At 35.2% G+C, this 115,343-nt stretch carries 122 protein-coding genes, 4 pseudogenes and 2 riboswitches; of the genes and pseudogenes, 35 read left to right on the forward strand and 91 right to left on the reverse strand.

Translation table 11 applies throughout. From position 1 onward, the window contains the following. The 3 genes from ACIQ7N_RS14830 to ACIQ7N_RS14840 all read right to left on the reverse strand — a co-directional run. Positions 1-981, reverse strand: a 981-nt coding sequence (locus tag ACIQ7N_RS14830) for a transposase (protein WP_402933356.1), incomplete at its 3' end; no start/stop codon positions are given. Positions 982-1,323: 342 nt separating this feature from the next. Next, on the reverse strand, positions 1,324-1,446 hold the full coding sequence (locus tag ACIQ7N_RS14835; RefSeq protein ID WP_402933359.1) for a hypothetical protein: 123 nt from the start codon (positions 1,444-1,446) through the stop codon (positions 1,324-1,326). Between the two features lie 117 nt (positions 1,447-1,563). Further along, positions 1,564-1,830 (reverse strand): hypothetical protein, encoded by a 267-nt coding sequence (locus ACIQ7N_RS14840; RefSeq protein WP_402933361.1) that lies wholly within the window; start codon positions 1,828-1,830, stop codon positions 1,564-1,566. An 826-nt stretch (positions 1,831-2,656) separates the two neighbouring features. Here ACIQ7N_RS14840 and ACIQ7N_RS14845 point away from each other — a divergent pair. Both ACIQ7N_RS14845 and ACIQ7N_RS14850 read left to right on the forward strand, forming a co-directional pair. Beyond that, positions 2,657-3,307 (forward strand): 5-bromo-4-chloroindolyl phosphate hydrolysis family protein, encoded by a 651-nt coding sequence (locus tag ACIQ7N_RS14845; RefSeq protein WP_132364822.1) that lies wholly within the window; start codon positions 2,657-2,659, stop codon positions 3,305-3,307. Further along, on the forward strand, positions 3,304-4,371 hold the full coding sequence (locus ACIQ7N_RS14850) for a toxic anion resistance protein (RefSeq protein WP_402933364.1): 1,068 nt from the start codon (positions 3,304-3,306) through the stop codon (positions 4,369-4,371). The genes ACIQ7N_RS14845 and ACIQ7N_RS14850 overlap by 4 nt, the downstream gene beginning before the upstream one ends. Positions 4,372-4,622: 251 nt before the next feature. Here the strand turns inward: ACIQ7N_RS14850 and ACIQ7N_RS14855 are convergent, their stop codons facing one another. The 9 genes from ACIQ7N_RS14855 to ACIQ7N_RS14895 all read right to left on the reverse strand — a co-directional run bounded on the left by ACIQ7N_RS14855 (position 4,623) and on the right by ACIQ7N_RS14895 (position 16,906). Next, on the reverse strand, positions 4,623-4,820 hold the full coding sequence (locus ACIQ7N_RS14855) for a DUF6501 family protein (protein ID WP_053485867.1): 198 nt from the start codon (positions 4,818-4,820) through the stop codon (positions 4,623-4,625). A 308-nt stretch (positions 4,821-5,128) separates the two neighbouring features. Beyond that, a complete protein-coding gene (locus ACIQ7N_RS14860; protein ID WP_402933367.1) occupies positions 5,129-5,860 on the reverse strand; it encodes an amino acid ABC transporter ATP-binding protein in 732 nt (243 codons plus the stop codon). 12 nt (positions 5,861-5,872) lie between these two features. Beyond that, positions 5,873-6,598, reverse strand: a complete 726-nt coding sequence (locus tag ACIQ7N_RS14865) for an amino acid ABC transporter permease (protein WP_402933370.1) — start codon at positions 6,596-6,598, stop codon at positions 5,873-5,875. Between the two features lie 179 nt (positions 6,599-6,777). After that, positions 6,778-7,644, reverse strand: a complete 867-nt coding sequence (locus tag ACIQ7N_RS14870) for a transporter substrate-binding domain-containing protein (protein ID WP_402933373.1) — start codon at positions 7,642-7,644, stop codon at positions 6,778-6,780. Between the two features lie 115 nt (positions 7,645-7,759). Next, a riboswitch (Lysine riboswitch) is annotated at positions 7,760-7,946 on the reverse strand. Positions 7,947-8,245: 299 nt separating this feature from the next. Further along, the gene (odhB, locus tag ACIQ7N_RS14875) at positions 8,246-9,481 is read right to left on the reverse strand and encodes a 2-oxoglutarate dehydrogenase complex dihydrolipoyllysine-residue succinyltransferase (protein ID WP_132357909.1); all 1,236 of its coding nucleotides are present in this window, start codon (positions 9,479-9,481) and stop codon (positions 8,246-8,248) included. Between the two features lie 93 nt (positions 9,482-9,574). Further along, a complete protein-coding gene (locus ACIQ7N_RS14880) occupies positions 9,575-12,400 on the reverse strand; it encodes a 2-oxoglutarate dehydrogenase E1 component (protein ID WP_402933376.1) in 2,826 nt (941 codons plus the stop codon). A 230-nt stretch (positions 12,401-12,630) separates the two neighbouring features. Then, positions 12,631-14,016, reverse strand: a complete 1,386-nt coding sequence (locus tag ACIQ7N_RS14885) for a HAMP domain-containing sensor histidine kinase (RefSeq protein WP_402933379.1) — start codon at positions 14,014-14,016, stop codon at positions 12,631-12,633. Further along, the gene (locus ACIQ7N_RS14890; protein WP_248719070.1) at positions 14,013-14,687 is read right to left on the reverse strand and encodes a response regulator transcription factor; all 675 of its coding nucleotides are present in this window, start codon (positions 14,685-14,687) and stop codon (positions 14,013-14,015) included. The genes ACIQ7N_RS14885 and ACIQ7N_RS14890 overlap by 4 nt, the downstream gene beginning before the upstream one ends. A gap of 191 nt (positions 14,688-14,878) precedes the next feature. Next, positions 14,879-16,906 carry a diguanylate cyclase domain-containing protein gene (locus ACIQ7N_RS14895; RefSeq protein ID WP_402933383.1) on the reverse strand — a complete coding sequence of 676 codons (2,028 nt, stop codon included), beginning with the start codon at positions 16,904-16,906 and terminating at the stop codon, positions 14,879-14,881. A gap of 555 nt (positions 16,907-17,461) precedes the next feature. On the opposite strand from ACIQ7N_RS14895, the gene ACIQ7N_RS14900 reads away from it, so the two are divergent. Beyond that, a complete protein-coding gene (locus ACIQ7N_RS14900; protein ID WP_132357919.1) occupies positions 17,462-18,010 on the forward strand; it encodes a GNAT family N-acetyltransferase in 549 nt (182 codons plus the stop codon). A gap of 132 nt (positions 18,011-18,142) precedes the next feature. Here ACIQ7N_RS14900 and ACIQ7N_RS14905 read toward each other — a convergent pair whose 3' ends face one another. After that, positions 18,143-19,219 carry an undecaprenyldiphospho-muramoylpentapeptide beta-N-acetylglucosaminyltransferase gene (locus ACIQ7N_RS14905; RefSeq protein WP_402933386.1) on the reverse strand — a complete coding sequence of 359 codons (1,077 nt, stop codon included), beginning with the start codon at positions 19,217-19,219 and terminating at the stop codon, positions 18,143-18,145. Positions 19,220-19,731: 512 nt separating this feature from the next. On the opposite strand from ACIQ7N_RS14905, the gene ACIQ7N_RS14910 reads away from it, so the two are divergent. After that, the gene (locus ACIQ7N_RS14910; RefSeq protein ID WP_402933389.1) at positions 19,732-20,367 is read left to right on the forward strand and encodes a cyclase family protein; all 636 of its coding nucleotides are present in this window, start codon (positions 19,732-19,734) and stop codon (positions 20,365-20,367) included. Between the two features lie 228 nt (positions 20,368-20,595). On the opposite strand, the gene ACIQ7N_RS14915 is transcribed toward ACIQ7N_RS14910, so the two are convergent. The 12 genes from ACIQ7N_RS14915 to ACIQ7N_RS14970 all read right to left on the reverse strand — a co-directional run bounded on the left by ACIQ7N_RS14915 (position 20,596) and on the right by ACIQ7N_RS14970 (position 30,869). Then, entirely contained in the window at positions 20,596-20,751 is a 156-nt protein-coding gene (locus tag ACIQ7N_RS14915) for an NPCBM/NEW2 domain-containing protein (protein ID WP_402933391.1), read from the reverse strand. Positions 20,752-20,818: 67 nt separating this feature from the next. Continuing rightward, positions 20,819-21,166, reverse strand: coding sequence for an NPCBM/NEW2 domain-containing protein (locus ACIQ7N_RS14920; RefSeq protein ID WP_402933394.1), 348 nt, complete (start codon positions 21,164-21,166; stop codon positions 20,819-20,821). A 541-nt stretch (positions 21,167-21,707) separates the two neighbouring features. Then, entirely contained in the window at positions 21,708-22,007 is a 300-nt protein-coding gene (locus ACIQ7N_RS14925) for a hypothetical protein (RefSeq protein WP_402933397.1), read from the reverse strand. 596 nt (positions 22,008-22,603) lie between these two features. Next, on the reverse strand, positions 22,604-23,326 hold the full coding sequence (locus ACIQ7N_RS14930; protein WP_402933400.1) for a CAP domain-containing protein: 723 nt from the start codon (positions 23,324-23,326) through the stop codon (positions 22,604-22,606). Positions 23,327-23,696: 370 nt separating this feature from the next. Next, positions 23,697-24,602 (reverse strand): CobW family GTP-binding protein, encoded by a 906-nt coding sequence (locus ACIQ7N_RS14935; protein ID WP_402933402.1) that lies wholly within the window; start codon positions 24,600-24,602, stop codon positions 23,697-23,699. A gap of 82 nt (positions 24,603-24,684) precedes the next feature. After that, entirely contained in the window at positions 24,685-26,190 is a 1,506-nt protein-coding gene (locus ACIQ7N_RS14940) for a lmo1851 family serine protease (protein ID WP_402933405.1), read from the reverse strand. Between the two features lie 354 nt (positions 26,191-26,544). Then, complete coding sequence (locus tag ACIQ7N_RS14945; RefSeq protein WP_402933407.1) at positions 26,545-27,279, reverse strand: peptidoglycan recognition protein family protein; 735 nt, start codon at positions 27,277-27,279, stop codon at positions 26,545-26,547. A 210-nt stretch (positions 27,280-27,489) separates the two neighbouring features. Further along, the gene (locus ACIQ7N_RS14950; RefSeq protein ID WP_402933410.1) at positions 27,490-28,254 is read right to left on the reverse strand and encodes a GNAT family N-acetyltransferase; all 765 of its coding nucleotides are present in this window, start codon (positions 28,252-28,254) and stop codon (positions 27,490-27,492) included. A 340-nt stretch (positions 28,255-28,594) separates the two neighbouring features. Beyond that, positions 28,595-29,338: a polysaccharide deacetylase family protein gene (locus tag ACIQ7N_RS14955; protein ID WP_402933413.1), complete on the reverse strand. Its 744-nt coding sequence runs from the start codon at positions 29,336-29,338 to the stop codon at positions 28,595-28,597. A 319-nt stretch (positions 29,339-29,657) separates the two neighbouring features. After that, positions 29,658-29,975: a hypothetical protein gene (locus ACIQ7N_RS14960; RefSeq protein WP_402933416.1), complete on the reverse strand. Its 318-nt coding sequence runs from the start codon at positions 29,973-29,975 to the stop codon at positions 29,658-29,660. A gap of 32 nt (positions 29,976-30,007) precedes the next feature. After that, on the reverse strand, positions 30,008-30,481 hold the full coding sequence (locus ACIQ7N_RS14965) for a hydroxymyristoyl-ACP dehydratase (protein WP_402933419.1): 474 nt from the start codon (positions 30,479-30,481) through the stop codon (positions 30,008-30,010). A gap of 190 nt (positions 30,482-30,671) precedes the next feature. Then, entirely contained in the window at positions 30,672-30,869 is a 198-nt protein-coding gene (locus tag ACIQ7N_RS14970; protein WP_402933422.1) for a hypothetical protein, read from the reverse strand. A 50-nt stretch (positions 30,870-30,919) separates the two neighbouring features. Between ACIQ7N_RS14970 and ACIQ7N_RS14975 the strand changes: the two are divergent. Beyond that, a pseudogene (locus tag ACIQ7N_RS14975) lies at positions 30,920-31,279 on the forward strand (IS1595 family transposase); the annotation flags it as partial. A gap of 184 nt (positions 31,280-31,463) precedes the next feature. Continuing rightward, positions 31,464-31,997 (forward strand): hypothetical protein, encoded by a 534-nt coding sequence (locus ACIQ7N_RS14980; protein ID WP_402933424.1) that lies wholly within the window; start codon positions 31,464-31,466, stop codon positions 31,995-31,997. A gap of 487 nt (positions 31,998-32,484) precedes the next feature. Here the strand turns inward: ACIQ7N_RS14980 and ACIQ7N_RS14985 are convergent, their stop codons facing one another. Then, entirely contained in the window at positions 32,485-33,240 is a 756-nt protein-coding gene (locus tag ACIQ7N_RS14985; RefSeq protein WP_402933427.1) for a glycosyltransferase, read from the reverse strand. A 533-nt stretch (positions 33,241-33,773) separates the two neighbouring features. After that, the gene (gene fabZ, locus ACIQ7N_RS14990) at positions 33,774-34,199 is read right to left on the reverse strand and encodes a 3-hydroxyacyl-ACP dehydratase FabZ (RefSeq protein ID WP_132357947.1); all 426 of its coding nucleotides are present in this window, start codon (positions 34,197-34,199) and stop codon (positions 33,774-33,776) included. A 377-nt stretch (positions 34,200-34,576) separates the two neighbouring features. On the opposite strand from fabZ, the gene ACIQ7N_RS14995 reads away from it, so the two are divergent. After that, the gene (locus tag ACIQ7N_RS14995) at positions 34,577-35,197 is read left to right on the forward strand and encodes a LysE family translocator (RefSeq protein WP_049665446.1); all 621 of its coding nucleotides are present in this window, start codon (positions 34,577-34,579) and stop codon (positions 35,195-35,197) included. Between the two features lie 44 nt (positions 35,198-35,241). Here the strand turns inward: ACIQ7N_RS14995 and ACIQ7N_RS15000 are convergent, their stop codons facing one another. The 4 genes from ACIQ7N_RS15000 to ACIQ7N_RS15015 form a co-directional block, all read right to left on the reverse strand. Continuing rightward, positions 35,242-35,784 (reverse strand): GNAT family N-acetyltransferase, encoded by a 543-nt coding sequence (locus tag ACIQ7N_RS15000; protein WP_402933430.1) that lies wholly within the window; start codon positions 35,782-35,784, stop codon positions 35,242-35,244. 414 nt (positions 35,785-36,198) lie between these two features. Continuing rightward, complete coding sequence (locus ACIQ7N_RS15005; protein ID WP_402933433.1) at positions 36,199-36,372, reverse strand: hypothetical protein; 174 nt, start codon at positions 36,370-36,372, stop codon at positions 36,199-36,201. Positions 36,373-36,951: 579 nt separating this feature from the next. Next, the gene (locus ACIQ7N_RS15010; RefSeq protein ID WP_402933436.1) at positions 36,952-37,299 is read right to left on the reverse strand and encodes a YkgJ family cysteine cluster protein; all 348 of its coding nucleotides are present in this window, start codon (positions 37,297-37,299) and stop codon (positions 36,952-36,954) included. Positions 37,300-37,672: 373 nt separating this feature from the next. After that, positions 37,673-38,074: a hypothetical protein gene (locus ACIQ7N_RS15015; RefSeq protein WP_402933439.1), complete on the reverse strand. Its 402-nt coding sequence runs from the start codon at positions 38,072-38,074 to the stop codon at positions 37,673-37,675. A 552-nt stretch (positions 38,075-38,626) separates the two neighbouring features. Between ACIQ7N_RS15015 and ACIQ7N_RS15020 the strand changes: the two genes are divergently transcribed. Continuing rightward, complete coding sequence (locus ACIQ7N_RS15020; protein WP_132357957.1) at positions 38,627-38,806, forward strand: hypothetical protein; 180 nt, start codon at positions 38,627-38,629, stop codon at positions 38,804-38,806. 344 nt (positions 38,807-39,150) lie between these two features. Here the strand turns inward: ACIQ7N_RS15020 and ACIQ7N_RS15025 are convergent, their stop codons facing one another. The 4 genes from ACIQ7N_RS15025 to ACIQ7N_RS15040 form a co-directional block, all read right to left on the reverse strand. Further along, the gene (locus ACIQ7N_RS15025; RefSeq protein ID WP_402933442.1) at positions 39,151-40,020 is read right to left on the reverse strand and encodes a hypothetical protein; all 870 of its coding nucleotides are present in this window, start codon (positions 40,018-40,020) and stop codon (positions 39,151-39,153) included. Between the two features lie 342 nt (positions 40,021-40,362). Next, positions 40,363-41,535: an ATP-binding response regulator gene (locus tag ACIQ7N_RS15030; protein WP_402933445.1), complete on the reverse strand. Its 1,173-nt coding sequence runs from the start codon at positions 41,533-41,535 to the stop codon at positions 40,363-40,365. Continuing rightward, on the reverse strand, positions 41,472-42,890 hold the full coding sequence (locus ACIQ7N_RS15035) for a hypothetical protein (RefSeq protein WP_402933448.1): 1,419 nt from the start codon (positions 42,888-42,890) through the stop codon (positions 41,472-41,474). The genes ACIQ7N_RS15030 and ACIQ7N_RS15035 overlap by 64 nt, the downstream gene beginning before the upstream one ends. A gap of 315 nt (positions 42,891-43,205) precedes the next feature. Further along, entirely contained in the window at positions 43,206-43,616 is a 411-nt protein-coding gene (locus ACIQ7N_RS15040) for an NUDIX domain-containing protein (protein WP_402933451.1), read from the reverse strand. A gap of 167 nt (positions 43,617-43,783) precedes the next feature. On the opposite strand from ACIQ7N_RS15040, the gene ACIQ7N_RS15045 reads away from it, so the two are divergent. Then, positions 43,784-43,888, forward strand: a complete 105-nt coding sequence (locus ACIQ7N_RS15045) for a YjcZ family sporulation protein (RefSeq protein ID WP_132357963.1) — start codon at positions 43,784-43,786, stop codon at positions 43,886-43,888. 365 nt (positions 43,889-44,253) lie between these two features. Here the strand turns inward: ACIQ7N_RS15045 and ACIQ7N_RS15050 are convergent, their stop codons facing one another. After that, positions 44,254-44,808: a GNAT family N-acetyltransferase gene (locus ACIQ7N_RS15050; protein ID WP_402933587.1), complete on the reverse strand. Its 555-nt coding sequence runs from the start codon at positions 44,806-44,808 to the stop codon at positions 44,254-44,256. Positions 44,809-45,560: 752 nt separating this feature from the next. Between ACIQ7N_RS15050 and ACIQ7N_RS15055 the strand changes: the two genes are divergently transcribed. Continuing rightward, a complete protein-coding gene (locus ACIQ7N_RS15055; RefSeq protein WP_256469521.1) occupies positions 45,561-45,695 on the forward strand; it encodes a hypothetical protein in 135 nt (44 codons plus the stop codon). Between the two features lie 149 nt (positions 45,696-45,844). Here ACIQ7N_RS15055 and ACIQ7N_RS15060 read toward each other — a convergent pair whose 3' ends face one another. The 6 genes and pseudogenes from ACIQ7N_RS15060 to ACIQ7N_RS15085 all read right to left on the reverse strand — a co-directional run bounded on the left by ACIQ7N_RS15060 (position 45,845) and on the right by ACIQ7N_RS15085 (position 50,288). After that, positions 45,845-46,420 (reverse strand): hypothetical protein, encoded by a 576-nt coding sequence (locus ACIQ7N_RS15060; RefSeq protein ID WP_402933454.1) that lies wholly within the window; start codon positions 46,418-46,420, stop codon positions 45,845-45,847. Between the two features lie 34 nt (positions 46,421-46,454). Continuing rightward, positions 46,455-46,931 carry a GNAT family N-acetyltransferase gene (locus ACIQ7N_RS15065; protein WP_402933457.1) on the reverse strand — a complete coding sequence of 159 codons (477 nt, stop codon included), beginning with the start codon at positions 46,929-46,931 and terminating at the stop codon, positions 46,455-46,457. A gap of 649 nt (positions 46,932-47,580) precedes the next feature. Further along, complete coding sequence (locus ACIQ7N_RS15070) at positions 47,581-48,192, reverse strand: class I SAM-dependent methyltransferase (protein WP_402933460.1); 612 nt, start codon at positions 48,190-48,192, stop codon at positions 47,581-47,583. A 203-nt stretch (positions 48,193-48,395) separates the two neighbouring features. Then, positions 48,396-48,542: pseudogene (locus ACIQ7N_RS15075) on the reverse strand (3-oxoacyl-[acyl-carrier-protein] synthase III C-terminal domain-containing protein); the annotation flags it as partial. Between the two features lie 87 nt (positions 48,543-48,629). Beyond that, entirely contained in the window at positions 48,630-49,415 is a 786-nt protein-coding gene (gdh, locus tag ACIQ7N_RS15080; RefSeq protein ID WP_132357967.1) for a glucose 1-dehydrogenase, read from the reverse strand. A gap of 15 nt (positions 49,416-49,430) precedes the next feature. Next, positions 49,431-50,288, reverse strand: coding sequence for a RhaT/GlcU family sugar-proton symporter (locus tag ACIQ7N_RS15085; protein WP_248719045.1), 858 nt, complete (start codon positions 50,286-50,288; stop codon positions 49,431-49,433). Positions 50,289-50,771: 483 nt separating this feature from the next. Here ACIQ7N_RS15085 and ACIQ7N_RS15090 point away from each other — a divergent pair, with 483 nt between their 5' ends. Further along, positions 50,772-50,918, forward strand: a complete 147-nt coding sequence (locus tag ACIQ7N_RS15090) for a YjcZ family sporulation protein (RefSeq protein WP_142508002.1) — start codon at positions 50,772-50,774, stop codon at positions 50,916-50,918. Positions 50,919-51,313: 395 nt separating this feature from the next. Here ACIQ7N_RS15090 and ACIQ7N_RS15095 read toward each other — a convergent pair whose 3' ends face one another. Then, entirely contained in the window at positions 51,314-51,535 is a 222-nt protein-coding gene (locus ACIQ7N_RS15095; protein ID WP_402933465.1) for a hypothetical protein, read from the reverse strand. Positions 51,536-51,999: 464 nt separating this feature from the next. Here ACIQ7N_RS15095 and ACIQ7N_RS15100 point away from each other — a divergent pair, with 464 nt between their 5' ends. From ACIQ7N_RS15100 to ACIQ7N_RS15110, 3 genes and pseudogenes are all read left to right on the forward strand, one after another. Next, positions 52,000-52,191 (forward strand): hypothetical protein, encoded by a 192-nt coding sequence (locus ACIQ7N_RS15100; protein WP_132357975.1) that lies wholly within the window; start codon positions 52,000-52,002, stop codon positions 52,189-52,191. A gap of 43 nt (positions 52,192-52,234) precedes the next feature. Beyond that, positions 52,235-52,349: pseudogene (locus tag ACIQ7N_RS15105) on the forward strand (IS1595 family transposase); the annotation flags it as partial. A 157-nt stretch (positions 52,350-52,506) separates the two neighbouring features. After that, positions 52,507-53,238 (forward strand): alpha/beta hydrolase, encoded by a 732-nt coding sequence (locus tag ACIQ7N_RS15110; RefSeq protein WP_402933468.1) that lies wholly within the window; start codon positions 52,507-52,509, stop codon positions 53,236-53,238. Between the two features lie 441 nt (positions 53,239-53,679). Here the strand turns inward: ACIQ7N_RS15110 and ACIQ7N_RS15115 are convergent, their stop codons facing one another. From ACIQ7N_RS15115 to ACIQ7N_RS15125, 3 genes and pseudogenes are all read right to left on the reverse strand, one after another. After that, positions 53,680-53,970 (reverse strand): hypothetical protein, encoded by a 291-nt coding sequence (locus ACIQ7N_RS15115; RefSeq protein WP_402933471.1) that lies wholly within the window; start codon positions 53,968-53,970, stop codon positions 53,680-53,682. Positions 53,971-54,168: 198 nt separating this feature from the next. Beyond that, positions 54,169-55,056 carry a DMT family transporter gene (locus tag ACIQ7N_RS15120; protein ID WP_402933474.1) on the reverse strand — a complete coding sequence of 296 codons (888 nt, stop codon included), beginning with the start codon at positions 55,054-55,056 and terminating at the stop codon, positions 54,169-54,171. Between the two features lie 345 nt (positions 55,057-55,401). Then, a pseudogene (locus ACIQ7N_RS15125) lies at positions 55,402-55,773 on the reverse strand (tetracycline efflux MFS transporter Tet(L)); the annotation flags it as partial. Between the two features lie 260 nt (positions 55,774-56,033). On the opposite strand from ACIQ7N_RS15125, the gene ACIQ7N_RS15130 reads away from it, so the two are divergent. Then, a complete protein-coding gene (locus ACIQ7N_RS15130) occupies positions 56,034-56,483 on the forward strand; it encodes an NUDIX hydrolase (protein ID WP_402933477.1) in 450 nt (149 codons plus the stop codon). 333 nt (positions 56,484-56,816) lie between these two features. Here ACIQ7N_RS15130 and ACIQ7N_RS15135 read toward each other — a convergent pair whose 3' ends face one another. From ACIQ7N_RS15135 to ACIQ7N_RS15155, 5 genes are all read right to left on the reverse strand, one after another. After that, positions 56,817-57,197: a VOC family protein gene (locus ACIQ7N_RS15135; protein WP_132357989.1), complete on the reverse strand. Its 381-nt coding sequence runs from the start codon at positions 57,195-57,197 to the stop codon at positions 56,817-56,819. A gap of 30 nt (positions 57,198-57,227) precedes the next feature. Then, on the reverse strand, positions 57,228-57,584 hold the full coding sequence (locus ACIQ7N_RS15140) for an SRPBCC domain-containing protein (protein ID WP_402933481.1): 357 nt from the start codon (positions 57,582-57,584) through the stop codon (positions 57,228-57,230). A 535-nt stretch (positions 57,585-58,119) separates the two neighbouring features. Next, positions 58,120-58,254 carry a hypothetical protein gene (locus ACIQ7N_RS15145; protein ID WP_402933591.1) on the reverse strand — a complete coding sequence of 45 codons (135 nt, stop codon included), beginning with the start codon at positions 58,252-58,254 and terminating at the stop codon, positions 58,120-58,122. A 392-nt stretch (positions 58,255-58,646) separates the two neighbouring features. Further along, a complete protein-coding gene (gene deoD, locus ACIQ7N_RS15150; protein ID WP_132357991.1) occupies positions 58,647-59,354 on the reverse strand; it encodes a purine-nucleoside phosphorylase in 708 nt (235 codons plus the stop codon). Positions 59,355-59,467: 113 nt separating this feature from the next. Then, the gene (locus ACIQ7N_RS15155) at positions 59,468-59,686 is read right to left on the reverse strand and encodes a YozE family protein (RefSeq protein WP_248719034.1); all 219 of its coding nucleotides are present in this window, start codon (positions 59,684-59,686) and stop codon (positions 59,468-59,470) included. Positions 59,687-59,946: 260 nt separating this feature from the next. On the opposite strand from ACIQ7N_RS15155, the gene ACIQ7N_RS15160 reads away from it, so the two are divergent. Together ACIQ7N_RS15160 and ACIQ7N_RS15165 are read left to right on the forward strand one after the other, a co-directional pair. Continuing rightward, positions 59,947-61,785, forward strand: coding sequence for a methyl-accepting chemotaxis protein (locus tag ACIQ7N_RS15160; RefSeq protein ID WP_402933485.1), 1,839 nt, complete (start codon positions 59,947-59,949; stop codon positions 61,783-61,785). Positions 61,786-61,908: 123 nt separating this feature from the next. Next, on the forward strand, positions 61,909-62,655 hold the full coding sequence (locus ACIQ7N_RS15165) for a formylglycine-generating enzyme family protein (RefSeq protein WP_402933486.1): 747 nt from the start codon (positions 61,909-61,911) through the stop codon (positions 62,653-62,655). A 382-nt stretch (positions 62,656-63,037) separates the two neighbouring features. Here the strand turns inward: ACIQ7N_RS15165 and msrB are convergent, their stop codons facing one another. From msrB to ACIQ7N_RS15190, 5 genes are all read right to left on the reverse strand, one after another. Next, on the reverse strand, positions 63,038-63,466 hold the full coding sequence (gene msrB / locus ACIQ7N_RS15170; RefSeq protein WP_402933488.1) for a peptide-methionine (R)-S-oxide reductase MsrB: 429 nt from the start codon (positions 63,464-63,466) through the stop codon (positions 63,038-63,040). Beyond that, positions 63,459-63,992 carry a peptide-methionine (S)-S-oxide reductase MsrA gene (msrA, locus tag ACIQ7N_RS15175; protein ID WP_132358003.1) on the reverse strand — a complete coding sequence of 178 codons (534 nt, stop codon included), beginning with the start codon at positions 63,990-63,992 and terminating at the stop codon, positions 63,459-63,461. Before msrA ends, msrB begins: the two co-directional genes overlap by 8 nt. Before the next feature lie 12 nt (positions 63,993-64,004). Next, positions 64,005-64,580 carry a YpmS family protein gene (locus ACIQ7N_RS15180; protein ID WP_248719028.1) on the reverse strand — a complete coding sequence of 192 codons (576 nt, stop codon included), beginning with the start codon at positions 64,578-64,580 and terminating at the stop codon, positions 64,005-64,007. Between the two features lie 4 nt (positions 64,581-64,584). After that, on the reverse strand, positions 64,585-65,517 hold the full coding sequence (locus ACIQ7N_RS15185; protein WP_402933490.1) for a GDSL-type esterase/lipase family protein: 933 nt from the start codon (positions 65,515-65,517) through the stop codon (positions 64,585-64,587). Between the two features lie 180 nt (positions 65,518-65,697). Continuing rightward, a complete protein-coding gene (locus ACIQ7N_RS15190; protein WP_132358007.1) occupies positions 65,698-66,540 on the reverse strand; it encodes a DegV family protein in 843 nt (280 codons plus the stop codon). Between the two features lie 274 nt (positions 66,541-66,814). On the opposite strand from ACIQ7N_RS15190, the gene trhA reads away from it, so the two are divergent. Next, the gene (gene trhA, locus ACIQ7N_RS15195; RefSeq protein ID WP_132358009.1) at positions 66,815-67,450 is read left to right on the forward strand and encodes a PAQR family membrane homeostasis protein TrhA; all 636 of its coding nucleotides are present in this window, start codon (positions 66,815-66,817) and stop codon (positions 67,448-67,450) included. Between the two features lie 47 nt (positions 67,451-67,497). On the opposite strand, the gene ACIQ7N_RS15200 is transcribed toward trhA, so the two are convergent. From ACIQ7N_RS15200 to ACIQ7N_RS15210, 3 genes are all read right to left on the reverse strand, one after another. Further along, positions 67,498-67,986 (reverse strand): HIT family protein, encoded by a 489-nt coding sequence (locus tag ACIQ7N_RS15200; protein WP_402933493.1) that lies wholly within the window; start codon positions 67,984-67,986, stop codon positions 67,498-67,500. 49 nt (positions 67,987-68,035) lie between these two features. Further along, positions 68,036-68,869, reverse strand: a complete 834-nt coding sequence (locus ACIQ7N_RS15205; RefSeq protein WP_132358013.1) for an alpha/beta fold hydrolase — start codon at positions 68,867-68,869, stop codon at positions 68,036-68,038. 333 nt (positions 68,870-69,202) lie between these two features. Then, positions 69,203-69,682 (reverse strand): dihydrofolate reductase, encoded by a 480-nt coding sequence (locus ACIQ7N_RS15210; protein ID WP_402933495.1) that lies wholly within the window; start codon positions 69,680-69,682, stop codon positions 69,203-69,205. A 173-nt stretch (positions 69,683-69,855) separates the two neighbouring features. Here ACIQ7N_RS15210 and ACIQ7N_RS15215 point away from each other — a divergent pair, with 173 nt between their 5' ends. The 3 genes from ACIQ7N_RS15215 (at position 69,856) to ACIQ7N_RS15225 (ending at position 72,831) form a co-directional block, all read left to right on the forward strand. Beyond that, the gene (locus tag ACIQ7N_RS15215; protein ID WP_402933497.1) at positions 69,856-70,773 is read left to right on the forward strand and encodes an alpha/beta hydrolase; all 918 of its coding nucleotides are present in this window, start codon (positions 69,856-69,858) and stop codon (positions 70,771-70,773) included. A gap of 63 nt (positions 70,774-70,836) precedes the next feature. Beyond that, positions 70,837-72,033, forward strand: coding sequence for a class I SAM-dependent rRNA methyltransferase (locus tag ACIQ7N_RS15220; RefSeq protein ID WP_402933499.1), 1,197 nt, complete (start codon positions 70,837-70,839; stop codon positions 72,031-72,033). Between the two features lie 255 nt (positions 72,034-72,288). Then, complete coding sequence (locus ACIQ7N_RS15225; protein WP_402933501.1) at positions 72,289-72,831, forward strand: GNAT family N-acetyltransferase; 543 nt, start codon at positions 72,289-72,291, stop codon at positions 72,829-72,831. 248 nt (positions 72,832-73,079) lie between these two features. On the opposite strand, the gene ACIQ7N_RS15230 is transcribed toward ACIQ7N_RS15225, so the two are convergent. The 3 genes from ACIQ7N_RS15230 to ACIQ7N_RS15240 form a co-directional block, all read right to left on the reverse strand. Then, positions 73,080-73,925 carry an alpha/beta fold hydrolase gene (locus ACIQ7N_RS15230; RefSeq protein ID WP_402933503.1) on the reverse strand — a complete coding sequence of 282 codons (846 nt, stop codon included), beginning with the start codon at positions 73,923-73,925 and terminating at the stop codon, positions 73,080-73,082. Positions 73,926-74,033: 108 nt separating this feature from the next. Then, positions 74,034-74,228 carry a DUF6980 family protein gene (locus ACIQ7N_RS15235; protein WP_402933505.1) on the reverse strand — a complete coding sequence of 65 codons (195 nt, stop codon included), beginning with the start codon at positions 74,226-74,228 and terminating at the stop codon, positions 74,034-74,036. A gap of 525 nt (positions 74,229-74,753) precedes the next feature. Further along, positions 74,754-76,742, reverse strand: coding sequence for a S9 family peptidase (locus ACIQ7N_RS15240; RefSeq protein WP_402933507.1), 1,989 nt, complete (start codon positions 76,740-76,742; stop codon positions 74,754-74,756). A 234-nt stretch (positions 76,743-76,976) separates the two neighbouring features. Between ACIQ7N_RS15240 and ACIQ7N_RS15245 the strand changes: the two genes are divergently transcribed. Next, a complete protein-coding gene (locus ACIQ7N_RS15245) occupies positions 76,977-77,399 on the forward strand; it encodes a hypothetical protein (protein WP_402933509.1) in 423 nt (140 codons plus the stop codon). A gap of 384 nt (positions 77,400-77,783) precedes the next feature. Next, complete coding sequence (locus tag ACIQ7N_RS15250; protein ID WP_402933513.1) at positions 77,784-79,724, forward strand: GTP-binding protein; 1,941 nt, start codon at positions 77,784-77,786, stop codon at positions 79,722-79,724. A 223-nt stretch (positions 79,725-79,947) separates the two neighbouring features. Here the strand turns inward: ACIQ7N_RS15250 and ACIQ7N_RS15255 are convergent, their stop codons facing one another. The 3 genes from ACIQ7N_RS15255 to ACIQ7N_RS15265 form a co-directional block, all read right to left on the reverse strand. Then, positions 79,948-80,712, reverse strand: coding sequence for a hypothetical protein (locus ACIQ7N_RS15255; protein ID WP_402933515.1), 765 nt, complete (start codon positions 80,710-80,712; stop codon positions 79,948-79,950). Between the two features lie 87 nt (positions 80,713-80,799). Next, positions 80,800-80,928, reverse strand: coding sequence for a hypothetical protein (locus tag ACIQ7N_RS15260; RefSeq protein WP_402933518.1), 129 nt, complete (start codon positions 80,926-80,928; stop codon positions 80,800-80,802). A 30-nt stretch (positions 80,929-80,958) separates the two neighbouring features. Continuing rightward, positions 80,959-81,142, reverse strand: a riboswitch (cobalamin riboswitch). An 86-nt stretch (positions 81,143-81,228) separates the two neighbouring features. Then, complete coding sequence (locus ACIQ7N_RS15265; protein WP_402933520.1) at positions 81,229-82,698, reverse strand: amidase family protein; 1,470 nt, start codon at positions 82,696-82,698, stop codon at positions 81,229-81,231. A 197-nt stretch (positions 82,699-82,895) separates the two neighbouring features. On the opposite strand from ACIQ7N_RS15265, the gene ACIQ7N_RS15270 reads away from it, so the two are divergent. Further along, positions 82,896-83,573, forward strand: a complete 678-nt coding sequence (locus ACIQ7N_RS15270) for a hypothetical protein (protein WP_402933522.1) — start codon at positions 82,896-82,898, stop codon at positions 83,571-83,573. Between the two features lie 45 nt (positions 83,574-83,618). Further along, positions 83,619-84,041 carry a DUF4181 domain-containing protein gene (locus ACIQ7N_RS15275; protein ID WP_402933524.1) on the forward strand — a complete coding sequence of 141 codons (423 nt, stop codon included), beginning with the start codon at positions 83,619-83,621 and terminating at the stop codon, positions 84,039-84,041. A 106-nt stretch (positions 84,042-84,147) separates the two neighbouring features. Here the strand turns inward: ACIQ7N_RS15275 and ACIQ7N_RS15280 are convergent, their stop codons facing one another. The 9 genes from ACIQ7N_RS15280 to ACIQ7N_RS15320 form a co-directional block, all read right to left on the reverse strand. Then, the gene (locus tag ACIQ7N_RS15280) at positions 84,148-85,398 is read right to left on the reverse strand and encodes a methyl-accepting chemotaxis protein (protein ID WP_402933527.1); all 1,251 of its coding nucleotides are present in this window, start codon (positions 85,396-85,398) and stop codon (positions 84,148-84,150) included. 232 nt (positions 85,399-85,630) lie between these two features. After that, positions 85,631-87,049 carry an aspartate ammonia-lyase gene (gene aspA / locus ACIQ7N_RS15285; protein WP_402933529.1) on the reverse strand — a complete coding sequence of 473 codons (1,419 nt, stop codon included), beginning with the start codon at positions 87,047-87,049 and terminating at the stop codon, positions 85,631-85,633. 264 nt (positions 87,050-87,313) lie between these two features. Further along, positions 87,314-87,943, reverse strand: a complete 630-nt coding sequence (locus ACIQ7N_RS15290) for an NAD(P)-dependent oxidoreductase (protein ID WP_402933532.1) — start codon at positions 87,941-87,943, stop codon at positions 87,314-87,316. A 76-nt stretch (positions 87,944-88,019) separates the two neighbouring features. Continuing rightward, a complete protein-coding gene (locus tag ACIQ7N_RS15295; protein WP_248719009.1) occupies positions 88,020-88,430 on the reverse strand; it encodes an Rrf2 family transcriptional regulator in 411 nt (136 codons plus the stop codon). Between the two features lie 112 nt (positions 88,431-88,542). Beyond that, a complete protein-coding gene (locus ACIQ7N_RS15300; protein WP_142507970.1) occupies positions 88,543-88,749 on the reverse strand; it encodes a thymidylate synthase in 207 nt (68 codons plus the stop codon). A gap of 373 nt (positions 88,750-89,122) precedes the next feature. Beyond that, positions 89,123-89,260, reverse strand: coding sequence for a hypothetical protein (locus tag ACIQ7N_RS15305; protein ID WP_402933534.1), 138 nt, complete (start codon positions 89,258-89,260; stop codon positions 89,123-89,125). 354 nt (positions 89,261-89,614) lie between these two features. Continuing rightward, positions 89,615-89,830 (reverse strand): hypothetical protein, encoded by a 216-nt coding sequence (locus tag ACIQ7N_RS15310; RefSeq protein ID WP_402933535.1) that lies wholly within the window; start codon positions 89,828-89,830, stop codon positions 89,615-89,617. A 634-nt stretch (positions 89,831-90,464) separates the two neighbouring features. Further along, positions 90,465-91,442, reverse strand: coding sequence for a thymidylate synthase (locus ACIQ7N_RS15315; protein WP_402933537.1), 978 nt, complete (start codon positions 91,440-91,442; stop codon positions 90,465-90,467). Positions 91,443-91,515: 73 nt separating this feature from the next. Beyond that, complete coding sequence (locus tag ACIQ7N_RS15320) at positions 91,516-92,436, reverse strand: hypothetical protein (protein WP_402933540.1); 921 nt, start codon at positions 92,434-92,436, stop codon at positions 91,516-91,518. A 207-nt stretch (positions 92,437-92,643) separates the two neighbouring features. Between ACIQ7N_RS15320 and ACIQ7N_RS15325 the strand changes: the two genes are divergently transcribed. The 3 genes from ACIQ7N_RS15325 to ACIQ7N_RS15335 all read left to right on the forward strand — a co-directional run bounded on the left by ACIQ7N_RS15325 (position 92,644) and on the right by ACIQ7N_RS15335 (position 95,874). Further along, on the forward strand, positions 92,644-94,836 hold the full coding sequence (locus ACIQ7N_RS15325) for a sensor histidine kinase (RefSeq protein WP_402933541.1): 2,193 nt from the start codon (positions 92,644-92,646) through the stop codon (positions 94,834-94,836). After that, positions 94,829-95,455, forward strand: coding sequence for a response regulator transcription factor (locus ACIQ7N_RS15330; protein ID WP_132358131.1), 627 nt, complete (start codon positions 94,829-94,831; stop codon positions 95,453-95,455). The genes ACIQ7N_RS15325 and ACIQ7N_RS15330 overlap by 8 nt, the downstream gene beginning before the upstream one ends. A 218-nt stretch (positions 95,456-95,673) precedes the next feature. Continuing rightward, positions 95,674-95,874: a cold-shock protein gene (locus ACIQ7N_RS15335; protein ID WP_053592785.1), complete on the forward strand. Its 201-nt coding sequence runs from the start codon at positions 95,674-95,676 to the stop codon at positions 95,872-95,874. A gap of 358 nt (positions 95,875-96,232) precedes the next feature. Here ACIQ7N_RS15335 and ccsB read toward each other — a convergent pair whose 3' ends face one another. Further along, positions 96,233-97,402: a c-type cytochrome biogenesis protein CcsB gene (gene ccsB / locus ACIQ7N_RS15340; protein WP_402933544.1), complete on the reverse strand. Its 1,170-nt coding sequence runs from the start codon at positions 97,400-97,402 to the stop codon at positions 96,233-96,235. A gap of 331 nt (positions 97,403-97,733) precedes the next feature. Between ccsB and ACIQ7N_RS15345 the strand changes: the two genes are divergently transcribed. Then, entirely contained in the window at positions 97,734-98,471 is a 738-nt protein-coding gene (locus ACIQ7N_RS15345; protein ID WP_402933546.1) for a class I SAM-dependent methyltransferase, read from the forward strand. A 54-nt stretch (positions 98,472-98,525) separates the two neighbouring features. On the opposite strand, the gene ACIQ7N_RS15350 is transcribed toward ACIQ7N_RS15345, so the two are convergent. Together ACIQ7N_RS15350 and ACIQ7N_RS15355 are read right to left on the reverse strand one after the other, a co-directional pair. Next, entirely contained in the window at positions 98,526-99,029 is a 504-nt protein-coding gene (locus ACIQ7N_RS15350) for a GNAT family N-acetyltransferase (RefSeq protein ID WP_402933548.1), read from the reverse strand. After that, entirely contained in the window at positions 99,022-99,516 is a 495-nt protein-coding gene (locus ACIQ7N_RS15355; RefSeq protein ID WP_248719002.1) for a GNAT family N-acetyltransferase, read from the reverse strand. The genes ACIQ7N_RS15350 and ACIQ7N_RS15355 overlap by 8 nt, the downstream gene beginning before the upstream one ends. 865 nt (positions 99,517-100,381) lie before the next feature. Between ACIQ7N_RS15355 and ACIQ7N_RS15360 the strand changes: the two genes are divergently transcribed. Continuing rightward, positions 100,382-100,936 (forward strand): GNAT family N-acetyltransferase, encoded by a 555-nt coding sequence (locus ACIQ7N_RS15360; protein WP_402933551.1) that lies wholly within the window; start codon positions 100,382-100,384, stop codon positions 100,934-100,936. A 162-nt stretch (positions 100,937-101,098) separates the two neighbouring features. On the opposite strand, the gene ACIQ7N_RS15365 is transcribed toward ACIQ7N_RS15360, so the two are convergent. Continuing rightward, positions 101,099-101,353, reverse strand: coding sequence for a hypothetical protein (locus ACIQ7N_RS15365; RefSeq protein ID WP_402933553.1), 255 nt, complete (start codon positions 101,351-101,353; stop codon positions 101,099-101,101). 224 nt (positions 101,354-101,577) lie between these two features. Next, positions 101,578-102,204 carry a hypothetical protein gene (locus ACIQ7N_RS15370; protein ID WP_402933556.1) on the reverse strand — a complete coding sequence of 209 codons (627 nt, stop codon included), beginning with the start codon at positions 102,202-102,204 and terminating at the stop codon, positions 101,578-101,580. A gap of 557 nt (positions 102,205-102,761) precedes the next feature. Between ACIQ7N_RS15370 and ACIQ7N_RS15375 the strand changes: the two genes are divergently transcribed. Both ACIQ7N_RS15375 and ACIQ7N_RS15380 read left to right on the forward strand, forming a co-directional pair. Continuing rightward, positions 102,762-102,902, forward strand: a complete 141-nt coding sequence (locus tag ACIQ7N_RS15375) for an aspartyl-phosphate phosphatase Spo0E family protein (RefSeq protein ID WP_198516187.1) — start codon at positions 102,762-102,764, stop codon at positions 102,900-102,902. A gap of 128 nt (positions 102,903-103,030) precedes the next feature. Next, positions 103,031-103,495, forward strand: coding sequence for a hypothetical protein (locus ACIQ7N_RS15380; RefSeq protein WP_402933558.1), 465 nt, complete (start codon positions 103,031-103,033; stop codon positions 103,493-103,495). Between the two features lie 283 nt (positions 103,496-103,778). Here the strand turns inward: ACIQ7N_RS15380 and ACIQ7N_RS15385 are convergent, their stop codons facing one another. From ACIQ7N_RS15385 to ACIQ7N_RS15405, 5 genes are all read right to left on the reverse strand, one after another. After that, positions 103,779-103,931 (reverse strand): His/Gly/Thr/Pro-type tRNA ligase C-terminal domain-containing protein, encoded by a 153-nt coding sequence (locus ACIQ7N_RS15385; RefSeq protein ID WP_402933561.1) that lies wholly within the window; start codon positions 103,929-103,931, stop codon positions 103,779-103,781. A gap of 162 nt (positions 103,932-104,093) precedes the next feature. Next, positions 104,094-104,453: a hypothetical protein gene (locus ACIQ7N_RS15390; RefSeq protein WP_248718997.1), complete on the reverse strand. Its 360-nt coding sequence runs from the start codon at positions 104,451-104,453 to the stop codon at positions 104,094-104,096. Between the two features lie 118 nt (positions 104,454-104,571). After that, positions 104,572-105,357: a lipid II flippase Amj family protein gene (locus ACIQ7N_RS15395; RefSeq protein ID WP_402933589.1), complete on the reverse strand. Its 786-nt coding sequence runs from the start codon at positions 105,355-105,357 to the stop codon at positions 104,572-104,574. 79 nt (positions 105,358-105,436) lie between these two features. Further along, positions 105,437-105,559: a hypothetical protein gene (locus ACIQ7N_RS15400; protein ID WP_402933563.1), complete on the reverse strand. Its 123-nt coding sequence runs from the start codon at positions 105,557-105,559 to the stop codon at positions 105,437-105,439. A 279-nt stretch (positions 105,560-105,838) separates the two neighbouring features. Next, positions 105,839-106,348: a hypothetical protein gene (locus ACIQ7N_RS15405; protein WP_402933565.1), complete on the reverse strand. Its 510-nt coding sequence runs from the start codon at positions 106,346-106,348 to the stop codon at positions 105,839-105,841. 316 nt (positions 106,349-106,664) lie between these two features. On the opposite strand from ACIQ7N_RS15405, the gene ACIQ7N_RS15410 reads away from it, so the two are divergent. The 3 genes from ACIQ7N_RS15410 to ACIQ7N_RS15420 all read left to right on the forward strand — a co-directional run bounded on the left by ACIQ7N_RS15410 (position 106,665) and on the right by ACIQ7N_RS15420 (position 108,979). Next, complete coding sequence (locus tag ACIQ7N_RS15410) at positions 106,665-107,012, forward strand: hypothetical protein (protein ID WP_248718993.1); 348 nt, start codon at positions 106,665-106,667, stop codon at positions 107,010-107,012. A gap of 289 nt (positions 107,013-107,301) precedes the next feature. Next, positions 107,302-107,790: a MarR family transcriptional regulator gene (locus ACIQ7N_RS15415; protein ID WP_402933568.1), complete on the forward strand. Its 489-nt coding sequence runs from the start codon at positions 107,302-107,304 to the stop codon at positions 107,788-107,790. Further along, positions 107,780-108,979 carry an MFS transporter gene (locus tag ACIQ7N_RS15420; RefSeq protein WP_402933570.1) on the forward strand — a complete coding sequence of 400 codons (1,200 nt, stop codon included), beginning with the start codon at positions 107,780-107,782 and terminating at the stop codon, positions 108,977-108,979. Before ACIQ7N_RS15415 ends, ACIQ7N_RS15420 begins: the two co-directional genes overlap by 11 nt. A gap of 242 nt (positions 108,980-109,221) precedes the next feature. Here ACIQ7N_RS15420 and ACIQ7N_RS15425 read toward each other — a convergent pair whose 3' ends face one another. The 7 genes from ACIQ7N_RS15425 to ACIQ7N_RS15455 form a co-directional block, all read right to left on the reverse strand. Next, positions 109,222-109,686, reverse strand: coding sequence for a hypothetical protein (locus ACIQ7N_RS15425; protein WP_402933573.1), 465 nt, complete (start codon positions 109,684-109,686; stop codon positions 109,222-109,224). A 127-nt stretch (positions 109,687-109,813) separates the two neighbouring features. Further along, positions 109,814-110,299 carry a GNAT family N-acetyltransferase gene (locus tag ACIQ7N_RS15430; protein WP_402933575.1) on the reverse strand — a complete coding sequence of 162 codons (486 nt, stop codon included), beginning with the start codon at positions 110,297-110,299 and terminating at the stop codon, positions 109,814-109,816. 11 nt (positions 110,300-110,310) lie between these two features. After that, positions 110,311-110,658, reverse strand: a complete 348-nt coding sequence (locus ACIQ7N_RS15435) for a DUF3147 family protein (protein ID WP_132358164.1) — start codon at positions 110,656-110,658, stop codon at positions 110,311-110,313. Then, positions 110,658-111,056 (reverse strand): MarR family winged helix-turn-helix transcriptional regulator, encoded by a 399-nt coding sequence (locus ACIQ7N_RS15440; RefSeq protein WP_132358166.1) that lies wholly within the window; start codon positions 111,054-111,056, stop codon positions 110,658-110,660. The genes ACIQ7N_RS15435 and ACIQ7N_RS15440 overlap by 1 nt, the downstream gene beginning before the upstream one ends. Positions 111,057-111,466: 410 nt before the next feature. Further along, entirely contained in the window at positions 111,467-112,438 is a 972-nt protein-coding gene (locus tag ACIQ7N_RS15445) for an HD domain-containing protein (RefSeq protein WP_402933579.1), read from the reverse strand. A gap of 12 nt (positions 112,439-112,450) precedes the next feature. Beyond that, the gene (locus tag ACIQ7N_RS15450) at positions 112,451-113,086 is read right to left on the reverse strand and encodes a class I SAM-dependent methyltransferase (RefSeq protein ID WP_402933580.1); all 636 of its coding nucleotides are present in this window, start codon (positions 113,084-113,086) and stop codon (positions 112,451-112,453) included. A gap of 49 nt (positions 113,087-113,135) precedes the next feature. Next, complete coding sequence (locus tag ACIQ7N_RS15455; protein ID WP_402933582.1) at positions 113,136-114,944, reverse strand: S9 family peptidase; 1,809 nt, start codon at positions 114,942-114,944, stop codon at positions 113,136-113,138. Positions 114,945-115,343 lie beyond the last annotated feature (399 nt).

The following is a 115,343-nucleotide window of genomic DNA, read 5'->3' on the forward strand; positions in this document are numbered from 1 at the left end:
CACAAGCGCGATTTTCTCTTCTTTTGTATATTCGATATTTGCCTTTTCAGAGTAAGCTGCGTCTCCAATAACCGTATTAATTTTCATACCTGCTTGTGTGCTTTTTTCAATTAACTCTTGAAGATATTTTCCATCGCTTTTTTCACCTGTTGTAATGACAGCTGCTGTAATAATACGTTCATCACTCAACGCGATATGTGTCTTATACCCGAAGAAAGAAGATTCCGACGTCTTATGCCCTTTTCGCGCATCCGCATCAGAAGAGTAATTTAGATGTTCTTGGAAATCCTCTACGACTTCTTTTAAAACATTCAGCTTTTCTTTGACAGATGGCATTTGTGCAATTTGTGGTTCCTTTTCAATGACTGAAATAACTTCCTTACAGTAAGTTATTTCATCCTTTACTTCGTTAGAAGTGGTCTTTGCGGGGAATTTGTCTTTCATCGATTCGTCAATTTTGTAGACAGCTTTTCGAGCGTTTTTTGATTTCTCTTGTAAAAATTCTCTAGGCGTTTTTTGGTTGTAACGTGCTTTTGTATGTGTGGCATCCACGATAATCGCTTGACTGTTGATGATTTTTTTCTCCAATGCGATCTCAACTGTTTTCCCAATGAGCATGTCTAATAAGCTTACGTCTTGAAGACGAAGCCGACGAAATTTTGTAAGCGAACTTGAATCAATGACTGGATCTTCTGGCGCCATACCTAAGAAATATTTGAATGACATATCGTACTTTGAACGCTCTACAAGGTCGACGTCTGATACATCATAAATCGCTTTTAATAATAAGTACTTAAACATACGAATTGGAGGAATGGCATTTCGTCCATTGTCTAAACAATATTTTGTTTTTAACTCTTCTAAAATGAATGAAAAATCAACAAGTTCATTGATTTGGCGAAGTATATTATCTTTTGGCACAACAATATCGTAGATCGCCATATATGGACTTAAATGAAGGGTTTCTTGATTTGAAATCATCGGGGGCACCACCTGCACATTAGTTCTTTTATTATAAAGGAAAGCGTGACTAAAATAATAGTGTGATACATTGCGTTGTTTGGAGAAGCATCGCTCGACTCCTGCGGGAAAGCGAGACAGACGAGACCCCGCACGAAGCGAAGCGTAGGAGGAGGCTCGGCGCTCGCCCGCGGAAAGCGAGCGGAATGCTTCGGAAAACAACAGTAGAGTCACAGTGCCAAATGAAAAAAGCGAGGTATTCAACGATTAAATCGTTGAATACCTCGCAATGTGAGAAGATATAGACTTTTTCAGTGCCCTCCTCATCATGAGTATGACTTTAAAGTCCTAATTATAATTCTTCTAAATAGATTGTAACGATACTTCTTGGATTGTAATCACTGCCCCGTAATTATCATCCTTATTAACTACATCACCAACATTCGGAATCAGAGCTGATAGAGAGTTGTTGATGTCAAACGTCATAATTATATCTCCATTTTGTTCACACAGGCTGACACACTATAAACCTAATGTCATCATAAGAAATATAATGCACAATAAAAAGCCACAATAAATTAGATGTGACTTGATATCAATATTTTATTTTGTCGTTAATGTCTCAATGGTTTTACTGTTATTACAGATCAAACATTTAGCTTTAAATTTTATACTCGATGAAAGTAATTGCAACTTACTTAAGTCGTTACTCAACTTTTCTATTTCAACTAAACCTTCACTTTGCAAAAGCCTAATTTCCAACTCAAATTTTTTTAATGATTTTTGAATTAATTCTATATCTTCCTTGTATTTCTCTAACATAATTTTAGGATCAATGAGTTCAATATTATTGTTTGTGTTTTTTTGCATATGGTAGACTCTCCCTTTTAACCTATGAAGTCATCTTTATGGCGCAATCTTTGGTACATAATAAATTGAAAAACACCCTAGTACATGAAAAAATTTTAACAATTGGATTTTATTAACACTATTATAAAGTTGTTTAACATATTTAACAATGTTATTTTTCATTCAAATGAAAATCAATTATGCCTCGGCAATATTGTTTGCTGTCGCTTCGCTTTCGCTACAGAAAAAAATGCGTCTGAGATCGCCTTTAATGTTTGTATAAGAAGCTCCTTTCAGAATTCTGTGAAAGGTAAAGGTGAGATGGGACAAGTCTATCGAATTAAAGCAGTCTAATGCATGACTTATAATCGGCGTGTATCACTACTCGATAGTAAGCGTATTTTGAGAATAAAATCTCGAATACGCTTTTTTATTTTATAAAATAATTTTAACGCCATGACGAGGAATCAACAACAGACGAAAAAACAATACTAATGTTTAACCTATTATGAGAGAATAAATTGACTAACAACATGTGAAGCAATTCGCGAATTACTATAATTTTGAATACAATATATAGAATGAAATCGATTAATCCAAATAGGCCTTTTATTACCTACCTGAGTAATAGATGACACAACAATGTCGGACATTTTGTTTGACTTCTTTTTCGTCTATCCCCTTTTCTTCCTAATAAAGCAAAGGATTTTCTTGTTCTTAAGTAATATCATTGAGAAACTTTACAAATAGCAGTAAAATTTATGTAAGGATTATTATTTCATTGAAACTTTATGTCGATTATTTCGTATAAGAATATAGACATATTTAAATGCTAGGAGGAAGAAACATGCTCAGTGTCGGACAGTTTTTCTCAAGACATACCGCTAGCTTCTTAATTTCTCTCACAACTGTTTCTATCACAGCAATTGCGGCAAGTCCAGGATACTTCCTTGGTGGTATATTGTTTGCTGGAACATATGCGTCGAGTACGGCGTTATTGAAATATAGACAGAAAAAGAAATTCATGCAAATAGCAGGTATAACAAAAGAAGAATACAAACATATTGAATCACAACTTACAGCAGCCAATAAAAATATTCAAACATTAAGTCAAAACTACTTACGTGTACGTTCAGTTTCTGCATTTAAGCAATTACTTGAAATGACGCGTATTTCAAAAAATATCGTGAAAATAGTTAAAACAGACCCACGAAAATTTTATAATGTTGAACAATTTTTTTATGCACATCTCCCTTCCGCTGTCGAATTAACGGATAAATATACGATGTTATCGAGACAGCCTGTGAAGGATAAGGAAATCCAACTTACATTATCGAAAACAAGAGAGACTCTTACAGATTTAAATGATACGATTCAAACTGATTTAAAGGATGCGCTTTCCAACGATATTGACCATCTTCAAATGGAAATAGAATTTGCGAATCGTTCAAATATAAGACGAAAAGAACAATTGGAGTGGCGAGGCGATGATAAATGACAGCAAATGATCACGCATTTCAACTAAATACAATACAAGGTCTTTCCCCACTTGTGCAATCTTATTTAGAAACAACTCCAAATAATGAGGCGATGGCGACGTATGATACGCTATCGCCTCTTGCACAAAGTCGTGCACTTCTATACGCTAGTCAGCTTGACCTGACAAACTTCGAGTCAGTCCTGTCTTTAGGGCAAGATTCACAACGATCACTTTCCCAATTTGCTGATCGAATGCTTGCACAAGTCAAACAAAAAGATGTCACAAAAATTGGCCAAATGTTAGACTCATTAATGCAAACGTTAGACCGTGTGGACCCTAACGCATTAGAACCAAAAAAGCAGTCCTTTTTTAAAAAGATGTTTGGTAAAATTGAGCCTACTGTTAAGCAAACATTAACGGAGTTTGAACGTATAAGTATCCAGGTAGAACGAATTGGTGTTCAGCTTGAACGTGCACAGCTTCAAATGCTAAGAGATGTGGAAATGCTAGAAGGACTTTATGCACATAATAGAGGATTCTTTGAGGAGTTAGCGACCGCTATTGCAGCAGGACAAATGAAGAAGCAGCAAGCTATTGAAGTGGAGCTTCCTGAAAAAGTGACTAGTGTACAAGCAACGAAACAGCCACTAGCTGTCCAACAACTTAATGACTTTGCCGCTCAAATTGAACGTCTAGATCAACGTATTTATGACTTACAAGTATCGCAGCAAGTTGCTTTACAAACTGCACCACAAATACGGATGATTCAGCAGTCTAATCAAACATTAGCGGAAAAAATTGAATTTTCCATCGTTACGCTCATTCCATTGTGGAAAAATCAGTTGGCCATGATGTTATCTATGCATATGGATCATCACTACGCACAGCTAGAGGAAAGATTATCTCGTACAAATGATCGTTTTACGAGCCCTTCCTTTGAACAGCAAGTATCGAAATTCAAAGAAACACAACATGAGCTGAAGACAGCTATTAAAGACGTCTTTGCCCTTCATACAGCTACAGAACAGGAAAAACAGCAATTACAGGATGTAGCTGAATTAAAAACCTTTAAGAAGGAATGATTCCCTTTTTCCAACAAAGAAGGGTGGCTCAGAAAAATCTGAACCACCCTTTTATTTTCATTCAGCAGAAGACAACCACCTCTGAAGGTGGTGATGAATGCATATGTAGCTCCCCCTTTTCAGGGATTTCCAAACACCTACTGAATGAAAATAAAGCCTCCGGCGGATGTCACGGATTTTTTAAAGGAATGAATTGTGCAGGCACAATTCAAAATCCGGACGCAATTACGCCAAGGCGAAATTGATTATACTTATTCGAAATAATCTTTATAGTAGCCACCGATATTACCAGTGTTATCGATAATAAAAATGAACTCTTCTGTTTCATTTTTCACATCATATTGTTTCCCTACTGTTAATACGTTTGAAACTAAATATTTTGATGCATTAGTATGCTTACAAGTAACTGTGCGTACTGTTGGAGCATCTTTCCATTTTAAATGTAACATAATCTCTCTACCTCTCTTTACTAGCACGAAGCTAATGTCTACTGCTTATTTTATAATATTTTTGAACTTTTGTGGAGAAAAAAACCATAGAAGATCATATTTTCTCCATAACTATCGTTATTTAACCATATTCATCATAAAAATTTTTACTTCGAGGTGTTCCTATGAGCTTTGGTGGTGTACCGCAATGGTTTTTTATTCTAGCCGTTGCCTTTGCAATTTGCTTTATTTTATACGCAGAATGGAATTCTAGAAAATAAGTGAGCCCAATACATTGGACTCACTTTTTTTGTTATTGGAAACGATCGTTATTTTAATGTTCGTTTTAAAAACTCTTTTGTCCGTTCATGTTGAGGATTTATTAATACCTGTGATGGGGGTCCTTCCTCAACAATTACACCTTTATCCATAAATACGACGCGATCCGCTACTTCTTTGGCAAATTCCATTTCATGTGTAACAATTAACATCGTATTCCCAGCATCCGCTAGTTGACGCATTACCTTCAACACTTCACCGACCATCTCCGGATCCAGTGCTGATGTCGGTTCATCAAACAACATTACATCCGGGCTCATTGACAATGCTCGTGCAATCGCTACACGCTGTTTTTGACCACCAGATAGTTGTCTTGGCTTCGCATTTACGTATTGATCCATACCAACAATTTGCAAATATTTTAAAGCAATTTCCTCTGCTTCTACCTTTGAACGCTTTAATACTTTCATTTGACCAACTGTACAATTTTGAAGCACATTATGGTTGTTAAATAAGTTAAATTGCTGGAATACCATACCTAAATGTGTACGGTATTCTTGGATATTATGCTTTTCGTCTAAAATATTTTCACCTTTGTAAATAATTTGACCGCCACTTGGTGTTTCCAGTAAATTAATGCAGCGTAGTAGTGTTGATTTACCAGAACCGGAAGAACCGATTAAGCAGACAACCTCACCCTTTTCTACTTGGAAATTAACATCCTTTAACACTTGGTTACGTCCAAATGATTTACTTAAATGCTCTATTTTAATAACTGTCATCTGTTCGTCCCCCTATATTGCTTCTTTCTGTTCTTTTCTGTATGCATCTGGTCCATCTAGACGTTTTTCAATATACAGTAATATTCTTGATGCTGTGAATGTCATAATGAAATAAAGGACGCAAGCTACAAAGAAAGATTCAAAATAGCGGAAGTTATTACCCGCAATCGATTTTGTTTGGAAGTATAATTCCGTAACCCCGATAACGTTTAATACGGCTGTATCTTTAATATTCATAATTAATTGGTTACCTGTTGCAGGCAATATATTTCGTGCAACTTGCGGTAATACAACATGTAGCATAATTTGAAAATGGTTCATACCAATGGCCGATGCGGCCTCGTACTGCCCTTTATCAATGGATACAATACCACCACGGACAATTTCAGCCATATAAGCACCTGTGTTTAATGAAACAACTAAAATACCTGCCGTAATAAAGTGCATATCAATGCCGAATGCTATATCTAACCCGAAAAATACTACCATCGCTTGTACAATCATTGGTGTACCACGGAAAAATTCGACATAGCATGTTAGTATAAAATTAAAGAGCTTTAAGCTATAGAACTTTACACCTTTTTTACGAACCTTTATGGTATGCATAATTCCGATGAAAAATCCGATAAGTGCACCAATAATTGTACTACTAATAGAAATAAGTAATGTATAATACGTACCTCGTAAAAACATTTGCCAGTTGTTCTCAACAATAGAAATAATCCATTCTAAACTCATGATGTTCCTCCTAACAACGTCGTGTTGCTTGTTCGTTACAGTATCGTGTCTTATCTGGAGCCTTTGTTTCTTTTATTTTATGAAACATTTAGCTAAGACATTATTATTATTTTGAGAGATTCTTATTGTATCAATTGTAATGATATGGCACGGACTAGTAGATAGCCCGTGCCATCATGTTATTGGGCTGCTGGTTGTTGGTGAATGGCTTCTTCCATAATTTTTTGGCGATCAGCTTCAGAAATACCTTTTAAGATTTCATTTATTTTTTCAAGATGCGCATCGCCTTTACGTAAACCAACTGCAATGGATGTATTTGAAATATCTGTATCGAAGCCCTTTTCGAACTTCACATACGTGAACTTATCATTTGCAGCAGCAGCAGAAATACCTTCTGGACGTTCTGCTACATAGCCGTCAATTTTTCCAGCTTCTAATGCAACACGCATCGCCGGGAAATTATCCATTGCAGTTTGTTTTTTTACATCTTTGATTTGATCGATGACATTGTAGTTAGATGTATTTAATTGTGATGTAATTTTAGCACCAGAAAAATCTTGGATAGAAGTTGCTTTTTCATATTTACTGCCTTTTTTTATGACCATAACAAAATCAGATGTATAGTAGTTTTCAGTGAAATCAACTGTTTGCTTACGCTCTTTAGTAGGTGACATACCTGCAATGATTACATCAATTTTATTGGATTGTAACGCCGGTACTAAGCCATCCCATTCCAATTTAACGATAACTAATTCTTTTCCTAAGCCCTCAGCGATTTTTTTCGCCATTTGCACATCATAACCACCCGCATATTCTGCATTATCCGCAATTTTTACTGCACCATTTGCATCATCCTGCTGTGTCCAGTTGAACGGAGCATAACCTGCTTCCATTCCAACACGGAATTGGCCGCCGCCTTCTTCCGTACTCGTCTTGTTACCGTCATTACTAGATGACATTGTAGCCTTTTTGTCACCAGCACCACAAGCTGCTAGCAAAATTGCAGTCATGACGGTCAACATTAATACTAACCATTGTCTTTTCATATAACATTCCCCTTTTCTGTAAAAAATAAGACAACTGTACCAAAAAAGACCTAAGTACTGAACTTAGGTCTTACTTTTTTTAACAGTTGCCCAAATCCTCACTATAATTCCATTATTCCGAGATAGCACAACCTAGTAAACCTGGAAAATAATTTACTAGGACAGTCCTGCACTTATTCACTGCAGACCCAGCATAAAAGTACGAGCTCCTTTTATACTTCGGCGATAGTTCCTTCTCCATTGCGTCTTCGCTTGCTTGTACTCAACAATGAACTAATAAATACCGCGCCTCTACCTCACAATAAGAAAAAGTGAGGTTTGTATATTTAATTGATATTAAGATACTACTATAAAGTTAATAAGTTCGTCAAGATAATTTTGTTACTTTTCTGACTAATTACAATATTATGGTTTTTTATTCCTTTAAATGCCTTTTAGTCCTTTATAAAAGGTGAAAATTATTAAGACTGCCGCTTTGCCGAAAGAGTCCTCGTCTCTTTTTACCGTCGCCCTAGCTCTTCTATTCGTCGACTCCTTAAAACTGTTCCAAAAAAGAAAAAACCCTGCAAACATTGTTCGCAGGGCTTTATAAACTCAGGAATTAAGAATTTAATAATAAATCTTCTGGGTTTTCAAGTAGTTCTTTAACAGTTTTAAGGAAGCCTACAGAATCTTTACCATCGATAATACGGTGGTCATAAGAAAGGGCTAAGTACATCATTGGGCGAATTTCTACTTCACCATTCACTTCAACTGGACGTTTTTTGATAGTATGCATACCAAGGATACCAGCTTGTGTACCATTCATGATAGGTGTAGACATTAATGAACCGAATACGCCACCATTTGTAATTGTGAATGAGCCACCTTGAAGATCTGCTAAACCTAATTTTTTATCGCGTGCTTTTTTCGCTAGGTCTGCAATTGAATCTTCAATTTCAGCAAAGTTTTTGCGGTCAGCGTCACGTACAACTGGTACTACTAAACCTTCTTCTGTTGATACAGCTACACCGATATCAAAGAAGTTGTTTAAGTGAATTTCATCACCAACGATTTGTGCGTTAACATATGGGTATTTTTTAAGAGCTGCAACTACAGCTTTTGTGAAGAATGACATGAAACCAAGTTTAGAGCCAGTTGACTCGAAGAATTGGTCTTTTTTACGAGAGCGTAAAGCCATAACGTTTGTCATATCTACTTCGTTGAATGTAGTTAACATTGCTGTAGATTGTTTTACTTCAAGTAAGCGTTTTGCAATTGTTTGGCGACGACGGCTCATTTTTTCAATTGTTACACGTGATTCATCTACAGCTGCAACTGCTTTAGGTGCTGCTGGAGCTGCTTGTGGTGCTGCTACTGGAGCTGTACCATGAGCTGCTACGTCTTGTACACGTACACGGCCTTGTGGATCTACTGGAGATACAGCAGCAAGGTCAATACCTTTTTCGCGCGCTAGTTTACGAGCTGCAGGAGATGCGATTACACGCTCACCAGTAGTTTCTTCTACAACTGGTGCTGCTGCAACAGGAGCAGGTGCCGCTTGTGGCGCTGCTGGAGCTGGAGCTGCTGCAACTGGTGCCGCTGGAGCAGGTGCTGCACCTTCGCCAGCTTCTACTACTGCGATAACTTGACCAACAAGTACAGTATCGCCTTCTTCAGCTAAAATTTGAGTTAAAACTCCCGCTTCTTCAGAAATGATTTCAGCGTTTACTTTGTCTGTTTCAAGTTCAACGATGAATTCACCTTTTTCAACGCGATCGCCCACTTTTTTTACCCATTGTGCGATACTACCTTCTGTAATCGATTCTGCTAATTCAGGGACTTTAATTTCAGCCACTTTCATTTCCTCCTTTAATTAACGTGCATTGTGCACATAAAAGGGCTACTGCCTTAGCAAGTAGCCCGGCTCTCAAAAATTAATATGTGATTATTATTTAACCTTTACAGGCTCAGCAACTGCTTCTTCTACAACTGCGGCTTGAGCTGCTTTATGAGAATCTGCATCACCTTCAGAAGTAGAGCTCATTGCAGGACGTCCTACATAACGAAGCTTTTTACCTTCTGAAAGTTCATGTAATGTTTCTAATGCATAATTCCATGAACCTTGGTTTTTAGGTTCTTCTTGTACCCAAACAACTTCTTTTACATTTGGATACTTAGCAATAATACCAGCAACTTGCTCTTTTGGGAATGGGTAAAGTTGTTCTACACGAACAATGTGTAAATGATCGAAGCCTTCACCATCTTTAATACGGTCTGCAATATCGATCATTACTTTACCTGAACCTAATACAATGCGTTCAACAGCTTCAGTTTTTGAACCTAGGCCTGGTTGTTCAATTACTTCTTGGAATGAGCCATTTGCTAATTGCTCAGCATTTGCTGCAGCTAATGGGTGACGAAGTAAGTACTTAGGTGAAACAACTACAAGTGGACGAACACCTTCAGTTCCTAATAATGCTGCTTGACGACGTAATAAGTGGTAATAGTTACCTGCGTTTGAACAGTTCGCTACGAACCAGTTATTTTCGGCTGACATTTGTAAATAACGTTCCATACGGCTTGAAGAGTGTTCTGGACCTTGACCTTCATAACCATGCGGTAAAAGAATAACTAGACCAGATTTTTGACCCCATTTAGCACGTGCACCTGAAATAAAGTTATCGAACATAACTTGCGCCATATTTGCAAAGTCACCAAATTGAGCTTCCCAAACTGATAGTACATTGCCATTTTCTAAATTGTACCCATATTCAAAGCCCACTACCCCTGCTTCTGTTAGTGGAGAGTTGTGTACTGTAAATGATGCATTTGCACCTGAAATATGGTGAAGTGGCGTGAATAACTTACCATTGTTTTTGTCATGTAATACTAAGTGGCGTTGAGAGAACGTACCACGTTGTGCATCTTGACCTGTAAAACGTACTGGTGTGCCATCTTGAATAATTGTTGCATATGCTAGCGTTTCTGCATGACCCCAGTCAATTTTTGCAGAAGCAAATGCATCACGGCGTTTTTCTAAAATTTTGCCAAGTTTTTTCTGTGGTTCAAAGTTATCTTCAAACACTAAAAGCTCTTCGTTAATTTTTTCTAGACGTTCCACACCAACTGCTGTATCAATTTGTGGGAATTCTACTTTTAATTCTTCTGGCATTTCTAAATGCTTGTGTTCATCTTTATCAGCCATTTCTTTTACATGATCATAAGCTGCTTGCATTTCTGCATAAATAGCTTTATCTAATGCTGCAACCTCATCAGCAGAAACTACACCCTCAGCTACTAATTGAGCACCGTATAAAGCACGAACTGGCTCATGTTTAGAAACTAATAAATATGTTTCAGGGTTTGTTACAGTTGGATCATCAGTTTCATTGTGACCATGACGACGGTAACCGATAAGGTCAACGATAATATCTTTACCGAATTTTTGACGGTAGCTAGCAGCGAAACGACCTACTAGAGCTACAGACTCAGGGCTATCTGCATTCACATGCACTACTGGTACTTCGTAACCTTTTGCTGGGTCAGAAGAGTAAAGAGATGAGCGAGAATCTTGTAGTTCAGTTGTAAATCCAATCATGTTATTAGCGATGATGTGGATTGTACCACCAGTAGTGAACCCTTCAGTTTTTGCGAAGTTTAATACTTCTGTTACGATACCTTGACCTGGGAACGCAGCGTCACCGTGCACAAGAATACCTAGTCCTTTTGTGCGGTTATGAACAGCTTGCCCTGGCTTAGATGTGTCATCTTGTGCTGCACGAGCTGTACCTAAAACAACCGGATTTCCTACTTCTAAGTGAGATGGGTTGTATGCAAGCTTAACATTCATACCAGATTCACGCATATATGAAGCACCCATGTGGTACTTAACATCGCCAGTCCAACCTTTCGTAATTTCAAGGCGACCATCTTCTGGCATAAATAACTCATTAGATACGTGTGCAAAGTCAGAGAACATCATATCGTAAGGTTTATTTAAAATGTGTGTTAATACATTTAAACGACCACGGTGAGCCATACCAATACGTACTTTTTCTACGTTATTTGCTTCAGCTGTTTTTAAAATTTCATCAAATAGAATGATTTGAGTATCTAAACCTTCACCAGAGAAACGCTTTTGACCTACAAACGTTTTATGAATAAACTTCTCGAAGTTTTCAACACGAGTTAAACGATTTAATAAAGCTTTTTTCTCATTAGAAGTTAATGCTTGTTTAAATGAACCTGTTTCAATTTGTGCTTGAATCCAATCACGTTCTTCTGTTGCTACTACGTGATTATATTCAAATGCTACTTTATCTGTATAAACAGATTTTAAGTAATCAATTGCATCTTTACCATTTTTCACGTTTGCTGGCACATCTTTGAAGAAGATAGCTGCAGGAATTTCAGCTAAATCTGCAGCGCTAAGGTTGAACGCGCTTTCTTCAATTTGAGCTGTTTGTAGTTCACGGTTTTTCAAAGGGTAAATATCTGCCGCTAAATGACCGTTTGTACGGATTGCATCTGCTAATTTCACAGCTGCTAACACTTTCTTGTAATCGCCAGCAGGAGCTGCTGCTGCATTACTAGCTACAGCTACTTCACCTTCTACTACTACTGGTGCACCAAATTGTTGGAATAATAATACTAACTCCGGTTCTACTTCTTCAGGAGACTGTAAGAATAAGTCGTATTGCTCCATCACATATCCTAGGTTAGGACCAGAGAAAGCTGACCATGGAGAACTTACAGTTGTAACGTTGTTCGACATGAAAAATGACCTCCAAATTTTGCCTTTCGGCAGTTCCATTAATTAAATTACAATTAATTATATAATATTTTTCCGTTCTTTTAAAGGATATTTGACATCATAACCATTATTTAAAGAACGTTTTTTCCATCTCAATCTTACTACTCTTCACAAAAAATACAACTCTTTTTAGCAAATTAAGCAATTTTTTTCCCAAAGGATGAAATAATTAAATAAAGCATGGATTTTTCTCAATATTTCAGCGGGAATTTCAGCAAGAAAACGGTTCCAACATTTTTAACACTCTTGACTTCCACAGAACTATTGTATTTTTCAAGTAACATTTTTGTAATACTAAGCCCTAAGCCTGTACCGCCTATTTGACGATTTCTTGCCTCATCAACTCTATAAAAGCGATCGAAAATGTATGGAATGTTTTCCTCTGCTATACCAATTCCATTATCTTCTATTTTTACCGATACTTCCTTTTCTAAAACAGATAGTGAAATTTGAATCTCAGGAATTTTTTCACAATAACGAATTGCATTCTCTATTATATTACGAACAATTTGGCTAAGTGCATTTTCTGTTATAAATAATCGCCCTATTTCTTCATCTTTCGACAGCAATATTCGAGCATCTGGATGAAGGAGTCTTGTTTCCTCTATAACTGCTTCTATAACAGCTACTGCATCAGCCTCACTTGTGATGTCCTTTTCTTCACGACGTGCAAGTTCTAGTAATTCTTCGATCATTTTACGCATCCGTGCAATTTCAGTTAATGAAGTTTCAATAGATTCCTCTAAAATTTCTGGATCATCCTTCCCCCATCTTTTCAATAGGGACAGATGTCCTTCAATTGCTTGGATAGGCGTCCGTAACTCATGAGAAGCATCCGCAACAAATTGTTGCTGCTTTGTAAATGATATTTGCAATTCATTCATCATCGCATTGTACATTTTCAATAAATCACCAATCTCATCATGAGACGTGTAAGATAATTGAATTGGCTCATTAAATCCTTTATCCATAACGGTTTTCATGGATGCACGTAATGCATGCAACGGCTTCGTCAAATAGTTGGCTAGATAATAGCCAATTGAGGCTGATAACAATAATGCTCCTATGCCTGCAATTAGCATTGTCGTCAATAAATAATGCATCAAAGACTCAAATTTTGATAATGGATGAATCACCTGGATATAGCCTTGAATGAAACCGAGCTGAATACGTTGATTTATGACAAAGACATTCTTTTTATCAATCGTCATTTCCATAATTTCACCTAAAGAGGTAATTGGTGCAACCTGTGAATTTTCATTAATACTTAAAATCTTTTCACCATCTACATTAAATAATTTAACTGTTTGATCGCGATCTTTAATAGAATCTAAAAGACCTTTATTTTGATGTATCTCCTGAATCGTAAGGCCAGGTCCTTGTGACTCAAAAAAATACACCAAATCATCGCTTGCCCGTTTTATTTGACTTGCCTCGTCATTAAGTAGCCATGTATGCAATGAAATATATACAACAATACAAATAATCGTATAGCTAAAAAATATAACAGCACTAGATGTGAGCATCCATTTTTTTTGTAGTGACTGATTGACTAAATAATCTCTTAATTTTTTCATTCGCGCATCACATACCCCACACCACGAACGGTTTCGATATAGGTATTCATATCACCCGGTAGTTTATTTCGCAAATGCCGAATATATACATCTACGACATTTGTCTCTATATCCGTATCATACCCCCAAACAGAGGTTAAAATTAGCTCTCGTGTACAAACTTTATTTTTATGCTCTATCAATAATTTTAATAAATCATATTCTGTTTTCGTTAAATCAAGTTTGTTCCCTTGAACAAATACTTCATAGGCCGCTACATCTATTTCGATATCACGAAAATGTAATGAACCCCCAATTTTTTCATCGGGTGTCACCCGACGTAGTATTGTACGAATTCTAGCTAATAGTTCTTCAATAGCGAATGGTTTTACTATGTAGTCATCTGCGCCAGCATCTAAGCCAGCTACACGGTCCATTACAGCATCTCGGGCCGTTAACAATATAATGGGAACCTTTGACTGTGTACGTATTCGACGACAAATTTCAATTCCATTTATCCCCGGAAGCATGACATCTAATAACAGTACATCAAAATTATCAGATGAAGCTAGCTCAAGTCCTTCACGTCCATCAAATGCGACGAATACATCGTAACCTTCATGCTTTAATTCTAGCTCCACAAAACGAGCGATATGCTTTTCATCTTCCACTAAAAGTATCTTTTTAGGCATTTCTTCACCTTCTATTCTAAAGTAACTATGAGGGGTTTCCTCTATAATACCGTTATAGCATAACATCAAACAAAAAGTCTGTACCACAAGTAACTACTTGTTTGTACAGACTTTTTCAACTTCTTTCAGCAGCAAATGTTTTATGTCGCGAAAGCAAAGCGACAGCTACAATTGTGCCGAGACATAATTGATTAGGCGTCAGTAATATAGAGATTATTTTTCCCAATTTCCTTCGCTTTATATAAAGCTTGATCTGCTAATTCTAGCAATTCATTTAGTGTGTGACCGTGATCCGGATAATAAGCGATACCAATGGAAGCAGTTGGAGCAAAGTAATGACTTTCGATTGTCCAACCCTTTTTTAGTTCATTACGAATGCGATTAATAATATCCATTATTTGCGTATGTCTCGTCTCATTATTTCGAGTTAAACCTGTTAGGACGACAACAAATTCATCGCCACCCATTCGTATAACTAAATCATGGTTACGTACAGCCGTAATTAAAACTTGGCCAAACATTCGGATAAAGTCGTCCCCTGTGTCATGGCCGTACTGATCATTAACTCGCTTAAAATCATCCCCATCGATATAAAGCATAGCTAAACACTCATTCCGTTCTTGCGCTTCTACCAATAGTTTCGGAGACTCCTTTTGTAAAAAACGACGATTTGGTAGTTGTGTTAACGTATCGTGATAAGCTAAATATAATAAATCATTCTCTCGTTCCTTACGATGCGTTATTTCACGGGATACCATCATAATTTGTGAAACTTTTTCGCGTTCAGGATCATGAACAACTGTTACGTTTCCTTCAGTCCAAACGGGCGTACCGTCCTTCGCCCTCAACAGTAGCTCAAACTGCGTTTCCGTTTGGCCTGAATAATTATTTAAAAATGTTTGCCAAGACTTCTTACTTTGTTCATCGACAATGTTACTATAAAACTGGCCTTGTAATTCTACATTTTCGTAACCTAAGAAAATCTCATAGGAAGGCGAGGCATAAATAATGATACCATCTTCGTTTGTAATGACGATCAAATCATTTGTATTTTCTGTAATAAGACGGAATGTGCGTTCAATATTTTTCAATTCCGTTAACATTCTTTTCTTGTCCGTAATATCATAGTTAATGGATAAATATTGTTCTGTCTCCCCGAATTCATTCTTTAATGGCACTATAGATGCTTCTACCCAAAAATCAGCATGGAATTTTGTACGGTAGCATAGCTCCCCTCGCCAAATATCCCCCGCTTTAAGCGTTTTTTTAATTATTTGTAATAAGTCCCCTGCATTGTAACGAGGCTCTATTAAATTATAAGGCTGACCTATTAGCTCTTCTGCCGTGAAGCCAGTCGCATTTAAAAACAAATCATTAATTTCTAAAATTTTAGCATCCCTATCTAAAACAGCAATGGAAGCTGCTGAATTTAGAGCAGCTTTAAAAACTTCTAAACCATGAGATTTTGAGCGTAACTCTGCTTTTTGTTCAGTGAATTTTGTGCAATCCTGCATGAGAAGAAAAATAGCAAATGAATGATCCCATTGCATAACCGGAGATAGTGAAACTAAATACATGCGCTCTTTTTTATCCAGTGTATGAAGCTTGATGAATTTTTCGCCAATATTTTCGCCCATAGCTGCTCTTTGTATATAGCTCTGGATTTTCCCTACTTCATCTTTAGGAACAATTGGTAGATCGACAAATAATTGCTGTTTAATCGTTTCTGTATCTAATTCAAAGTCTTCCGTGAAGCTGGAGTTCACCTCATAGATAGACCCTTCAGCTGATAAGATGACTGTAGAAAAAGAAGCATGGTCAAACATTGAGCGAAGAAATAAAAACTTATCTTCGATACTACGATCATAGTGAATTTCTTTTGTTATGGCTAAAACATAGTCTTCATTATTATGTTTAATCGGTCGAACAGATGTCTCATATTTACGAACTTCTGATTTATAATAGGCATAATCGACATAATCAACTTGACTATGCTTTGCAATCGCTTGATTGCAGTTTTCTTGAATTATAGAAAAAATTTTCCGACTTGAGGTAAGGGTGGAAAGCATTTTCCCAATCGCCTCATGTGATAACAAAGCTCGAGCTGCTTTATTTAAGCGAATATATTGATAATCGTCTCCCACTTTTTTCATTAAAAAGACAAAATCTTTGCCAAAAAACAATTCATTAAATAAATCTTCGCTTAAAATATATTCCATGCTGTCACCTCCCCATAAGTCGCTAATAATAATATAGAATTTTTAAATAGCTTTTGTATATACAAAAAAATCAATAATACTATTATAACATAATTTAAAAGAATCACCCTTCTTGAATCAGAAAAAATTTATCCTTTTAAGGCTATTTTTTGATATTTTACCTTTTTCGATAAAATAACATAATTCTAAAGAAACACTTTTCAAGTATTTCCACTCTTAAAAATGATATTTTAGACTTAATGACCCTCGAAAATTATAAAAAACAATTTTTAACTATTTATGCAATTATTTATTTTTCAGAATTTACCGACTAATAAACTTATTTTTTGTTTTAGCGAGGAAATTGATTGCATAAAGCAGTATGAATGTTATATTATATTAAAAAAACTAGCCTTTTTTCGGTATGGTCGAAAAATCAGTAAGACAGCGGGAGATTATGGATATCATAGTTTTAACGTCTAGTTCTTTGGGTTTTAATTCCAGTACGAATTTTAGTTTTCTTCTTTATGTTTTAAAGGAATTGTTTTAACTACCCTAGTAAAGGAGGCGTTTCGTATGCTTAAACATCGAGACCTACATGAATGCACAGAGCTCTATGAGCTATTATCACACCCTTCTGTTTTCCCTTTTGTCCGTCAAAAAGCCACATCAGCTGATGAATATTGGTTTATGACAAAACAACTGATTGAAGAAGAAGCGAAGGGACTCGCTATTTCAAGGACAATTACTGATGATTGGGGTCAACCAATCGGCACCATTAGCATTCATGATGTCGAGGATGGTGCAGGCTTTTTAGGAACGTGGATTGGACTCCCTTATCAAGGGCAAGGTTATAACCAAAAGGCGAAAATGCTTTTTTTGAATGAACTTTTTTTTGACTATAACTTCCATACGGTATTTCTCCGTATTCGTGTTGAAAATATAAAATCACAGCGTGCAGCTTTAAAGCTACCCTATATTATGAGTGCGAATGAAAGTCACCCAACATTATTAACACAGGTTAATAGCGGTGAGGCGCAATTTAATTTATATAAAATTCCAAAAGACTTGTTTTACCTTACAACAGCCAATCAAATGGCAGAAGGCGAAGAACAAGCGATGTAATCTACTTTGGATTTTCATAAAAAAAGCTATGTGTTCTGTCTTGAGACATGCACATAGCTTTTTCTGTTTGCTAATATTAATTGCTGTATTGTGCTTAAGTACAAACTTTGCACTAGGCACTGACTACCAAATCTACTTTTTATATTGTAAAATCAATTTTGCCATTTCTTCTGGCGTCTTCGGTCTTTGTGTTTTCTCCATTATTGCAACCATTTCTGCTTTACGCTCTGTTAACACATGAACCGATTTTTTAAAGGATTCCTTTGTTAACTCTTCTTCTTGCAATACTTCCGCGTAACCCTGTCTTTTAAATAAGTTGGCATTTAATATTTGGTCACCACGACTTTTCTGTGCAGATAATGGTACTAATAACATCGGTTTATGAAGTGCTAAAAATTCAAAAATCGAATTGGAGCCAGCACGTGAGACGATAAAGTTTGCCGCATGTAATAAATCCGGTAATTCTGTTGTCACATATTCAAACTGCTTGTAACCAGGTGTAGACTCTAATGATTTGTCGTAATTTCCTTTACCACATAAATGAATGATCTGAAACTGTTTTACAAGCTCCGGTATATTTTGACGGAGCGCGTCGTTCAAGACAACTGATCCTAGGCTCCCACCCATCACAAGAAGAACAGGTTTTAATGTTGTAAAGCCACATAATGATAACCCTTTTGCTCGATCTCCCATAAATAACTCTTGGCGAATAATGGAGCCTGTGCATGTTGCCTTTTCTTTCGGTAAGTGCTGTAAGGTTTCTTCAAAAATCGTGAAAATGTGTGATGCAAATGGTATCGCAAGTTTATTGGCCAAGCCAGGTGTAACATCTGATTCATGAATGACTACAGGAACACCAGCAAGTTTTGCAGCCATGACAACGGGTACAGAAACAAAGCCACCCTTTGAAAAAATTACTTGGGGTTTCACTTTTTTGATAATACGAAAAGCCTGCATAATTCCAGCAAGCACTTTAAAAGGATCTGTAAAATTTTTCATCGAGAAATAACGACGCAATTTCCCACTTGAAATACCGTAAAACGGAACATTTGGAAACGCCTCGCCTATTAATTCTTTTTCAATGCCCTCGTCTGAGCCAATATAATGGACATCATAACCTAGCTCTTGTAAAGACGGGAGTATCGCTTGATTGAGCGATACATGACCAGCTGTCCCTCCACCGGTTAAAATGATTGTTTGTTGTTTCACATTAATTCTCCTATTCCATCAATTAGGCATTAGCATAATTGCGTCCAGAATCGACTTTGTACTTAGGTCTGCAGATGTTGTTTGCGCGAAAGCGTAGTGCTAACGCAGCGACAGCAACTGTTTTGTCTGTGCGAAAGCGCAGCGACAGCAACAACAGTTAGCCGTTATCGCATGGATGCGATGTTTTTTAGGCTAACATCCTTTTTTAAATACTTTCCGATTCCGTGACATCCGCTTGTAGCCATACTACTTTTTGTATACAGTCTTTTATTTTACTATATGCGGACGAAAAGATATAGATGAAGCTTTTAATTTCTTTAAGTAAACGTCTTTAGTGCCGAAAACGCAGCGACAGATATATTTCTTCTTGTATCTCTTTAGTGTAGGTATATAAAAACCGCTAAGCTGGAAATAACGAATCTATGTTATCCGCTTAACGGTTATTTAAACCTAACAAAGTGGCTTTTTTTAATGGTACAATTAATAAATCTTAATTACAGCGAGGTATAATAATGAAGATTATTGATTTAACTCACACATTAACTGAAAAAATAACAGTCTACCCAGGCACTGATCAGCCATCATTAAAAATAATATGTAATCATGAATCTGACGGATTTAAAGAAACAGCTTTAACTTTGACTTCACATACTGGCACGCATATGGATGCGCCAAATCATATTTTTAAAGACGGTATTACATTAGATGTAATCTCAGTGGAGCAATTTGTAGGTAAAGGTTTGGTCATCGATTGTAGTGATCTTACAGAAGGTCAAAAAATAACTTTAGACAGAATAAATAAAGTGAAGAAAAGAGCTGATCAAGCTGATTTTCTTTTATTTTATACAGGATGGGATCAATACTGGGGCACAGATAAGTATTTTGGTGACTACCCACACATGACAGAAGAGGTTGCTGAATACCTAATTAAAAGTAATAAAAAAGGTGTAGGGCTCGATGTCATAAGCATCGACTCTATGACAAGTTTAACAAATCATAAGAAAGTGCTATTTGATTCAAATTTTGTCATCGTTGAAAATTTAACTAATCTCGGTGAAATAGGCAATGAACTGTTCACGTTTTATGCTCTACCAATGAAATACGAAAATGCTGATGGTGCTCCTGTCAGAGCTATTGCAATATTATAAGAACATGCAATAACCAGGTACTCAATCGAGCGCCTGGTTATTAGTTTATTGCTTCAGGACTTTTTCGAAATTAAATCCGTTAAAAGAGATAATTCGTAATGATCCTGTACTTGCTTTTTCGAGATACTACACTTTTAGTGCAATGTTGGCTCCACCCGTATAATACCACAGTTTACATGGGTAACAACCTGGAAACCAAACTCTACATTCGCAAGTGACTTGTATTTTTTATTTAAACAATTTCGCATCTGCCCAGTCGGCATGATCATTGTCAATATTATCATTCGCATTATACGCAACTAACTCAAGTGTATTTTTTCCTGCGATATCTACTTCTACGTGTTCAGCTGGTTCGTTTGATTTTTTTACCGGACTTATATACAAATTTTACCATCAGCAATTATCACAAAATTCACAGAACCATGACCTGGCGCTACTTGATCATCTATTCCTAATCAACTGTAAATTTAGTATACTGTCCATTCAAATTATACTTAATTGAACTATTTGCATGCGAGCCAATCCCTTTATCATATTTCACACCATTAATAGATAACTGTGTTTTATAAAACGATTGTTCCTTATTATAAGAAGAATTATTAGGTGTCATTTGCTCTATATCTCCTATAACTGAAGTAGGAGTTAACTCATCACTTAAATACACAGAGACAGGAGCAGCTAAAGTAGTTGTATTTCCACTTACAAAAAATGTACCAATAGTAAGCATTAAAACCACAGCTAATCTTAATACATTAAATCGAAAACCTTTTGGATTAAAAACGTGCTTTGTGTTTTTCAAATCATATCCCCTTTCGATTTTGAAGTACAATCATATCTTTATATAAATAACCAAAATTTTCAAGAACTTTTATAATTAGGATCAACACCAAAACGTGTGGTTGATTTCCGTTCCGACCGGGCGCTTTCCTGGGGGCGTCCGATGAGCCGCTTCGCTGCGCTGCAGGGTCTCATCTGTGACGCTAATCCCCGAGGAGTCGCCCAGTCTCCACTCCAATCAACTATTTACATAGTAGACGTTTTAACAAAAATCATCCACATTTTTTGTGATGAACCTATAATTGTAAATATTGTTAAAAATCAAAATTAGAATATAAAATAAAAACGTAATCACTTTATTACATTGACCTACTGTCTATGAACATTTTTCTCGCTCCTCGCTAGAACGTTTGATTTTAATTTTAATTACCTCAGAATAAACGCTCGCATTTTAGCAAAGAGAAAATAATATAAAATTAAAAAAACTCAGGTACTCACATTTAGTGAGCCCTGACTTTTGATTACAAAGATAGTTATTTTTAAAAAAGAAGAGTTCGTTGAAACTAATGATGTAATACTGTATTCCCTTCTTGAGGAACACCTGTATTATTTATCCCCCATGTATTAAAGATAATTGGGTCACCTGGAGTGAAAAATGGTGTAATTGGATCAGGTGGCGCGACGGGATCAGGTGGGAGCATTACAAGCACCTCATAAACAAGGTCAACTGATTGCCATGCATTTTGCGGAGTTGCATGAACGGTGAAAAGTTTTTTAGCTGGAATAGTAAATGTAAGAGGCTTAGGTGTTCCATTAAAAAGTGAAGGTTGGGATTCTCCACATAAAAAAGCGTCCTTTGGCATTTCAGCTTGATCACAAACTTTGCCAATCTATTACTGAAACTGTCACTGTTTGAGATGTATTTGTTCTATTCAGAAGCGTAACCACAATCGTCTCTGTTGCTGGATTTCTCCATATTGCTCCTGTCGTAAAATTATTAGGAACTTGAGGTAGAGCAGAACTACCGAAACAAACTGGACATGAAGAAACTTTATTTAATCGAAATACATTATTGTTGCAATCACAATTGCATGAGGATTTTTCCATTTCACTACTCCCTTAAATTCAATTGATATTAATAGAATATGACTATTTATCAATATGGTTTAGGAATACTAGGTATTAATTGTATAGTTTAATTGATTCGGCATTCGATAAAAAGCTTCATTTCGAGAATAGCGTTATTAGCAACCGCCTATTTCGTGTATGTTCCTGCAATTAGCCGCCACTTTATTGATTATGCACATAAATAACACCAAGGAAAGTTTTTACAACACAAAAATGAAAAAATCTCACTACCTACAAAGCCTAAATTCCTGATTATGTAATGTTATATAAAAAAAGATGTCCACTAAGCCTTTTACGTCTTAGTGGACCCTATTATGCAATAAAGCTATTATTATTTTTGGATAAACTGTTGTGTCCAGTAGTTACCTGACTTCACATAACCAACACCAATATGCGTAAATTTCTCATTTAAAATATTCGCACGGTGACCTGGTGAATTCATCCAACCTTGTACTACTTCTTGAGGCGTACGTTGACCTTGTGCAATATTTTCACCTGCACTCTTATACGTAATACCTAAAGCTTTCATACGATCAAATGGAGAACCGAATGTTGGGCTTGTATGTGAAAAATAGTTTTTAGATTGCATATCTTGTGATTTTTCACGAGCAGCTGCCATCAGTTGATCATCCGTTTTAAATGGTGCTAAACCAGCTTTTGTACGTTCAGCATTCGTTAATTTTACTACTTCTTGTTCAAATGCATTCACATCTGAAGTAGTTGTTGATGGTGTAGACTGAGCTGGTGCAGTAGCTGTATTATCTTTTTGAGCTGTTTGTGTATTGTTAGTTGTTGTTTGTGTATTGTTAGTTGGTGTTTGATTTTTTTCTGGTGCTTGTGTTTCTTGTGATGGTGCTTGTGTTTGTGGTACATTTACATACCACTTATGATTTGACCATTGGTTTGACCATTGATTATTTGACCATTTATGATAAGAAACTTTATTACAGTCTGATGTTGTGTTCCCCTCTGTAGTATTTGCTGCAGCGGAAGCCATTTGAATTGGAGCTGCTAATAAAAATGTTGCACAAATTGCAGTTAGTGTTTTTTTCATTTTTGCAATTCCTCCTTCTCTGCAAACAATCGTAAAGTACGAATTTAATAAATTTCTTGCCAGCATCTGCTAACAACACCATCAGAGACATAAATTCGCATCAAACAGAGGGTTTTTGGCAATAATTTTTAGCAAGTTCCACCAGCCTATGAAATACTTACGTTTCAAATAGGGTTGACACCTCTAAAAAACTATTAATTATTTTCAATATTCAAATAGAGAGGCGAGCAAAATAAAGTCTTAAAATAGTGATTCACACTTCCTTCATTTTACTAATCCACAAAAAAATCTGCCATGATTACTACTTACATAAGACAAAATGAACGGAACTTTCATGTCTTATTAGTAGTAATTAGCAGATTTTATATGTCTATATATTAATACCTATAACGTTTAAACTACTTACATCTTCACCAATAATAACGAGTTTTGCGGGCATTTTTACGTATTCTGGAAGCCATTGGACCATGCCATACGCATATTGAAACAGCATAGGATTTTTTATACCTTCAATTGGCACATAGCCTTTCATTCGATACACGTTTTCAGGCAATGTGCGCACCCAATCCTCAAATTGCTCCTGTGTAAAGTCAACATCCTTAAATTCAACTAATCGTGAACCAAGATGCATTGATGCTATTGGGGCTTTCACAACATCTTGCTTATCCACCTGAGCTGTTGCCTTTAAATCTTCTAATAAACGTAACGGTACTCGACCATTTGTAGTTTGCAAAATAAAGGCATGAGGATTGAAGCCTTGTAGCTCATAAACAACCTGTGCCTGCTCTGCCTCTGTTAATAAATCTGTTTTGTTGGCCAGCAATAAATGTGCGTGACGGATTTGTTCCATAAATAAGGAGCGTACTTGTGGAGTTAATGTTTCCCGATTAAGCCACAGCTTCGAGTCAGCGACCGTGACAATTCCTTTGACATTTAACTGTTCCGCAAATAACGGTGAATAAACAGCGTCTAATGCTTCAACAGGATGTGCAGCACCTGTTGTTTCTATAATTAAGACATCAAAGTCACTATCTAATAGAAGAGATTGAATTTGAGCCTCTGTTTTCTCAGCGCCAGAGCAGCAAATACAGCCCTCTAGCATTTCCTTAAGCGGAATATCCTTTTCCACAGCCTGTGAGTCAAATGGGAGTTTTCCTAGCTCATTCATAATAACAGCAGGCTTTAAATTTTTTTCCTTTAGTTGTCGAATAACATCTGTTAGCATGGATGTTTTTCCACTTCCTAAAAAGCCACTAAATAAGTATACGTCCTTCACAATTATTACCTCCGATAAAAAAAGCTGTCGCAAAAGGCCACTTGAGACGCCTGCTGCGACAGCTACTTTGTTAGTTTGTAGTTTACTCAGTTTTTGCTGGTGTACCAGTAAGCAGTTCTTTTGCTTTTAACAATTGAGGGTCATCTGCTTTTATTTTAGCACGTAATGCATCCATTAAAGCATACGTTGTATCGCCAGTTAAAACGCCAGTTTCTTCAAGACCACTTGCAGCTTGCAGTTTTTTCACTGCACGTTCTGTGGATTGATCAAAAATACCGTTTGCTTTACCAGGCTCATATCCTAAAACTTCTAGCATTTCTTGTGCCGCTTTTACAGAGTTAGACTGCATATCCTTTTTCATTTCCATAGATGGATCTAAATATGGTAATGATGCATAAGATGGGTATGACACTTTAACATCTGGTGCAATTCCTTTTTCGTGAATCCAGTTACCGTTTGGTGTTAGCCATTTACCTGTTGTGAATTTTAGGTTAGAGCCATCTTTTAATGGTGTGACATTTTGCACTGTACCTTTACCAAACGATGTTTCTCCAACAATTTTAGCACCGACAGACTCTTTTAATGCTCCAGCTAATATTTCAGAAGCAGAAGCACTGCCGCTATCAACAAGGACTGTTACTGGAATATTATATTTTTTACCAGCAATAGCATTGGTAATTTTCGGCTCTTCATCTTTTTGTTGTACTTGGACAATCGGTTTACCTTCTGGAACAAATAAATTCGAAATTTCTATTGCAGCATCTAGGTAACCACCTGGATTTTGGCGTACATCTAAAACGATACCTTTCAAGCCCTTACCTTCGTAATCTGCAAGAATCTTCTCAAATTCTTTTGCTGTATCTTCGCTAAATGACGTGATTTGAATATGGGCAATATCCCCTTCAAGCATTTCACCATAAACCGTTTCAACCGGAATTTCATCACGGACAATTGTCATATTAAGAGGCTCAGCGTTTCCTTCCCTTTTCACGGTTAATTTTACTGGTGTTCCTTTTTCACCACGAATACGAGCTACCGCTTCAGATGCACTTAACCCATGAATGCTTTTTCCATCTACAGTTAAGATAATATCTTTCGGTAATAGTCCCGCTTTTTCAGCAGGTGAATTTTTAATAGGTGACACAACTGTAATAGAGCCGTTACGCTCTTGAATTTCCGCACCAATTCCTTGGAAACTAGAAGACAAACCAGACTTAAATTGATCTGCTTCTTGCTTCACCATGAAATCAGAATACGGATCACCTAAAGCGTCAAACATGCCATTAATTGCGCCATCGACCACTTTCGCATCGTCGATATCTTTGTAATAGTTGTTTTTAAGCAAATCATAGGCTTCGTACAATTTTGAAAATTCCTTACGCACAGTCGGTACTTTTACTTCCACTGCTTTCTTATCTCCAAATGTTAACGCAAATATTGTTAAGCCTGCAGTAATAAGGATTGTAAAGAACATCAGCATAATAAATTTAAACGGTTTCATTTGTATAAATTGTCCTGCTGGTTTCACTTCAGTAGGGGGTGTTTGTTCTGACTGCTGTTCTATACTATCTTTTTTCTGTTCATCCATCTTGATTGTCACCACTCTCATATACACTAACTTGTTGTCACACTATTACCATCTTAACAGGTTATAGAGAAGACGAAAAGAAAAAGACTGTCAAAATTTCACGACAAATCTTGTCCTACAACAATCTTCATAAAATCCAGCATTTCTTAATCACTATATTGTTAGGCACATTATTCTATGTAGATGTTATTGCTTTAGATTTTGTAAAAGTAAAGGTGCCCTTGAAGTACTTCTAAAGGCACCTCTATTATCTGCTAAGTTGAAGGTATATAATGGTACTGCTTTTCTATTTTACCCGTTTCCTCGAAGCAGTCAACTAAAATCCTCATAGAATATTAGAAATTACATATCCTCTTATGCATCTTTAATATACGTAACTTGCGCCAATTTAGCATTTTTTATTTTCATCTCTGCATTTTTAGCTGCATTGATTCCTGTAAAAGTTCCAGTTCTAATACGATAATTTGCACCGTCCTGCTCAATGTAAACAAGCCAACCGAATGTTTTTTTCATCACCTGTGCCGCGCTTTCTGCTGCTATAAGCGTACTATATGTTCCCGTGAAAATTCGATATTTTTGTGTTTCTACTGGAGGTATTTGAGTATCTCCAGCTTTTTTTACCATGTCGATAAATTGAGACCAAGGTACTTTTCCAGCACGAATATTACGAGGGCAATTTTTTCCACTAAAATAATTGTGTTGAACAATATTTTGAATTGTTATATTTTCATCTTTTATTATTTTCGCGATAAGATTCACTGCATTGTCCACCGCTTTTAAATAATCTCCATCACTATTTACGCAAATTTCCACTTGAATTCCTTGACTATTACCAACATACGTTCCTGTTGCCCAGCACTCCCAAAAATGTTCAAAGGATTGTACAGCTTCTTTGTCATCTACTTGCCAATGCCAACTAGCTTCCCTACTATTATCATTTATTTGTAGACGTGCATGTGCGTCAGCATCAGCACCAACGCTCGTATTGTCGGTTTCATGAACGACAATATACTTTTTTGCATTATTTTTACCATTTGTAATATTCATTGCTTGTGAAGTAGATACTAGTTTTTGGCGTATTGTTACCAAAGGTTTCCCCCCCTTCTTTTTGTCATAATGTAAAAAGCGGGATCATTGAACTTTAATCATACTATCTTACCTTTTGAGTTCGAAAATAGATATTAAGTTCACTCTATATTATGAACCTTTTGTAACTTCTACTATGTTTTTATAAGCATTAATAACCATATATTCGCACTTAAAATTTATTGACTATTTTGGGTGAGCGCTGAGCCGTTTTTAACTTAGTTCTTTTAATTTTTTTATAACAGAATGTACTGTTAGTCTATGAAAAGTTAGAAGCTGCCCTTTATAAATGACAGAAAAAATACCGTACGGGGTGGGTGATAATGCCATCAACTTTTCTCTATCCTTAAGATCAACAAGCTTAACTTGTATATTCAATTTATTTGCACCAGTTATAATATTTTCTGTAGCGATTTCAACATATGGACATTGGAATGACCGTAATATCGTTAAGTCGTTAAATTTTTTTAATCTGTCCTCCCAATCATTCGGAAAATATGGTTGTTCGACTTCGTTGCTCAATGGGTAGATAAGCAATTCAAAATCATAGGGCGCCGTATCTATAAGTTGAAAATCGTTTTTCAAAAAAATCTCTTTACTTGGTGCCCATGATGTTTTTGAATTCGTAATAACAACAACCCCTTTTTTTGCTAGCTTTTTTGCATCTTCTATACATTTATTGATTAATCGAGTTCCGTAACCTTTTCCAACTGTACTTACCCATAAACAATGAATCACTAAATAACCGTCTGCATATACCACTCTTGAGGAATTTTCTGCTTCTGTATATTCAATAAACCCAACTTGTTTTTTATTGTCCATTACTTGCACATATTTTAAGCCTTCCTCAAATCTATTGTTCAGCCATTTGTTCTTATTTAAATATCCGCTTGATTTCTTCTTACTTCTAAGACAAAAACTCCCAGTGCCCTCTAAAAACTCATTATTACATTCAACTAATTCAACGTTACACAACAATACCAATCCCCCTCGTTTCTTTAGCGTAATTGTACCTTTTTTGAATGATAAACATAATGTATGATTGATTTCCGTTCCGGCTGGGCGCTTTGTTGCTGTCGTTGTATCGCTGTCGCTTATATAGCTTTCTGGGGGCGTCCAATGAGCCTCTTCACTCACGTTGCTCTCAACAAATCTTCATAGATATGGATAAGTCATTCCTAGAAAATGAAAAATCAGGCTATTTACAGCTTTAGCCTGATTTCCCAACGGAATAAAATTATTAATTTTAAACAAATATATTATTTGAAATTCTAAATTTACAGCATATAAAAACAATGTAAACGAACACATTTGAAGCCTATTTGTTTTTGTCTTTTTTATTTTGCACTTCGAGTAATTCAGAAACTGTGACAAATTTATATCCTTGCCTTTCCAGCTCAGGAATTATTTTTTCTATCGCTTTTACGGTTTGATGACGATTTCCGCCTCCATCATGAAAAAGAACGATATTTCCTTCTTTGACACCGTTTAGCACTGTGTTAACAATTCTATTAGTCCCTGGACTTTTCCAATCTAAAGTATCTAAATGCCATGACCACATAACAACTTTATATCCTTCTTTAGCAATCGCTTGAATCATTGCATCTGAATACTGTCCTTCTACAGGGCGGAATAGAGTAGGCTTAAATCCTGTGATGTTCTGAATGACGTCATTCGTTTGATTTATTTCCTTTAGTAAATTCGGCACATTCGTCCTTAGAGGATGCGTAAATGTATGGTTGGCTAATTCATGACCTTCCTTATACATTCTTGATATGACCTCAGGATTTTTTTGCGCATTTTGACCAACAATAAAAAAAGTAGCTTTCGCATGATATTTGGCTAATACATCTAAAATCTGAGATGTGTACTTCCGATGTGGACCATCATCGAAAGTAAGGGCAACAATTTTTTCATCCGTATTGATCTCCCAGACAATTTGTCCCGCTTCTTCATAATACTTCCTTCCTTTATTTTCATATTTCTCTGCGCCGACTTCTGCATAAAAAAAGGAAACAGTTAAAAGGCAAAAAATAGGGAATAAAAACAGGAGTTTTTTCAAATCTTCACTTCCTCAAATAAAATATTTAGTACCTTATTATTTGAGGAATGTTAAAAAAAATGCTCTTTTTTGATTTTTTGTTACAGTGTTTACTTTAGTAATAGTAGCTAGAGGATTTTGAATTAAAACGTAGGATACTTTTTATCACTGACTAAATAGCTATTCCTGTTACTAACGATTCAAAATCTGATTCATTTTAAATATCTGTTTCAAATGATGCTCCATATGGTCAAGATAATCTTGAATAAGCCACTGTAGAGTTATTAATTGATTATTTTCAAAGCCACATTGTAGAGCGAGCTTTTCATTAGGGATATTTTTAAGAACATATATAAATTTTTTTATTTAAGCTCACCCATAGGTTCATTACTTCATCAAAAGGTAACTCTTGATACCCTTGAATTTTCACCCAATGAACTTGGTCATACGGTGTTAATAGAAAGGGTTGCTTTTCGTATTGTATTTTAATGAACCTATCCAAATTATTAATGGCTGAGTCGCATAAATGGCCTAATATCTCTTTTTTTGACCACTTTTGAGGCGCTGGTCGTTGTGAAATCTCTAGTTCAGACATATGACGAAATTCGCCAGGAATGTTATCGATCAAAAAAAGTAATTGATCTATAATTCTATGCACATTTTTCACACCCCTATTGATATTGAAATTAGCTATTTATAAAAACTTAAATAATAGTCAATTAATTTAATGACTTCATTTATTTTTTTATATTCTTTTTCTATTTTATAGGAAATAAACAATATAGCTAAATTAAAACTCAAAACTGCTAGAGCAACGATTTGGACAAGTGATATGCCAGTCATCAATTTAATATTAATTGCTGAGGCAATTATTGTAATCAAAGATAAGATGACACCACATAATGTAATAAAAATTGGCTTTGATCTAATGATTTCATTTGCTTGTAATTTTAACACATCTAGTAAAAATCGAATTTCTTGCAATTTATATTGTTGATCAAAAATCACGAAATAGGACATATAAACATCGTTTGTTATATTTTCATTCAATATATTTTTATGAATTTTTCTCACTAATTGATCACAAAAATCTTTATCTAATGCTTTTTCAGGTACGAATAATTCCTCTTTATTTTCAAAAACATTTGTGCCGGGATGCTTCAAACCCCTCATCCTCTCATACTGGTTTACCTGATTTAATGACCTTATTAGGAAAACTCTTTTATAACTAAAACATAGTCACCCAAATTTTTCAGATATTTAAATTATATGAAGGGATGGAAAGGTAGTATGTTAGTTTGGATAAAAATTTTATTGGAAGTTTAGTGACTGCGGGAAACATACATAAAGATCCTTAGTAAAGTTGTCGATAGACAGCTAATGCATCCGTAATATTGAACTGCTCTGTTCGTGAATCACCTTGAGCTACTGTTACTAGAATATACTCCTCGCCTTTAATTGTCGCTAAACTTGCTAAACATAATCCTGCTTGCTCCGTGTAGCCAGTTTTGCCGCCAATTATTTCACCCCTTGTATTTTCAATAGCCTTCAAATTTTTAAACATTCGACTCAGGAAGAAAGCTTGCCATAGAAGTAGCCCATTCTTCTTTGTTATGCACGGATACCACTACCAATTATAAAAAATTTGCAGCAGCAAAAAATCTTAAACACGAACAAGTTAATCTTAATGAAAATCAACGAGTAAAAAAAGGGATATTCCATATACAACACGTTAATAACTTCCATCGCCGTTTGAAAGGATGGATGGAACGATTTCAGGGCGTTGGTACGTATTATTTGGATAGTTACCTTTACTGGTATCGTTGGCTTGAGTTACATAAAAACTTGGCATTTGAAAATCAGGTAGAGCAAATGCTTATTTCAACTTGTCAAAAATCTAACTATTTCACAATTGAAGCAATAAGAAAAGGCAAAGAGCACCATTTATCAGATGCTTTTTAAGCGGATTCAGTGGTTTGCTGTTATTCAATTAGCGAAGCAAAAAGAGGTTTTCGCTGAATTAATATGGTGAATTTGATAAAAGGTGGAATTTTTTATTATTTCTCCTTATAATATAATATACAATATATAAGCGTGTGTTTTTATACTACTAGATTTTTTGTAAGTAAAAGTGTGGGGTGGTTAATTGAATTTTATTACTTGGTCAATTATTGCAGCAGAAATTGGTTTTTGGATTGTTATAATACTCGGTCTAACTTTACGTTATGTATATAACTTTAAAAAAATGGGATCGTTCTTTTTACTTCTAACACCCGTGATTGATTTGTTTCTGTTAATCGTAACTGCTATAGATCTATTAAAGGGTGGAAATGCAACAACGTCTCACGCAATTGCTGCTATCTATTTAGGTGTGTCGATTGCTTTTGGAAAGAGTATCGTTCGTTGGGCTGATGAAAGGTTCTTATACTACATAAAAAAAGAGGGAACAAAACCTGAAAAAAAGACTGGTTTCGCATATGCTCGTAATTCTTTGAAAGGGTCTTTTCAGCATTTATTTGCATATATCATCGGAGCAGGATTTTTATTAATATTGATATACTTAGTAAATGATGCGGACCGTAGCTCTAAATTTTTTGAAACACTAAAAGTATGGTCTTTAGTACTGGGAATTGATTTTATCATATCTATTTCATATTTCATTTGGCCACGAGGAAAATAGTTATTTTACATAGAAGTAAGTAAAATATTTTAAAAATAATGAATGTTTTTTCTTCAACTAACCAGAGCCTTCGTTAAATTTTCGATTCACGAAATATCAAACCGAAAAGACAGATTTATCCTACACATTTTGTAGATTAAATCTGTCTTTAACAGCAACAATCTTTGAGAAAACAGCCTAAACATAAAAACAACTCCTTTTATCTAACCTCTATTGAAACATAAAAGAAGGAGCTCTTGTTTTAATAATCTATGAAAGAATTCTTAAGGTTTCTTAAGAATGTGTTGGAAGCATAACAGTACTTGAAGCTCATATTGTTCCTCCATGAACATGGACTATTTTATTGGCAATTGCAAGACCAAGACCAGCTCCACACTATCATGCAAGTCTTATTATTTAAGAAAATCCAAAGAATCACACATAAAAAACCACTCGTTTGATAACGAAGTGGTTTAAAGAATTTTTATGTTGAAATAAAGGTGGTTCATTATCTCGCTTGATCATCATAATAGGCTTCATTAGCAGCCTTCTCATTTGTGCCCTTTATATAGGCTAAAATCACATCTGGCCGTTTTAGTAACATCCAGTCACCATAATGGTCAAATCGTCTGCACGAAGTAATCATTCCATTTTTAATCGTTCCGTATTTTTTACCGTGCTTCTTGCCCCACTGTTTTAAACGCTTAGCAAAATCAGCATCTTCAGCCATTAGCATATTTTCATTAAAACCATTTATTGCCTGAAAGTCTTTTTTATAGCACCAAAAAATCCCTACAGAAATAAAACCATACTTAATCAGTAAAGGAACAATTAGTAGCATGCTAGATACTACTATACCTAAAGACATTCTTTCAAAATTTCCGTTCACGCCTCCTCCAATGAATTGGTTGGATGCTAAGTGCTTTTCAACTTCAGTTAGCATGTGCTCTGTCATTCGAGTATCAGCATCAATTGTAACGAGAATTTCGCCTTTTGCTAACGCGGCTCCAGCATTTCTAATTTTAGATAAATTTTTATCGGTATTTTCCAATGTCACGCAATTGTAGGATTGTGCAATTTCTTTCGTTTTATCGGTACAACGATTTAACACAACAATAACTTCTACTTGATCTTTATATGGTTGTGCAGCCTTTGCAATCGACTCTAGACACCCCCCAATATAGTTTTCTTCGTTATGAGCAGGTATTATAATAGAAAATTTCACATCAGGAACATCTTTTATAAATGGTGTACTTTCCGACATATAAAATCTCCCCTTAATAAGTAGTTCTCGTTATTTTAATTTAAGTATACATGTAAACGCTTCCCTCAATATATTTATTTTTGGGTTTTTATGTCTATTCTGTAACAATATTTACACTGTAGTAAAATGAGTTAAGTTCCATTTTGACATCACATTCAATTTTTCGGTCAAAAAAATAGAGTTGATTTTGTGATTATCAACTCTTTCGTCTTATTTTATTTAGGATTGTTATTCATTAGAACTTCTTTTATTCGATCTGCTTGAGATGAAAATCGCCGTTGAAAAAATAAACATTCCAGTACATAGCCACATTGTTATCCCATCCCATTGACCGTTGAATATTGTAATATTTGTGAGGATGATAAATTGCATGACACAAATTGCTATATATAGAGCTAAGGGATAGTTCATGAAACCGCCTCCATTTCGAAGTCTCCATTTATTATATTATTCAATAAATACTGAAAAAATTCTTTCAATAATGAACAAGAGTACTGCAAAAAAATCATTGCAGTACTCTAAATCGGATAGGCTTAACTTCCAAATGCGAAAATAAGCTCTGTTTCACAAGCTATTTCTCCGTCAACTGTTGCAATTCCTCGCCCTTTACCAATGGCACCCTTTAAGCGTGTAATTTCTACTTCAAGACGCAATTGATCACCAGGTTTAACTTGTTTTTTAAAGCGACAATTATCAATACCTGCCAGTAATCCAAGTCGGCCTTGATTCCCTTCTTTAGTGAGCATAATAATGGCACTTACTTGAGCTAATGCTTCGACAATTAACACACCTGGCATCACTGGATAATTCGGGAAATGTCCATTAAAAAATTCTTCATTGATCGTTACATTTTTAATGGCTACCGCTCTCTTCCCCTCTTCTAATTCCAATACTCTATCCACTAACAAAAACGGATAACGATGTCTAATAACTTCTTGTATTTGTTGAATATCTAGCATAAAAAACCTCCAATAATATTGTCACCTAATTCTATCATTAATTATTAGTACTTGGTACTACTTTAAGTTTAAATACGAAATAAAAGCCACAATCCCATGGATGTGACTAATATATTTTGTATTAATAATCTTGCTTTTCATATCTCAAATAATCCGAGGCTGCTCCTAGTGCATCAACAGAAACACTATCTCCCAACATTATACAAATATAATTAAATCATTTTCTGATTTTTATAAATTGTTGTTTTCACTTCTTTTCAACATTTCATTATCGACAGGTATATAGAAGATAGCATATAATATTTTTTGCATTCAATAAGTTAATTATATTATTCTCTTAATTGAATGTTTAGTTTATTAGAATAGGATGGATAAATATGTTATCTTTTATTGCAATAGTTCTTCTTTTATTTTTAATTCCTGGTCCAGCTGTTATCATTACCATTACGCAAACGTTGAAAGGTGGTAAAAAGAACGGTATTTTCACAGCACTAGGCATTGGATTAGGTGATTTAGTTCATACGTTAGCAGCTGTATTAGGGTTATCAGCAATTTTAATGAACTCTGCCACTGCATTTGAGATAGTGAAATATATTGGTGTTGCTTACCTAGTTTATTTAGGTATTCAAATGCTCTTAACAAAACCACAAAAAATAGAAAAACCAACTGTTGAACAAAGTTCGGCAAGTTCTTCGTTCCGACAAGGTTTTTTAGCGGAGATTTTAAATCCAAAAACTGCATTATTTTTCTTAGCGTTTTTACCACAGTTTGTTCAGCATAATGGTCAATCGATCACTGTTCAATTATTGATTTTAGGCATTACTTTTGTTGTCATGAGTGCTTTATATACTATTTTGTTAGCTATTATTACAAGCTTTATTGGTGAAAAAATTTTTACGAAGACATCAAACAATGGCTCACGTTGGATTGAAAAGGCAGTTGGTTTCGTTTATATAGGTCTAGGCGTTAAATTAGCACTTCAAACTCAAAGTAGATAATATATAGTTTCTTAGGGAGAACACGATAAATACGTGCTCTCCTTTTATATTTCAAGAACAAGTCCCATTTCAACTCTTACTTCTTTTTTTTCAATATCATTATTGGAGTAACTTAATAAATCACATCCAATTAGTTGAAATCCATGCTTTTTGTAAAATTGAATTGCAGGATAATTAGAAGTTTGGGTTTCTAAAACGATCGCCCTTACCCCTATTTCTGTTGCTCGCTTTTTCACCAAAGCCATGAATTTACTTCCAATTCCTTTATGTAGATGAGATTGATCAATATGAATATCATTAATTCTTAACACATTATGCCACTTCTCTTGGCTGATGCTAACAATTCCAACTTCTTCTTTATTTAATTCAGCAATATAGCATTCAATATCTTCTATATGATCTTCAAAAATTTCTCCTTCCAAATACTTGTGAAACGGGGTTTCGAAATGTTTTAACGTAAAATCAATTACCCAGCCATTTTCTCGTTCTTTATAGACAACATCATAATAGTTGTTGGAGACGTATTGATAGATAATTTTTTTCCCGTTAGGATAGTGTTCTTTATATATCCTTTTTATTTGAAACAACTTTAATCACCCTTTTCATAGTTCTTTACATAATCTTAGTGAAAATTGGTATAACTATAAACAATTAGAAGATTTACAACTTGAATAACTGATTACATTCTTTATAACCACATTCGAATTTTTGATCACTTGTATACATGAGTCCTGTTCAGTATCCATTTCTCGCTGTACAAGCTTACTTCTACTTTTCGCAAATTATCTGGGCTCCAAATCATTATAATTTTATCACAATTGAATTAATAAATTTCTTATGCAAACTCGTCCTCGGCATAATTACGTTTGGAATCGCTTGTGCTTAGGCATGAGATGTTATTTGCGGAAAGCGTAGTACTAACGTAGCGGCAGCGGCACTATGTACAAGCTTATAGACCCTTAGCAAACCAAAGTCTATAAGCTTGATGTAGCCTATTCTATTTATTGTTTAGGTGTATTTGCGGTTAGTGGATTACTGTTTGCAACCAATTGTACTGGTGTCGTGCCTTGTTGAGCAGACTGTGTCATTGGTTGTTCATTATTCATTAGTCCAAAGCGTTTCATTACACCAAAAATCGCCGCGCCGCCTATAATGCCCCATGCTAAAAATCTCACTGACGAAAACCTCCTTTCTCCATACTGAATTTTTAAAACAGCTTTAGTATTGGAAATCCTATGCGGTTTATACTGTGTTAACTGAACGAGTTTTTTGTTCATTTTACAGATTATTTGTAAAAATCACAGAATACAGTAGAATAAAATAGGATAAATTTCAATTTAATATTAAAATTGCTTCAATAGATGAAATCCCACAAATAGAAATATTATATGAAGAACTGTTTTTAGAAATGTCAAAACTCCAACCTCAATACATAGCTCCTGCTAAACAGGATGAAGAGTTTCTTAATGGGAGAAAAATTAGGTTGCTGAATTACATAACAACATTGTAGGATTTTTAAATTAGATTTCTTGGAGTTAAGGTTTTACCAGAAACTATTGGCGCTATTAACTTGTATGACAAACATGGATTTATTGAACTATGCTAATAGAGCTTTAAAGATATGTATGATATTAGAGCCTGCGTTAAACAAAGTGCGAAAGCATAGCGACAGGTACATACGTTTGGTCAAGAAAAGTTATCTAAATCAGCAATCATCTCACCACATATAATGGAGGGAAATTCTGCTGGAGAAGTTAAATAAAATCTTTCCAAGTAAAATCAATACTTAAAATACCAATTGGAAGTTCGGTAGCACTATAGTTTTTTTCAATGGCCACTTTTGGTTTACGAAAACATACAAGATTATTATAATAACCAAAAGCTCTGCAAATAGACGGACGTACCGAATGAATGCCACATCGGTCATTTATTTCGTCATAAAATATGCAGGTTCCATAAAAACGTTGTTGATTTTTTAAATCTTGGCGCAATTTTTTAGGCATCACCTTAATTTTCTTTTTTATTTTCTTTAACTCTTGTTCTGTAATTGGAACAGGCCCACAACATATCCCTCTACAACCTTTACAAGGTAATTCTTCCATAAAACAATCATCTCCTAGAAAAAGCAAGTGTTTTAATTCGTGTTTTTTAATTGGATTCTCTAGTTCAGTAACTCAATTAAGTCAAAAAAATAGGACTCTCCTGGCCAGGAGAATCCTATTTTACACTTTAAATTAATAATTGTAAATTATAGCATAAATGAGTTTTTTTGTCAATTTATTAGTCTACATAATTTCTAGTATCTAGCATCATATTCAAAATCCTCTTAAAACATCAGCTTTAAAACCTATTTAATAAGTTCTGGTCCTTCAATTTACACTTTATGGAAGTCGCGCAATTTAATTTAACCTTTAATTACGAATAAAGGTTTACAATTTATCAATTAACTTCTATGGTAAAAATGTAAGAAGAACTTCATTTTTTCCATCTTCCAGAGATAATATATATATACTTGCCTTTTTCAATGGGTGCAGAAAAAACATTTCCCTCAACTTTTATTTTTTTACTTTCACCCAAATGTTCCATTTCTACCTCTATTTCATCAATGGGTTGTTTCTTAAAATTGATTTTTATTTCACTTTGAGGGGATACAGAAAATGGAACAATTTTATTATTATCAATAATTGATGATGGAGAAATTTTATCAACACATTCTGAACCTGTAAATTTACTCCAACAATAAGTACCTTGTAATACTGTTATCTTTTTACCTTCTGACAATACAATTGGCTTAGGTGGACCAGCATTAAGTAACATGATAATCAACAGAAATGCGACAATAAAAAAAGTAATTATACCTATCTTTATAGCTTTCATTTAAACCCTCCTACCAGTATCAGAAAATTTAAAAGAGCCTCAAAACATTCCTTTCAACTTATATTACCATATAGGTAATTTTTCGTGGTTAAAATATGTGTTTTATATGGAAAAGTAGCATTTGAAACTAATTTCACTTATTACCTGTCATTTTGTGAGTTCCCTTGATGCGAAGGAAGTCTCCTGTTTTAACGCTCTCTCCCCAAAAATGCCAGCCAAATTTTCCTGTTATTTTTTCATAATAATGCCGTTTACCATTGAAGCTATTTTAGATGTGAAATACTCGCTTTCTTGTCATTCATTTTCTTTTGTTAGAACTTATTCAACAAGTTTCGAACTATTTTCATGTTGAATTATGTCGTTGGATTCTTTATGACTACTAATACCAATCTACAAATTGTACCGAAAAATTCTTTTCACTTATTTTCCCTTTTATTGTGTAACAATTATTTATCATTTTTTGTTACAAAATTTATCCTTGTCATTTCCGTTATATTCTAAGTGTAATTGCACAATCTAAACTGTAACTAAACAATAACGGAGGTTATCTCAATGAAAAAATTCCTATTTATCGGAGCAATTTCAGCATTCCTGTTAACTGCTTGTTCTTCTCATGATGAAGCTCCGGCTAGTGAACAAGCGGAAGCAAAAGAAAAAACCGTCAATGCTGAGACAAAAGAAAATCTTGAGAAAAGTTTTTTATATGAATCGGAAGATCCGTTTACAAAGTAATTAAAGAGGACAGATAACTAATTAAGGTTATCTGTTCTTTATCGTGTACTTTCCAAATACATCCCATCACTGAAATCTCTTCGTTTAAAAAACACGTTATGGTTAATCGTTTTGGAGACTACTAATGTAATAAATCTTATCATGTGGAATTTAATCAATAATTTATTTTCCTTAATTTTTAAAAAACTAATGGATTTAAGAATAGAAGAACAACTTGATGTACATAAAATTTTATAGAAAACACCCAAATAAAAAAATAGATGTCGATTTGTATATATTAGAAAAAGTAGCTACTCAAGTTGAGCGCTACTTATTCTAATACCTTGTGTTTTATTTTGACTTCTTTAATAAGCAATTATGCCTATATTTAGTAACGCATCTTCTGAAAACCAATTTGGACTATGCGAATTTCTTGTATGTTCTTTTCCATTCGCTGAATTATAATAATGGACATCATATTCCTCTTGATCGTGTCTATAAGTTTCTTTTTCAGGTTTATTTTCTTTTTTAGCCAGAATATAATAAGAATATTGTGTACGTGTAGATTTATAATACCCATTTAAAGAATCTTCTAGTACTGCATTGCGGAAACTAATACCCAGTGAGAATAATAATACACCTACTGCAACGATAGGGTGCCCCCATATTATAGTAATTGTAGTAGCGACTACAGAAAGGGCCACATCCTTTTTAAAGTCAAATACAAATTTATCAATTATATCTTTTTTGCTTTTCCCATATAAAGAACCACATTGTTTTAGTACCTCCATACATTTAGACGAAATAAATGAATAAGGTCTAGGAAGGGTAGTCCCCTCAGCTATTGATGACTCTTCTTTGATAAAATCATTAACATTATAGGTTTCTTTTACATTACTTTCAGTAAATATTATTTCTTCTGACCTAGATTGTTCAACATCAAATATCTGATTGTAAATAATTTCATCAGAGTATTCTCCATCATCCCCCATCAATCTGCTCGAATAATCAATTAATTTCCCATTTAAATAAGTATTAACTCGAAATTCACTATCATTGATAAGGTATTCTAATTCAGTTGTATTTCCTAACTCATCTACGAAACTTTCAACATATCCATTACTTATACTTTCAGGAATTGATGATATTTCTTCAGCTTGAGTTTGTAAAGGTTGTAAAAATGTTGATAAAAATAAAATCCCAACTAAAAAAATAGTGAAAATGCTACGCTTCATAAAAATCCTCCTTCTACTTTTTATTACTAATTCAAATTTCTGCATAATTAAGTGGGAATCTGCGTTTCATAAAAAAATCTACCCTCCCATCATTTTCCACTTAATATAAATTTCTACAAATATTCCACAATTCCTCTGCGTTATTAAATATTATTTTAAATCTAGTTGAAAAAGGCCTTGAAAAGCGTTGAACCCTAACATCAAGCAAAGTAACGTACCCATAAGTTAAGTAACCAAAGAATGCTGGAAATAAAAAAAATCCACCTCATATAAGATGGATACTTCTAATTATTTTAATTGTTTATGTTAAATGTTCATTTTTATATTTCAGAACCTTGGATATCAGTAACTGTTCTGGAGTAAGGGAAACCTTGCTGCCTCCATTCGAAGCCTTTCTTGTGCAGATTGTCTAACATCGGTTAGTGCTTTTACTCTTGATCTTAGCTCTAAAGCGTCCACAGGCTTCGTGACGTAATCATTAGCACCAGATAAAAATCCATTTTCAATGTCTTGAGACCGACTTCTTGCCGTAAGGAGTAACACCGGAAGTTCTGTTATTGAAAATTGCTGACGAATCGCACGTACTAATTCGTACCCTGACATATTTGGCATCATCACGTCTGAAATGACTAAATCCCACTCTCGAGACATTAATATTTCAAGAGCTTTACTACCACTTGTAACCGTTACTAGGTCGTATTTTTCTATTGAAAGTATTGTTTCGATAACTCTTAAGTTCACTGGATCATCATCGACGACCAAAACGCTAGGTCGATTTGCTTCAATGATTGAATGGTTTTCAATTCGATCATCGAATAGAATTGCAGAAGCCGTTCCTGTTGATTCTCCCTTCACATTTGATAGTAGAGCCTCATGTTCTGTAGCATTTTCCTCTTCAGGTAAGTCTGATATTGGTAATGTAAAAGTAAATTCAGACCCTTCCCCTACAACTGAATGTACCTGTAATGTTCCCCCATGTAGTTCAACTAATCGTTTACTAATACTAAGACCTAGCCCAAATCCGCCTTCAATCATTGCCTTACTAAGGGTACCCTGCTCATATGGTTTAAATATTCGTTGAATGGTGTCCTCATCAATACCAATACCAGTATCCGAAATCACAATTTCAGCCATACCGTTTTTCACATGGCCTACTATTGTCACTTCACCCTCGTTCGTGTATTTCACCGCATTATGAAGAAGATTGAAAACAATTTGAATAACTCTATTTTCATCAGCAACTTTTTTCGGAAAATTTTCAGGGATTTGATGAATAAACTGAATCTGCTTACCTGCCCTCATAACATAGAGCATATCTAATACACCCGATACAATTGGCTGAATCGAAAATGTTTTAAGGTTTAGTTTGGGATTATTTTCTTTTAAACTCATTACATCTAGTAAATCATTTAACATTAGTGACATACGCCTTCCGACAGATAGCACTGTTTCTAAATCCTTGACACTTTTGTCACTGAGCACACGATCTTCTCTTTCCAAAACAGCTTTTGACATGTAAGGGTCCCATGAAGTGGATTGCGTAATTCATGAGACGTATTGGCAAGGAATTCATCCTTTAATTTATCTGTCTTTTGGAGCTTAATAGCAAGTTCTTTCGTTTCGGAATGGACTTTAGCATATCCTTTAAACCATAAAATAGCCAAACAAGCCACTGTAATAACAATATCAAATGGATACATAATTATTTTAATGCCAAAAATAAGAAGTAAGCCATCCCATATAAGATTATTACCAAATGCTAAAATGGCAAAAAGTAAAAAAATATTACTTTTAATCTCTTTAATTGATTCTCGCATTACTGTTAGTATCGTTATAACGATCGGGATTCCTAAAATCATAATAAAAATGCCTTGATTGAATACTACATAGCGAGTAGGTAGTACGATGGTCAATAATGATGCGATAGCACAGAAAATACTAAACAAGCGAATATATTTTCTCACATGCCGAGGTAACCAATGTTTTATGCATTGAAGCAGTGAAAAACCAATGCCAATCATAGAAAGATGAACTAATTTAAAGGCCCTATCGTAACTAATCGGTAACCAATAAGATAATAATTTATCATCGCTTCCTAATAAGAAATAAACCATACTATTAATCGATAACAGAGAAAAGTAAAGCAATCTTCTTTCTTCCATAATTCCTACAAAAAATAAAATAATGGAATAGATAGCATGTAGTAAAAAAACTACTGCTACTAGTTGTTGCATATTGATCGACAGTTGAGTTTCCCGAGCTAATATATCTTCTTTCCCTAATTTAATGGAGCGAACAATTCCACCGTCACGAGGGTCCTTATAGTTTGAAGCTTGAACAATAATTTCGATTTCTTTGTGACCGTTTGCTTCAAAGGAAGCAGTATATGGAACATTTCTGGCAATCGTCTTTTCTGCATCCTCCCCTATTTCACCCGATTTTGCTAACGGCCGACCATTTACATATAAAACTGAAGAACTTCGCACACTCGGAACTCGAATACTATAAGTAAAATTGTCATCTGGATTGACGAGTAATTTTAAACGATAAGTACCGTAACCATAAGGGCTCCCCTCTCCCTCTTGTAAAGAAGAGCTCCAACCTTTAGGAACCTGTATGTATTTTGCATGATTCTTCGTAGATTCGATATGCTTTTCTTCACTAATTAACCAATAATAAGGATAAAATTCCCACTCCCCATCAAGTGTAAGAGCATGACCATCATTAAAATTCCAATTTCTTAAATCCATTTGCCCTTTAACAGCATGTGGTTGATCTTTATTATTAAATAAGTTCAGCCATAAAATTCGTGAGCCTGTTAGAAAAATGATAAACAAGCAAATGATGAGAACAATTTTTCTCTTTTTCATTAGGAATAATTGTCAAAAGGTAGTTTATGTTTTTCTGTTATAACACAAGCTCCTTAGGCAAAACCACACCTCCTACGATATATTATCGTATCAGAGTTACCATTACTTTTAAATCATTTCTTAAATTAAAACCCAAAATTTCACAATGTCTTCGTATTGACCTTTTATACAACAGAATGAAGGCTTATTGATATCGGCTGTTTAGGTATCACTGAAAGTAGTTACATGATTTTAGGCTGGCACAGCATGCTAAAATGTAGCAGCTCTCACTATCATACGGAGTACCATCCATATCAAATAAATTTCCTTCTAAAATTATGATAGCTTTAACTGTTTAACAGTATAATCTGTTGTTATTGTAATATTTTCAGGTAATTCGTCTATTGCGAACCAATGTACTTTTTCTAAAGCATGCGGTTCTCTATTCCGTACTTCCCCATTCGTAATACGAGCAGCGAAAGTAGGTGCTACATAATGAATATCTTCAGTTTGGATAATATGATTGGTCACACAAACTAATCCTGTTATTTCGATGTCCACTCCAAGCTCTTCCTTAATTTCTCGTATAATCGCGTTTTCTATTGTTTCCATATAGTCAACCTTGCCACCAGGTAAACTCCAACAGCCGGCTTCAGGTGCTTTTTTTCGTAAAACAAGTAAAATTTTATTTTCCTCATTCTGGATAACTGCTCCCACGCCAACCTTTGGTAATTTTTCATTTTCCATTAATCTTTTCCTCCTCTATCAAAACTAACCTCTATCGAAAGTTTGTCACTTTTTTAACAAAGGTCTTTTTATCTTAATTGCAAATTTATTTCTTTAAGTTAGATGATTACCTTCTCTCCATTTTACTGCTTTGAGTATTATATATTGTAGAAAGGAGGTAAGTTATTATGAGCTATTCAGGTAATGGTTACGGCACAGGGTCCGCTTTTGCCCTAATTGTAGTATTATTTATTCTTTTAATTATCGTTGGCGCAACTTTCATTAGTTACTAAAAAACGACACTACCAAAATCTTAATTGCTCATACTTTTCCTAGAGAAATAATAATTTATCCCTAACCTTCTAAAAATACTCAGAGTCACTGTCCTCCGGTGACTCTTTTTCTTTCTAAATATAACATCTAAGGACAAAAGCAATAACATAAATAATATATTATTACCACGAATGCTTTTAAGTAATCTGCTGAATCTACACAATTTTCAACATCGTTTATTCATTAAAAAAACTTTCCCTCCTTTATTTAAATAATTAAACATTCCTATTATATCAACTTTTAGGAATATTAAGGGGGTCGAATTTTTCGCGAGAATCTCCGTTATTACATCGTTTTTATGATAAAAACCAAGACAGTCATTAATCTATCTTGGTCCTGCCATTTTATGATTTTCAACCTTTAGTAAAGAAAAGATATTAGTATCATACGGAACACCGTTTTGGTGCATATAATTTTTTAATATCCCTTCTTTTTCAAAGCCTAATTTGGTTAATAGTTTATTGGAAGCTTCATTTTCAGTAAATACAATAGCTCCAATACGCATTAAATCCATTTCTTGAAAGCCGAATGATAGCACTCTATTTACAGCTTCCTTTGCATACCCTTTTCCCCAGCTTTCAGGAAAAAGTGCATAGCTGATATCAGCTCTTTTATGCTCAGTAGACCATTCTTGAAAACCAATAGTACCAATAATTCCTTCTTGGTCTTTTAATGCAATTCCCCATTTTATACCACGTTTTTCATCATAAATCTGTGAAAAATTGTTAATGATTTGTTTAACCTGCTCTAAACTTGTTAATGGATTTTGCCCATAATGGCGTAATACATCGGCATTAGAAAAGCAATTTAAAACATCTTGGGCGTCATGTTCAGTAAGTTCTCTTAACACTAATCGTTTTGTATTTAAAACAGGAAACATCATCTTCTCTCACTTTCAAATAAGGTATTATTTAATTCTATCTAATAAAACGAGAGTTGCAAAACTATTTTTTAATAATTAAAATTACTATGTTCATTCAATAAATTTTGCAAAAATAAAAACTTGGCCGTTGCGATTCTAACACTAATGGAAATGAAAATACAAAGTAACTCTTAATTGATTGATAGTGAAATGGTCTCTCCATCTAATCAACTTCTTAAAATGTTATGCTCAACTCGTAGCGCTGAATTAACTTATTTATCATTACTTCAGGATTAATCCCACCATACATAAGGTGATTGGCCCTGCGTTCATTCCTCTGTACAACATAGTATAAAGAAAAAAGGAAGTATCATTTATTTGTTGCTGTAATAGTAATCGCACACAATGTCCTTTGATAGCACCGTATTCTCTATCACCATTAATACAATTGCGCCTTATTAGCCCTTAATTATGGCGCTTGCTTTATGGGCCTAGACGAAGTGGGTAATCCCACATTCCAGTGTATAGGTATTACTTTCAAAATGATCGAAAAGACAACAGTAGAAATGGATGCTGGTATATGTTAACCACATTTTGAAATAACAGTAGAAAGTCGTCATTAATCCCTTCTTCCAGTGCCCTTAGCTGTATATTAACGTTAAAAAGTAAATGTATTATAAAGGCTGTTCCGTATTGATAAAGTTTTTTATAAAATATATTACTTTTCTTTAAATAATCCTGCTATAAATTTTTATAAGGAGGGGATTGTTTTGAGTTATCCATCTTATGGAGTCAATTCACCCGGTGCAAACTTTGCCTTTGCTATTGTTTTATTCGTGCTATTGATTATTGCCGGTCTTGGCTTATTTTATTTATTAAGAACTTTAGTATGGACTAGTGCGTAGTCTTGCCTATTATCACAAATACTCAAAAAATAAAGTGTGTTGGATTTTTACAAAATCTTCATAAAATCAATTCAAAGAATGGGCAACCGAACTATAGAAACTACGTTTGGTTCCATTCTAGGGCTTACGTATACACGGAAGTCCTTTTTTCATGTTTTCAAAAACACGGATGTACAACCTTGTCTTTCTAATAAACTTTTAAAAAATATTGATTTTAATATATTTGGATTAATACTCTTAATTTCTTCAATAAACATTTTAGTTTTATTGTTAATTTCATTCGTAAGCTCTTCTTTTTTAATCGGAATATCGTGAAAGGAACCATACATAGCGCCCCTTAAAAATTTATCCTCTAGACATATTAGGCTATTCAGTGAAGATCCTATTTCACAATCCCGTTTTGTTACTTTTATTAGATCATTTTTTATTTTAAGCTCCAACCAAGACGAATTATTTTCTATATATTTTAAAGCGATATAATTGTGATGATCTAGTAATGTAACAACATCATTTAATCGTTTAAAGTGAGTAAGAATAAGTTCAGAATAAATTCTTTTGGCTGATAAAGGGATATTATCCGGTGGGTATGGAATAAAATTGTGTCCACCTACGTTTAGGGTAAAAACACCATAAATTTGATTGTATTCTTTGTCGAAAGTAAAAATATCTAATTTCCTTAATTCGTCAACATCATCCTCAAAAATCTCATATTTAATTTCGAACAATTTTAGTCACCATCTTATACAAGGTATTTTTTCGTCAAATGTTTAATTTCATTTTTCTACTCACGCTATTCATTTCAAAATGTTTATAAAAATCAATAGCTTTCGTATTGAATTCCCAAACGTTTAACTCAATTGAATTAACCTCTCTTTCTTTAGCCCAAGTTATACATGCAGTAAATAATATTTTTCCAATTCCTTTTCGCTGTAGTTCAGCTTTCACACCAAAATCGTGTATGTACGCATATTTTCGGGGAACAAGCGACTCGAAAGATGGAGAAGTTTCAACACTTATGACTACGAAACCTACTACAATTTCATCTTCCTTCGCAATTAGAATATCACTCACTTCGTTGCCAATTAGTTCTTTATAATAAGTTTCAGGCATTACTGACTCCACACTTTTAAAAATCGTTGGTTCCTCCATCACATGCTCTTCATGCCCTTCTTTTACTAACTCATTCACAGGTAAATAATCTTCATCTGTTGCAATCAAAACCTTGATTGTCATCATTTAAGCCCCCTCATTTTAATTTATATTAAGAAATCATGGTATTAAAGAATATGGAATTTTTAAGGATCGTCACCAAAACGTGTGGTTGATTTCCGTTCCGGCTGGGCGCTTTCCTGGGGGGCGTCCGATGAGCCGCTTCGCTTCGCTGCAGGGTCTCATCTGTGACGCTGATCCCCAAGGAGTCGCCTAGTCTCCACTCCAATCAACTATTTACATAGTAGACGTTTTAACTAAAGTCATCCATAACTTTTGGTGATAAACCATTTTTCAGTAAATTGATCCTTAATATTACCATTTTTAGTTAGAAATTATGAACCTAATTTAAAATCAAAGTCGCAACAATTTTTATTTCTGTTTGTAATATTGAAAAATCACGTAGATATATTAGGATTATTAGCAGATGGTGAGATATTATTTGGTCATTTATATATAGCACCAATTAATGGAACTGGAATTGTGTTAGATAGATTTTTTTAGAAGAAAATATATTTAAGACCCCTATTTTCATTTAATACTACCAATATAGAACAAGCATATGATTATATATAGGGGAAAAAGTCGAATTAACAACAGAAATTGAGCATAACCAATCATTTAATGGTTTGCACATGTTGCAACTTGTTACATAATATAAGGCTGTTTCGTACACTTAATTTATCTTTCCAATTATTATTTTCCTATACATTCCATTTAGCATTAAAGATGTATCTTCTTTTACTACTATATTTTCAGGTGATATTTCTTCAAAGCTTCGGCCAATATCAGTTCCTAATATGCTAATAATGGGTCTTAGCAACATTTTGGGTATGGACAGTTTTTTGTTTTTAGGGACAAATTTATCGAAAACTATTATTTCCCCTTCTTGCTTTAATACCCTTGTCATCTCTTGAAAACATTTAGTTGCATCAGGTACTACCGAAAGGATTAAACTAGCTATGACATAGTCAAACGTTTCATTTTCAAATTCAATATTTTGAGCATCCATTTCTAAGAATGTTATTGTAGAATTTTCGAACTTCTTTTTTGCTTTTCCGAGCATATCAGGTGAATAATCAATAGCCGTTATATTTAGGTTAGCGTGATTTATCAGCTCTAAATCTGCTCCTGTTCCTACACCAACAAACAGGATCTTTTGTTGATCATTGAATGGTATGGATGGAAATATTTGTTTTCGAGCATTTAAAAATCCCCCTGAATTAAAGAACTTATCGTAAATTGGAGAACCAATCTTATAGATAAATTTATTCCAAGAATTATTCAAACGTCTTCACTCCCACCACATAAATTATCCCTTCTTAATCCTATAATACATCCAATCCTTTTCCTTTTGTAAAAAATCTCCTATTTAACCTTAGACGATGAGAAAAAAAACGATTATTCATTTTCATAAAATGAATACCGGTCTTTTGTTTATCATAAAAAATTTGTGCATTAAATTAACAAGGATTAAACATTTTCTGGACATCACTTAATGATAAGTCCAGCATGTGTTAGGCCACCACCAAACCCATAGATTAATAAAGTCTCCCCATTATGTAATTTTCCTTCGTTTATACCTAACTGTAAAGCTAATGGGATAGAAACAGCCGAAGTATTACCCATATACTTTAATTTCAAACCTCAACTAAGTTGCTTCTTGACAAATAAAAAAGGCATCAAGAAGTAGAAGCCCTTGAAACCTTTTTTAGTACGATTTTCTTATCCTCTACCAGCTTGGAATTCCGGATATAAAGTCATTCCACCATCTGCAAAAAGAGTAATGCCGGTTACATAACTAGCTTGAGATGAAGCAAGCCATACTGCGACAGCGGCAATTTCTTCTGGCTTTCCGATATACCCCATCGGAATCATACTTTCCACATCTGCACGTTTTGCTGGATCTGCAAATTTTTCTGCATTTATAGGCGTATTGATCGCTCCAGGTCCAATGTTATTGACACGAATTCCTTTTGGAGCATATTCTAACGCTAAAGTTTCAGTCATTAATTTTATGCCTCCTTTACTAGCGGCATAATGCACAAATAAAGGCCAAGGAATTTTCTCATGAACGCTGGACATATTGATAACAGTACCTTTAATATCGTTCTCTACGAAGTATTTAATCGCTTCTCGACTTCCTAAAAAGGCACCCGTTAAATTTGTATTGATGACTTTATTCCAATCACTTAACGGCATTTCATGAGAAGCTACTGGATTTTCTATACCCGCATTATTGATCATTACATCGATAGTCCCAAACTCTTTTATAGCTGTTTGAACGAGATTGATGACATCCGCTTCAACTGTAACATCACCTTGTACAGCAATGGCCTCCCCACCGGCTTTTTTAACCTCTTCCACTACAGCATTTATATCCGCCTCATTTGATCGATAATTAATAACTACTTTCGCTTTTTCTGCAGCGAAGCGAATGCCCATTGCTTTACCTAGTCCCGTTGCAGCACCTGTAATGACAACAACTTTTCCTTCTAAATCTGGATACATATAAGGCCCTCCCTTTTATCTTTTTGCAATCCCTAACATAATTCCAGCAGCGACTATAAAAGCGATACCGATGAAAATGGCGATAAGTTGTCGCTTTGTTTTTTTCTCACCTAATATAAAAATTCCGCCTAGAGTAGCAATGACAATCCCCATTTGGGAAAGAGAAAAGCTTGTTGCGACCCCCACACGTGGCTGAGATATAAATAAAAACATATTTCCCGCAGCCCATATCAAACCCGGAATAATATTACGAAACGCATATTTGTTAAATGGTTTATGCTTAAATGTTAATAAAACTCCACCTATTACCATCCCAATTGCTTGAGGCAATAAAGCAGACCATCCACTTACATTAAATAAGCGTACTACTACCACATATACTAAATATCCAAAAGTGGAAACGAGTAAAATTAAAATTCCTTTTTTCAAATTGCTTCCATGTTCTTCTTTTTTCTCTTCTGGATTTGGAAGAGATGTAAGAACGATACCAATTAATATACTGATAAGGGCAAGAATTCCTAATATAACCGACATTGTTGTCGACCATTCATGGAACACAATGACACCAAATAAAGTTGTTGATACTAATTGTAAACCTGTTGAAATAGGCATTGTTTTGGAAACACCTATTAAATCAATACTTTTCAATTGGTTTACTTGCCCTAATGCCCAAAAGAGACCGGATACAATCCCGACACCAAACACTATAGGAGATAACTCAGGCTTTACAAAAAAGTAAATACCTATAGAGAAAATAAGTGCACCAAATGTTGTTCCAAGTACTTGACTATAGGGTCCGCCACCAAGCTTGACGTTAAATAATACAATACTTCCCCAAAAGAGAGCTGGTAATAATGCTAAGATAATGTCCATTTCTTTAAACTTTTCACCTCTTTAAATACTTTATTAAATTCTGATTGCGTGTCACTCGATATACTTTTTTATAATGCACTAAAGGAAATTTTTTATACTTTTAGTTTAGAATCACTTTTTAAGTTTGTTAGGCAAAACTTTCACTTTCGTAACGCAAAATAACCAAGACAGCACTTAAGCTATCTTGGTTCAATAGTTAAATCATAATTGCAGGTGGATCATTTACATTCCTTTTTATTTCTTATACTAAGGCATTCCACTCTGCAAAAGTAGTTATCTCATCATAATAATATAGTAAGCTAATTTTTTAGCTTCACCGCCTTGAATTGTTACTAAGGGTCACTTGGTGGCCCTTTTTTATTTCTCAAGTTTATTGAACATTTTCCTAAAATATCCAATTCTAAAGTGCATTTTTGTAGGATAAATACCTTTCCCACTTTCTAAAACGATACATATTATAGGAGTAGAAAGGAGGAATGCATCATGGGATGCTTCGGAAACTATGGCAATTTTAACAATTGTTGCTACGGAGGTTATAGCTATGGAGGTGGCAATAACGGTTCAACATTTGTTCTAATTGTTGTTCTGTTCATTCTGTTAATTATTGTCGGCGCTACTTTCATATATTAACCTTTATAAGAAAAATTCTTTGGAGCTATTTAAAAACAACATACTGGGTGGAAATTTTTTCTTATACCAGTTCATTCAAGGTCACTTCCACAGAGTGACCTTTTTTAGTAATGAAAACATCAAATGAAATCTTATCTAGCTAGTACCAACAATTAATCATTCTTTACATCTTATATATTTTCCATAATTATTGTAGGCACTAGCTTCATACTATTCATAAATAATACCAACACTTCGCTTTGATACTTATTTATAAGGAATCAAAATTCATCCTAAATTCAAGATAAGGATCAATTTTATATTGTAAGTCACTTTTTAAAAGGTAGTGCACATTATTTGTTCTTAGCTAAAATAATACCAATGCTTTATAAAGAGAGTGCCGTTTGTTTTTTTAATTAGTAATAACGTGGGTTCGTATGCTGGTGATGGTGGTGGTGGTGCGGATGTCGATGATGTGTTGGATATGTTGTATGTGTTGGGTAGTAATGCATTGGGTAGAAATGGTGGGTTGGATAATGGTGGGTTGGATAAAAATGGGCTGGAGAAGTAACCGGATAATACGGATGTCTCCCACCATGTTGTCCTCCATAACCATCATGTCCGTAATCGTATCGCATAATTTTTCCTCCTTTCGATTTCGATATAGGTTATGCTATAAAAGCATTAACAGTCTACGCAAATGCCTATGCTAGTCAAATTGCCTCCCCTTCACACCTCAAACAAAAGACAATGACCATTCCAACTAATCATTCAACTTTCATTACGTATAAATCGGTCATGTAGAGTTAATAAAAGAAAAAAGAGCTCACTTTAGTCAACACATGAATAGATCCTTTAATCGTTAGGGGCAAACAATAATAACAATCCGAAACCGCGAGTAATTCATACCCATTTTCACAGTGAACTCCTCTAGCATAAATTAATGTTTTAGTTCCAACCCTCTAAATCATTTTGGCAACAACTCGAATCCATTTATAGATATATTTACCACACTTTCTAAATTCCCCCCTAAACTATGTTATAATTTCAATGTACATAGCAGTAAAAATTAATATTATCCAGTAATAAGGAGCGATTAAACATGGTAGATAAAAAATGTAAAAAATGCGGGAGTACTCAATTTACAGAAGCTACAGACTATATGCCTATTAAGCCAAGTAAAGGTTCATTTAGAGGCGCAAACAAGATTTATACATTTTGCTTAGATTGTGGTGAAGTTGATTCAATTCGTATAGAAAATACAATTATTTTTAAAAAAATAGTTGAAAATTAACGGTACTGAGCACGCAAAATACTTGATTGTATTTGTAGCCTCTGTTAAGGAAGTTATTGAGGCTGATGAAGTATTTCCTTGCAGAAAGTTTCAAAGGTACAAAACCTTCTAATAAGCCAAGAATATCTCGTAAAAGAGGCAAACAGCTTAAAAAGACTGTACGCCAAATTAAAAAAGTGGATGATTAAGTTAATGGTAGTGCAATTAAATAAATCAGCAATTATTTGTATTGGTTTAGGTTGTTAAATTAAGGTATATACATTTGTAATATTCGGAATGACCATTTATTTATATTCCTTGGGGGATAAATTGTATATGATAAAAAATAATTTTAAAATAGAAAATATTCCAGCAATTTTGTGGGGTGATAAATCAGATAAGTTATTTGTGGTGGTGCATGGTAACATGTCAAATAAGGCAGATGACTCGATTATTGTATTTGCAGAAGAAGCAACAGCAGTAGGTTATCAAGTGCTTAGTTTTGATTTACCTCAACACGGTGACCGTAAGGATGATACTTATCTTTGCAAAGTTCAAAACTGTGTTCAAGACCTTAATACAATAATGACCTATGCAAAATCGTTATCAAATAATATAAGCATTTTTGCTTGTAGCATGGGAGCATATTTTAGCCTATTAGAATATAGCCATGAGCCATTGAAGCAGTGTGTGTTTCTCTCTCCTGTAGTAAATATGGAACGTATCATAAATAATATGATGACTTGGTTTAATGTAAGTGAGAGTAGACTAAAAATAGAGAAAGAAATTTCTACACCTATTGGACAAACTCTCTATTGGGATTACTATTGTTATGTGAAAGAACATCCTATTGTTGCTTGGAATATTCCAACTTCAATTCTCTATGGTTCAGAAGATAACTTATGTGAGTTTGACGTCGTATCTGAATTTAATAAACGTTTTAACTGTAATTTGCAAGTAATGGAAAATGGAGAACACTATTTCCATTCCGAGGAACAGTTGCAGTATTTCAGACAATGGCTGAAAAACATATTTACGTTAAATGATAAAAAAATGATTGATGTATAAAATTCTGTAAAAGAGAGTTAAGGGAAGTCAAAATGGCTTCCCTTAAAAGTTATTTACTACTATTAAAACGACTGTCTGTAATTCTGTTTATGAAAGTGAGAGCATACAACAAAATGAATTCGAATTTAACATAAGTGTTTAACAACCCCTGCTTAATGCGCATCCATGAAATATTAAATAGCAATAGCTTCTAAGACGATTTGAGTAAAAATATTTCACAAAAATAAAAAACCTACTAGGCTCTAATATGTTCAGTCACCTAATAGGTCAATTAATTATACAACATAAAAGCTAGTCAAATTTTAGCCCCTGTTCCCAGATAACTCCTCTAAAGAAACAACAATCATATTTTGATAATAGCCTCTCTAAAGCTTTATGTATAAGCGAAATTTATATATCTTCCTTTAATTTTTTTACGCTAATTGTTTTACTCAACTAATTCTACAGTAAGTGTAGTAACGCACATTGGGCTGTATCTTGGACTGTTCCATCATAACCGACCTTTATTTTATCACCAACCTTAAATTTTATGTCGGGATTCTTTGCAAGATTTACAGAAACAATTCCTCTAAGCGCATCATTTTCAGATTCAGTTATGTAAACTACAGCTTTTCGATCATTTATCATCTCTTCAATAATCCCTATAAAGGTTGCGTTAACTTCACTTTTACCTATAAACAAAAAACTACAGCATAGAAGAACTATAAATAGCGAAATAAATGCCTTTTTCAAAAAATATTCCCCCTATATGTAAGTTTTAAAAATACTAAGGAAAATAACTATTAAAATTCCGCATTTTTTCCGATTTTAAATAAAATAAATGTCTGCGTTTGTTTATTTTTTACTGTCGACCAAAAACTACCCATTTCTGAGCGGTCTACTGTAACCTTATTTCATTTATTCAATTTATTGTGTCCCCAAAGTCTTGATTCACGTTTTTTTAATTTTACGGGGGATTTTAAATCCTAAAGCAATAGCTGCGCCTATACAGCTAGATAGACATCCGATTATCAAATATATGGAAAGCGATGATTCACCAATTACAACAGAGGCTATTCCTCCAATGACGGGAAATAAAGCTACCATGTACCCGCTTTTGGCAGCACCTATTCTTTCAACAAGCTTTAAATAAAATAGCCATGCCAGGAAAGATGCTATCAATGTTAAATACAGTAAAGCAGATATGTATGTTATTGATGTAGGAATGATAATCTTTTGTCCCTGTGACAATACAATTATTGCCATTAAAATACTTCCTACAGTGAAACCAATAGCATTCGCATAAATAGGGTCAATCTTTATTCTGGCGTTTCTTGCAGAACTTGCATCACCAATCGCTGTAAGTACTGTACCTAAAAGAGCAATCAAAATACCTTTTAAATCAGCAAAGCTAGAAAAACTACTTAAAGAAGGATATATGAGAACACAAACACCAAATACCCCCAAAACGCCCCCAAATAACACACGAGGATGTAGTTGCTCTTTTAAGAAAATACGAAGAGCTAGCGGCGTCAAAATCACTTTTAATGAAAAGATTAATGTTACAATTGCTGCCGAGCTTAATATTGTTGCGTAATATAGGCATAAATAACTTAAAGCAAAGTTACATACACCAAACACAATGATAAAGGGTATATCTTTCCTTGTAGGTATCCCTTTTGGCTTAAGAAATAATACAAGGGCGATAAATAAAAATGCAGTAATAACTAACCGATAAGTCAATGATAATTCTAAGCTTACTGGCGTCCCTTGAATTTTCACTGCAATAAAATTAAGCCCCCATACTATTAAACAAAATACATACATTAGTTTAGTCACTATATTCAATATACCTTCAATCCGTTCTTAATTAGCGATATTTCTTAAGAGAATATATTCTAGGAAAGAATTCTCTACTCTTGTAATTATCGCCTAATATATAGTATCATCGCATATCAAGTTTGTAAAAAGGTTTTTCCATAAACTGCATCTATTTTGTTTGATTTCTCAAAGCAAACGTGTGTTGAATCACCTTCTATAGACCGTCACCTACTTGATGAACACACACAAAAGGCCAGGCACTCACCTTTTAATGAGCACCTGGCCATATATAGCGTTTAGGAGATTTTCTAAAAACCAATTATCATCTTTTTAAATTTTTAGTTTTTTAATATTTTTTGGACATTATATTGCAGTGCGTTTATTAAATACGTAAATAGTTAGCATCCAACTAAATGTGACTATAACTACAAATAAGAGTAACATATTACTATATAAATAGCTTGTGGGGTGATAAATTATCGGTAAAATTCTTTGGTCAAATAAACGTATCGTTAATAAGCCTCCTACGACTGCAATACCTATTCCCTCAGATAAAAAGCTTGTAAAATTAAGGAAGCTCATTCCTGCACCTGCTTCCTCTTGTTTCAAACTAGCGGAAACAATCGTGGATATCACTGTTTTTGTAAAAGAAAGGCCTCCAAAAACAAATATCAAAATGATTGACATTAACCAAGGGGTCTTTTCTAGAAATAATGCAGCTATTAAAAAACTGATTCCTCCCATTTTTTTCATTATTGTATCATATTACCATAACGATTTGATGTTTTGGAAACAACTATTTTTTTAAACTTTCAAAAATACCCAGACGATGATTAAGCTTCACTTATTGACATTCCGCTTGTTACTCATTGCATGCTATTATGCATAACACTTTTACCATTTCTCTTCCAACAGCAACTTTGCTATGTTATGATTCTTTACAGCTAGAATTTTTCATTTAAAGAACAGAAATATGGTTAAATGTAGGAGGAAGCATGAATTATATAAAATCTTTACGCCAATATGTTGGAACGAGTCCTATTATTGCACCAGGCTCAGCAATCATTGTTTTAAACGAAAAGAATGAGATACTATTGCAATTACGTTCAGATACAGATGATTGGGGGCTTCCAGGCGGTGGTATGGAAATAGGAGATAGTTTTGAAGAAACTGCTCAAAAGGAGTTGTATGAGGAAACAGGATTAATTGCCGAAGAACTGAAATTGGTTGGATTAGCTTCAGGGAAAGAGTTATATTATAAATTTCCACATGGGGATGAAATTTATAACGCGACGGCAATTTTTAAAGCAACTGCTGTTAAAGGTATTATTAAGCAAAATGAGGAGAGTAAAGATTTAAAATATTTCCCTTTAGAAAAACTTCCAGACTTAAATTATACAACATTGAAATTACTAGAAAAGGTAGGTTATATTTCAACTGATTAATATGGTGATCAACATTTCTTTATCCAAAACAAAAAACCTAACCATCAATCAGTGACTGTGCATAAATCTCCCTTAACCACTTTTAAGCCCTCCATGTAGCGCAAAAAACTGCGCTACACCACAGAAAAGATGAAAATATACTCAGAACGGGTATTGTATACTACGACTAGAGAGGAAGGTCGATTTGAGCCCTTTCGTTAGTCTGACTGCACAGATTGAATTGTTAAATCAGGAAGTAACTTGTCATTTCAAGGCATGTGGAAAAAAGTCTCCTAAGATCAACTTCAGTTAATAGTCCGACTACAAGTACGAAAATAAAAAGTTCAACAAAGTTTAGTTCAAACGGTGAACAATTTCATATTGATTTCCACAAGGATCTTCAAAATAAACTGCATAGTAAGTAGGGCTAATGGGAAATTGTTGAGGTCCAGAAGTGATTTTTCCACCAATTTCTTTAATCAGTGTAGCAAGTCTGTCAACTTCATCACGATTTTCTACCCAAAATCCAACTAGATTGCCGTTCGGTTTATGCAAAGGATCTTCAGTGATGGCAAAATAGGCTACACTTGGAAGATTCCCATTGGCTGCAAACACCTTCCATTTATCACTATGGAATGTTTGAATAAAGCCTAATGCGGTAAGAAAACCCTCATAGAATGGTAAATTTTCCTCTAAATTATTTACTCTAAGGTCAATGTGACTAAATGGGTTCATAACTTATCCCTCCTTAATTAATCGATTCTTCTATTTGTTTAAAAATTCTTTCCCAGTATTGCTGCATTTCTTCTCTGATGTTTTTGTATTTTCTTTTGGTATGATCCGAACTTGAATGGTAGACGTTTTATCCCACCCTTCTTTTTTCCAAGCAAGTCGAAGTTGTTGTAGAGGTTTAACAATTCGAATTTCACCTTCCCCGATTTTTGTACGGAATTTCTGACCTGGTTGAAGATTTATTTTGGTGCTTTCACCTAACCATAGCTTTAATCCATCTTCAGATGCGGTTAATTCCCAGGCTTTTTCCTGTGAAATTGGAAAAGTCCTTCTAATTCCTACTTGGAATCCAACCGTTTTAGTTTGACCAACAATTCTCCATGTGTCCATTTCTTCACCTCTCAACAAAATTTAAAATGCTTATATTAAAGTTCTTGATATATACCAATAATTCCTTTTTATCCAAATTATTGTTTTACCAAACTACTTCGTCATTTCAATAAAAAAAAAGAGCTGCCTACGCAACTCAACGATCTTCCAGGAAAGCACCCGCTCCGTTAGTTTAACTAAGAAGTTACTTTTATCAAATATTATAATTATTTTATATAGGGATTTTTTTATGTTGTAAGCTTCCTTAGTGGGAAGGATAAATTCTGGTATGCTGTTATTTTAGTTGAAAATAGCCATTTGAAATGCATGACCAAAATCATATGCCAGTATCTTTACATCCTTTCTTGATCTACTTTTCATTACATAAATAATTAGTATAAGCCCTAAGGATCTGTGGTAAAAAAAAGGATAGATAGAGCGAATTTAATTAAGCTCTCCTATCCTTATAATGTGTGATATTAAATATGAATTCACATAGTTTTAGCTAATATCTTACTTTTAATAAAATTTTAAGTTTCCTCTGTTTTCATTCACATTATTTATCTGTTTGTTTTTGTTTCTTTTTCAAATACTCCGCACGTATTTTTTCAAGTTGCTGCTTTTTATCAAATTTGGCGGGTTTGTTTTTTTCATGATACTTTGTCACAGCTACCTTACCTTTTGTATCCAATTGATATTTCCCCATTTTGTTCACCTACTTTTCTTGTCTTTAAAGAGAATCTATTCAATAATATAATATACCTCATAAAGTAAACCTTATTACTTTTTCAGTGTACCGCAAACCTTGTAAATTTCAGTTAAAACATTAAAAACTTCGTAAAATAATTCAAATGTCCTGAATGCCTTAGGAACGAGTTACAAGCTTACATTGAGAAACTAGATCACGCAAATATTCGTGAAAGCTTAATACTTCCTCTTATGTTGGCAAGACTTTTCAACTCATTATCATCAAAAAACCTCAACAGGCTATCTTTAACGAGTCACCCATTGAGGATTAAAAATTTTATTAATTTTTAGTGTAATCCCTTTGAAAGTTATCCAAACTTCAAATCCTTGATCAGACTATTCTTGAATAGCCGCTTCAAGTGCAACAACGATCATGTCGTTGAATGTAGTTTGGCGTTCTTCTGCTGATGTTACTTCACCAGTTAGAATGTGGTCACTTACTGTTAAGATTGAAAGTGCTTTACGGCCGTGTTTTGCAGCTAACGTGTAAAGTGCTGCTGATTCCATTTCTACAGCAAGTACGCCATATTGAGCTAATTTTTCATTTTGGTGCTCATCAGAATAGAACATATCTGCTGTGAAGATATTACCTACTTGTAAGTTTAATCCAGCTTCTTTACCTGCATTGTATGCTTTTAATAATAAATCAAAGTCAGAGATCGGTGCGAAGTCAATAGCGCTACCCCAAATGATTTGGTTCATACGTGTATCCGATGTTGCTGCTTGCGCTAAAATTACGTCACGAACTTTTACGTCTTTTTGAATTGCACCACAAGTACCTACGCGGATTAATTTTTGTACATCATATTCTTGCATCAATTCTGTAGCGTAAATCGAAATTGAAGGCACACCCATACCAGTACCTTGTACAGAAATACGTTTACCTTTATACGTACCTGTATAACCAAACATATTACGAACTTCGTTATAGCAAGTAACATCTTCTAAAAACGTTTCAGCAATGTACTTTGCACGTAATGGATCTCCTGGAAGTAAAATTGTGTCAGCGATTTCGCCTTTTTTTGCATTAATATGAATACTCATACTGCAATCCCTCTTTTCTGTAAGTCTTCACTATAAATAATACTGTGTTTCTCCTATTTTCGCAACGCTAGACGTCTAGCAACTTAAAATAAATTATATTGTTTTTACTTAGCTCATGCATGATCTAAGTATAATGCCCACAACTCATCAAATACTTCTGTTTTTAAGTTGTCAGTAGCGTATGATTCGATGTATGAAGACAGCTCATCAAATTCAGAGCTCTGCTTTGGAAAATTATGCTCATGGAACATTTCCTCTGCAAATCGTACCTTCGGATCTGACCAATCCCCACCTCTAAACGTCAGTACATACAAATAAAAGCTCTTTTTCATACTAGAAATCCCCTCTTTACTCTTCTGCTTTTCGCTAGTTTATCAAAAAATAACTTCTTCGTCACAAAAATATCTATTAAGCATTTTCTCCTATTCATCCTAACAGTACTCTTCCTCGTCATTATTTGGACTTTGGTCACAGAAAAATAGTATGTATTTTTTGTCTGAAAAATGAAAATTTTTAGACAAAAGAGATAGAAATACCTAGTAAAATACGGTAAAATTTAAACCAACTATTCAAAAATAGGAAGGTGATGGCGATGAATAACTCTCATAAATACAGGATCTCCATACAGAAACGCCTGTCTCTTTTTAAAACTAGATTTTCAAAAAAGAAAGTAACAAATTCGGAAGAAGATAGGCGTAATCTCCCTCCTAATGAAGAAAAACGACAACGTTTTTACCATTTAATACGAGGCAAAGTCCTTATCATATTTTCTCTCCTTATTGTTATAAATGGCACAATGGGTTTAATATCGTATATTAATATTCAGAATCTGCAAAGACAAATGAAAGACTTTACTGAGAAAAATGTTCAGGAACAATTAACTATCAACCAACTTGCTTATGAAATTGCGAGGCTCACCAATTTAGAACAAGCCTATTTAATTACCGGGGATGGGAACTTTGCTACATCTTATAAAATGAAAATTGATACTATCGATAAAAAAATAAAAGCGTTAGAAGCGCAGTTTACAGAAAGAGAGTTAGAGTTAGGTCATATACAGGCGATCGATCAGTATTATAAAAATTATCTTGAATATTCTTCAAAAGTCATGACAATGCGTGATGAACTTGGACTTGAACAAGCTCGAAAGCTTATGATGGGCGGTACTGGAGAAACGATGAAGAATTATATTGACAAAAATATAGAGTCCATTAATGTAGTTATGGATAATGCTAATAAAGCAAAATTAGATAAGCTTAACAAGCAAGTTACATTATCTATTACTTCTTTCTTCTTCATTTCAATACTCGGATTTATTGCCATTATTATTTTTGGTTATATGTTATTTAAATCATTAAGAAACAATACACAGGCCATTAACCATTCCATTCTCGATATTGCACGGGCTGGTGGCGACTTGACACGACGTGTTAAAGTTCGTAATCATGACGAGTTCTCAATTATTGCCGCTTCAACTAATACACTTATTGAATCAATATCTTTCTTGATTAAACGTGTTAGTAATCTGGCAGACCATGTTTCAAGCAGTAGCTTAGAACTAATGTCTTTAGCCGATGAAAATGCCCGTACCATTCAGAATATTGCTGATGCTACAGCTGATATTGCAAGTGATAGCGAGAATACGATTTTTAGTATGACTAGCGCACAACAAAAAATGAATGATCTTGAGCATGCTGTACACCATTTAAATGAGCAAGCAAACGCAGTTCAGCGTGCCTCCTTAGCTATGCAGCAAGCAGCTGATGAAGGCAGTCGCTCAGTTCAACAATCTTCATTAGTCATGCAAGCTATAGAAGAAACGATGGCCTCCACGACTTCCATAGTCGAAGCACTTGGTCGAAAATCCGCCGATATAACATCTATTATCGGCACGATTACTGCCATTTCAGAGCAAACAAATTTACTCGCCTTAAATGCAGCGATTGAGGCAGCACGCGCTGGTGAGCACGGACGAGGCTTTGCGGTAGTCGCTGATGAAGTTCGAAAGCTAGCCGTGCAATCTCAAAATGCCGCAAAAGAAGTAACAACCATTGTAACGTCCATTCAAGACGAAGTAACATCCATCATCTCTCAAAACCACGAGGGTGTATCATCCGTTATTCGTGGCGTTGAAGTAACAAATGAAACAAACCAATCTTTAGACAATATTTTAACGCATACTCAAGAAACGACGACAATTATCGCGACTATGGTAGAGAAAATTGCTTTAACTCTTGACTATAGCAATGCTGTAGCGAATGATTTTGTCCAAGTGAATGCCTATGCAGAACAATCAGCTGCCAACACAGTCACTTCAGCCGCTGCTGCCACTCAAGGATCTGCATCCATGCAGGAAATTAACGCCTCTGCCACAGAGCTTGCTCAACAGGCAGATAGTCTACGTAACCTTGTAAGTGAATTTAAAGTTTAAAGTGTCTAAGAATCTCTATTATTGTAGTTTAAAAAAATCGTCTTTAAGATGTTCATTATTCATGAAGGATACTTAATGACGATCTTATTGTCTAAAACAATACGTTAAGATTTGGAGAGGACAATGTTAACTAATTTGAATCATTACTTAAATGAATTAATGGTGTATATTCCTAACGGAGAAATTCGCCTACGAGATTTTCGAAACGAGCAAAAATGGATTAGTTCGAACTATAAATTTGGTATGCCAGGTAAAAGGATAAATTTAAAGGAAGTTAATTGGAAAGTTGAGATACAGTCATTTTATCTTGCTAAATATACTGTGACTGAAGAACTTTATACAAGTATTATGGGAAAGAAATTTTTAACACCAATAAATGATCGAAAACCAATTGTTAATGTTTCGTGGATAGATGCTGTGAACTTTTGTAATGTATTGTCTGACGCTCTTGGCTATGACAAGTTTTATGATTATGATCAGCAAAGTCAAATAGTTGTCTGCAATCATAGGTCTAATGGTTTTCGATTACCGACAGATGCCGAATGGCAATATGCATGTAAAGCAAAATCAAAAGGATATCGCTATGGAGAACTTGACGAAATTGCTTGGTATCAAAATAATTCCAACGAACGTGTACACAAAGTTGGAGAAAAAATGCCTAATGACTGGGGCTTGTACGACATGATAGGAAATGTTTGGGAGTGGTGCTGGGACATATACGATGAAGAGATATTTGGCAATTATCGTATAATCCGAGGAGGAAGTTGGGCGGAGGAAGAACGTGGTTGTGGAGCTACCTGTCGTCGTAAGAGTATGCCTGAATTCTTTATTGATGATATCGGATTTAGAATTGCAAGATCCATCATTTAATATTTCTAGACAATGATGACGTTCTATCCGCCGGTTGATTGGTCTTCCGTCATTTCGATGGTTCTTTCCGTCACTTCGACGGTTCCTTCCGTCGCTTCGATTGCCCTATCCGTCGTTTCGAAGGCTCTTTCCGCCGCTGATAATTCTTCCGTCGTTTCGATGGTTCTTTCCGTCGCTTGATTGTTCTTCCGTCGTTTCGATGGCTCCTTCCGTCACTTCGACAGTTCTTTCCGTCGCTGATTATTCTTCCTTCGTCTCGATGGACCTTTCCGTCGCTTCGATTGCCTTATCTGTCACTTCGATGAGTCTTTCCGTCGTTTTTAAGACAATCTAAAAACCATAAAAAACTCCTAGCACGATCTATTCTGCTAGGAGTTCTTGATTATTTAAATAATGAAAGATATTCTGCATAGCCTTCTTTTTCTAAATCTTCTTTTCGTACAAAGCGGAGGGCTGCGGAGTTAATGCAATAGCGTAAGCCTCCAAGCTCACTTGGTCCATCCGGAAAGACATGACCTAAATGAGAATCAGCGTCTGTGCTTCGAACTTCTACACGACGCATCCCATGAGACGTATCGAAATGCTCCATTACTTCTTCCTTTTCAATAGGCTTTGCAAACGCAGGCCAGCCACAACCCGAATCGAATTTATCGAGCGAGCTAAATAATGGCTTCCCCGAAACGATATCTACATAAATACCCTCTTCAAAGTGCTTATCAAATTCATTACGGAACGGTGGCTCTGTACCATTTTCCTGTGTCACGTAATATTGCATGTCCGTTAACTCTTTTAAACGTTGTTCTTTATTCATTTTTCAGCCCCCAGTGTGTCTCCTGAAACGCTTTGCGGCCTGACCCTACTGCATAGCGCTCGTAGTGCATTGGATTTTTCTTATAATAATATTGATGATAATCTTCAGCTGGATAAAACGAACTTGCCGGTAAAATTTTCACGGCAATCGGCTTATCGAATTTACCAGATGCCTGTAACTCTGCCTTAGAACGTTCAGCCAAATCAAGCTGCTCATCATTGTGATAAAAAATCGCGGTCGTGTAGGACTCTCCACGATCATAAAATTGTCCTCCAGCGTCAGTTGGATCAATTAATGTCCAAAATGTCGAAAGTAATTGCTCGTAAGAATATAGCTCATCGTCAAACGTAATTTGAACCGCTTCAACATGTCCTGTCGTTTCAGAGCATACTTGTTCATATGTTGGATTGACTACATGCCCACCCGTATAGCCGGAAATTACTGATTCAATGCCAGGTGTCTCGTCAAAAGGCTTGACCATACACCAAAAACAACCACCTGCAAATGTTGCCAATTGCTTTGCCATTTATCTCACTCCTTATTCACCAGGAACAATAATTTCCAGTAAAATCTTATCCTTTGGTAAGTCTAATTCCTTTGCTTTAATACGAGATCCTGAAGCAATGTTAATGCGCGATAAGTCAATATAAATTTCTGCCTTACTAGGATCGATTGAAATCCAAGAAGGGAAATCCACCGTGTCTCGCATAATTTTCATCGCTGTATCAGGTGGAATATTTAACAGCCCAACATTCATTCCTGTCTGTTTTAAAATAATATTCCCTTTCTTATCCACAATCGGATCGAAGTTCATTGAAATGGGGATTTCTGTGTAGAACACCTTAAGTGTACTTTTTAATTGAATATCATCACCAATCGTAAAGTCCAACGGTAATGGTGACCCAGCATCTTTTAAATACTTCTTCGATATAGATTCTAATTCCTTCGTTGTTGTTTGGACAACGAGTACATTTCCTTTTACGTCACTTTCATCTTTTGAACTCTCTGCTAAATTTACTCCGTCTATTGGTCTAGTTACTAAAAAAACGACGAGGAGGATTGCAAAAAGCACTGTGCCTGCTAAGGCAAAAAATGCGAATTTCCATTTATTCATTTCGTCACTCCTCGAAGCCTATTTCCTTGTTAATCTTTTGTTCCATGTTACATTTCTCCATTGCTTTTAAAATTCGCTCATTCATTTTGTCATAGCCTTTTGCATTTGGGTGGAAGAAATCGGTATGATAAACGAGCTCTTTATTTGAATCAAACAAGTCCTCCACTGAGATATAGCACGCATTCGTATCTTTCTTGGCTATATCTTCAATGACTTTATTCCACTCCGTAATAATCGTATCAAATTCATTCGCTTCATTTGTCACGATTGAGAATGGATTATAAAAACCGATAAGTAATAAAGGCACTTCTGGATTTTTTGCTCGTATGCCTTCAACAATTTTACTATAGCGTTTCTTATATGCCTTCAATTCTTTATCAAAAGCATCTCGTTTCAAATTAAATAGATCGTGCTTAACAATCTTCATGACATCATTTCCACCCATAGTAACTGAAATGAGCTGTGCTTTTTGCAACTCTTCATCATAATGCCCTTTTTCCACTAATTTTAATAGCTGATCACTACGTCTTCCTCTTTTTCCTCGATTATCGACTTCAACATCTGAAATCGAGGGCCAAGCAACCAATGAATCTGCTAGTCTTCCAACAAAACCGTCTTTACTATACTCATCACCAACACCGGCCGTCAAAGAATCGCCGAGCGCTAGGTACTGTAGTTGCTTTGCGCTTTTATCATCAATTTTCCGTAAATCCTCTGGTGTTGGTTCAAAAAAATGTTCAAAAATTTGCGTCAATACATTCTTTGAGGTTTTTTCCTCATTTTCTGTTTGTTGCTCATCCTGTTTCATATTTTGTTCCGTCCCTGCGTGCTCCCCATCTGGTTCTGCTTGCGGATTCGATTCATCTATTGATATTATACAACCACTTAGTACTAAAACGGTCAAACATGACAAAACTATCATTCGCCAAATGCTCATTTGACCACCTTCCATCATTTGCTTACTTCTATTATAGAATAGTTCATGCTGCTATGAAAAGTGACTATACCTAAGTATTGAGTAAAAATGTATGTTTACAACGGTTTTTCATATAAAATAGGCAGGCACTTTTCAACAATAAAAAGCCACTACAATTATTTATGTAGTAGCTCTCTTATATTATTCTGCAAAATAAATAAAACCGATTGCACCTGGGCCAGTATGTGTTGAAATGATTGGAGAAGTAAAGGCAATTTCTACTTCATTAAAACCTGTTCCCTCGATTAATTCTTTTAAAGGTCCACCCATCGTTGCGAGACCCTCAGCGTGAGAAATCCCTACTGACTTAACAGTTTTCCCAGCAGTATCAGCTTGGAATTGCTTAAATAAGTAGTTCACAACTTGTTTATGGCTACGTACTTTTGATACGGGATTGTATGCGCCACCTTCTAAGTTTGCAATGACTTTTATGTTCAGTAAGGAACCGATAAAGCCAGTACCTTTCCCGATTCGTCCGCCTTTAATTAAATTTTCAAGTGTGTCGACAATAACATATAAATACGTATTTTCGCGCACTTTCTCTAAACGCTTAACAATTTCCTCGACAGTAGCACCTGCATCACGCAATTTAATGGCCTCACGTATTTGAATAGCCAAACCGATGGCAATAAAACGTGAATCGATTACAGTTACATCAGAGTCTGACATTTGAGCTGCCTGACGAGCTGATTCCACTGTTCCGCTCATACTACCTGTCATATGAATGGAAATAATTTGATCTCCGTCTTTACCTAGCTCATCGTATAATTCTTTAAATTTTCCCGGTGCAGGCTGAGAGCTTTTCGGTAAATTTTTAGCATTCTTCATTAAACTTAAAAAAGGTTGTGGCTCTAAATCAATACCATCTATATAAGTTTTATCATCAATTTGAATCGTTAAAGGCACAATATGTATACCGTGTTGTGCTACTTCTTCTTTTGTTAAATCACAAGTTGAGTCCGTTACTATATGAATTCGTCCCACTTCGACACATCCTTTTACTTCATTAAAATTTATTATATAGACTAATGAATCATTATGTAAACATGACATTTGTCATTAGGTTTCGTTCATTTCAGTCCATTTTGAAACCGCTACCTTGGATACTATAGCGCTTTGTTCAATCCTTGTCTAACAAAGACCCTCTAGCATAGAGGCATTTATATGACACTTTTTATGTCGAAAACATGACAAATGTAAATACCAGGATGAAAATTATTGGGGTATAGTAAATATATACACGAAAGGAGTGTTCGAGATGATTGATTCTTTTGACTATAAAACATGGAAGGAAGAATTGTGGAATGCCATTACACATGGCATTGGATTTATCGCAAGTATTCCAGCACTAGTTGTTCTTATTTTAGCAGCTGTACAAACCGGTAGTGCACTCCAAATTACAACGTTCACTATTTTTGGTGTCTCTGTGATCGTTTTATTTTTAATGTCCACACTGCTACATAGCATGCCAGAAAAATACAAACACTTTTTCGCTATTCTTGACCATTCTTCTATTTATATTTTAATTGCAGGAACATATACACCTTTCCTGTTAATTACGATTGGCGGCACGCTAGGTATTACTTTATTATGTATTATTTGGTCACTTGCCATATTAGGCGTTATTTTTAAATGCTTTTTTATTAATCGATTTGACAAGCTTTCTTTAATTTTTTACATCGCTATGGGCTGGCTCATTATTTTTGCTATAAAGCCTGTTTACCTTTTCTTAGGTTTTAATGGTTTTGCTTTACTGTTAGCCGGTGGGCTTTTCTATACGATTGGTGCTATTTTTTACGCCTGGCGTTCACTTCCATACAACCATACGATATGGCATCTATTTGTGTTAGCTGGCTGTGGCTCGATGTATGCTTGTGTTTATTTTTACTTATAAATAATGACAATAAAAATCGCTCTCTTCTACAAAGGAGCGATTTTTTGTTATTGGGTCCGTAATTGCTTCGTTAAGTCCTTTATTGCACGCAGCACTTCCTGTTTATTTTCTTCATTATTCATTTTATTCCTCGCATGAAGTAAAACGGGTCTAACCGATTCTACGGAACGTCCAAATTCATACATCCATTCATAGCGAGGCACCATCCAAGTATGAAAATGATGTGTCGTATCTTCATTGTAAAAATAATAAACAAATTCTATCCCTAGAACATCCCTTTGAGCCTTTCTAATTTTTGATACAAGGTTTATATAATCCATTTTTTCCTCATCGTCTAGCTCATCAAAACATGTAATATGACGCTTAGAAGCCAAGATGATTAATCCCTTTATCGGATAGGCAACATCTTGATGGGCATGAAAATAGTCAGTCTCAATGATAACTCCTCCATCTGGTTCGATAAGTCCGCTCGTTATTGCACAGCTCAAACATCCAACTTCTACCGTGTCTCCATTTGATAATATTATTCTTCTCACAGATACTCCCCTTTTTTAAATCTAATATCAGAAATAATTAAAGGCCCCATTATAAGGTCAATTGTAGAAACTTTTTAAAAGCTTCTTCTTCCTCAATAAACGGATTATGATTAGACTGTTCAAAAATCGTCAATTGTGCATTTGGCGTTAAATCGGCAATTTCAATTCCGAATTCAACCGGACATTGTGCATCATATCTACCTGCAAATATGTAGGTAGGAATATGTATTGATTTCAATTGTTGTCGAATGTCAAAGCTTTTTACTTGTACTTTTCTAAAATAATCAAGGTTCTTCCCGACTGTCCGTCCACTATTTGGTCGGGTCGTTGCTAATTTTAACTTTTCCTCGGAATGATAAGACATTAAAGCCCATTCAGAGCTTAACTTCTGACGCTCTTCTCGAACTGTATCCGGATTATTTAGTAAATCCATTATTTCAACTATGCGAGTGAAATGTTTATTTTCAGCGCAATAAATACTATTTGGGTGATTTCCATACTCTTTACTTGCTGCTGTTGAACCAGCAACTATTTTTGTTAAAGATGCTGGTGAATCCACAGCATATTGAAGTGCCAGCATTCCACCCGTTGAATGACCCGCAAAAGCCCATTTTTCAAGTTTTAACGCTTCTCGAATCGCTTCTAAATCTTTCACAATTTCTTGGAAGCTTAATTGTGCATCATCTTCTACATGTGCTGAATTTCCAGCACCTCTTACATTGATTAAGTACACTTTGTAATGTTCAGTGAAAGGATCCGCAAATAAATTTCCTCGTTCATCAAAACCCATATAAAAATGAGTAATAGCTAATGGTTCCCCTTCTCCACGTACAAAGTATTCAAATCGCCCCCTGCTTGTTTCAATAATGTATTGTTCCCACATTGACTGGACACCTCTCAATAATTTTTTATGTCTTAAATATCTTTTTACCTGCGATCTGATACATATGCGAAGCTGCTCATCGTTTGTTTCGATAGGTCTTTCTGTCGCTTCGACAAGTTCTTTCCTTCGATTGATTAGTCTTCTGTCGCTTCGACTGTTTTTCTTGTCACAATAGGTTTATCGAATTTAAAGCGCCAGTCGGAACGTAAATCAACCCCACGTTATGCGAATGTGCCTAATCATTATTTTATTCTACAAATATTTCCAAAAACCTTTATTTAGTCACGTAAAAAGCACGGTCATCATAACCGTGCTTCGTAGTACCTATTTTCTTTAGTTTTTACGCTCAAAAATCTGATATTGGAATGTGTAACCTTCTGGTGCTGTTTCTGGCTCCACTGAGGAAACTTGTACAAAATCCTGCTCATAATTCGGGAAGTATGTATCCCCATTAAACGAATGATTGATTTTTGTAATGTACAAGCGATCTGCGATATCCATAGATAAGCGGAAAATTTGCTCGCCACCAATAATCATAATTTCTGGGACATCCCCAGCAAGGTCGAGGGCACCCTCTAAGCTTGTCACCACTTCAATCCCGTCCGCTTGATAGTTTTCATCACGCGTTATTACGATATTACGTCGACCAGGAAGCGGTCTACCGATGGATTCGAATGTTTTTCGCCCCATAATCATTGGCTTCCCCATCGTTTTCTCCTTAAAATATTTTAAATCCCCTGGCAAATGCCATGGCATGCCATTTTCAAAGCCAATCACATATTTATTATCATGTGCCACAATTAAAGAAATCATAGTTTCCCTCCAAATACTTTCGTCCATTATATTATAAACATAATTTTACTTTACAATCAGATTATTTCTGCTTAGAAAGTAAATAAATTTTCTTTTCCGCTATTAAATCCTAGTAATTTTATATGAATAGTTTATAATAGATGTACAAAAGTAAATAAAAAGGATTGATGAAGATGACAAAATTAAGAGATGAAGCGGTCCGTTATATAAAAGCAAGTGATTCTTCGATACAGTACTATGATTTAACACCACAAGAAGCGAGAGCCATTCGAATAGTGCCAAAATGGACGTCACCGGATAGCCCACAGCTTGCGATCATCGAGAATAAAAAAATAATGGTGCGAGATGGAGCTCAAATTAATGTGCGCATTTATAGACCTGTTTTAGACGAAAAGCTCCCTGTCATTGTTTATTATCATGGAGGTGGTTGGGTATTTGGAAATTGTGACTCTACAGATGCAGGTTGTCAGCTATTAGCGGCAAAAGCCCAAGCAATCGTTGTATCGGTTGATTATCGCCTAGCACCTGAATATCCATTCCCTACACCGCTCTTCGATGCCTATGACAGTTTCATATGGGTTTACGAAAACATCGAAAATTTCGGTGGAGATAGAGCAAATCTTACAGTCGCTGGCGATAGCGCTGGCGGAAACTTAGCAACTGTGGTCGCCTACTTAGCAGCAACATTAAATGGACCAGCGATTAAAGCGCAGGCACTTATTTATCCTGTAGTCAATGTAGATTTTACAACGGCTTCTTACAATGCTTACGGCGAACACTTTGGCTTAGACAAACAAGGAATGCAGTGGTTTGCAGGTCATTATACAGAAAAAGAAAACTATTTGGATCCACATGTATCCCCACTTCAGATTAAGGATTTAAGTGTTTTACCGAAAACGATCATTATAGCTGCAGAGGCGGATGTTCTATACGATGAAGGTCTTGCATACGCACGAAAACTTACAGATGCCGGAGTGACTGTTGAACATGTTAACATGCCCGGTTTAATCCATAGCTACTTTAGTAAAATGGATTTTTTCGAACAAGCTACTATTGAAACTGCTGAAAAAATTGCTAATTTCGTGAAATAAGTTTGTCTATCACTATAAAATAGTGCGATAATAGAGCAAAATGTTTTTTTAAAGGATGACAACATGACACAAACTATTGCTTTACAAATTAACAATCCCTTTTCTAATCAATTAAAAAAAGGCTATCCTCTTATTTCAAAGGATGCCGTTGATGCACGCCATCTTCCAAAAGAAGAAGGTGCACTTTTAAGACTTACGGATCATCATAACCGTTTTATCGGCACAGGATACTATGGCTTACAAAACAAAGGTATTGGTTGGTTATTAACAAATGATGCGAACGAAAAAATAGACAAAGCCTTTTTTATGAAAAAATTTAAAAAGGCCATTCAAAATCGCGAAGCCTTTTTCAACGATCCTCACACAACAGCCTTTCGAATCTTTAATGGTGAAGGTGATGGCATCGGCGGTTTAACAATTGACTTTTTCGACACTTACTATATGGTGAGCTGGTATAGCGCAGGCATTTATTCATTTAAAGAAATGGTATATGAAGCACTAGCAGAGACAGTAGATTACAAAGCCATTTATGAGAAAAAACGTTTCGATACTAAAGGACAGTATATGGAACAAGATGATTTCGTCATGGGAACACCTGGCGAATTTCCGATTATTGTAACGGAAAATAGTATGAAATACGCTGTCAATTTAAACGATGGAGCCATGACAGGTATTTTCCTCGATCAACGAGAAGTAAGACTTGCTATTCGAGATCGTTATGCAGACGGTAAAAATATGCTAAATACGTTCTCCTATACAGGAGCATTTTCTGTCGCAGCGGCACTTGGAGGAGCCGTAAAAACAACAAGTGTAGATGTTGCAAAGCGTAGTTTAGCCAAAACAATTGAGCAATTTAGCGTTAATAACATCGACTACGAATCACAGGATATTAAAGTAATGGATGTCTTTAACTATTTTAAATATGCACAGCGCCACAATTTAAAATTTGACCTTGTCGTTTTAGATCCACCAAGCTTTGCACGTACAAAAGAAAGAACGTTCTCAACTGCGAAAGACTATCCTAAATTACTCGTAGATACAATCGCCATTACAGAGAAAAACGGTATCATTGTTGCTTCAACGAACAATGCAAGCTTTGGGATGAAAAAGTTCAAAAGCTTTATTGACCAAGCATTTAAAGAAACTAAAACAGCCTATAAAATTGTTGAAGAATACAGCTTACCAAAGGATTTCCGTGCCCCACGTGAATATCCAGAATTCAATTACTTAAAGGTTATTTTTATTAAAAAACTCAACTAAATGAATCGAGACAGAATCGACCCCAAGTGATTCTGTCTTTTTATTTAGGAGAAATCCCCAACCTTATTGTTAGAATTTTCCGCTTATTATACAATAGACTTATCTTTATTCCCAAAATTCAGGGTGTTTTTACCATGAAATGAGTTGATTGGAGCGCAGTGGCTCCCCAAAGAAAGCGCACAGTCGTGACGGAAACCACCCCTACGCTAGGGTGAGTGTCATTTTTTACAATATAAAGATAAATGGAGTGATTAAATGGGGTATGTCCGTGAAAAGTTAATGATTTCTACAGAAAGACTCGTTCTTAGATTATTTCAAACATCCGATGCAGAAACGGTTACAATGCTATGCAATAACTATAATATTTATAAAAGCACTATGTATCTACCTTATCCATATAGTTTAAATGATGCATTAACATGGATGGAACGTCATTACGATAATTTTACACAAGATATTTCGTACGAGTTTGCTGTTACAGATAAGGAAACCGGCGAATTATATGGAGCTATCGCCTTATCAAACAATAAACATTTTAATCAAGGAGAAATCGCCTATTGGATTGGTGAGGAGTATTGGGGAAAAGGCTATGCTACGGAAGCAGCGCAGTCGATTGTTCAATTTGCTTTTGAAGAAAAGAAACTGCATAAAGTATTTGCCCGATATTTTTCTACAAACCCCGCTTCAGGAAAAGTAATGGAGAAGATTGGCATGAAACAAGAAGGAATTTTAAAGGATCATATTATTAAAGACGGTAAATACGAGGATTTAGTATATTATGGAATAATTAATAAATAGCCAAATTTCTCAAAAAAGATGTTTCCGTCGATTTAGTTCCTTCACCTTAATTCTACTTTTGAAAAGGGTATCTTCTAAAAGATTGTTGCTATTAAAACATAAACAGAGTTACTCTACAAATGTGTAGAATCAACTCTGTTTTTTTGGTTTGATATTTCGTATATCGAATATGTTACGAAAGCACCCCGTTAGCCGCATAGGAAAAGTTCGTCGATGCGACTGCTCTTTTTTTGGAATCGTCACGTAGCTTAACATTTAGATACCCAGGTATTTATTTCAGTAGCTACTTTTTTGGGGTTATCCCAATGAACCATATGATTAGTTGCGTCCATTGAAACAATGGTGACATTTTCTATATGCTGTTTTAATTTGTTGATTCCAGTTCTTCTAGCGTTTCTTAACTCTTTGGGAAGAGTTGCGTGGATAAGAATCAATGGTGATTTTATGTATGGATAAGCGGTTGTAAAACTTTCTCTAAAAAATGCTTTAATAATAGATAATATAGTAAACTTTGAACTAATAAGTTCATATTTTTCTCTTTTATTAAAAAGTGTTTGAACCATTTGTTCAATTTTTTCATTCCATCGGTCAGTATATTGTCGGTACTCCTCGGCTACATCAGTCCAAGTGTCAAAAACCGAGGAATGCTCCATATAATCATTCCACCCATCATATACTTTAGAAAAGGTCATATCTTCTTGGAAATCTGGAAACGTATAGCCACCATCTAGTAAGATAACCCCTTTAATTTTTTCAGGGTACATTTTAGCATAGTGTAATGCTATATCAGCTCCCCAAGAATGACCCAAAATATAAAAGGGTTCTTTTAAGACTTGTTCGAATACATCGTTATACCATTTTGCAAGACTCGAAAATAGATAACCATCTTCATTTACAAAAGAAGATGTGCCTCCGTGACCTGGATTATCAAAAGAAAGTATATGAAAATCATCTTCCAGGTATTCAGCTAACTCAGAAAAGACTGCCCCACTATTTCCAAGTCCGTGTAAACAGACTATTGTGGGTTTAGTGTTCTTGCCTAATTCGTAATAATGGACATTAAACTCATTAACACATAAACTAATATCCTTCATAATACCCCCTGTTTAGAATTATTTATATTTGTTTATTTCTACACATTATTACAATATCCTTTCTTCCACCAGCCTGCTCTGATAGTTGAAGAAGGAAGTATTTAAAATTCAAAATTTCGAACCACACCAAGGACAAAAATCAATGCTAATCATCGACTCCCCACCATCATGTATGATCAAACCGTAGTTATTACTTTGTTCATAAAAAATGATTATTTTATGAGGACATTCAAACGGATTCTCATGTATTTCACACTTGAAACTTGCATGAAAGGTCATATCCTCACAACAATATTTTTTCATAATTTAGTTTCCCCTTATTTAAATAAAGCTCCCGCTATTTCAGTGTAATACATACAAATCTGTATCATTTACAATTAATTATATCGTCTTAGCATCCATCTAACGGGTCATCAATAAATAGCCAATCCTCATTATTAATTCCTAATTTTTCACAGTATTCTTCCGCTTCTTCTAAAACTTCAAAACACATATCAGCAAAACAACTAGTATTTTGTAATATATTATATAAAAACACGTATGTTTCATCGGACGATTCATAAATCATTATTTTACAGATGTCATCAATCTTTTCCTCAAGAAAAGCATATTTCCTCATTGTTTTAAATTTTAAAATTATTCAGGAAACTGTCTATGTAATTACCTTTACTCTTTGCATCAAAATAAATGTTTTTAATTCCTTCTTCACCGAACCTGCGCCATTGGATGAAAAACAATCTTTACGAAAAAAGCATTTGTTAAACAAGGCATGTAAAAAAATAGGTGGCCAAAGCAGTATTTTCACTTCTTTGGCCACCCATATTTATTTTATAGATATTTCACAAACCAATCCCTAATATATTCTAATCTATTGATTCTTAACGCTGGTTTTCCGCTTCTAGAAAGTTCGTGATTGGATTCTGGGAAGCGTACAAATTTAGTTTCCTTTTTACGGTGTTTCAAGGCGATAAATAATTGCTCTGCCTGTTCAATCGGACAGCGATAGTCTTTTTCGCTGTGTAAAATTAACAGTGGCGTCTCCACATTGTCAACATATTTAAGCGGCGAATGATTCCAAAGCTTCTCTATATCGTCTAGTCCCGCTTGGATTTGCCAGTCATTGAAGTAATAGCCGATATCACTTACACCGTAAAAGCTAATCCAGTTAGAAATACAACGTTGCGTAACCGCAGCTTTAAAGCGATTTGTATGTCCGACAATCCAGTTTGTCATGAAGCCCCCATAGCTCCCACCTGTAACTCCTAGACGGTCTTTGTCAATGAAATCATAATGCTCCAATACAAAATCTACAGCGGCCATGAGATCATTGTAATCATTGCCTCCATAATCACCACGAACCGCATCAACAAATTTTTGACCATATCCATGGCTTCCACGAGGATTCGTATAGAGGACCGCATAACCTTGTGCAGCAAGGATTTGGAATTCGTTAAAATATGAGTTGGCATACATAGCGTGAGGTCCACCATGGATTTCAAGAATAAGTGGATATTTCTCCCCTTCTTTATAGCCAATAGGCTTCATCATCCAGCCGCTTACTTTCCAGCCATCTGCTCCTTCATATTCAACTGCTTCAGGAACAGACAATTCTTTCGTCTTTAAAAATTCTTCATTAACGTTCGTAAGCTGTTCTTGATCACCATTATTTAAATTTACGTAAAATAGATCGCCAGGATTTGTAGTAGTGCTAATTGCGACTACCGCTTTATCATTTTTTTGATCAAGCGAAAAACCATATACGTATTGATGATCATGAATCGCTGGATATAATTCTCCAGAAAGATTACCAAAATAAATCGCTGTATTGCCGTGATCAGTCACTTGGAAGTAAAAGCTTTTATTATCCTCCAACCATTGTACACGCGGAGCAACGACACCTTGAAGGAAATCACCGACGACAAAATCACCGACCGGCGCATCAAATTCACTCGTTACACATGTCGTATTGTTAGTTTCCAAATCATAAACCCATAATTTTGCTTGTGTTGCATTTTCAAATTCTCGTTCACTTCCAACATAAGCAACATAGCGACTATTCGGGGACCATGAAGTTTGGAAAAACACCCCTGTTCCTTCCGTAAGCTTGCGGCCATGTTTTGTTTCTAAGTCCAATAAGTAAATATCAATCACGAATGAAAAATCTAAATCCTCTGCTAAGTTAGCAATGTAAGAAAGATATTTCCCGTTTGGAGACCATGCACAAAGTTGTAAATTATGTTTTCCTTCCGTAACTAGCTCTAATTCTTCAGATTCAAGATTGACGATGGCAATTTGAGAAAATTGCTCCATATCAATAAACCCAGCTACATCTGATTTATATTTCATTTTTTCTATTTCAAGTGGTTTAAGTTCTTTATCATCTTTCTTATCATTTTCAGCTTTATCATAAATGCTTTCATTTTCACCTAGCTTTACTGAAAATGCAATATTCTTACCACACGGAGACCAAACAGGTGATGTCGCACCGTTTTTACAATTAGTAACTTGCTTCGCTTCCCCACCTGCTTTAGAAAGCACAAAAATTTGTGGCTTACCCTTTCTCATTGATACAAATGCAATTTTACTGCCATCTGGTGACCATACAGGCGAACTCGTTTTATCTTCACCAAATGTCCATTGTTGAGGCTTTTTTTCATTCAAGTCTATGTAAAATAAATTAGATACGTAGTCCTTTTTCTTCTCATCAATATGCGTTTCTATATACACTACTTCTGTTCCGTCAGGTGATACTTGTGGATCTGCCACTGATTTTAATTGATATAAATCTTCTGGTTGAATCCCTTGTTTCAAAGTCATATTTTAAAAATCCCCTTTTTGTTGAAGTTTCATTACATAGTACAATATTTCGACACTCTAAGTATTATTCCTTCTTTTAAGAAGAAATTATTTTTTATCATAGAGAGGATTTAATAGTGGCGAGCAATTTGTGACCGTGACGAATCCGAAACATTGCGAAATTTCGGGATCTTCAGGGTATATTAAATGTGCTAAAATAATAATAGGGAAATTATTCAATCGGGAGGCGTTTTTATGGCTATAAAAGCAATAGAGTTATTTTTTGTGATTGGCTCTATTTATTTCTTTTTTGTGATTTCATTCTTTTTTAGAAAAAGAGGTAAAAAAATTTTGTATAGCTTTATAGTTATAATCCTTTTAAGCTATGCATTATTCCTAACTGTTCGTCCACATATACAGGACGCAAAATATGATAAATATACTCAAATGGTTGAAGAACATTTAGAAAAGAAATACCCAAATGCATCTTGGGAAACTAGTTTTGATAAAGAAGAATTATTAACAACGGCATTTGGATACGAAATAAAAGTTAAATTTGCGGACGAACCAACAGTACTTTATGGATATAAAATAGAAAATGGTAAAGTCATTCAAGCCTATTATTCATATTTAGAAAATTCCCCTCAAAATGAAGGCAAGTATGTGGAACGAGATTAAAGATTTTTTATCTATCACTTGATATTTACAAATCAATCAATTCAACAATGCAAAAGCTTATCTCCGTTTCTTGCTCCACTGAGAGCCAAGCTTACGTCCCCAAAAAAGCACCCAGCCCTAACGGAAATTACTCCTATAATAGTAAATATTGGGTCTTTTATCAGCAATTCTTTTCTGCGGTAGAGGGATCATTCGGGCGAGAATGTTCTTTATCGAGATTAAAAATTTTCCTTTAAAATACCTTCCATATCCCTTTTTTACGAACAAAGTCTCAGCTTGTGTTTTTCTCTCATTGGGAAGCCCTCTTTTTGATAGGCATAGGCATAGACACAGTCCTATATGTTAGAATATTGATAAAAGAATGAATAGAAACGAGGATTTTTTATGCATGTAACAATCGGGGTACTCGCTCACGTGGACGCAGGAAAAACAACATTTTCTGAGCAGTTACTATTTCATACAAACAGTATTCAAGCCCGTGGACGAGTGGATCACCAGGACACATTTCTAGATAATCATGAGCTCGAGCGTCAGCGAGGCATTACGATTTTTGCGGAGCAAGGTCGTATGACGATTGAGAATGATACATATACGTTAATCGATACACCTGGACACGTAGATTTCTCACCAGAGATGGAACGTGCGATTCGGGTTATGGATTTTGCCATCATTATTGTTAGTGCAGTTGAAGGACTACAAGGTCATACGGAAACAGTGTGGCAACTTTTACGCCAATACCACATCCCAACTTTCTTTTTTATTAACAAAATTGATCGTGAAGGGGCAGATGTTCAAGCCGTTATGGCACGGCTTCAAAAGGACTGTTCTGAGGATGTATTATTCGTAGATGAACCGCTCCGTTCAGACTATGTTTCAAATCGCATGATGGAGTGGCTAGCTGAACGTGACGAAAAGCTTCTCGACGATTTTCTAAATGAGACATTAGATTGCTCTAGCTGTCTTACTCGTTTACATACGATGATTCAACAGGAAAAAGCCTTTTTATGTTTTACTGGCTCTGCTTTAAAAGATATTGGGATAAAGGAATTTATAACACAGCTCCCCCTACTTACTAAAACACATTTTCATAACAATGCTCCGTTCCAAGGTGAAGTGTTTAAAATTCGTCATGATGGGCATCAACGATTAACTTTTATCAAGGCGTTGCAAGGAACGTTACATGTGCGTGATGAATTTTCCTTTGAAGATAAAACAGAAAAAGTGACTGAGATTCGACTTTACAATGGCAGCCGTTATGTAACAGTTCAAGAGGTCGAGGCTGGGGAGATTTTCGCAGTAAAAGGGATTAGCGAAGCAAACATCGGCGATATCATTGGTTATGCAGGTAACCCACAGCCCTATGAGTTAGTACCAACTTTACAGGCAAAAGTACAGTATGAAGGCGATCAGCATATAAAGGAAGTTTTAAAAATCTTCCGCACGCTTGAAGCAGAAGAACCATCATTACGTGTGCTATGGCATGAAAAATTTCAAGAAATTCATGTACATATTATGGGTGTCATCCAACTCGAGGTTCTTATCGACGTGCTGAACAAACGCTTCTCGCTAGACATTTCATTTAGCGAACCACAGATTTTATATATGGAAACGATTGCAACAACGGTGACAGGCTATGGACATTTTGAACCTTTAAAGCATTATGCAGAAGTACATTTATTGATGGAGCCAAATAAACGCGGTGCTGGTCATACATTTGTCAATGCTTGTCATGCGGATGATTTATCGGTTGGGCATCAACGACTCATTGAAAAACATCTATTCGAGCGCGATCATCATGGATTGTTAACTGGCTTCCCTGTGACAGATATTCGCTTCACTCTCTTAACAGGACGCGCACATATAAAACATACCGATGGTGGTGATTTCCGAGAAGCAACATTCCGTGCATTACGGCAAGGGCTGGAGCAAGCAGAAAATGTATTACTGGAGCCATTCTACCGATTTAAACTTAAAGCTCCAAGTGATTTTATTGGCCGGATGATGACCGATATTCAACAAGCTGCTGGTACATTTGACGCGCCAATCTTAACTGAACATGATGCGATTTTAACTGGCCGCGCTCCAGTCGCAACATTTATGAGCTACAGTACAACCTTTGCCGCCTACACTAATGGTAAAGGCGTACTTTCTCTCCAATTTGATGGTTATGATGTGTGTCACAACACAGAAGATATCATTACACAAATTGGCTACGATAAAAACGCCGATCCCGAATATACATCTTCTAGTATTTTTTGTGCAAAAGGCAAAGGTTACTCCGTTCCATGGCATGAGGCAGAGGCGGCAATGCATTGTATTGACTGAATTCATAAAAACAGGACATGATTATCTATCATTGTCCTGTTTTTTAAGTTTCGTCGGGATTCTCCGGCTTCGCGCGAATTCGCTTTACTTTCTGAAGTATTCAGCTCCGCGCGAGGATTTGCCCTACTTCCACGAGTATTCTGGCTCATACGAATAGTTACTCCCTCCGCGAATATTCCACCCCCATCCGCTCATATTCTCCTTCACCAAACGCGAAATCAATTTACAAAACTTGTACGGCCTTCTGTACCTGTTTGAAACTGCGATATGAAGGATTCACAACAACGTAGCTATGGGGCTTAGAGAAATTAATTAAAACCTTGCCAGGTCGACTTTTCAAAAGTTGTAAATTATCAATTAATTCCAGTAATAGTTCATGACCGTTACCACGTGGGTGCCAGTTTAAATGATATTCATTTAGTTCCTTTACAGCTTCTAAAAATTGATAATACTCGTGCTCCACGAAATTAATCAATTGTTTGTTTTTAGGAGCTACCTGTGATAAATCCTCTAAATATGTTTCATAAAAGCGCATCACTATCGAGCATAATAAATCATTGACTCGAGCAGCACTTAATATTGGCTTAGGAGCTTGGGATAGCCGCTCTAAATTTGGCTTTGCACGAGTCGAATCAATGCGTGTAATTAAATGATAATGCTCACCGTTCACCTCATAGATAATTGGATTTGTCGGCATATACATCATAAAACTATTTGTTTTTGTTTTAAGTTGATCTGTAGTATCCGCCTTTGCAAAAAGATGGCCATTAATATTGTCATTTTGAATCCAAATAATATCTTTGTTATATAAAATTTGCTCAAACAAGCGTTCATTACTAATTAGTTTGCTAGCTATTAATTGGTCGACAAGTGATTCTACAACCATTCTTGTTGCAGCTTTCTTAGTAACTTCAATGCGTGGCAGCTTACATATTTTCATATCTACATATTGCGATTCCTGTGCTGTACATACATGAATATTCGTCATATGTGCATCCTCTTTTCGTACATATTTTCAAAACGGAAGTCATCAGTAAAAAAAGGATTTCCCATTAAAGCGAGGAAATCCTTCATTCTATCCTTGTCGTTCATCATATAATGTCAAACAATCCCCAAATAAGAAAAAATTAGCACTATAGCTAATACCTCCTTTTATTTTGGGCGTTTGACGTACAGTGACGAACAGAGCATTCTGTTTTGTCAACATGCCACCTCCTATTCCTCGTAGGGTTATGGTGTGTACTCATAATAGGCAGGTATCCTGACTCATGATCATCGCTACCTTTCCCCTTCCCGTCGTTAAACAGTGGTCTATGAAAAGTCGCTCACATTTACAGTTGCGGGACAGTGTCGGATTTGCACCGACTTCCCTTTTAAGTAAATTGCACACAATTTACACCTATTACTCCAAGCTATTCAGTTGTTAAGAAACTGGAAAATACCGAATTTCTTACCCTTAATTGTAAAGTACTGTATTTTTAAAGTCAATTGAGCTGGTAGAATCTTAATACAACTTCGGAGCTTTTCGTAGTTTAGTTGCTTGCTCAAATGAAAATGCAAGTTTTATTAGTACATTCTCACTAAATGCAGTTCCTGCAAATGTTACCCCAAACGGTCTCCCATTTTTCATATACCCTGCTGGGACGGCAATAGACGGGTATCCAGCTTTCGCACTAATTGTTGAACCTATATATGATGGAAAGATAATCGCATCTAATTCATATTTTTTTAATGCATAATCGATTCCTTGCTCTTGAGAAAAATACAAATCCTCTAGTTTTGCATTTAAATAGTCAGAATCTCTTAACGTATTCGATAATTTCTCTCTCGATTCCAATTTATCCTGACCATATTTTAACGACTTTCCTTTTGATCGTTTATTAAATTGGATTAACTCAGAAATAGAATGGACAGGCATGTGGGAAGGTAGATTTATAAGGAAATTATTTAAACTATGCTTAAATTCGTATTGCGGTACTCCCCATTTCCAGTCTCTATGAAAAGAAGGGATTTCGATGCCTTCAAAAATAACGGCTCCTTGCTCTCTCAAAACTTGAATGGCATTATTAAAAAGTGTTTCGTCATATTCCACTGAGTCATAATAATCTTTTGAGGCATTATTATAAACACCAATTTTAGCACCAATTAATCCAGTTGCATCTAAAAAATTGGTGTAATCTTTATATAACTTTCGTTCACTTTTATATGTAACGACGTCGTCTTGATCTACTCCTGTTAATACGCCTAATAAAATAGCTGCATCTGTTACAGTTCTAGCCATTGGTCCTGCTGTATCTTGAGAGTATGTAAACGGAATAATGCCCTGTCGACTAATGAGCCCAACAGTTGGTTTTATGCCAACTACTGAATTTTGTATAGCTGGACTTAAAATCGAAGCGTCTGTCTCAGTTCCAATTGATAAAACAGAAAAATTTGCCGCAACTGCTACCGCTGAACCTGAGCTAGATCCTCCCACATAAAGTTCTGGATCACCATAAGGATTAAGTGTTTGTCCACCTCGAGAACTATATCCTGCCCACATCGTACTCGACATACCGTTTGCTAATTCAGTCATATTTGTTTTTCCTAAAATAACAGCCCCTGCTTCACGAAGCTTTTTTACTAAATATGCATCCTGCTTTGCTAAATAATTTTCTAATGCTATTACACCTGCACTAGTGTGCATAAAATCTTTCGTTTCGATATTATCTTTTAACACCACCGGAATTCCGTGTAGTGGACCTCTAGCCCCTTTTGTTAATCTTTCCTCATCTAATGCTTCAGCAATAAATATCGCTTCAGGATTAATTTCAAGCATAGAATTAATTTTCTGTCCACCTTGATCATACTTAGGAATTCTGTGTAAATAATACATAGTTAATTCTTTTGGTGTTATATCACCTTGTTTCATTGCTGTCTGAATATCATTTACTGACAATTCTTCTTTAAGAAAGCTATTAAAATTTATCCCCATTCATACCCCCCTTTCTTTCAATATTATACCAAAAATATAAACTTATGCCTAAGTCATTTTTAACTATTGAAGTTTCAAAGTCGTACCCTCAGGATCGTTACTTCGTATATCCCTGCCCCAGTATTTGTAAATATGTTATAATTTAAATAAATAACTAATTATTCTGTTATTTAATTCGTTTTTGTGAGGTGAAGATTTTGAAAAATTATATTTTTGCAGGAGCTTTACTGTCAACTTTCTTTTTAACAGGGTGTATAAATGAAAAAACAGAAAATGTAAATTCATCCAAACCATCAACCGATGAACAAACAGTAGAAAAAGAAATACTCGTAGCTCCAACTCCTTTAAAATTAACGCAGGAACAAAAAGAAAAGTATTACAAGGAATATATTTCTCTTGTAGAGAAAGTGAATGAAGAATATCATGAAAACTTTGAAATAGAACCTATATCAAAGTTTTCTGATGAATACTGGGTTGAAGTTAAGGATTTTAAAAAGATGCTAATAGAAAGAGTAAATGCTTCATTTACTATGTTAAAAAATAAAGATGCGTATGCTCCAACTTCAGTCCCGAAAACAGTGGAAATACATACAGGTTCAAAGCTAACAATTATTAGTTTTGAAGGCTCTTTTGAAACACAGTTAAATGCAAATACAACTGAAAGTAGGCAGTTGTTTTCAGCTATGAACTCTCTATCTTCGAAAATTGAAAATGGTAGTGGTAACTGGATCCAAAAAGGATACAAATATTCAATTAACGATGATGGTCGCTCTTATATCATTACTGTGGGTGGAAAATACTCTGAAAGTGGTGTTTCTTCTTCTCATTTAATTGATGTAAAATTTTATTGCAATAAGAATGGTGGTATTTTATAACCCACAATATTTAAGAAAAGAGCATGCCTACGAGGTGATTGAAAATTGATTAATATCGAATTTGGAATATTAATACTTTTACTAATTATGCTTGTTTTAGTAATTAGTATTTTTGGATTTGTCATTAGAAAATTGTTAGGTGTCGAGAGAAAGAAATGGTTTTCTTATCATCACCTTAACGAAAGACATAGAAAACTCGATTGGTCGTTACGATTAATTACGATTCTATTTTTAATTAGTTCGTATTATATGATAGACAATAACAAAATTGAAATTCCCTGGTATTTCAAAACATCGTTTATCATAATAGTCTTTTTAATAGCATCTGAATTATTACGAGCATTTATGGAATGGAAATACGCGGAAAATAAAAGAGATTTTGTTGCTACTATCGCAGAAATGATGTTTATTATTGGCATAGTATTTTTGACGATAACAACAGATTTTTTTGGCTTACTTAATATTTAATTTCCGGCTCTACGCTAATCAATGCACCTGATAAAAAAATGGCTATTTTGCAGAAAATTTATTCCTGCAAAATAGCCTTTATTTATGGGTAATTTATTTCTTTCAATTATTGTCCACTAAATCTCTGTGTAAGCTTTTGTAAATTTTCAGCTTGTACACATAAGTCTTGCGACACCACCATGTTGACCGCTTGCATAGAGGCACTTTGCTCATCAACAGACTGCAGAATGACCCCTGTATAATTAGACAAACTATCCATTTCGTTAGCGATTGTCGATACTAAATTTGTAACCTCATTCGCACTACCTGTAAGCTCTTCTGCTGTTGCGGAAATATCCTCTAACTGGTTCGTCATTTTGCTAACATGCTGAGAAATCGTACCGAATGACTTTGTAGCCTCATCAATGACATAAACACCCTGTTGAACATTTTTCAAGTCCTCTTCGACAGAGGTAGCTACTTGTTTTGTATCGCTTTCTATTCCAACTACAAGCTCGACAATTTGAATAGCCGAATGCTTAGATTGCTCTGCCAATTTTCGAACTTCCTCTGCTACTACTGCAAAGCCTTTACCATGCTCGCCAGCACGCGCTGCTTCAATTGCTGCATTTAATGCTAGCAAATTTGTTTGATCAGTAATAGCCGTAATCATATCTGTCATAGACTTGATATCAGTCATTTTGCTTGATAATTGCTGCATTAATTCACTTGTTTTTTCAGTAGAAGTTGAAATAAACTCCATTTGATTTTTAGCTACGTGTAAAATTTCCGCACCATTGCCTGCGATGTCATTTGCTTCTTTTGCATGATCAAATACATCTTGCGTTGCCACAGTAATACGTTCAATGCCATCTGCGGTTTCTTGCATAGCAATCGCACTTTCATTTGCAGATTGTGCTGCTTTCTTAAGACCCTCAGTCGTATTCTCCATTTGTGAATCAACTTCGTTAACTGCATCTGTAATTTCATTTGTACTTGCTGATAGCTCCTCTATGCTCGCTGATAAATCTGTAGAACTACTTGCAATTTTTTGTGTCATTGTATGTAATTGTTCCTTCATCTTTAAAAACGCTTTAGCTAAGTCTGATACCTCATCATTGGAATTAATTTCAATCGGAGCAGTACTTAAATTTCCATCAGCAATTGCTTGAGCGGATTCAGCTAATTGATTAATAGGCTTAATAATTTTAAATTTCACATAGAAAATACACGATAATGTCATAGTAATTCCTATTACTGTTAATAAAGTGGATAGCCATTTTAATGAAGTTACATTTGCTAGGTCTATAATTAAAATAACACCCATAAGAACATTTAAAGTAGAAAAGCAAATTATACTTCTTTTCCGTAAAGTCATACTAAATTCCTCCAACTATAATATTATTCCAACGTAGTTATTATAGTTTAATTTTACTGAAATTCATAGAAAAAAGACCAACTTTTGTAAGGTAAATGATATAGAAAAGTGAAAGTTCTTTCGCAGCATCTAAAAACCGTCGTTACTCAACGTATGATCTAAAAGTATGACTCCTTCAAATTTTTTAAAACATAAAAGCACTTTGCTTTAGCCAAAGTGCTTTCATAATAAATTATTTTAATTTCATAATACTTGATCCAGCAATACCAGGATGTGTCATCTCATAAGGATCCAAAATCAAATCTAATTGTTCTTTCGTTAGTACGCCTTCTTCAATGCAAAGTTCACGAATTGAACGACCAGATAAAATTGCTTCACGCGCAATTCGTGCAGCTACCTCATAGCCAATATGCGGGTTTACTGCTGTTAACACACCAACACTTTTTTCCACATATTCTTTCATGCGGTCTTCATTTGCTTCAATATCCTTCAAGCAATTTTGTGTAAATGCTCGGAACACATTATTCATAATGCTAATAGATTGAATTAAGTTAAAGACTAGCACAGGCTCCATAACGTTTAATTCTAATTGTCCTGCTTCAGAAGCTAAAGAAATTGTATGGTCATTACCAATTACTTGGAATGCTACTTGGTTAAGAACCTCTGGCATAACAGGATTTACTTTCCCTGGCATAATAGAAGATCCAGGTTGACGAGCTGGTAAAATGATTTCCCCTAGACCCGCACGTGGACCGGATGCCATTAAACGAAGGTCATTAGCAATTTTCGACATATTAATCATACAGATTTTTAATGCGCCTGATACTTCTGTATAAGCATCTGTATTTTGTGTTGCATCCACAAGGTGTGTAGCGCCTTTAAGCGGCAATCCTGAAATTTCAGCAAGATGTACATCTACTGATTGAATATAGTCAGGAAATGCATTTAATCCTGTACCAACAGCTGTTGCTCCCATATTTACATCATATAAATTGGGGCGAGTTTGACGAATACGCGCAATATCACGAGTGATAACACGGCAATATGCTTCAAATTCTTGTCCTAATCGAATCGGTACAGCGTCTTGTAAATGCGTACGACCCATTTTAATAACATGCGCGAATTGCTCCGCTTTTTGATGGAACACTGCTTGCATGTTTTCCATTGTAAGAAGTAGTTCATCTATCAAATTCAACACAGCAATATGAATTGCTGTTGGGAAAGCATCGTTTGTTGATTGTGACATATTAACATGGCTGTTTGGGCTAATTGATTTGTAGTCCCCTTTTTCTTTGCCCAAAATCTCTAAGGCACGGTTAGCAATAACCTCGTTGGCATTCATATTAATAGATGTACCAGCTCCACCTTGGATTGGGTCAACGATAAATTCAGCATCCCATTCGCCATCAATAACTTCTTGTGCAGCCTCGACAATTGCATCCCCGATTTCTGTTGAAAGTAGGTGTACTTCCATATTACTCAAAGCAGCTGCTTTTTTTACAATACCCATTGCTTTAATAAGAGCAGGGTGAATTGTATAACCTGTAATCGGGAAGTTTTCAGTAGCACGAAGCGTTTGAATCCCGTAATAAGCATTGCTTGGTAATACACGTTCACCTAAAAAGTCTTTTTCTATACGTTGTATGGACATAATTGTCGTCTCCTTTTATGTAATACTCACACTTGATAGTAGCTAATTAATGCAGTATTGTAAACAGTCATTTGTCTGGAAAATGAAAATTTCACAAACTAAGTGTTACTATTAACATTAATGACCAGTAAATACAGCTTATAAAAGAAGATTTGATGAAGAGATTAAGCAATTGAACATTACGTTGTAGACATCATTCAGACTAAGTAAAGATTTCAAGCGAGTTGACACAAACTAGTCAACTCGCTTGAAAATTGCGCATCGTTATTGATTAGAAGAAACTGTAAAACGGCTGTTAACATGCTGCGGATTTTCAATTTCATCTAATACCGCAACAGCATAATCTGCATAGCTAACATAACTTTCACCAGCAGCATTTACTAATAAATGATCTTCCCCAGTTGTATAACTACCTGTACGTGGACCTTCTGGATCAAAGAAAGCAGAAGGGCTTAAAAATGTCCAAGTAATAGTTGATTGTTGTAAGTCACGTAAATTTTCACCTTGGTTTTTAGCTGTAGCATAAAACATTTCCGGAAAATCTGGTGTATCCATTACTCGAACAGTTTTTTCTGGATCTACAAAAAGACTACCCGCACCACCGACAACAAATAATTTAGTAGGAATACCAGTAAAAATATCAATTAAATGACGGCCAGTTTTCACATGTAATTCCTCCTGACCAAAAGGAGCCCCAAATGCATTTACGACTACGTCAAAGCCTTCCACATCTTCTTGGGCTAATGCCAATACATCCTTTTCAATTACTGGTATATTTGCTGTTATTTTTGAAGCTGAACGAACAATCGCAGTGACATCATGACCACGTCGTAGTGCCTCCTCTACAATTTTTTGCCCTGCTTTCCCTGCTGCACCAATTACCGCTATTTTCATACTTATAATTCCTCCTATTTTTCATTTGTAACTATTTAAGTTACAGGTCGGATACAAAAGACCGACTTCGTTGATTTTAACGAAGTTGATCTAGCACATCCTGTAAAGTTTGTGCTTGTAGTTGTTCTTCCATTGCATGCCAAACAGATGTATAAACACCCTCCAATGTCCGTTGGATTTTTCGACCAACCGCACATGCTGGATTTGGCTCATCATGAATCGCAAAAAGCTGCTCTGGTCCATCAATCGCATGGTAAATGGCTAATAGCGTTAAATCTTTTGGCTCCACTAATAGATCATAGCCTGCAATTCCTGGTTGTGACGAAAGCAAGCCTGCTTTTTTAAGCACCCCAATCATTCGTCGCACGACAACTGGATTTGTATTCACACTACCTGCGATGAAATCAGACGTCAGCTGGCTTTTATCAGATGTTGTTGCAATGAGCGAAAGTATATGGATCGCTACCGAATATCGACTGTTCACCATATGTATCACCACCTGTTGTAACTATTATAGTTACAGGATTAAATAAAAACAAGCAAATTGCTCTATTTGCACCTGTATTTATTTTTTACCGTTATCAGAGTATTATACGATATTATAACTGCTTTACGTAAATAACTAATTCTTGTCGTATTTCCCCATCTTCCTCATAAAAGTCTAAGTTATGAAATTCATACTTAAAATGACCAACTGGAAACGTCACACTTTCTCCTTGTGCCGCAGCCAATATACCCGCAACATCGTGTGACACCATTTGCAAAAGCTCTGTACCTAAAACCGAATCTACAAAGATCACGTTCATAATAAAACACCTCCTCAGCTATTATAGCTTAGAAGGCGCTTACATTTATAGTCTTTCTTTATAAGGTTTCAGGCGAATTTCCTCAACGACTTGCATCATTTTATGTATTTGCTCCTGCGTTAATTTTGTAGAGATGTGTGGTAGCTCATGTTGAAGAGTAAATTCCTCTTGTTGTTGAGGAGTATTGGTCAGCAATTTCGTCCTTAAACACTGCTCGCACCCTCTTCCATCTATTTGAAAAATCAACGATCTCCTCACATCATTCACCTCTAAATTTTTATTAGGACTTCCAGATTAAAACTTATATCGGTAAAATTTTCATGAATTTAAATATCCTACTTATAAAGTGCTTAGGGATTTAGCTTAAAATAAATTAAGGCTCTTTCTTTTGGCGGTAGTATCCTGCTATTTGATAGTTCTTTCCGTCGCTTCGACTCTTCTTACCATCACTCTGATCTCTTTCCTTCGCTTGGCCTCTGCTTTCCGTCGCTCGGCTGGTTCTTTCCGTCACTTCGACCCTTCTATCCGTCGTTTGGGCCATTCTATCCACGACTTCGGCTCTTCTATCCACGATTCTATTGGTTCTATCCACGATTCTATTGGTTCTATCCACGACTTCAACTCTTCTATCTATCACATTGCACTTTCTTTTCGTGATTCTGATCTATTTCCGTCGCTCGGCCTCTGCTTTCCGTCACTTCGGCCCTTCTATCCGTCGTTTGGGCCATTCTTTCCGTCGCTCCGATCTCTTTCCGTCACTCGGCTGCTTCTTTCCGTCACTTCGACTCTTCTATCCGTCGTTTGGGCCATTCTATCCACGACTTCGGCTCTTCTATCTATCACATTGCACTTTCTTTTCGTGACTCTAATCTCTTTCCGTCGCTCGGCATCTGCTTTCCGTCACTCGGCTGCTTCTTTCCGTCACTTCGGCCCTTCTATCCGTCGTTTGGGCCATTCTTTCCGTCACTCTGATCTCTTTCCGTCGCTCGACTTCCGTCACTTCGACTCTTCTATCCGTCGTTTGGGCCATTCTATCCACGACTTCGGCTCTTCTATCCACGATTCTATTGGTTCTATCCACGACTTCAACTCTTCTATCTATCACATTGCACTTTCTTTTCGTGACTCTGATCTCTTTCCGTCGCTCGGCATCTGCTTTCCGTCACTTCGGCCCTTCTATCCGTCGTTTGGGCCATTCTTTCCGTCGCTCTGATCTCTTTCCGTCACTCGGCTTCTGCTTTCCGTCGCTCGGCTGGTTCTTTCCGTCGCTTCGACTCTTCTTTCCGTCGCTTCGTCTCTTCTTTCCGTCGTTTGGGCCATTCTTTCCGTCGCTCTGATCTCTTTCCGTCGCTCGGCCTCTGCTTTCCGTCACTCGGCCGGCTCTTCCCATCACTTCGCCTCCGCTTCCTTCGCTCTGATCTCCATCCATCACTTCACCTCCGCTATCCGACGCTCTGATCTCTTCACGTCACCCCGCCTCCGCTATCCGTCACTCTGATCTCTACCATCACTCCGACTCTTATATCCGTCACCCCTGATTCCTTCCCATCACTCCGCCTCCGCTATCCGCACTCTGATCTGGTTCCCGTCACTTCGCCTCTACTTCCCTTCACGCTAGCTCTATTCCTCACTCCGCCAGTTCTTCCGTCGCCCCACCACGCTTCGTATTTAGTTTGTTTAAAAAAAACAGCAACCTAGACGGCTGCTGCTTTAGTTTAAACGGCAATTGGAGCTTTAATTGTCGGGTGTGGATCATAGCCCTCAATGGAAAGATCTTCGAGTTCTATGTCAAAGATTGACGTTTTATTTGGATTAATTTTTAAGGTTGGTAGGTCCTTAGGCTCGCGCGAAAGCTGTTCTTTTACTTGCTCCATGTGATTTAAATATATATGAGCATCCCCAATGCTATGAATAAATTCGCCAACTTCTAAACCACATTCATGTGCAATTAAATGTGTCAGTAATGCATATGAGGCAATATTAAATGGACAGCCTAATAATGTATCAAGGCTTCTTTGCATTAGCTGACAGCTTAATTTTCCATTTGCGACATAAAATTGGAACATCACGTGACAAGGAGGTAAGGCGGCTTTACTACCTTTTGCTCCTGCATTGATAACATCTTCTGGATTCCACGCATTGACAATAATGCGTCGTGAATCGGGATTGTGTTTGATTTGATTGATTACATCTTGTAATTGATCGATGCTTTCCCCAGTTGATGTTGTCCAATTACGCCATTGTTTGCCATAAACATTCCCTAGTTCTCCGTATTTACGTGCAAAGTCATCGTCTGTTAAAACGCGCTCACAAAATGAGGCTAACTCTTTTTTGTAGTCTGCATTGAAAGACTCGTCCACTAAGCAACGGCGGCCAAAGTCTGTCATGTCAGGACCTGAATATTCATCGGACTCAACCCATTTTTTAAAAGCCCACTCGTCCCAAATATGATTATTATTTTGCAGTAAATAACGAATATTTGTGTCCCCTTTTATGAACCAAAGCAGCTCACTTGCTACAAGTTTAAATGGTACACGTTTAGTCGTTAAAAGAGGAAAACCCTCGCTTAAATCAAATCGCATTTGATAGCCAAATACACTATATGTACCAGTACCTGTTCGATCTTCCCTTTTAACGCCACTCTCTAATATATGTTGTAGTAAATTTAAGTACGCGATTTCTGGATGCGCCATGTTAATCAACAGCTCCTTCATGTATGCTGTTGACCATTATAACATCTAGGACGTCCAAATATAAAAACAATATTTACATATCAGAGCCAAAGAAATTGTTTTCTAGCTCTTTTGCGATTTCACGCTCAATTGTGAAAAAAAACGTTGGTAATAAAATAATATTAAATAAAATAGGAACGATAATCAGTAAAAGATCTATCCCTGGAGTAAAATAGACACTAAATGCAGTCAATAATCCTGACATGACTAGAAATATAATTTGCACACCGATAATCATTAACGGAATGATTTGGTACATATAGTTAAGTTTTCGGAACTGATGCATGTTTTCTGGATCTTCTATAATTTTCTTTTTTAAACGTCTTGATAAAAATATACAGGCGAAAAGCTGTGCAATAATAAAGCTAAAATAAATAACACTATGTAGAACCATTTGCCCTTTCATAACCGTGCCATTAAAATGTCCGACCCGCTGCTGTAGCAGGTTGTTAACCGCTCCCTCGTAAACATATTCCTGCTTACTAAAATAAGTGGGCGGTTCCACAAAGCCGAGCGTTGCCCAATCCTTTGAGTTGGCTTCCCAGTCGATTAATTTGCTTGCCAAAATGCGTAATTGAATAGCATCATTTTCACCAAACATCCCTACTAAAAAAGTATAGGGTATCGCTACCTTCATTTGCCCATTGTGTTTTTCATTAATTAAATCTTTAATGGAAAAAGTATACGTAACATCTGTCTGGTGAGCTTCATAACGAGCATCCCCGATCTTCCAATGACTTTCTAAGGAAGATTCAATATTATTCTTCATCTCAGCATACGGCGTATCTTTATGTAAATGCTTAGGAATTTTATAGACAAAACGATTGTCACCCCCAATAATGCACACATCAACTTTCACCGCATCATTCTCAAGGTCCTTAGCGATTATTGTCATCGGGTACGACATTATGCCGACTAGAAAAAAAAGGATTATTGGCAATCCTTTCTTTTTCATGCAACGCTCCTCCTTTTCGTCACATATGCTAGATTTAAACTATCATAGGCAACACCGAAAAAACTACTTCGTTTTTCCGAAAAGGCAATAGTGGTTTTCCGAAACTCCTTATTTCGGTATTCCAAAATTACCAAAAATTATGGATAATAAATAGTAATTAAGATTGAAATGGGGTCATATTATCATGCAAATAATTGAGAGAAAACGATGAGTAAATGGACTTATAGTATTTTCATAACCTACCTACTACTAGGTATTTATGTGCTCATAGTGGCAATGCGAATCCCTTTACTTGGTATTTTAGTGGACACAACTAGCCAAAAACCAATCATAACTGAGTTCTATTACCCAACATGGGCACAGCAAAATAACATTGAAAAAGGCGATATGGTACTGACAATTGATGGTATTCCTGCAGAAAATATTCGTTCAATCCAACTCGATTCAATCGTTAGAAGTGCTAAGGAATTAACGTTTATGAAGACGAATGGTGAATTTCATTCGGTTAAAGCTAAGCATAAAGATAATCCGGAAGAATTTTATTTGCAAATTATTTTTCCACTGTTTTATTTTGTCCTATCTTTAGGTGTTGCCATCTATTTATGGCAAAAAAATAAAGATAATCAACTAACTAGTCTACTAACATTATTTTTATTAACTTGTTCTTTGACCTATATAAGTTGCGGGGCCTCGAGTAGAGGAAATTTAATTGGAGAAGCAGTAATAAGTATTGGTATCGTATTATGCATATTACTTTTTATTCACTTTTTACAATTTTACTTCCGATACCTACATCTAGAATGGCCGTACCTCAATACCAAATGGCTTTATTTATTACTACTAATTATACCTTGCTGTAATTTCATAATGAGAATGAATTCTGATTTTCGGGTAATAACAGCATTAATTTATTTAACGATATTTGCTGTTCTTGTTCTCTATGCCATCTATATTTTACTAACGAGTTATTTACGAACTAAGCTGGCAAAAATCCGTCTGATCACCATTGCATTTATTACGCCTTTTTTGCCATTTTTACTATTATTCGTTATACCCGAAATTTTAGGTCAAAACCCTATTTTACATGCCGAGGTAGCTGCATTATTTTTATTGTTTATTCCTTTTTCTTTTATTTTCATTCAAGTGAACGAACGATTATTCGATATTGAATATCAATTATCTCGTTTGCGCTATTATTCAACACTTGCTTTTTTCAGTGCATTAATCTTAACAACAGGCATTTCCATATTGATTATTGACACATTATCGATTATTCAAATTACGAGCGTCTTTATCCTTATATTCCTCGTTATCATTGCTAGTTTTTATATAAAGGAGCAGCTTGATTTTAAGTATCGAAAGATTATTTTTTCATCTACTGGTAATTATGTACATAATTTATATGCTGCCGTTAATCGTATGGGTAAGGCAAAAGATCAGCAAGAATTACTAGAGCAATTCAAATATGAGATAACAGAAAAGCTTGGTACTACAGCTTTTACGATTACAACAATAACTGATGATACGCCATTCTCTCGCGGTGAAGTCAACTTAGTGGATAACATGACGCACCTGTTATTACATGATTCAGGTGAAGAGAAAATCATGTTAACCATTCGACATGCATTACAAAAAGAGGAGCTTCTTTGGTTAGAGTTACTTGCGCTCTATGTTTCAATGTTTATTGATAATTTAAAGCTCATTGAAGATTTAATAAGTGAAATACGGCTTATGAAGGATAGCAATGATACTCAGCTTCCTTGGCTCGATAAGTTATTATGGAATATCATTGAAAAGGAAAAAAGTATTTTAGCGCAAGAATTACATGACACTATATTACAGGAACAACTTCATTTAGGGAGAGAGTTAGATGTCATTGCTAGTGCGCCTATTATCAATAAAGAAAAGATATTAGATATTCGAGAGCAATTGCTAAATGCTTCGAAGGATTTACGAGAGTATTGTGAGAATTTAAGCCCTCCATTACTGGATACATTTGGGCTACAAATCGCCTTAAAAAAACTCATTCAAAAAGTAAAAATACGTGCCGATTTTTTATTAAACGCCCAAATAGAACGCGTCCAATTTCAGGATGCAACCTTACATTTAGTTGTCTATCGACTTGTGCAGGAGCTTTTAAATAATGCCATTAAGCATGCTGAGGCAACTGAAGTATCACTAAAACTACAAGTGATCAATCGCGGCTTTACCCTTCAATACGAAGATAATGGTATTGGCTGCGATATTGAAGATTTAATGCAATCTTCCGCTTCAATGGGCATTAACGGAATTCGAGAACGAGTCCGTGCTTTTAATGGCGACATCACGATAACCTCCAGTCAAAATGAAGGAATGCAAATTTTTATTCAAATACAAGAGGACGTGGAATCATATGATTGATATTCTTATTGTAGATGACCATCCTGTCGTTTTAGATGGTACGAAAACATTATTACAGGATTTAACAAATGTCCAAATAGACACAGAGCAGGATAGTGCCGCTGTTCTGTCTAGAATGGACGCTCAAGCTTTTCAATTATTTTTAATCGATATAAATATGAAGCCCGTCAACGGTATCCAGCTTTCGGAAATGATTAAGAAAAAGCAACCAGAAGCACTGATTATACTCTACACAGGCTATGAGCTTTCCGATTATTACGAATTACTAATTGAAAAAAAGGTCGATGGATTATTATCAAAGCTTGCCACGAAACAGCAAGTTATTCAAACCATTGAAGCAGCACTAAGAGGCGAGATCCTGCTAGCAGCTGATTTTTTAGATTTTGTACAGCAGCGCATCAATTTACCAAATATGCAGCAAGAGATTTTACTAAGCGACAAGGAGCAAGAAATATTACAGCTTGTCGCACAAGGTTGTACGAATAAAGCAATTGCTTCAGCTATTGGGGTCACGCAGCGCACTGTTGAAAACTATTTATCCAAACTTTTTGTCAAACTAAACGTAGAATCACGTGCTGAGGCAGTCATTGTTGCTAAAGAGAAGGCGTGGATCAACTAATTATATTGAAAATAGCTTTAATGTAAATTTTTTCTTACAAAAAGCGGAATATACTGGATAAATATTGGGTACTGTTATATAATAAAAACAATAATTACATTACTTCATCTTAGCCGTTAAAATCACGTATTCAAAAGTAATACGAGCTTTTGAATACGTGATTTTTTGCAAGTGATCGAAGCAATATGATTGTTTAATTTTTTTGGGAGGTTGTTCACATGACACAAGGTACAGTAAAATGGTTTAACGCGGAAAAAGGTTTTGGCTTTATCGAGGTAGAAGGTGGAAATGATGTATTCGTACACTTCTCTGCCATTCAATCAGATGGCTTTAAAACTTTAGAAGAAGGCCAAAAAGTAGAATTTGGCGTTGAAGAAGGAAACCGCGGACCACAAGCAACTAATGTTGTAAAGCTTTAATTTTAGCTTTAGAATAAACAGTGCAAAATCCAAGAGACATCCAAATTATGGATGTCTCTTTTTTACGGTTATTTTATTTGTACAGCTTCAAATTTGAAAGATCGTATATCATAGTCAACGTTCCAAAATGCAGAAAGAATTAGCCCTTATACAAGGCAGGCATATCTCCCTAATACGCTATCCACTTATATGAAAGCTAAAATAGCACAATCGTTGCTACAGACAATTCCATGTACAAGTAATGCGAAATATTGACCTTCCGCCCCTGTGAGACTCACAATGCTTAATCTTGTATTTCATGAGAAATACAGAACATTAGCCCATTCAACATATTCACTACATTCCATTTACAACATCCTTACGCGTAAGAATGTAAACCTGCAATGATTAAATTTACAAATACTTGATTAAACACGATAATGCCAAAGCCAATAATCGCTAACCAAGCTGTCCTTTCCCCTTCCCAGCCTTTGGAAAGACGGAAATGAAGGAACGCTGCATAAAATAAAAATGTAATAAGTGCCCATACTTCTTTAGGGTCCCAGCCCCAATACCTACTCCAGGCAATTTGTGCCCAAATCATGGCAAACAAAAGTCCACCTAAAGCAAACAGTGGAAAACCTATCACAACAGCTCGATATGTAATTTCATCCATTAATGTGGGTTGTACACGATTTGTTAATGGCTTTAATAAAACAATTAACGGTTTTCTCGTAATGAGGAAAATCACTGCATATAAAATTGTACCGGCGATAAATGCCCATACGATTGAATTTAATTTCTTCGCATCTACCTTATTTGTAATCTGTAATAGGCCGACCTGATCCCCACTAGTTGTTACTGCATCTTTATTGACAATTAGCGGTGTCATCGTATAAACGGCAGTTTCTTTCTTTTCTAGCTTATTTTCAAATTGAACCTCGACTTTATCTACCGCTATGTCACAATATGTGGCAACAATTATAAAGCCAATCACAACAACTAAATAATACAGAACAATTTCTAAGAAGAGTGCACTAAGCGAGAATTTAGAAACATCTAATGTTCTTAATAAATAAATAATACCAGTTGCAAACGAAATCGATAAAATAGCACTTGAAAATGCAACTGTCATAACATGAATCGTTAACCAATTGCTTTGCAGTGATGGAACAAGTGGTGAAACCGTTTTTGTAAAAACGCTTCCATAACCGATAATAATTAATGACACAGGGATGGTAAACAAACCGACAACAATTTGCTTATATAAAAAATGAATGATTAAATAGCTACCAGTTAGCATGATACCAAAGAACGTCATAAACTCATACATATTACTTACAGGTGCATGATCAACAGCAAGCCACCTTAATATGAAATACACTAGTTGTAAAGCAAAAGCAATATATGTAAGTAGAAGCCCGACTTTTCCAAACATTTTTCCTTTTGATTTTACGGCAAGTCCAATCGGTATAATAGCGATTAGTAGTAAAATAAATGCCACGAACAATGAATTACTACTTAAACTTAATAAAGATTCTTTACTCAATACAACATCCTCCAATGTATTTTTTGGGAAACCGCATAATTACTCCCAATAAAAATAACGTGATTCATGAAAATAAGTGCCATCATTCCCCTTTAAATAATATTATTTTTCGGAATTGTTACATTTTTGTGGCGAAAATACAGAAAAGACTTCTTCATATCAAAAAAACCATCTATACAATCCGATAGATGGGAAATTACAAAAGTTGGCATCATTCTACCTACATCTTACTAAAAATTGAAATAATAGTCTATTTCTTTTTTGGTTAATATGTGACAATAAATATGCGCAAATGTTACATAACGTTATGTGAGACAAGTGGAGGTATACCATGAAACAAAATATATATGACCATCCGGAATTTTTCCATCAATATAAAAAGCACCGTCAAGCACCGTATAACTACAATAACTTGCTTGAACAACCAGCGTTAAAATCCTTACTTCCTAATTTAACTAATTTACAGATACTTGATATCGGCTGCGGAATGGGACAATTTGCATACTATTGTATAGAAAATAACGCACAGCATGTAACAGCTATTGATGTTTCAAAAAATATGCTGGCAATCGCTCAATGTGAACATGCTCATCCGCATATAGACTATTATTTGCGAGCGATAGAAGATTATCAGGCAGCTCCTGACAGCTTTGATTGTATAACAAGCTCTCTTTCCTTACATTATATAAAGGATTTTAGTGCAGTCATTGGTAAAATCGCTAGAATGCTTCGTCCTGGTAGCATTTTTATTTTTTCTGTAGAGCATCCGATTGTTACTGCTCGTAAAACAACGGAGGATAATTGGCTTTATGATGACAGCGGCAATAGGAGCCATTACGCAATTGACAATTACCATGATGAAGGTTTGCGTGAGCGGCCATGGCTTGTGGATGGTGTTGTTAAATATCACCGTAGCATTTCCACAATCATCAATACATTGATTGAACATGAATTAACAATAGAAAAAATGCTAGAGCCGATTCCTGATTCAGAGGCTGTTGAAAAACTGCCTTCCTTAGAAAAAGAGCATCGTAGCCCTTCTTTTTTATTAATAAGAGCAAGAAAATAACTTTTCAAGTCTCGTAGCCGTAACTCTACTACGAGACTTGCCTCTATCTATTCTTTACTTAAAATTCACAAAAATAATTTCTGGGTCACCATCATCTAAGTTTTCAATATACCCACTTTTTATAAATCCCGCCATTTCAAATACCTTTTGCATACTAGTATTTGATTGGTTAGTAGAAGAAAAGATTTTTGGAGTGGCTGCCATTTCCACATAAAAGTTTAATAATGTTGTGGCAATGCCCTTTCTTCTCTCAGTTGGTTTGACAATCACTAATGAGATGAAGCTATTGTCAAAAAAATCATTTGTAAAAATGAGAAAACCCGCAATACCTTTTTCAGTTTGTTGAATGATACATCGCTTTTCATTAATAGCTGTAAGCAAATAGTCCCTTCGCGAAAAATCTCCAATTACTTCTTGATCAATTGCACAAATTTCATCGAAATGCTCTATACGCGCTTCCAGCAAGTCTGTCATTCTGTCCCTCATTTCTTTTATATATGAGAAATTTTTTAAATTAATTAGATTCCTTCCTCTTACAAGTACAGCATTTTTAATCAAGCGTGTCTCTACTATTTTTACTTATGTAATAACTCATCACTTTAATCTCAGCCCTAAACCCCTTTGCCAGCCTTCCTTCATCGACAAATCCGCATTTTTTATAAAGTGATTGTGCGGCAGTATTCGGCAAATTAACCCCTAGCACAAGCTCATTGATATAAGGAAAATGCGTCAAAACAAAGTCCGGCAAAAGTTGTAATGCTGCTTTCGCATAGCCTTTCCCTTGTTCATAAAAGTCTGTCGAAAAGGCACGGATTAAAATCGCCTGTTCGTTAGAGGAATATGGCTTGACACCCTCATGTTCATGCAATACAAAAAATGTCACAAGCCTGTCTTCATCTAATACAAGAACGGCATGACGATTTTCATCCTGCATCACTAGTTCAATGCTCTCTTTCGGAGACATCGTATAGCGAAGCTGCTCCTCTGTAATCGTATATCGTTCAATTAAATGCTCATCTTTTTCTTCATAAAATTTTAATCTCATGAAAGCTCTCCTTTACATCTTTAATCCTAGTAATCTACCTCATTAATCTCCCCTTCAAAAATACGCTCTTAGTTCTGTTCCAACACGTTTATGGGAGATTTTACCCTATAATAAATGACAAATATAATGTATTCTAACATGATTTACAATTTTATTGTGAGAGTAGGTGTAAATTAAGAGAGAGCTTTAAAGCGAAAATGGAATACAATTGGTCAGGCTTATGTTGTCGGCTCTACAGCGTATGATTTACTCGTAGATCGATATCGAAACTAGTGGACGAAAAGGTCCTTTATATCAAGGAATTTAATATCGTTAATGAACGACTTCTTAACAATAGTGAGTCGAAAGAAGAACTACTTAAGAATCTCTATTAGATTGAGAGACTTGGTGCATAGACATTTTCTAAATTGGAAGTGATAGCCAAACACATTAGCGCCCTACTAGCAAAGCAATAATTAATAGATTCATCACTAAAAGTTAGAGATTACATTTATTCACGCTAATTAGAATGAAGACTAGGCTACTCCTTGAGAACAGATCTTAGCGTCACAGTAAGACCGCTGTAGCGAAGCAAATGTTTTCTGTGCAAAAGTTAAATGCTAACCCAGCGTCAGCTACAATGTTTTGCCTATGCGAAAGCGCAGCGTCAGCACAAAGCACCAGTTGGAACGGAAATCCACATGATGGTGATGAGCATTTAAAAACAATTGTTTCTACTAATTACCAAAAATGCTACTATAATGATAGCTAAACTAAAGGAGTTGGGCATATGAGCGCAGAGATTGCAGTAGATGTTTTGTTTATACACCAAATAATCCAAGGGATGTAAACTCTAACTGCAGCCCTTGAACAAGGGAGAAAACAAATGGAAAATTATTTTAATGAATTTCTTACAGGACAATCTATTACTTTACAGCAAATGACTTCTTCGGACTTGGAGGCATTTGTAAAAATCGAAAGTGAAAAAAATACGTTGTTACTTGCCAATGACGATATTCCCTTTCCAAACACCTTTGAGGATCACGCTTCATTCTTTCAAAGTATTAGTGGAAAAAAAGAGGAGTTTATTTTCGGTATATTCGAAAAGTCTTCAAATGAGCTTATCGGCTCCTGTGGCGTCTATGGAATCAACTGGAAAAACAGTACTTGCTTTGTAGGTATCTCAATTGGCGAGCAATGGCACGGCAAAGGGCTTGGAACCGATGCTATGAAAACTCTTATTCATTTTATTTTTAATTATATTTCCATTAATAAAATTAAGCTTCAAGTTTTCAGCTTTAATAAAGGAGCAATTCGTTCCTATGAAAAATGCGGCTTTACAAAAGAAGGCTCTCTACGCAATGAGATTTTCCGCTTCGGTCAATTTCATGATGTAATTTTATTTGGTCTATTACGAGAAGAATGGAATCAAATAGGATAATAGTTGTTGCAAATATTTTGTTTTCTCGGTAAATTAAGAATATTCCACAATAAAATGAACCAAGAGGCCGAAATGGATCCTTTATAAAGTCGAATAATCTCTAAATTCACACAACACGATAACTAGAAAAACCGGACTATTCCGAAACCCTTCATAAGAGTTTCATTGGATAGTTCGGTATTTTGTCGGCTGAAACACATTTGTCCCAACCCCTCCTTCTATTCTTCCCAATACGAAATGGATTGAAAGTTTTATTAAAATAAACATCCCAAATATTGCACCATTAAGACCATAATATTGCAAGGTGGTAATAGCTCGTTCCTTTGCAATTTCATTGGATTCTCCACCCTCAAATGCGAAATTCGAGTGACTCCTTACTTGATGAATGGCAGCGTCAAAAATCAAGTATATTTCCATTAGATAATATTCTTTCTTTAAAGGATCAATTGTTTTATCAGTAATTTATGTTTTTGTGCTCTTTTATATGGTTGAATATATCGTATGAATATTTTTATTTTCAAATAATCTAGGTATGATCCCTATCCTCAACCCTTTACTAGAAAGCGGGCGATTGACCTCATCAGCGTTATAGTGAGAATGCGCATGTCTTACAAAATATAGGGCAGTCATTGTAGTTCCCTCTAGTTTTCTTCAGACTTTGCCTTCTTTTCTTTTATATAATTGTATAGGTCAACCTTCCACATACCATCCTCTCTTAATAAGGCATATGTCTTACCGTAGTGCGAGCTTCCAAAAATTATCTCTAATTGAACAATTGCTATACTTTCAGTGCTAGAATCCTTATTCAAAGAAATACTATCGTAGTATCTGTACATTAAATAATTTTGAATATCCTCATCTAATAAATAATCTATATATTCTGCTATAAAAGTTTCTTTATCTGGTAGCTCATCGTTATTGTAAGTAATTGCATAGAGTTTATCAAAATTATGCTCAAATATTAAATTCATCATAATTAACACTATTTCCTCTGGTGTAAAAGTCTTTAAACTATTACTATTTCCTTTCTTTAAGAAGTCTTCATATAACGCTCTTTTTTCCTCCGGCAATTTCTCTAAATATGTAAAATCATAATGCTTATCGATAGTTGGAAGCGTTTGTTTTGATTGTTCCACGTGTTGAACCGAATCGTTAGTAACCACTGTTGATTCTGAAGATTCTCCTGCTTTTCTTTTCTCTTCTGAACATGCTAAAAGCATTAAACTAGTAACGATCATAATACTTAATAATGGCAACCTTAACTTCAACACCATAAACCTCCCCTATCATAGCAATTATGCAAACTCTATTCACCCATCATTCCATTTATTTCGAAAATTCTCAACATGATCAACCAACAGGAAATCTCCTCAATAACAAACAACAAAGAAGTTTATTTGATAAATTGTGACAAGATACGAAATGCATTAAAATTTCAATAAATATCGACATAGTTTTCAATAGTAAAAAAGGAGCAAATCTATTAATTTTCAACCTTTGCCTATTCTTGAATACGGCCAAAAAAAAACCGTAATATTTTAATGTGATGGGTAATGGAATATATTATTAATACAATAAAAGGAAATATATATAGACTAAAATACTCAGTACTGGATTTTCTTATTTTTTGACTATATAATTATGAATATATTTTTCTATGACTAAATTACGAATTTCTCAACCTATACACAATGTGACATATTTTTCGTTTTAGGTGAGATACAATGAAAAAGTTGAATCGAGGTCAATGTATTTCAAGAATATGAAGAAAAAATTATAGGGGGAAAAGATTTTGGTTAAGATATCGTTTAAACAATTCTTGAAGATGGAGATTGAAAATAAAAGAAAAGATATGTATAAAAAGGCTATGGATTTAGGTTTTACCCATCCTAGCGTGGTAGATTGTAGTCAAGAATTAGATGTCCTACTAAATAAATATTCAAAAGCGATCAATAAAGCTAGCTAAAACTATTTCCGATAATCTGTATAGTAGGTTCCGGTTTAAAACACACCATTTCCTATTGTTGTAAAGATACGTATAAATAACATAAAAATAGGATATCTTCTTTATGACAGGAAAAAGGAGGCCGAAAAATGCAGATGTTTTTATTATCATTGGTCGTTTCAAGCTTTTTACTACAGCAGCCTCAAGATTCAGTAGAAAATTCAGCACCGATTCTTTGCAAATCTTCTGGAACTACATCTTATAAATATCCTAATAATCAATATCAGACATTTCGTACTAAGAATGCTTTCTACCATCAATTAGACAGGACAATCTATGAGGAATATAACGATGCTACCTTAAACATTCGTCAAAAAATAGCCTTTAAGGACGTACCGAAGGCTGAAGAAACATTTCATCTAAAAACAAATTTTATACGTAAAAAAATAGACCTCTCTCAACATACTTTTATTCATCCCAATCGACAAGTATATTTTTTAGCATCCTTTAAGCAAAATAATCAGGAGACTTATCATAAATACCTGGTCATTGACGCTGAGACACAAACTATCCTTTTAGGAGAAAGTAATTATCAAAAGAACAGCGCCAATTAAATCTATTTCGTTTGTTGTTTAATTTATTGTATGCTTGAAAATTGATTAATAGTAGCAAAATCTAAGAAAAAAACCTACATTTTTAAGTAAATTTTACAAAAAACAAATATCACAATATTTATTTCATATTTTTAGCTCGCATTTAGAGGGTCTTCCCTTAAGTGCGAGCTAAATTGTTTAATTCCCTTTGCTTTTGCTGTTGCCATGGTTTTTCAATTAATGGTTGCTGCCCATATTTACGGAACAGTGACATGTTGACGATCCATTTCTTTATTACTAAGCACTAAAATATAAAGTGTTTTTTCATTTGAGTTTCACAAATTTTATTTCCGTGCTTTTCATGTCGATCGTCAATACTTACACGGATTTGTTCATTTTGTAAAGCTTCCACTGTATGCTGTAAATATTCATCTTTTACTTGTTGAGGTGAAGCCACACGATGCCATAATGCTCAATTAATATTGTTTTTGTGCAATAACCATGTACTTGCTGCATATTCTATTTTTAGTAGGAACGATGAGACTGTCTGTGTTCAAACGAAGGTATGTATCACAGAGCTCATCTTCATGTCGCTCCCCTCATTCTCTATACTAAGTTTTCATCCACTTCGGACTTCTAACGTCTCATTGTGAGACTGCCACTTAATGTGAATGGTTGGGGCAGCATCCTTTTTAAATATTTTCGCACTTTCTTTTTTCTTTAAGATTAACTGTTTATCCTTATTTACCTGGTAGTCAATATAATTTTGCGATTCTTTAGACCCTTCTATCGTTATTTCTAAACCACCTAAATCTCCCTCTTCCCCAAGATAGAAAAGTTGTAAGCCCTCGTCGGTATTACTATGATATACGGCCTTCCAGTGCTCACTTTTCGCTATGTAATGGATCTCTTGTTGTTGATTCGTACTACAAGCAACTAACACAAACATCATTAAAATTAGGAAGCATAATTTTTTCATTAAATATCGATTTTCCTTTCTTTGAAAGTTATCTTATTAATATCAACTTCACTCTATCCTTCTTAATTCAAAGAAAAAGCTGTTAGGCTTGAATAATTATCATCAATGTAAATCCCCCTTACATGAATTGTGTAAACCAAGCAATATATTTTGCTCCTGGTAGAAATAATAGCTGTGCCAAAAATGTGCCTAGCAGTCTTGATGCCATCATCATTACAGATGCTCGTTTAAGACTTAAGTAGCTGCCTCTTTGATTGATCACATCATCTGCCAAAATGGAGATCTTAGGGTCAATAAATATAATGAGTAACATTGTCGCTATACCATTAATAAGTCCTGATGACATCACAGCAGTATTCGATCTTTCAGGAACTAATAAAGAGGCGTAAAGTGCAGACAAGACACCAATTGTATAGATGGCCGTTATAACGACATTCACGATAAATAAATTAATGGGGATGCTACGCCAGCTAATCTCCTTTAAATATGAAAAGCTTGGCAAATGAATATGTTTTATTCCCCGTTTGAGATAGTCAATACTAAAACCCTTTTTGAATAATGCTGGAATGGAGCCTCTTTCCTCAGACAAATGAATAATAGCCCTTGAAAATATCGCTACAAATGTTGGCAATAGCAGAATACCTACCAATGTACCTAATGACGCTGCGCCAATAAGAATACGGAATTGCTGTTCCACAAATGCCAATGTGTTTTCCTTTGGTGCTGTGTCAGTCAGACTTCCGGTAAAAGGCTGCTGCATCATGTTTGCTAGCCTTGAAAACATGACCATGACATTGAACAATGATAATGCTGAGGCTAATAATTTTACACGTGCACCCGATAATCGCACTGCATACGCAAGTGTCTCTATCGAGTGAATGATGAGAATAAACAAACCAATCATTATTAATTTATCTGTCAAAATATCCAAAACCAATTCCCTTCTTTTCGGTTGATGATTGGTATTCACTCTTGTATTATTTTTAGTAATGTTTGAGCCAATCTCGTACATATACTTCCGATTCTTCACGAGGAGTTGTCGCTGATAGAGAAAGCGTTTGCATTTTACTTCTTAACAACTCCTTATCATCTGACTCCTCATCCATAAAAAATTACTATCTCCCTTCTACTGGCTCTCTGTACCTTTGTGGTGAATTCGGACATGTGTACCATCTAAACATTGGATAGTCGCTTCAAAACGCTTCTCATCGTCCATCTGAATTCAAAAATTCAATTTTTTCCTTTGGGAAATTTTCACATCGGCATGGATATGTATCCCTTTTAATATTCTACGAAATTAACTTGAATAGGTTTCATTATTACCCTACCAAACATAAAAGCTATTCATTAGGTACTTTAATCCTAACGAATAGCTTTTTTATTATTTAATGATTGATTGCAAAGTCATTATTCCAGCTAGTTGAATCAGACAGCTGATAGGTCACCATATTGGCTGTTACTACAAGAATCACACCTGCGCTGGATTTATCTGAAGAAATAGGGTCCTCTAATTTTAATACAACATACCCCTCACCTCGTCCCAGAGGATCTATCGCATTTGTAGCGTTGATTTCGAAGGTTGTATACGTTTTCTCATTTGTAGCAGGGAGTAATTTTTCGTCCTTATAGACTCCATTTTCCTTCAAATTATAGCAAACAGGCATCCATCCTTTTGACCAATCAATACTGCCCATTATTTCTTTTTTACGATGTGCCAGTTTGCCTATCGAAAATGTAAAATATATCTTTATAATAGCTTGATCTAATTGATTTTTTCCTTCACAATCAGCTGTAACTTCCAGGTTAATATCCCCGTTTGAATGCTTCCTAATAACCACTAAAATCACAGTAAAAATACAAATAACAAGTACTACGCCGATGACGACAAACCCCATTAAGTCCCTCCTAACATTTCAATGAATGTTACTATTAGATTATCATGTTTTAGTAGTATTAGTATTTTTTCATCAAACAATCTTATGAAATGACACGGGCATAAATGATAAGACATAAAACGAGTATATAGCTTATTAGCAATCAAAGCTTTATCCCTCTTTAATGGTCCAGTGGACTTCCCCAGCAAAGTTTTATGGAACCCGACCCTTTTCTTTTTCTTTGAATTTCCAACTTCTCAACTCCAATATTTCCCGCTTACTTTTGGAAGTATTCTCAACTATACTAAAGGGAATTCGTTTTTAAGGAGATTTATTTATGAGAACATCTATACCTTGTCCAGACTGTCAAGAAGCAATAACGCTTGAAGACTTTGAGGATTTTTCATCACCATTTACTATGGAATGTCCACATTGCCACGTTAAATTAAAAGAGACAAAAGTAACCCCATTTCTATTAATTGGTACGATTGCTATCATTCCTTTATTTATTTTCTTAACAGAAACATTAAGATCTTTCCTATCAAGCTTAATCCCTGTTATCGAAAAAATACCTTCCTTTATCATATTCCTTGGACTGTTATATCCGCTATATGGTTTTTATGAGCGATTTAATGGACTCGTTATGTTTAATAAGGGCAATTTACAAATAAAAAAAAGAAAGTGATAAATGTTGAACTATAATAAAGTTTGATTAAAAATCACGCTAAACGCTTGATTTCACTGTATATAAAAAAGCCAACGTTTTGAAGTTTGATGATCAAAACATTGGCTTTCTTTAATAGCCACGAAAATAATCTCATCTCCCCAAAAAAAGTTTAAGAAAACATCGACATTTATTAAACCATTCCGCCTGATTGTTTATCAGTTAATTTACACTTGACACACTTTTTGTTACCCGGTAAACTATTTTTATTAACCGGTTAACAAAAACGCAAAAAGTTAGGTGAGACATTATGAATCATATAGACAAAAAGATGGAAGCGTTAAATGCTTTACAACAATTTATCAAAGAAAGAGAAGCCGTCCAAAAGAGGAAAAGCTTCCGTAAAAAAAATGAGGAAAACGCCATTGTTATGGATTGGACGCTTACTCAATTACACATTGTTTCTGCCATCAACGCGCAGGGAACTGCGAATAATACATCCCTTTCGGAAACGTTAAACGTCTCCAAGCCAGCCATTACAAAGGCAATCAAAAAAATGCTAGAGAAGAATGTTATTGTCGAGACGAGACAGGAGACCAATCAAAAAGAAGTTCACTATCTCCTTACTGATTTAGGAAAGCAACTTGCCTCTATCCACGATCAGTTGCATGAGAAGGCAAGAAATCAATACCTGCAACTATTGGATAGTTTCAATACCGACGAGTTAGAAACCATTATCACTTTTTTAGAAATGCTTACTGACAAACTTAAAGGTGATGACGTTCCATTTGGAGACTAAATATGCAAAAGAGTGTAGCGCAAAAAAATCGTTTATCTTATATGCCTTGAGTATTAGCACGTTTTTTGCTTCTTTAAGCCAGAACATCTATACACCGATCATTCCCCTTATTCGGGATTCATTTGAAGTATCCATCAGCTGGGTAAATTTTACGGTCAGTAGCTTTATCTTTATTATTGCGGTGATCCAAATTGTTCTGGGAACTGTGGTTGAACATCAAAATAAAAAAAGATTATTGCTCATTAGTCTTTTTTTGATGGGCGTATCAGCAGTCTTTTGTGCTTACACCAACAGTTTTACGTTGTTTACGCTGTTTAGAATGATTCAGGCAATCGGGGCCGGGATAATCCCTTTAATTGCAATCAGTATGATTGCACAGTTATTTGAAGGTGAAGCAAGAGGAAGTGCCATGGGAACGTATCAAATACTGCTTACCCTTGCACCAGCTGTTTCACCTGTAGTTGGAGGTTTTATTGGAGAGTTTTTTGGTTATGAGGGAATTTTTCTTTTTCTTTTGATCATGGCAGTTTCCTTGCTGATGTTCATTGTTTATCTACTGCCAAGTGAAAAACAGAATGAAACCGACAAAATACCATCCAAAGGATTTATCCATGCATATAAGGCAGTCTTTTCCCATTACATTGGAACAAGTATTATGATCGTTAGCTTTTTAGTATTTTTCATCTATTTTGCTATTCTTGTCTATCTGCCTGTCTTGCTCCATGATCATTATCATGTAAATTTACAGTTCATTGGATTATTATATTTACCTTTGACAGTCAGCATGATTGTCGGAAGTATGTTATTTAAAAGGTTGCAGAAAAAAATATCCTTAAATACTTTGTTTATCTTACTGTTAATGGTTATGCCTTTGCAGGTCATACTATTTGGTGTATTTCACACTCGATCACTTGTGGGGTTATGCATTATCTTATTTAGTTATGGAATTATCGTTGGATTTTCCGCCCCCCTTTTCTCGACGCTTATTAGCAATGAGTACAGCGAGCATCGAGGAACAGCTTTAGGCGTTTTTAACTTCGTCCGTTATTTAGGTATGGCGCTTGGTGGAATGTCCCCCGCATTATATCATGTACTGTCTAGTTCTGCTTTATTTGTGCTATTTGGTGTTTTACTGCTCTTGGTTTCCATACTAACTTATAAAAAATTTCATAGCAGGAGTGCTTCATAAACAAACAAAAAGACAACGGATATATTTAATATCTGTTGTCTTACTAGTTTTCACTTCACAATCTTAATATCGATTTTTATCAAACTTTATTACAAATTATCAATCTTTATTAAAAACAACCAGCTTCAATAAGGTAAAGACAAAACTGATCAAAACCTTAAAAAGCGCAAGAAATCACTTTTAGAAACGTTGATTTCTTGCACTTTTCTAGAAAATAAAACCCCGCTGATTATAGTTGCATTCTATTTAGTAGCTTGTAACTCAGCCGTTAAAGTAAATGGCATTTTTAAATACTCATACTTAATCGTGATTTTTTTTATTTTAGGTGCATCAACCTTCACTGCATAATGCTGCGGCTGCTTTCCGATGGCCTTGCGATCTATGTATTGACTTGGAAAAATATTTACTTGCCTTAATTTATGATATGTAATATTCGGATTACCTACTAGCTTCGTTTCGGCTTCAAACGGTTCCGACTTACTCACGACGAGCTCAACATTTTCAGGCACTTTATTGTCGATGAGTATTTGCCGAAGCTTTATGTCACGTAGTCCTTTATTCTCTATTTCTACGATTATTGTAGTTGAACCATCTGTAGAATTCGTATAACTATTCATGACAAGTGGTGGATTGCTTTTTAAATAAATGATAAAGGCCGCTCCCACTACTAGAACACTAAATAATAAAACAAATAATAATTTTTTCATTTCATTCCTCACTTTCTTACTCCCCATAAGTATAACGAGAAATCGTAGGCGATGAAACCTCGAAAATAAACAGTGGGAATTTTTCTTTACCTATCAACTTCTTCACATAGAGAAAAAACAACCTGACTCAAGATAAGCCAGATTGCTTTACTAATCGTATTTCATCACGTATCGGAATCCCATCATTGCCGAGTAAAGGAATTTCAGGTTTATATGCTCTTGCTTGCTCGACTGCGTTTTGTATAATTTCGACTAACTGATAGCCTCTTTTTTGGTAAAATTTTAACGCTTGCAAATTATCATTTGTCGTAATGAGCGTAATCATTGAGCAATCATGTTCGAATGCATGCTGTTCAACAGCTTGGACAAGTAATGAACCAATCCCCTTTCCTTCCACAATACTATCAAGGGAAATTATTTCACATTCTTTATCACGAATGATATACGTTACGAGACCTAACAGCATGTTTTGTTCATCTACATAGGCAAAGCCATCTAATTTACTACAGTCATATATCCCACTGGAAATAACCATTTCTGTACTTCCCCAATGCTCTTTAAAAAACTGTAACACATTATTTTGATGTAATTGCTGAATTGGAATTACTGTCATCTACTATTCTCCTAAATTGAAAAATTAAATACACTAGCAATGGCTTTTTGAACACCTAGAAATACTGCCCACGAAGCAATTCCTAGTCCAATGGCAAACACGATATGGATCGATGATTTCATCGCCATATAAATAACAAATAGCATAAACATTGTAGCTGGTAGTCCAACGATTACTCCAACCGTAAAGCGCTGAATATGTTCACTCGACTCGCTTTGCACAGTAAGCCAAATGATACTTAAAATACTGACAAGAGGTAGTGCGGCAATAATACCGCCATAGGAAGGAAATCTTCTAGCAACCTCTGTAACAATACCAATCACGGCTGCAGAGCAAAGAATTTTTACTAATGTATACATTATTTAGACACCTCGCTTAATAGACGAAATGCCTGTAAAATTGTTTGCTGTTGTTCTTCAGACAGCTGCTTTAGGGCATATTGTAGTTTGTCATCATCTAACTCTGTGTTTTTCTTTAAGATGTGAAGCCCTTCCGTTGTAAGATGTAGATATACTTTGCGTTGATCTTCGATATATCGCTCTTTTTTCACCCAGCCATTACGCTCTAGCTTTTTTATATGTTCTGACGCTGTGTTTTGAGAAATATTCAGCAACTCAGCAATATCACGGACAGTTACTTCATCTTCCTTGTGAATCATCTGTAAAATACGTACGCTTTGATGCGAAATAGACTCTTCATGCGTTGTATGTAGATGGTAATAAATTGATGTAAAATAGTTATTTAATTCTTTAATCATTAAATTTACTCCTTTTAATATATCGTCTAAATAGATTATATCGAATTGAACGATATATTTAAAGAGATAGCTAAAATTTTATATTTTCAGTTTTTTAATCTAGATTACACTCAGATGGTTACGAAATTTTTTGTAAACCATTTTGCATAAATGATCGGAATAGCTGTAAAAAGAAAAAGGGTTCCAAATTCATGCTCCACAAAGACAGCTAGACAAAGCAATATAATTGTCTAAAGTCGTGTTAAAGAACTCTCCTTTGCGTAAGTTTTCAAAGAGTTCGCCCCTAAATAAACATAGTCAGTATAAGTACTGCAAGTGGTACTTTCAAAGCTGTTAGCATAAAAAAAGGGGCTGTCTACTGACACCCCCCTTTCTTGCTCTACCGAAAAAGTGCTAATTTATCGATAAACTTATATAATTTTCACAAACACACCCTGTTGAAATTTTTCTTCAGCAGCAGCATTCATTTTTCTAACATTTTCAGATACTTCGCTTGCCCTTATTAATCGATTCTCATCGTAAAGCAAAGGATTGATATGTCTAGTTTTATTCTTTTGATAAATATCAAATTTCTTTTGATCCACCCTCACTTTGACATTAGGATGAAGCTGTTTTAATAGGCACTGCACTTGCCTATCATTTGAAGATTTCAACAATACAATAAGTTCTTCATCTTCCTTAAGAAAATCAGCGAGTGTAATAATCTTTTTATCTAATGCTAACTTTAACGTATGTGAAAGTTTATGATAAGCATAAACATTTAACGGATCCATAAAGAAATCAAGTACTTCTTGATAATATGTTTTCACAAACCATTCTGCACTTTTGATACTTTTAAGACACATCTTCCCTTGATAAATAATAATATCTTTTAAAAAATTTTGTATTTCTTCAAATGAGGCTTTCCCATATGTGTACATATCTCTTAAAGTATAATCTACTCGATCTGCACATAAGTCAGGAGCTGGTTGTTCGAGTAAATGCCAAGTCGTAGCATTTAAAAGTAGATGTTCATAATCAAGGTTATTCTTTTTAAGAATAATAGGAATTTCTGAGTTATGAATAACCTCTTTAAATATTTCTTCATGATAGTCTTCAGCTTCATTTTCAAGGACGAAATCAATAACATGCGAAAAGGCTGTATGTGAAACATCATGCAATAAACCTGCAATTTGCTCCTCTAAAGAGCCACCTAACTGTTTAATTAACAGCATGACACCAACCGAATGCTCATAACGCGTTACATTCCATTGGCTATTTACAAGATAACTTGCCCCACCTTGATGAATCCCCTTCAATCTTTGCATCGGCTTACTCAAAAGAAGTTCCGCTAACACATCATCTATTTCGAATTCACCATATAAATAATCAGAAATAATCATGTAAGCATCTTCCTATGCAAGATTCGAAAGTACAAAAACTCCACCACAATGTGAGATTGGATAAAATTCTAATTGGCATACTCCTTTTATTAAGGCGCTAATTTCCTCGTGGACAAAATAAAATTCATCATCATCCCAATAATCAATACTGTCTTGACGACATTTTCCAAGCTGCTTTCTTGATTCAAACGCGATATCGCCGATAAAAATTTTGCCTGCAGGTGTTAGTTGCTGCAATAGCGCTGTAATGTAGTGCACTTTCATTTCATCGGTAAAATGATGAAACGCATAGGTGCTAATAATAGCGTCATATTTTTGACGAAGGAGCTCTGATGGCAGCCCTTGTGCTAAATCCCACTCCATTAAGTTTGCCTCAGGCATTTTTTCTTTGGCGATTTTGATCATTTTCGAGGAGAAATCGAGTCCATTGATCGTATGACCATTATCATAAAGCTTTGCCGTTAATACCCCTGTCCCAAATCCAATGTCTAATACAGTTGAATTTGGAATGGACATGACCTCGTTAAAAATCATATTTAACACTGCTTTATATCCAGCAAATGGATATTTATGACTTTCTTCACTTAGCTGAACCGTTTTATCATAACCATCAGCCCATAAATTAAATCCTTGTTGATTTAGTAGCATAATAGTCCTCCTATGTTTTCCATCGATTCGTCTTTGATAGGAGAATAAATTAAAAAGCCCCCGTTTTTAAATGGATATGTGTATTAAAGAATTCAAGTATTTTCTCATACACGTAAATTTCATTCGCCTTTTTCGTGAATCCATGACCCTCATCCTCTAGCACAATATATTCCACTTCTCGCCCCTTATCTTTTAAAGCAGCAACGATTTGGTCAGATTCCTTTTGCACAACACGTGGATCGTTCGCCCCTTGAATGACTAACATAGGTTTCGTCATACCATCTAAATACGTAATTGGCGAATCGGCTGTTAATCTTTCCTTGTCTATCTCTGGATCTCCTATCCATTGCTTCATATATGGTGCCCAAAAATCCGGAACAGACTCAATAAATGAAAACAGATTACTTGGGCCAAAAATATCGACAACTGCTTTAAAGTAATCTGCATGGCGACCATGTAATAGCAGTGCCATATAGCCACCATAGCTGCCACCTAAAAGCAGCATTTTATCACGATCAGCATAGCCCTTCTCAATAAGCCAATCAATCCCAGTAGTATTATCAAGACGTGGGCCATGACCCCAATCTCCCTCAACCATTTTCTTAAAGTCTAGGCCATAGTTCGATGAGCCTCTAAAATTTGGTGCAAAAATAGAGTATCCCTGGGTAACAAGAAATTGGAACATCGGTCGAAATGATTTGCGTTCAATTGATTGCGGACCACCATGTGGCCATAAAATAACATGGCCATTCGAATTTTCTTCCTTCGCCTTGAACAACAGTGCCTCAATTTCCAAACCATCAAACGATGGATAACGAAGCACTTCAGGTTCTACCAAATCCTCGTCTCGAACACCCGGTACTCTATAGTGAGTTACCTCTAACCATGAACTTCCCATTTCCTTTGAAATAAAAATATTATTTGGCTTCGTAGCCGATTTTCCAAGCAAATATAAATGTCCGCTTGGCATAATAACCATTTTCTCAATAATATCAACAGGTGTTTCGAGTTTTTCATTTTTTCCATCTAAAATTTTATACCGATAAAGCCGATCCTCTACACCATAGGAACCGACAATATATAGTGCTTGCTCTTCTTTTGAATAATAAATACTTGTAAAGCTTTCTTTTTCTAATTGAAGCAACTTTGTAAACTGTTTCGACTGAATATCGAATTTTGCTAAATAGCTAAAATCTTCATCATAATCTGTTAAAAAATAAATTTCCATTTCAGAAATATACACAACATCGGAAACCGTATGCTGCTTATCCGTTAATGGCGTGAGCAATACTTCCTCACCATCAATTTGTACATATGCTAGGGAATGCGTATTTCCAAACTGTTTAATATAAACAAATGATTTTTCCTCTGGGCTAACTGTAGCGATAAAAGTAGGTGCATCACTACCCTCAATCAGTAACTTTTCTTCTTCACTGTCAATGTCATAAACTAAACTATTTAAATATGTTGAATTTCCAGCTGTAGTTGAATAATAAAGATGTCTACCATCATCAGTCAAATGTCCATAGAAATGACGTTCTCCCTCTTTATAGCGAATTGGTACTAGGCTTCCTCCCTCAGGTGAAATTGCATAAATTTGACTATTCTCATCACCATCTTTATCAAGTCCAACTAAAAGGAATTCACCTGTTTTCGAATATTTAATAAAATCCGAAGTTTGATTATGAAAAGTCATTTGATACGGAAATTTTTTCTCTAAATCCATTCCCCAAAGATTAAAATATCCATTAAAATTCGTACTTAATACCATCTGCTTTTCATTAGGACTAATCGCAAAATCACTTACCGTTAAGTTTTGCAAAAAATGCTTTGTGTTCATCTTTTCAAACTGAATCATAGACATTCCTCTTTTCTTAAAGTTTTTCTCTGGTAACAGTACAAAGGTTTCCATCCCTTTTCCTGTGATAACGTCTTAACCATCTACATCCAAATCGACTTATCGAAGGGAATTAATCCCATGACATGATGGAAATCCCAATAAATATAATTATACCATTTATTTAATATTGATATCTGAATATTTTAATTTTATATTTTCCCCAAAAAATGTTATAATAAAGCTAGTTTTCTTTTCAAGGAGGAATCGAAATGGACGCATTCTTTTGTAATGCTTGCTCTAGACCAAACACATTACAGGTCAAAGAGGTCTAGAAAAGTTAACCCGAATAACATAATTGAAGGATCTCTTTAGGCCATAAACCTTTATGAAAAGCCTACAATACAGGAGTGAATTCAA

The sequence above is a fragment of the Lysinibacillus sp. NPDC095746 genome (assembly GCF_044763535.1).
GTDB lineage: Bacteria > Bacillota > Bacilli > Bacillales_A > Planococcaceae > Lysinibacillus.

What these genes read in the sequence shown, in the direction of transcription:
- ACIQ7N_RS14835 (WP_402933359.1), bottom strand. Translation starts at nt 1,446, where the DNA reads ATGACGTTTGACATCAACAACTCTCTATCAGCTCTGATTCCGAATGTT.
- ACIQ7N_RS14840 (WP_402933361.1), bottom strand. Translation starts at nt 1,830, where the DNA reads ATGCAAAAAAACACAAACAATAATATTGAACTCATTGATCCTAAAATT.
- ACIQ7N_RS14845 (WP_132364822.1), top strand. Translation starts at nt 2,657, where the DNA reads ATGCTCAGTGTCGGACAGTTTTTCTCAAGACATACCGCTAGCTTCTTA.
- ACIQ7N_RS14850 (WP_402933364.1), top strand. Translation starts at nt 3,304, where the DNA reads ATGACAGCAAATGATCACGCATTTCAACTAAATACAATACAAGGTCTT.
- ACIQ7N_RS14855 (WP_053485867.1), bottom strand. Translation starts at nt 4,820, where the DNA reads ATGTTACATTTAAAATGGAAAGATGCTCCAACAGTACGCACAGTTACT.
- ACIQ7N_RS14860 (WP_402933367.1), bottom strand. Translation starts at nt 5,860, where the DNA reads ATGACAGTTATTAAAATAGAGCATTTAAGTAAATCATTTGGACGTAAC.
- ACIQ7N_RS14865 (WP_402933370.1), bottom strand. Translation starts at nt 6,598, where the DNA reads ATGAGTTTAGAATGGATTATTTCTATTGTTGAGAACAACTGGCAAATG.
- ACIQ7N_RS14870 (WP_402933373.1), bottom strand. Translation starts at nt 7,644, where the DNA reads ATGAAAAGACAATGGTTAGTATTAATGTTGACCGTCATGACTGCAATT.
- ACIQ7N_RS14880 (WP_402933376.1), bottom strand. Translation starts at nt 12,400, where the DNA reads ATGTCGAACAACGTTACAACTGTAAGTTCTCCATGGTCAGCTTTCTCT.
- ACIQ7N_RS14885 (WP_402933379.1), bottom strand. Translation starts at nt 14,016, where the DNA reads ATGAAAAAATTAAGAGATTATTTAGTCAATCAGTCACTACAAAAAAAA.
- ACIQ7N_RS14890 (WP_248719070.1), bottom strand. Translation starts at nt 14,687, where the DNA reads ATGCCTAAAAAGATACTTTTAGTGGAAGATGAAAAGCATATCGCTCGT.
- ACIQ7N_RS14895 (WP_402933383.1), bottom strand. Translation starts at nt 16,906, where the DNA reads ATGGAATATATTTTAAGCGAAGATTTATTTAATGAATTGTTTTTTGGC.
- ACIQ7N_RS14900 (WP_132357919.1), top strand. Translation starts at nt 17,462, where the DNA reads ATGCTTAAACATCGAGACCTACATGAATGCACAGAGCTCTATGAGCTA.
- ACIQ7N_RS14910 (WP_402933389.1), top strand. Translation starts at nt 19,732, where the DNA reads ATGAAGATTATTGATTTAACTCACACATTAACTGAAAAAATAACAGTC.
- ACIQ7N_RS14925 (WP_402933397.1), bottom strand. Translation starts at nt 22,007, where the DNA reads ATGCCAAAGGACGCTTTTTTATGTGGAGAATCCCAACCTTCACTTTTT.
- ACIQ7N_RS14930 (WP_402933400.1), bottom strand. Translation starts at nt 23,326, where the DNA reads ATGAAAAAAACACTAACTGCAATTTGTGCAACATTTTTATTAGCAGCT.
- ACIQ7N_RS14940 (WP_402933405.1), bottom strand. Translation starts at nt 26,190, where the DNA reads ATGGATGAACAGAAAAAAGATAGTATAGAACAGCAGTCAGAACAAACA.
- ACIQ7N_RS14985 (WP_402933427.1), bottom strand. Translation starts at nt 33,240, where the DNA reads ATGTCGGAAAGTACACCATTTATAAAAGATGTTCCTGATGTGAAATTT.
- fabZ (WP_132357947.1), bottom strand. Translation starts at nt 34,199, where the DNA reads ATGCTAGATATTCAACAAATACAAGAAGTTATTAGACATCGTTATCCG.
- ACIQ7N_RS14995 (WP_049665446.1), top strand. Translation starts at nt 34,577, where the DNA reads ATGTTATCTTTTATTGCAATAGTTCTTCTTTTATTTTTAATTCCTGGT.
- ACIQ7N_RS15010 (WP_402933436.1), bottom strand. Translation starts at nt 37,299, where the DNA reads ATGGAAGAATTACCTTGTAAAGGTTGTAGAGGGATATGTTGTGGGCCT.
- ACIQ7N_RS15015 (WP_402933439.1), bottom strand. Translation starts at nt 38,074, where the DNA reads ATGAAAGCTATAAAGATAGGTATAATTACTTTTTTTATTGTCGCATTT.
- ACIQ7N_RS15020 (WP_132357957.1), top strand. Translation starts at nt 38,627, where the DNA reads ATGAAAAAATTCCTATTTATCGGAGCAATTTCAGCATTCCTGTTAACT.
- ACIQ7N_RS15025 (WP_402933442.1), bottom strand. Translation starts at nt 40,020, where the DNA reads ATGAAGCGTAGCATTTTCACTATTTTTTTAGTTGGGATTTTATTTTTA.
- ACIQ7N_RS15030 (WP_402933445.1), bottom strand. Translation starts at nt 41,535, where the DNA reads ATGTCAAAAGCTGTTTTGGAAAGAGAAGATCGTGTGCTCAGTGACAAA.
- ACIQ7N_RS15035 (WP_402933448.1), bottom strand. Translation starts at nt 42,890, where the DNA reads ATGAAAAAGAGAAAAATTGTTCTCATCATTTGCTTGTTTATCATTTTT.
- ACIQ7N_RS15040 (WP_402933451.1), bottom strand. Translation starts at nt 43,616, where the DNA reads ATGGAAAATGAAAAATTACCAAAGGTTGGCGTGGGAGCAGTTATCCAG.
- ACIQ7N_RS15045 (WP_132357963.1), top strand. Translation starts at nt 43,784, where the DNA reads ATGAGCTATTCAGGTAATGGTTACGGCACAGGGTCCGCTTTTGCCCTA.
- ACIQ7N_RS15050 (WP_402933587.1), bottom strand. Translation starts at nt 44,808, where the DNA reads ATGTTTCCTGTTTTAAATACAAAACGATTAGTGTTAAGAGAACTTACT.
- ACIQ7N_RS15065 (WP_402933457.1), bottom strand. Translation starts at nt 46,931, where the DNA reads ATGATGACAATCAAGGTTTTGATTGCAACAGATGAAGATTATTTACCT.
- gdh (WP_132357967.1), bottom strand. Translation starts at nt 49,415, where the DNA reads ATGTATCCAGATTTAGAAGGAAAAGTTGTTGTCATTACAGGTGCTGCA.
- ACIQ7N_RS15085 (WP_248719045.1), bottom strand. Translation starts at nt 50,288, where the DNA reads ATGGACATTATCTTAGCATTATTACCAGCTCTCTTTTGGGGAAGTATT.
- ACIQ7N_RS15090 (WP_142508002.1), top strand. Translation starts at nt 50,772, where the DNA reads ATGGGATGCTTCGGAAACTATGGCAATTTTAACAATTGTTGCTACGGA.
- ACIQ7N_RS15095 (WP_402933465.1), bottom strand. Translation starts at nt 51,535, where the DNA reads ATGCGATACGATTACGGACATGATGGTTATGGAGGACAACATGGTGGG.
- ACIQ7N_RS15100 (WP_132357975.1), top strand. Translation starts at nt 52,000, where the DNA reads ATGGTAGATAAAAAATGTAAAAAATGCGGGAGTACTCAATTTACAGAA.
- ACIQ7N_RS15110 (WP_402933468.1), top strand. Translation starts at nt 52,507, where the DNA reads ATGATAAAAAATAATTTTAAAATAGAAAATATTCCAGCAATTTTGTGG.
- ACIQ7N_RS15130 (WP_402933477.1), top strand. Translation starts at nt 56,034, where the DNA reads ATGAATTATATAAAATCTTTACGCCAATATGTTGGAACGAGTCCTATT.
- ACIQ7N_RS15135 (WP_132357989.1), bottom strand. Translation starts at nt 57,197, where the DNA reads ATGAACCCATTTAGTCACATTGACCTTAGAGTAAATAATTTAGAGGAA.
- ACIQ7N_RS15140 (WP_402933481.1), bottom strand. Translation starts at nt 57,584, where the DNA reads ATGGACACATGGAGAATTGTTGGTCAAACTAAAACGGTTGGATTCCAA.
- deoD (WP_132357991.1), bottom strand. Translation starts at nt 59,354, where the DNA reads ATGAGTATTCATATTAATGCAAAAAAAGGCGAAATCGCTGACACAATT.
- ACIQ7N_RS15155 (WP_248719034.1), bottom strand. Translation starts at nt 59,686, where the DNA reads ATGAAAAAGAGCTTTTATTTGTATGTACTGACGTTTAGAGGTGGGGAT.
- ACIQ7N_RS15160 (WP_402933485.1), top strand. Translation starts at nt 59,947, where the DNA reads ATGAATAACTCTCATAAATACAGGATCTCCATACAGAAACGCCTGTCT.
- ACIQ7N_RS15165 (WP_402933486.1), top strand. Translation starts at nt 61,909, where the DNA reads ATGTTAACTAATTTGAATCATTACTTAAATGAATTAATGGTGTATATT.
- msrB (WP_402933488.1), bottom strand. Translation starts at nt 63,466, where the DNA reads ATGAATAAAGAACAACGTTTAAAAGAGTTAACGGACATGCAATATTAC.
- msrA (WP_132358003.1), bottom strand. Translation starts at nt 63,992, where the DNA reads ATGGCAAAGCAATTGGCAACATTTGCAGGTGGTTGTTTTTGGTGTATG.
- ACIQ7N_RS15180 (WP_248719028.1), bottom strand. Translation starts at nt 64,580, where the DNA reads ATGAATAAATGGAAATTCGCATTTTTTGCCTTAGCAGGCACAGTGCTT.
- ACIQ7N_RS15185 (WP_402933490.1), bottom strand. Translation starts at nt 65,517, where the DNA reads ATGAGCATTTGGCGAATGATAGTTTTGTCATGTTTGACCGTTTTAGTA.
- trhA (WP_132358009.1), top strand. Translation starts at nt 66,815, where the DNA reads ATGATTGATTCTTTTGACTATAAAACATGGAAGGAAGAATTGTGGAAT.
- ACIQ7N_RS15205 (WP_132358013.1), bottom strand. Translation starts at nt 68,869, where the DNA reads ATGTGGGAACAATACATTATTGAAACAAGCAGGGGGCGATTTGAATAC.
- ACIQ7N_RS15210 (WP_402933495.1), bottom strand. Translation starts at nt 69,682, where the DNA reads ATGATTTCTTTAATTGTGGCACATGATAATAAATATGTGATTGGCTTT.
- ACIQ7N_RS15215 (WP_402933497.1), top strand. Translation starts at nt 69,856, where the DNA reads ATGACAAAATTAAGAGATGAAGCGGTCCGTTATATAAAAGCAAGTGAT.
- ACIQ7N_RS15220 (WP_402933499.1), top strand. Translation starts at nt 70,837, where the DNA reads ATGACACAAACTATTGCTTTACAAATTAACAATCCCTTTTCTAATCAA.
- ACIQ7N_RS15225 (WP_402933501.1), top strand. Translation starts at nt 72,289, where the DNA reads ATGGGGTATGTCCGTGAAAAGTTAATGATTTCTACAGAAAGACTCGTT.
- ACIQ7N_RS15230 (WP_402933503.1), bottom strand. Translation starts at nt 73,925, where the DNA reads ATGAAGGATATTAGTTTATGTGTTAATGAGTTTAATGTCCATTATTAC.
- ACIQ7N_RS15235 (WP_402933505.1), bottom strand. Translation starts at nt 74,228, where the DNA reads ATGAAAAAATATTGTTGTGAGGATATGACCTTTCATGCAAGTTTCAAG.
- ACIQ7N_RS15240 (WP_402933507.1), bottom strand. Translation starts at nt 76,742, where the DNA reads ATGACTTTGAAACAAGGGATTCAACCAGAAGATTTATATCAATTAAAA.
- ACIQ7N_RS15245 (WP_402933509.1), top strand. Translation starts at nt 76,977, where the DNA reads ATGGCTATAAAAGCAATAGAGTTATTTTTTGTGATTGGCTCTATTTAT.
- ACIQ7N_RS15250 (WP_402933513.1), top strand. Translation starts at nt 77,784, where the DNA reads ATGCATGTAACAATCGGGGTACTCGCTCACGTGGACGCAGGAAAAACA.
- ACIQ7N_RS15255 (WP_402933515.1), bottom strand. Translation starts at nt 80,712, where the DNA reads ATGACGAATATTCATGTATGTACAGCACAGGAATCGCAATATGTAGAT.
- ACIQ7N_RS15265 (WP_402933520.1), bottom strand. Translation starts at nt 82,698, where the DNA reads ATGGGGATAAATTTTAATAGCTTTCTTAAAGAAGAATTGTCAGTAAAT.
- ACIQ7N_RS15280 (WP_402933527.1), bottom strand. Translation starts at nt 85,398, where the DNA reads ATGACTTTACGGAAAAGAAGTATAATTTGCTTTTCTACTTTAAATGTT.
- aspA (WP_402933529.1), bottom strand. Translation starts at nt 87,049, where the DNA reads ATGTCCATACAACGTATAGAAAAAGACTTTTTAGGTGAACGTGTATTA.
- ACIQ7N_RS15290 (WP_402933532.1), bottom strand. Translation starts at nt 87,943, where the DNA reads ATGAAAATAGCGGTAATTGGTGCAGCAGGGAAAGCAGGGCAAAAAATT.
- ACIQ7N_RS15295 (WP_248719009.1), bottom strand. Translation starts at nt 88,430, where the DNA reads ATGGTGAACAGTCGATATTCGGTAGCGATCCATATACTTTCGCTCATT.
- ACIQ7N_RS15300 (WP_142507970.1), bottom strand. Translation starts at nt 88,749, where the DNA reads ATGAACGTGATCTTTGTAGATTCGGTTTTAGGTACAGAGCTTTTGCAA.
- ACIQ7N_RS15315 (WP_402933537.1), bottom strand. Translation starts at nt 91,442, where the DNA reads ATGGCGCATCCAGAAATCGCGTACTTAAATTTACTACAACATATATTA.
- ACIQ7N_RS15320 (WP_402933540.1), bottom strand. Translation starts at nt 92,436, where the DNA reads ATGAAAAAGAAAGGATTGCCAATAATCCTTTTTTTTCTAGTCGGCATA.
- ACIQ7N_RS15325 (WP_402933541.1), top strand. Translation starts at nt 92,644, where the DNA reads ATGAGTAAATGGACTTATAGTATTTTCATAACCTACCTACTACTAGGT.
- ACIQ7N_RS15330 (WP_132358131.1), top strand. Translation starts at nt 94,829, where the DNA reads ATGATTGATATTCTTATTGTAGATGACCATCCTGTCGTTTTAGATGGT.
- ACIQ7N_RS15335 (WP_053592785.1), top strand. Translation starts at nt 95,674, where the DNA reads ATGACACAAGGTACAGTAAAATGGTTTAACGCGGAAAAAGGTTTTGGC.
- ACIQ7N_RS15345 (WP_402933546.1), top strand. Translation starts at nt 97,734, where the DNA reads ATGAAACAAAATATATATGACCATCCGGAATTTTTCCATCAATATAAA.
- ACIQ7N_RS15355 (WP_248719002.1), bottom strand. Translation starts at nt 99,516, where the DNA reads ATGAGATTAAAATTTTATGAAGAAAAAGATGAGCATTTAATTGAACGA.
- ACIQ7N_RS15360 (WP_402933551.1), top strand. Translation starts at nt 100,382, where the DNA reads ATGGAAAATTATTTTAATGAATTTCTTACAGGACAATCTATTACTTTA.
- ACIQ7N_RS15365 (WP_402933553.1), bottom strand. Translation starts at nt 101,353, where the DNA reads ATGGAAATATACTTGATTTTTGACGCTGCCATTCATCAAGTAAGGAGT.
- ACIQ7N_RS15375 (WP_198516187.1), top strand. Translation starts at nt 102,762, where the DNA reads ATGGAGATTGAAAATAAAAGAAAAGATATGTATAAAAAGGCTATGGAT.
- ACIQ7N_RS15380 (WP_402933558.1), top strand. Translation starts at nt 103,031, where the DNA reads ATGCAGATGTTTTTATTATCATTGGTCGTTTCAAGCTTTTTACTACAG.
- ACIQ7N_RS15390 (WP_248718997.1), bottom strand. Translation starts at nt 104,453, where the DNA reads ATGAAAAAATTATGCTTCCTAATTTTAATGATGTTTGTGTTAGTTGCT.
- ACIQ7N_RS15395 (WP_402933589.1), bottom strand. Translation starts at nt 105,357, where the DNA reads ATGATTGGTTTGTTTATTCTCATCATTCACTCGATAGAGACACTTGCG.
- ACIQ7N_RS15400 (WP_402933563.1), bottom strand. Translation starts at nt 105,559, where the DNA reads ATGGATGAGGAGTCAGATGATAAGGAGTTGTTAAGAAGTAAAATGCAA.
- ACIQ7N_RS15405 (WP_402933565.1), bottom strand. Translation starts at nt 106,348, where the DNA reads ATGGGGTTTGTCGTCATCGGCGTAGTACTTGTTATTTGTATTTTTACT.
- ACIQ7N_RS15410 (WP_248718993.1), top strand. Translation starts at nt 106,665, where the DNA reads ATGAGAACATCTATACCTTGTCCAGACTGTCAAGAAGCAATAACGCTT.
- ACIQ7N_RS15415 (WP_402933568.1), top strand. Translation starts at nt 107,302, where the DNA reads ATGAATCATATAGACAAAAAGATGGAAGCGTTAAATGCTTTACAACAA.
- ACIQ7N_RS15425 (WP_402933573.1), bottom strand. Translation starts at nt 109,686, where the DNA reads ATGAAAAAATTATTATTTGTTTTATTATTTAGTGTTCTAGTAGTGGGA.
- ACIQ7N_RS15430 (WP_402933575.1), bottom strand. Translation starts at nt 110,299, where the DNA reads ATGACAGTAATTCCAATTCAGCAATTACATCAAAATAATGTGTTACAG.
- ACIQ7N_RS15435 (WP_132358164.1), bottom strand. Translation starts at nt 110,658, where the DNA reads ATGTATACATTAGTAAAAATTCTTTGCTCTGCAGCCGTGATTGGTATT.
- ACIQ7N_RS15440 (WP_132358166.1), bottom strand. Translation starts at nt 111,056, where the DNA reads ATGATTAAAGAATTAAATAACTATTTTACATCAATTTATTACCATCTA.
- ACIQ7N_RS15445 (WP_402933579.1), bottom strand. Translation starts at nt 112,438, where the DNA reads ATGATTATTTCTGATTATTTATATGGTGAATTCGAAATAGATGATGTG.
- ACIQ7N_RS15450 (WP_402933580.1), bottom strand. Translation starts at nt 113,086, where the DNA reads ATGCTACTAAATCAACAAGGATTTAATTTATGGGCTGATGGTTATGAT.
- ACIQ7N_RS15455 (WP_402933582.1), bottom strand. Translation starts at nt 114,944, where the DNA reads ATGATTCAGTTTGAAAAGATGAACACAAAGCATTTTTTGCAAAACTTA.